General features: G+C 37.9%; 104 protein-coding genes and 3 tRNA genes (1 of these 107 cut by a window edge). 54 read left to right on the forward strand and 53 right to left on the reverse strand.

The features are described from left to right. Nucleotides 1-29: 29 nt before the first annotated feature. Complete coding sequence (gene galE / locus CW736_RS06595; protein WP_101013209.1) at nt 30-1,046, reverse strand: UDP-glucose 4-epimerase GalE; 1,017 nt, start codon at nt 1,044-1,046, stop codon at nt 30-32. An 89-nt stretch (nt 1,047-1,135) separates the two neighbouring features. After that, nucleotides 1,136-2,278 carry an acyl-CoA dehydrogenase gene (locus CW736_RS06600; RefSeq protein WP_101013210.1) on the reverse strand — a complete coding sequence of 381 codons (1,143 nt, stop codon included), beginning with the start codon at nt 2,276-2,278 and terminating at the stop codon, nt 1,136-1,138. Between the two features lie 78 nt (nt 2,279-2,356). Here CW736_RS06600 and CW736_RS06605 point away from each other — a divergent pair, with 78 nt between their 5' ends. The 11 genes from CW736_RS06605 to CW736_RS06655 all read left to right on the forward strand — a co-directional run bounded on the left by CW736_RS06605 (nt 2,357) and on the right by CW736_RS06655 (nt 11,954). Then, the gene (locus CW736_RS06605) at nt 2,357-3,412 is read left to right on the forward strand and encodes an anhydro-N-acetylmuramic acid kinase (protein ID WP_101013211.1); all 1,056 of its coding nucleotides are present in this window, start codon (nt 2,357-2,359) and stop codon (nt 3,410-3,412) included. Between the two features lie 65 nt (nt 3,413-3,477). Beyond that, nucleotides 3,478-4,704 carry a Glu/Leu/Phe/Val dehydrogenase dimerization domain-containing protein gene (locus CW736_RS06610; RefSeq protein WP_101013212.1) on the forward strand — a complete coding sequence of 409 codons (1,227 nt, stop codon included), beginning with the start codon at nt 3,478-3,480 and terminating at the stop codon, nt 4,702-4,704. Further along, nucleotides 4,704-6,233: a Na(+)/H(+) antiporter NhaB gene (locus tag CW736_RS06615; protein ID WP_232735436.1), complete on the forward strand. Its 1,530-nt coding sequence runs from the start codon at nt 4,704-4,706 to the stop codon at nt 6,231-6,233. The genes CW736_RS06610 and CW736_RS06615 overlap by 1 nt, the downstream gene beginning before the upstream one ends. 133 nt (nt 6,234-6,366) lie before the next feature. Next, nucleotides 6,367-7,062, forward strand: a complete 696-nt coding sequence (locus tag CW736_RS06620) for a MotA/TolQ/ExbB proton channel family protein (protein WP_101013214.1) — start codon at nt 6,367-6,369, stop codon at nt 7,060-7,062. A gap of 2 nt (nt 7,063-7,064) precedes the next feature. Beyond that, nucleotides 7,065-7,457 carry an ExbD/TolR family protein gene (locus CW736_RS06625; RefSeq protein ID WP_101013215.1) on the forward strand — a complete coding sequence of 131 codons (393 nt, stop codon included), beginning with the start codon at nt 7,065-7,067 and terminating at the stop codon, nt 7,455-7,457. A 2-nt stretch (nt 7,458-7,459) separates the two neighbouring features. Then, complete coding sequence (locus CW736_RS06630) at nt 7,460-8,275, forward strand: hypothetical protein (protein WP_101013216.1); 816 nt, start codon at nt 7,460-7,462, stop codon at nt 8,273-8,275. Nucleotides 8,276-8,325: 50 nt separating this feature from the next. Beyond that, nucleotides 8,326-9,495, forward strand: coding sequence for a bifunctional folylpolyglutamate synthase/dihydrofolate synthase (locus CW736_RS06635; RefSeq protein ID WP_101013217.1), 1,170 nt, complete (start codon nt 8,326-8,328; stop codon nt 9,493-9,495). 143 nt (nt 9,496-9,638) lie between these two features. Further along, nucleotides 9,639-9,713: transfer RNA gene (locus tag CW736_RS06640), tRNA-Val, on the forward strand. A gap of 219 nt (nt 9,714-9,932) precedes the next feature. Then, on the forward strand, nt 9,933-10,160 hold the full coding sequence (locus tag CW736_RS06645) for a GIY-YIG nuclease family protein (RefSeq protein ID WP_262493810.1): 228 nt from the start codon (nt 9,933-9,935) through the stop codon (nt 10,158-10,160). A 211-nt stretch (nt 10,161-10,371) separates the two neighbouring features. Continuing rightward, nucleotides 10,372-10,692, forward strand: coding sequence for a helix-turn-helix domain-containing protein (locus tag CW736_RS06650; protein ID WP_101013218.1), 321 nt, complete (start codon nt 10,372-10,374; stop codon nt 10,690-10,692). Next, a complete protein-coding gene (locus CW736_RS06655; RefSeq protein WP_101013219.1) occupies nt 10,692-11,954 on the forward strand; it encodes a type II toxin-antitoxin system HipA family toxin in 1,263 nt (420 codons plus the stop codon). Before CW736_RS06650 ends, CW736_RS06655 begins: the two co-directional genes overlap by 1 nt. A gap of 116 nt (nt 11,955-12,070) precedes the next feature. Here the strand turns inward: CW736_RS06655 and CW736_RS06660 are convergent, their stop codons facing one another. The 4 genes from CW736_RS06660 to CW736_RS06675 all read right to left on the reverse strand — a co-directional run bounded on the left by CW736_RS06660 (nt 12,071) and on the right by CW736_RS06675 (nt 15,629). Beyond that, on the reverse strand, nt 12,071-13,546 hold the full coding sequence (locus tag CW736_RS06660; protein WP_101013220.1) for a hypothetical protein: 1,476 nt from the start codon (nt 13,544-13,546) through the stop codon (nt 12,071-12,073). After that, nucleotides 13,536-14,909, reverse strand: coding sequence for a class I SAM-dependent methyltransferase (locus CW736_RS06665; RefSeq protein WP_101013221.1), 1,374 nt, complete (start codon nt 14,907-14,909; stop codon nt 13,536-13,538). The genes CW736_RS06660 and CW736_RS06665 overlap by 11 nt, the downstream gene beginning before the upstream one ends. Beyond that, nucleotides 14,909-15,100: a hypothetical protein gene (locus CW736_RS06670; RefSeq protein WP_101013222.1), complete on the reverse strand. Its 192-nt coding sequence runs from the start codon at nt 15,098-15,100 to the stop codon at nt 14,909-14,911. The genes CW736_RS06665 and CW736_RS06670 overlap by 1 nt, the downstream gene beginning before the upstream one ends. 73 nt (nt 15,101-15,173) lie before the next feature. Next, entirely contained in the window at nt 15,174-15,629 is a 456-nt protein-coding gene (locus CW736_RS06675; protein ID WP_101013223.1) for a GAF domain-containing protein, read from the reverse strand. Nucleotides 15,630-15,701: 72 nt separating this feature from the next. Here CW736_RS06675 and xrtF point away from each other — a divergent pair, with 72 nt between their 5' ends. Together xrtF and CW736_RS06685 are read left to right on the forward strand one after the other, a co-directional pair. Beyond that, on the forward strand, nt 15,702-16,244 hold the full coding sequence (gene xrtF / locus CW736_RS06680) for an exosortase family protein XrtF (RefSeq protein ID WP_101013224.1): 543 nt from the start codon (nt 15,702-15,704) through the stop codon (nt 16,242-16,244). Beyond that, complete coding sequence (locus CW736_RS06685) at nt 16,237-16,674, forward strand: exosortase F system-associated membrane protein (protein ID WP_101013225.1); 438 nt, start codon at nt 16,237-16,239, stop codon at nt 16,672-16,674. Before xrtF ends, CW736_RS06685 begins: the two co-directional genes overlap by 8 nt. A gap of 125 nt (nt 16,675-16,799) precedes the next feature. Here CW736_RS06685 and CW736_RS06690 read toward each other — a convergent pair whose 3' ends face one another. The 8 genes from CW736_RS06690 to miaB form a co-directional block, all read right to left on the reverse strand. Next, nucleotides 16,800-19,268 carry a zinc-dependent metalloprotease gene (locus tag CW736_RS06690; protein WP_198519350.1) on the reverse strand — a complete coding sequence of 823 codons (2,469 nt, stop codon included), beginning with the start codon at nt 19,266-19,268 and terminating at the stop codon, nt 16,800-16,802. Between the two features lie 628 nt (nt 19,269-19,896). Next, nucleotides 19,897-21,534 carry a chaperonin GroEL gene (groL, locus tag CW736_RS06695; protein WP_101013226.1) on the reverse strand — a complete coding sequence of 546 codons (1,638 nt, stop codon included), beginning with the start codon at nt 21,532-21,534 and terminating at the stop codon, nt 19,897-19,899. A gap of 99 nt (nt 21,535-21,633) precedes the next feature. Beyond that, nucleotides 21,634-21,909, reverse strand: a complete 276-nt coding sequence (groES, locus tag CW736_RS06700; RefSeq protein WP_101013227.1) for a co-chaperone GroES — start codon at nt 21,907-21,909, stop codon at nt 21,634-21,636. 145 nt (nt 21,910-22,054) lie between these two features. After that, nucleotides 22,055-22,399 (reverse strand): preprotein translocase subunit SecG, encoded by a 345-nt coding sequence (gene secG, locus CW736_RS06705; RefSeq protein WP_101013228.1) that lies wholly within the window; start codon nt 22,397-22,399, stop codon nt 22,055-22,057. Then, a complete protein-coding gene (locus CW736_RS06710) occupies nt 22,399-23,265 on the reverse strand; it encodes a hypothetical protein (RefSeq protein WP_101013229.1) in 867 nt (288 codons plus the stop codon). Before CW736_RS06710 ends, secG begins: the two co-directional genes overlap by 1 nt. After that, entirely contained in the window at nt 23,259-23,771 is a 513-nt protein-coding gene (lptE, locus tag CW736_RS06715) for an LPS assembly lipoprotein LptE (RefSeq protein ID WP_101013230.1), read from the reverse strand. The genes CW736_RS06710 and lptE overlap by 7 nt, the downstream gene beginning before the upstream one ends. Then, entirely contained in the window at nt 23,761-25,071 is a 1,311-nt protein-coding gene (locus CW736_RS06720) for a sigma 54-interacting transcriptional regulator (protein WP_101013231.1), read from the reverse strand. Before CW736_RS06720 ends, lptE begins: the two co-directional genes overlap by 11 nt. A 1-nt stretch (nt 25,072) precedes the next feature. Further along, entirely contained in the window at nt 25,073-26,545 is a 1,473-nt protein-coding gene (gene miaB, locus CW736_RS06725; RefSeq protein WP_101013232.1) for a tRNA (N6-isopentenyl adenosine(37)-C2)-methylthiotransferase MiaB, read from the reverse strand. Between the two features lie 535 nt (nt 26,546-27,080). Here miaB and topA point away from each other — a divergent pair. The 7 genes from topA (at nt 27,081) to CW736_RS06760 (ending at nt 36,646) form a co-directional block, all read left to right on the forward strand. Beyond that, nucleotides 27,081-29,606 carry a type I DNA topoisomerase gene (gene topA / locus CW736_RS06730; RefSeq protein ID WP_101013233.1) on the forward strand — a complete coding sequence of 842 codons (2,526 nt, stop codon included), beginning with the start codon at nt 27,081-27,083 and terminating at the stop codon, nt 29,604-29,606. A gap of 6 nt (nt 29,607-29,612) precedes the next feature. Next, nucleotides 29,613-30,770: a formimidoylglutamase gene (locus tag CW736_RS06735; protein WP_101013234.1), complete on the forward strand. Its 1,158-nt coding sequence runs from the start codon at nt 29,613-29,615 to the stop codon at nt 30,768-30,770. A gap of 108 nt (nt 30,771-30,878) precedes the next feature. Continuing rightward, entirely contained in the window at nt 30,879-32,240 is a 1,362-nt protein-coding gene (gldK, locus tag CW736_RS06740; protein ID WP_101013235.1) for a gliding motility lipoprotein GldK, read from the forward strand. Nucleotides 32,241-32,288: 48 nt separating this feature from the next. Continuing rightward, nucleotides 32,289-32,948, forward strand: coding sequence for a gliding motility protein GldL (gene gldL, locus CW736_RS06745; protein ID WP_101013236.1), 660 nt, complete (start codon nt 32,289-32,291; stop codon nt 32,946-32,948). 45 nt (nt 32,949-32,993) lie between these two features. Further along, nucleotides 32,994-34,529 (forward strand): gliding motility protein GldM, encoded by a 1,536-nt coding sequence (gene gldM / locus CW736_RS06750; protein ID WP_101013237.1) that lies wholly within the window; start codon nt 32,994-32,996, stop codon nt 34,527-34,529. Nucleotides 34,530-34,548: 19 nt separating this feature from the next. Continuing rightward, nucleotides 34,549-35,478, forward strand: a complete 930-nt coding sequence (gene gldN / locus CW736_RS06755) for a gliding motility protein GldN (protein WP_101013238.1) — start codon at nt 34,549-34,551, stop codon at nt 35,476-35,478. A gap of 115 nt (nt 35,479-35,593) precedes the next feature. Beyond that, nucleotides 35,594-36,646, forward strand: a complete 1,053-nt coding sequence (locus CW736_RS06760; protein ID WP_101013239.1) for an NAD(P)/FAD-dependent oxidoreductase — start codon at nt 35,594-35,596, stop codon at nt 36,644-36,646. 106 nt (nt 36,647-36,752) lie between these two features. Here the strand turns inward: CW736_RS06760 and CW736_RS06765 are convergent, their stop codons facing one another. Continuing rightward, nucleotides 36,753-37,130, reverse strand: coding sequence for a DUF983 domain-containing protein (locus CW736_RS06765; protein WP_101013240.1), 378 nt, complete (start codon nt 37,128-37,130; stop codon nt 36,753-36,755). Nucleotides 37,131-37,187: 57 nt separating this feature from the next. On the opposite strand from CW736_RS06765, the gene CW736_RS06770 reads away from it, so the two are divergent. The 4 genes from CW736_RS06770 to dnaG all read left to right on the forward strand — a co-directional run bounded on the left by CW736_RS06770 (nt 37,188) and on the right by dnaG (nt 42,126). Further along, nucleotides 37,188-39,116 carry an ABC-F family ATP-binding cassette domain-containing protein gene (locus CW736_RS06770; protein WP_101013241.1) on the forward strand — a complete coding sequence of 643 codons (1,929 nt, stop codon included), beginning with the start codon at nt 37,188-37,190 and terminating at the stop codon, nt 39,114-39,116. 537 nt (nt 39,117-39,653) lie between these two features. Then, on the forward strand, nt 39,654-39,833 hold the full coding sequence (locus CW736_RS06780; protein ID WP_101013243.1) for a CPXCG motif-containing cysteine-rich protein: 180 nt from the start codon (nt 39,654-39,656) through the stop codon (nt 39,831-39,833). Nucleotides 39,834-39,957: 124 nt separating this feature from the next. Next, nucleotides 39,958-40,030: transfer RNA gene (locus tag CW736_RS06785), tRNA-Met, on the forward strand. 104 nt (nt 40,031-40,134) lie between these two features. Continuing rightward, nucleotides 40,135-42,126: a DNA primase gene (gene dnaG / locus CW736_RS06790; RefSeq protein ID WP_101013244.1), complete on the forward strand. Its 1,992-nt coding sequence runs from the start codon at nt 40,135-40,137 to the stop codon at nt 42,124-42,126. Here the strand turns inward: dnaG and CW736_RS06795 are convergent. Together CW736_RS06795 and nadE are read right to left on the reverse strand one after the other, a co-directional pair. Further along, a complete protein-coding gene (locus CW736_RS06795) occupies nt 42,119-42,742 on the reverse strand; it encodes a response regulator (RefSeq protein WP_101013245.1) in 624 nt (207 codons plus the stop codon). The genes dnaG and CW736_RS06795 overlap by 8 nt on opposite strands. A 97-nt stretch (nt 42,743-42,839) precedes the next feature. Then, nucleotides 42,840-43,628, reverse strand: a complete 789-nt coding sequence (gene nadE / locus CW736_RS06800) for an NAD(+) synthase (protein ID WP_101013246.1) — start codon at nt 43,626-43,628, stop codon at nt 42,840-42,842. A gap of 60 nt (nt 43,629-43,688) precedes the next feature. On the opposite strand from nadE, the gene gldB reads away from it, so the two are divergent. From gldB to CW736_RS06815, 3 genes are all read left to right on the forward strand, one after another. Beyond that, nucleotides 43,689-44,660: a gliding motility lipoprotein GldB gene (gene gldB / locus CW736_RS06805; RefSeq protein ID WP_198519351.1), complete on the forward strand. Its 972-nt coding sequence runs from the start codon at nt 43,689-43,691 to the stop codon at nt 44,658-44,660. Next, the gene (gene gldC / locus CW736_RS06810) at nt 44,660-45,004 is read left to right on the forward strand and encodes a gliding motility protein GldC (protein ID WP_101013247.1); all 345 of its coding nucleotides are present in this window, start codon (nt 44,660-44,662) and stop codon (nt 45,002-45,004) included. The genes gldB and gldC overlap by 1 nt, the downstream gene beginning before the upstream one ends. A 145-nt stretch (nt 45,005-45,149) precedes the next feature. Continuing rightward, nucleotides 45,150-45,401 (forward strand): DUF3820 family protein, encoded by a 252-nt coding sequence (locus CW736_RS06815; protein ID WP_101013248.1) that lies wholly within the window; start codon nt 45,150-45,152, stop codon nt 45,399-45,401. A gap of 176 nt (nt 45,402-45,577) precedes the next feature. On the opposite strand, the gene yihA is transcribed toward CW736_RS06815, so the two are convergent. Together yihA and CW736_RS06825 are read right to left on the reverse strand one after the other, a co-directional pair. After that, nucleotides 45,578-46,180 (reverse strand): ribosome biogenesis GTP-binding protein YihA/YsxC, encoded by a 603-nt coding sequence (yihA, locus tag CW736_RS06820; protein ID WP_101013249.1) that lies wholly within the window; start codon nt 46,178-46,180, stop codon nt 45,578-45,580. 81 nt (nt 46,181-46,261) lie between these two features. Next, nucleotides 46,262-47,026: an alpha/beta fold hydrolase gene (locus CW736_RS06825; RefSeq protein WP_101013250.1), complete on the reverse strand. Its 765-nt coding sequence runs from the start codon at nt 47,024-47,026 to the stop codon at nt 46,262-46,264. 294 nt (nt 47,027-47,320) lie between these two features. On the opposite strand from CW736_RS06825, the gene mraZ reads away from it, so the two are divergent. The 19 genes from mraZ (at nt 47,321) to CW736_RS06920 (ending at nt 71,430) form a co-directional block, all read left to right on the forward strand. Further along, entirely contained in the window at nt 47,321-47,788 is a 468-nt protein-coding gene (mraZ, locus tag CW736_RS06830) for a division/cell wall cluster transcriptional repressor MraZ (protein WP_101015059.1), read from the forward strand. After that, nucleotides 47,763-48,680 (forward strand): 16S rRNA (cytosine(1402)-N(4))-methyltransferase RsmH, encoded by a 918-nt coding sequence (rsmH, locus tag CW736_RS06835; protein ID WP_198519352.1) that lies wholly within the window; start codon nt 47,763-47,765, stop codon nt 48,678-48,680. The genes mraZ and rsmH overlap by 26 nt, the downstream gene beginning before the upstream one ends. Next, nucleotides 48,681-49,010 carry an FtsL-like putative cell division protein gene (locus CW736_RS06840; protein ID WP_198519353.1) on the forward strand — a complete coding sequence of 110 codons (330 nt, stop codon included), beginning with the start codon at nt 48,681-48,683 and terminating at the stop codon, nt 49,008-49,010. Continuing rightward, nucleotides 48,997-50,988 carry a penicillin-binding protein gene (locus tag CW736_RS06845; RefSeq protein WP_101013251.1) on the forward strand — a complete coding sequence of 664 codons (1,992 nt, stop codon included), beginning with the start codon at nt 48,997-48,999 and terminating at the stop codon, nt 50,986-50,988. Before CW736_RS06840 ends, CW736_RS06845 begins: the two co-directional genes overlap by 14 nt. Then, on the forward strand, nt 50,985-52,451 hold the full coding sequence (locus tag CW736_RS06850; RefSeq protein WP_101013252.1) for a UDP-N-acetylmuramoyl-L-alanyl-D-glutamate--2,6-diaminopimelate ligase: 1,467 nt from the start codon (nt 50,985-50,987) through the stop codon (nt 52,449-52,451). Before CW736_RS06845 ends, CW736_RS06850 begins: the two co-directional genes overlap by 4 nt. Before the next feature lies 1 nt (nt 52,452). Further along, nucleotides 52,453-53,685, forward strand: a complete 1,233-nt coding sequence (gene mraY / locus CW736_RS06855) for a phospho-N-acetylmuramoyl-pentapeptide-transferase (protein WP_101013253.1) — start codon at nt 52,453-52,455, stop codon at nt 53,683-53,685. Next, entirely contained in the window at nt 53,685-55,046 is a 1,362-nt protein-coding gene (gene murD / locus CW736_RS06860) for a UDP-N-acetylmuramoyl-L-alanine--D-glutamate ligase (RefSeq protein WP_101013254.1), read from the forward strand. The genes mraY and murD overlap by 1 nt, the downstream gene beginning before the upstream one ends. A gap of 1 nt (nt 55,047) precedes the next feature. Next, on the forward strand, nt 55,048-56,250 hold the full coding sequence (locus CW736_RS06865) for an FtsW/RodA/SpoVE family cell cycle protein (protein WP_101015061.1): 1,203 nt from the start codon (nt 55,048-55,050) through the stop codon (nt 56,248-56,250). After that, nucleotides 56,237-57,322 carry an undecaprenyldiphospho-muramoylpentapeptide beta-N-acetylglucosaminyltransferase gene (gene murG, locus CW736_RS06870; RefSeq protein WP_198519354.1) on the forward strand — a complete coding sequence of 362 codons (1,086 nt, stop codon included), beginning with the start codon at nt 56,237-56,239 and terminating at the stop codon, nt 57,320-57,322. The genes CW736_RS06865 and murG overlap by 14 nt, the downstream gene beginning before the upstream one ends. Continuing rightward, nucleotides 57,319-58,680, forward strand: coding sequence for a UDP-N-acetylmuramate--L-alanine ligase (gene murC, locus CW736_RS06875; protein ID WP_101013256.1), 1,362 nt, complete (start codon nt 57,319-57,321; stop codon nt 58,678-58,680). The genes murG and murC overlap by 4 nt, the downstream gene beginning before the upstream one ends. Beyond that, the gene (locus CW736_RS06880; protein WP_232735437.1) at nt 58,673-59,389 is read left to right on the forward strand and encodes a cell division protein FtsQ/DivIB; all 717 of its coding nucleotides are present in this window, start codon (nt 58,673-58,675) and stop codon (nt 59,387-59,389) included. The genes murC and CW736_RS06880 overlap by 8 nt, the downstream gene beginning before the upstream one ends. 4 nt (nt 59,390-59,393) lie before the next feature. After that, nucleotides 59,394-60,728, forward strand: coding sequence for a cell division protein FtsA (ftsA, locus tag CW736_RS06885; protein ID WP_101013257.1), 1,335 nt, complete (start codon nt 59,394-59,396; stop codon nt 60,726-60,728). Between the two features lie 87 nt (nt 60,729-60,815). Beyond that, nucleotides 60,816-62,801 carry a cell division protein FtsZ gene (gene ftsZ, locus CW736_RS06890; protein ID WP_101013258.1) on the forward strand — a complete coding sequence of 662 codons (1,986 nt, stop codon included), beginning with the start codon at nt 60,816-60,818 and terminating at the stop codon, nt 62,799-62,801. A gap of 160 nt (nt 62,802-62,961) precedes the next feature. Beyond that, a complete protein-coding gene (locus CW736_RS06895; protein WP_101013259.1) occupies nt 62,962-63,408 on the forward strand; it encodes a GatB/YqeY domain-containing protein in 447 nt (148 codons plus the stop codon). 196 nt (nt 63,409-63,604) lie between these two features. Next, on the forward strand, nt 63,605-63,985 hold the full coding sequence (locus tag CW736_RS06900) for a hypothetical protein (protein WP_101013260.1): 381 nt from the start codon (nt 63,605-63,607) through the stop codon (nt 63,983-63,985). Between the two features lie 83 nt (nt 63,986-64,068). Then, nucleotides 64,069-65,475, forward strand: a complete 1,407-nt coding sequence (locus tag CW736_RS06905) for a glycogen synthase (protein ID WP_101013261.1) — start codon at nt 64,069-64,071, stop codon at nt 65,473-65,475. 2 nt (nt 65,476-65,477) lie between these two features. Then, the gene (locus CW736_RS06910) at nt 65,478-66,743 is read left to right on the forward strand and encodes a glucose-1-phosphate adenylyltransferase (protein WP_101013262.1); all 1,266 of its coding nucleotides are present in this window, start codon (nt 65,478-65,480) and stop codon (nt 66,741-66,743) included. Between the two features lie 3 nt (nt 66,744-66,746). Then, complete coding sequence (gene glgB / locus CW736_RS06915; RefSeq protein ID WP_101013263.1) at nt 66,747-68,651, forward strand: 1,4-alpha-glucan branching protein GlgB; 1,905 nt, start codon at nt 66,747-66,749, stop codon at nt 68,649-68,651. Between the two features lie 376 nt (nt 68,652-69,027). Then, a complete protein-coding gene (locus CW736_RS06920; RefSeq protein ID WP_101013264.1) occupies nt 69,028-71,430 on the forward strand; it encodes a glycoside hydrolase family 31 protein in 2,403 nt (800 codons plus the stop codon). Between the two features lie 139 nt (nt 71,431-71,569). On the opposite strand, the gene CW736_RS06925 is transcribed toward CW736_RS06920, so the two are convergent. Further along, nucleotides 71,570-72,493, reverse strand: coding sequence for a LysR family transcriptional regulator (locus tag CW736_RS06925; RefSeq protein ID WP_101013265.1), 924 nt, complete (start codon nt 72,491-72,493; stop codon nt 71,570-71,572). 375 nt (nt 72,494-72,868) lie between these two features. Here CW736_RS06925 and CW736_RS06935 point away from each other — a divergent pair, with 375 nt between their 5' ends. After that, nucleotides 72,869-73,162 (forward strand): hypothetical protein, encoded by a 294-nt coding sequence (locus CW736_RS06935; protein WP_101013267.1) that lies wholly within the window; start codon nt 72,869-72,871, stop codon nt 73,160-73,162. Between the two features lie 23 nt (nt 73,163-73,185). Beyond that, nucleotides 73,186-74,145: a sodium-dependent bicarbonate transport family permease gene (locus tag CW736_RS06940; protein WP_101013268.1), complete on the forward strand. Its 960-nt coding sequence runs from the start codon at nt 73,186-73,188 to the stop codon at nt 74,143-74,145. A gap of 100 nt (nt 74,146-74,245) precedes the next feature. Here the strand turns inward: CW736_RS06940 and CW736_RS06945 are convergent, their stop codons facing one another. From CW736_RS06945 to CW736_RS06965, 5 genes are all read right to left on the reverse strand, one after another. Continuing rightward, entirely contained in the window at nt 74,246-75,298 is a 1,053-nt protein-coding gene (locus CW736_RS06945) for a glycosyltransferase family 9 protein (RefSeq protein ID WP_101013269.1), read from the reverse strand. A 495-nt stretch (nt 75,299-75,793) separates the two neighbouring features. Further along, nucleotides 75,794-75,867 (reverse strand) — tRNA-Arg (locus CW736_RS06950). 66 nt (nt 75,868-75,933) lie between these two features. After that, nucleotides 75,934-76,395, reverse strand: a complete 462-nt coding sequence (locus tag CW736_RS06955) for a hypothetical protein (protein WP_101013270.1) — start codon at nt 76,393-76,395, stop codon at nt 75,934-75,936. A gap of 15 nt (nt 76,396-76,410) precedes the next feature. Next, nucleotides 76,411-78,981, reverse strand: a complete 2,571-nt coding sequence (locus tag CW736_RS06960; protein WP_101013271.1) for a PKD domain-containing protein — start codon at nt 78,979-78,981, stop codon at nt 76,411-76,413. A gap of 32 nt (nt 78,982-79,013) precedes the next feature. Further along, complete coding sequence (locus tag CW736_RS06965) at nt 79,014-82,145, reverse strand: VPS10 domain-containing protein (protein ID WP_101013272.1); 3,132 nt, start codon at nt 82,143-82,145, stop codon at nt 79,014-79,016. A 29-nt stretch (nt 82,146-82,174) separates the two neighbouring features. On the opposite strand from CW736_RS06965, the gene CW736_RS06970 reads away from it, so the two are divergent. Both CW736_RS06970 and CW736_RS06975 read left to right on the forward strand, forming a co-directional pair. Next, nucleotides 82,175-82,510: a hypothetical protein gene (locus CW736_RS06970; protein ID WP_101013273.1), complete on the forward strand. Its 336-nt coding sequence runs from the start codon at nt 82,175-82,177 to the stop codon at nt 82,508-82,510. 91 nt (nt 82,511-82,601) lie between these two features. After that, entirely contained in the window at nt 82,602-83,063 is a 462-nt protein-coding gene (locus tag CW736_RS06975; RefSeq protein ID WP_101015063.1) for a pyridoxamine 5'-phosphate oxidase family protein, read from the forward strand. 14 nt (nt 83,064-83,077) lie between these two features. On the opposite strand, the gene CW736_RS06980 is transcribed toward CW736_RS06975, so the two are convergent. Next, complete coding sequence (locus CW736_RS06980; protein WP_101013274.1) at nt 83,078-83,911, reverse strand: helix-turn-helix domain-containing protein; 834 nt, start codon at nt 83,909-83,911, stop codon at nt 83,078-83,080. A gap of 100 nt (nt 83,912-84,011) precedes the next feature. Continuing rightward, nucleotides 84,012-84,314 carry a rhodanese-like domain-containing protein gene (locus tag CW736_RS06985; RefSeq protein WP_101013275.1) on the reverse strand — a complete coding sequence of 101 codons (303 nt, stop codon included), beginning with the start codon at nt 84,312-84,314 and terminating at the stop codon, nt 84,012-84,014. A gap of 146 nt (nt 84,315-84,460) precedes the next feature. Here CW736_RS06985 and CW736_RS06990 point away from each other — a divergent pair, with 146 nt between their 5' ends. Next, complete coding sequence (locus tag CW736_RS06990) at nt 84,461-85,111, forward strand: sensor histidine kinase (protein WP_101013276.1); 651 nt, start codon at nt 84,461-84,463, stop codon at nt 85,109-85,111. A 96-nt stretch (nt 85,112-85,207) separates the two neighbouring features. Here the strand turns inward: CW736_RS06990 and CW736_RS06995 are convergent, their stop codons facing one another. Beyond that, nucleotides 85,208-86,860, reverse strand: a complete 1,653-nt coding sequence (locus CW736_RS06995; RefSeq protein ID WP_101013277.1) for an aromatic amino acid hydroxylase — start codon at nt 86,858-86,860, stop codon at nt 85,208-85,210. 180 nt (nt 86,861-87,040) lie between these two features. Between CW736_RS06995 and CW736_RS07000 the strand changes: the two genes are divergently transcribed. After that, entirely contained in the window at nt 87,041-87,604 is a 564-nt protein-coding gene (locus CW736_RS07000; protein ID WP_101013278.1) for a TetR/AcrR family transcriptional regulator, read from the forward strand. Here CW736_RS07000 and CW736_RS07005 read toward each other — a convergent pair. The 21 genes from CW736_RS07005 to asnB form a co-directional block, all read right to left on the reverse strand. Further along, nucleotides 87,594-88,709 carry an alkene reductase gene (locus CW736_RS07005; RefSeq protein ID WP_101013279.1) on the reverse strand — a complete coding sequence of 372 codons (1,116 nt, stop codon included), beginning with the start codon at nt 88,707-88,709 and terminating at the stop codon, nt 87,594-87,596. The two genes, CW736_RS07000 and CW736_RS07005, sit on opposite strands and share 11 nt — an antisense overlap. Nucleotides 88,710-88,806: 97 nt before the next feature. Beyond that, nucleotides 88,807-89,454, reverse strand: coding sequence for a hypothetical protein (locus tag CW736_RS07010; protein WP_101013280.1), 648 nt, complete (start codon nt 89,452-89,454; stop codon nt 88,807-88,809). After that, nucleotides 89,429-90,148, reverse strand: a complete 720-nt coding sequence (locus CW736_RS07015) for a carboxypeptidase regulatory-like domain-containing protein (RefSeq protein ID WP_101013281.1) — start codon at nt 90,146-90,148, stop codon at nt 89,429-89,431. Before CW736_RS07015 ends, CW736_RS07010 begins: the two co-directional genes overlap by 26 nt. Before the next feature lie 45 nt (nt 90,149-90,193). Then, nucleotides 90,194-90,823, reverse strand: a complete 630-nt coding sequence (hisIE, locus tag CW736_RS07020; RefSeq protein WP_262493811.1) for a bifunctional phosphoribosyl-AMP cyclohydrolase/phosphoribosyl-ATP diphosphatase HisIE — start codon at nt 90,821-90,823, stop codon at nt 90,194-90,196. 134 nt (nt 90,824-90,957) lie between these two features. Further along, complete coding sequence (gene hisF, locus CW736_RS07025) at nt 90,958-91,755, reverse strand: imidazole glycerol phosphate synthase subunit HisF (protein WP_101013283.1); 798 nt, start codon at nt 91,753-91,755, stop codon at nt 90,958-90,960. Nucleotides 91,756-91,876: 121 nt separating this feature from the next. Then, nucleotides 91,877-92,395, reverse strand: a complete 519-nt coding sequence (locus tag CW736_RS07030) for a GNAT family N-acetyltransferase (RefSeq protein ID WP_232735306.1) — start codon at nt 92,393-92,395, stop codon at nt 91,877-91,879. A 7-nt stretch (nt 92,396-92,402) separates the two neighbouring features. Beyond that, nucleotides 92,403-93,161 (reverse strand): 1-(5-phosphoribosyl)-5-[(5-phosphoribosylamino)methylideneamino]imidazole-4-carboxamide isomerase, encoded by a 759-nt coding sequence (gene hisA, locus CW736_RS07035; RefSeq protein ID WP_101013285.1) that lies wholly within the window; start codon nt 93,159-93,161, stop codon nt 92,403-92,405. A gap of 301 nt (nt 93,162-93,462) precedes the next feature. After that, nucleotides 93,463-94,146 (reverse strand): imidazole glycerol phosphate synthase subunit HisH, encoded by a 684-nt coding sequence (gene hisH, locus CW736_RS07040; protein ID WP_101013286.1) that lies wholly within the window; start codon nt 94,144-94,146, stop codon nt 93,463-93,465. After that, nucleotides 94,143-95,252 carry a bifunctional histidinol-phosphatase/imidazoleglycerol-phosphate dehydratase HisB gene (gene hisB / locus CW736_RS07045; RefSeq protein ID WP_101013287.1) on the reverse strand — a complete coding sequence of 370 codons (1,110 nt, stop codon included), beginning with the start codon at nt 95,250-95,252 and terminating at the stop codon, nt 94,143-94,145. The genes hisH and hisB overlap by 4 nt, the downstream gene beginning before the upstream one ends. Nucleotides 95,253-95,291: 39 nt before the next feature. After that, nucleotides 95,292-96,449, reverse strand: coding sequence for a pyridoxal phosphate-dependent aminotransferase (locus CW736_RS07050; protein ID WP_101013288.1), 1,158 nt, complete (start codon nt 96,447-96,449; stop codon nt 95,292-95,294). Between the two features lie 68 nt (nt 96,450-96,517). Next, nucleotides 96,518-97,855 (reverse strand): histidinol dehydrogenase, encoded by a 1,338-nt coding sequence (gene hisD, locus CW736_RS07055; RefSeq protein ID WP_101013289.1) that lies wholly within the window; start codon nt 97,853-97,855, stop codon nt 96,518-96,520. Next, complete coding sequence (hisG, locus tag CW736_RS07060; protein ID WP_232735307.1) at nt 97,855-98,706, reverse strand: ATP phosphoribosyltransferase; 852 nt, start codon at nt 98,704-98,706, stop codon at nt 97,855-97,857. Before hisG ends, hisD begins: the two co-directional genes overlap by 1 nt. Before the next feature lie 298 nt (nt 98,707-99,004). After that, a complete protein-coding gene (gene trpA, locus CW736_RS07065; protein WP_101013291.1) occupies nt 99,005-99,769 on the reverse strand; it encodes a tryptophan synthase subunit alpha in 765 nt (254 codons plus the stop codon). Between the two features lie 145 nt (nt 99,770-99,914). After that, entirely contained in the window at nt 99,915-101,084 is a 1,170-nt protein-coding gene (gene trpB, locus CW736_RS07070; protein ID WP_101013292.1) for a tryptophan synthase subunit beta, read from the reverse strand. Continuing rightward, nucleotides 101,081-101,698: a phosphoribosylanthranilate isomerase gene (locus CW736_RS07075; protein WP_232735308.1), complete on the reverse strand. Its 618-nt coding sequence runs from the start codon at nt 101,696-101,698 to the stop codon at nt 101,081-101,083. Before CW736_RS07075 ends, trpB begins: the two co-directional genes overlap by 4 nt. Nucleotides 101,699-101,715: 17 nt before the next feature. Continuing rightward, nucleotides 101,716-102,519 (reverse strand): indole-3-glycerol phosphate synthase TrpC, encoded by an 804-nt coding sequence (gene trpC, locus CW736_RS07080; RefSeq protein ID WP_101013294.1) that lies wholly within the window; start codon nt 102,517-102,519, stop codon nt 101,716-101,718. 64 nt (nt 102,520-102,583) lie between these two features. Next, nucleotides 102,584-103,576, reverse strand: coding sequence for an anthranilate phosphoribosyltransferase (gene trpD / locus CW736_RS07085; RefSeq protein WP_101013295.1), 993 nt, complete (start codon nt 103,574-103,576; stop codon nt 102,584-102,586). A gap of 1 nt (nt 103,577) precedes the next feature. Next, nucleotides 103,578-104,147, reverse strand: a complete 570-nt coding sequence (locus tag CW736_RS07090; RefSeq protein ID WP_101013296.1) for an anthranilate synthase component II — start codon at nt 104,145-104,147, stop codon at nt 103,578-103,580. Then, entirely contained in the window at nt 104,140-104,640 is a 501-nt protein-coding gene (locus CW736_RS07095) for a hypothetical protein (RefSeq protein WP_101013297.1), read from the reverse strand. The genes CW736_RS07090 and CW736_RS07095 overlap by 8 nt, the downstream gene beginning before the upstream one ends. 4 nt (nt 104,641-104,644) lie before the next feature. Beyond that, nucleotides 104,645-106,054, reverse strand: coding sequence for an anthranilate synthase component I family protein (locus CW736_RS07100; RefSeq protein WP_101013298.1), 1,410 nt, complete (start codon nt 106,052-106,054; stop codon nt 104,645-104,647). Nucleotides 106,055-106,248: 194 nt separating this feature from the next. Continuing rightward, nucleotides 106,249-107,910 (reverse strand): asparagine synthase B, encoded by a 1,662-nt coding sequence (gene asnB, locus CW736_RS07105; RefSeq protein ID WP_101013299.1) that lies wholly within the window; start codon nt 107,908-107,910, stop codon nt 106,249-106,251. Between the two features lie 290 nt (nt 107,911-108,200). Here asnB and CW736_RS07110 point away from each other — a divergent pair, with 290 nt between their 5' ends. Beyond that, on the forward strand, nt 108,201-109,463 hold the full coding sequence (locus CW736_RS07110) for an NRAMP family divalent metal transporter (RefSeq protein ID WP_101013300.1): 1,263 nt from the start codon (nt 108,201-108,203) through the stop codon (nt 109,461-109,463). Here the strand turns inward: CW736_RS07110 and msrA are convergent. The 3 genes from msrA to CW736_RS07125 form a co-directional block, all read right to left on the reverse strand. Beyond that, nucleotides 109,460-110,110 (reverse strand): peptide-methionine (S)-S-oxide reductase MsrA, encoded by a 651-nt coding sequence (gene msrA / locus CW736_RS07115; protein WP_101013301.1) that lies wholly within the window; start codon nt 110,108-110,110, stop codon nt 109,460-109,462. The genes CW736_RS07110 and msrA overlap by 4 nt on opposite strands. A 123-nt stretch (nt 110,111-110,233) precedes the next feature. Further along, the gene (locus CW736_RS07120) at nt 110,234-111,013 is read right to left on the reverse strand and encodes a zinc ribbon domain-containing protein (protein ID WP_101013302.1); all 780 of its coding nucleotides are present in this window, start codon (nt 111,011-111,013) and stop codon (nt 110,234-110,236) included. A gap of 3 nt (nt 111,014-111,016) precedes the next feature. Continuing rightward, a complete protein-coding gene (locus CW736_RS07125; RefSeq protein WP_101013303.1) occupies nt 111,017-112,108 on the reverse strand; it encodes a Nif3-like dinuclear metal center hexameric protein in 1,092 nt (363 codons plus the stop codon). Between the two features lie 47 nt (nt 112,109-112,155). On the opposite strand from CW736_RS07125, the gene lpxK reads away from it, so the two are divergent. Continuing rightward, the gene (gene lpxK, locus CW736_RS07130; RefSeq protein WP_101013304.1) at nt 112,156-113,124 is read left to right on the forward strand and encodes a tetraacyldisaccharide 4'-kinase; all 969 of its coding nucleotides are present in this window, start codon (nt 112,156-112,158) and stop codon (nt 113,122-113,124) included. Here lpxK and CW736_RS07135 read toward each other — a convergent pair. Further along, nucleotides 113,119-115,343 carry the 3' portion of an ATP-binding protein gene (locus CW736_RS07135; protein WP_232735309.1) on the reverse strand. It continues 79 nt past the right edge of the window, so the window shows 2,225 of its 2,304 coding nt (coding positions 80-2,304); its start codon lies beyond the right edge, outside the window; it ends in the stop codon at nt 113,119-113,121. The two genes, lpxK and CW736_RS07135, sit on opposite strands and share 6 nt — an antisense overlap.

Genomic DNA, 115,343 nt, shown 5'->3' on the forward strand with positions numbered 1-115,343 from the left:
TATCGGTTTGACAGCTTAAGGTTTACCGGTTACTTTCTTCTTACTGCTTTTTCCCATTCCCAAGAACTAGCAAGAGCCTCTTGCAAAGAATAGGTAGATTTCCATCCAAGCACTTGATTTACCTTATCAGTCTGTGCATAGGCTTCAACTACATCTCCAGCACGGCGTCCTACAATTTTATAATTCAGTTCTTTTCCAGTGGCTTTTTCAAAAGCTGTGATTACTTCTAATACGGTAGAACCTGTTCCAGTTCCTACATTAAATACTTCAAAGTTTTCTTTTCCTTTTTTCTCGAGCAGTCTAGAAAGAGCTGCGACATGAGCTTTGGCAAGATCCACCACATGAATGTAATCTCTTACTGCGGTTCCATCACGGGTAGGGTAGTCATTTCCGTAAACAGAAAGTTGTTCTCTCAGCCCTATGGCAGTTTGAGTAATATAAGGAACTAGGTTTTGTGGAATACCTAAAGGGAGTTCACCAATTTTAGCACTCTTATGAGCTCCTATTGGGTTAAAATATCTTAAAGCGATCGCATTTAAATGTGGTGTTACTTTACAGGTGTCTCTTATAATCTCTTCTCCGATTTGCTTTGTGTTGCCGTAAGGAGATTCAGCTGGTTTTATGGCAGCATTTTCTGTAACTGGTAATTTGTCAGCTTGTCCATAGACTGTACAAGAAGAACTAAAGATAAAGCTAGTTTCTTTATCTTGGATGTTTTGAAGCATATACACCAGAGCATTGATATTGTTTTCATAATATAACAATGGGTTTTCTACACTTTCACCTACGGCTTTTGAAGCAGCAAAATGAATGATTCCTTTTACATCATCATGTTTAGCAAAAAATGTGGATAGAGATTCTTTATCTCTGACGTCTACCTTTTCAAAACTGGGTTGGATAGTTGTTATGGCGGTGATCTTATCTAAAACGTCTAAAGAAGTATTAGATAAATTATCTATAATAAGGACTTCATAGCCTTGTTCTTGTAGTTCTACCACAACGTGAGAGCCTATATAACCCAATCCACCAGTAACTAATATTTTCATAGATAGTAAAAATAAACTTTATTATCAAAGTAGCTCAACAAAAAGAGCTGCAAAAATTGCAGCTCTTTACTATATATTTAGAATCTTAATTAATCTCTGAGTAAACCTCTAGAAATCACTATTTTTTGAATCTCACTCGTTCCTTCATAGATCTGAGTGATTTTTGCATCTCTCATAAAGCGCTCTACATGATATTCTTTTACATAGCCGTTACCACCAAAAACTTGTACCGCCTCAACAGAGGTGTCCATAGCCGTTTGAGAAGCAAAAAGCTTTGCCATTGCACCGCTCATGTCATAATCACGGCCTTGGTCTTTATCCCATGCACTTTGCATTACTAAGTGACGAGCTGCGGTAATATTAGTATGCATGTCGGCTAGTTTAAAAGCAATAGCTTGATGATTACAGATCTCTGTGCCAAAAGCTTTTCTCACCTTTGAATAATCTCTAGCGAGTTCATAAGCCCCAGCAGCAATCCCTAAGGCTTGTGCAGCAATTCCTATACGACCACCAGAAAGTGATTTCATCGCAAATTTAAATCCAAAACCGTCTTCTCCGATTCTGTTTTCTTTAGGAACTTTTACATCATTAAAGATCAAGGAGTGTGTATCACTACCACGTATTCCTAACTTATCTTCTTTTGCACCTACTTCAAATCCATCCCATCCTTTTTCTACAATAAAGGCGTTGATTCCTTTGTGCTTCTTCTCTTTGTCAGTTTGAGCGATAACGATGTAAAAGTCTGCGCTGTTACCGTTTGTGATCCAGTTTTTGGTACCATTCAATACATAATGGTCCCCTTTGTCTATAGCTGTAGTTTTTTGAGAAGTAGCATCACTACCGGCTTCTGGTTCAGAAAGACAAAAAGCACCTATAGATTCTCCAGTAGTTAATTTAGTAAGGTATTTTTCCTTTTGTGCCTCATTAGCATAGGTATCAAGACCCCAACAGACTAAGGAATTATTGACAGAAACTATTACAGAAGCACTAGCGTCTACCTTAGAAAGTTCTTCCATTACGAGTACATAAGAAATAGTATCCATTCCTCCGCCACCGTACTTAGGAGATGCCATCATACCAAGAAAACCTAGTTCGCCCATTTTTTTAACTTGCTCGGTCGGGAATCTTTGATGTGTATCTCTTTCTATAACGCCAGGTAAAAGTTCCGTTTTTGCAAAATCTCTCGCTGCATCTCTAATCATAAGATGCTCTTCTGTTAGGCCAAAATCCATTTATTCTTTTATTTTTTAGTTATTTTTCCGTTTTGCAAATCTAATGCTATTCTCACCCATTTTCAACACCTTTAACTAATGAATCATCAGTACTATAACGTTTTAGGAATCATGTCAGGCACCTCTCTCGACGGCATTGATATTGCGCACATCACATTATTACGTAAAGAGAGTTGGAGCTTTCATATTCACAGGGCAATAACGGTGCCGTATACTAGCGAAATGAAGCAACAGCTTGCTGAGGCAATAACCTATAATAAGAGAGAAGTTGAACAATTAAATCTAAAATACACCAGATACCTTGCCGAAAAAATCCTCAATTTTATTGATGCCCATAAAATCGATAACTTAGTAGCGGTTTGCTCTCACGGACATACTATTTTTCACCAACCTCAAGAAAATTACACCCTACAAATAGGAAATTTGCCAGAGCTAGCCCAACTTATCAATCAACGAGTAGTTTGTGATTATAGGGTTCAGGATGTCGCTCTGCAGGGTCAGGGAGCACCTTTAGTTCCCATAGGCGACCAATTGTTATTTGGGGCTTATGATTATTGTTTGAATCTGGGCGGTTTTGCAAACATGAGTTTTGAGCAAAACGCACAACGTATAGCTTATGACCTTTGTCCGGTAAATGTCGTTCTCAACCATTACGCTTTGAAATTGGGTAAGGAATACGATGCAGGTGGCGCTTTCGCGAAAGCGGGAACCATACAAACACCCGTACTAGAACAGCTAAACTCTTTAGAGTATTACCATCAAAACGCTCCTAAATCATTGGGAATGGAATGGGTAAACGCTCATATTTTCCAAATCTTAGATCCAATAAAAGATACCTGCGATATCATAGCCACGTATACAGAACATGTTGCAGTGCAAATTGCAAAACAATTAGAACCAGAAAAGACCTTGTTGATTACTGGAGGTGGCGCATTCAACACTTATTTAATAGAGTCCATAAGCAAGCATTCCAGCGCTAAAATTATAATTCCAGAGGCTGTCATCGTTGAGCATAAAGAGGCATTGATCTTTGCGCTTTTAGGGGTTTTGAAACTGCGTAACGAGAACAATTGCCTCTCTAGTGTTACAGGGGCAGATCGGGATCACAGCAGCGGTGTTATTTATGTGCCTTAAGAAAATCTAAAAATGTGGATTTCCACTTTTAGCTACGTTATATTTGTGCAAACTAATATAGTAATATGAAGGAACTTCTTAAACGTTATGAAAACGCCGATCCTGAAATCGTTTTTCACTGGAATGACCCAGAGACTGATGCTGAAGGGTGGACGGTTATCAATAGTTTACGCGGTGGTGCTGCCGGTGGTGGTACCCGAATGAGAAAAGGACTTGATAAAAATGAAGTGCTTTCACTTGCCAAAACCATGGAAATTAAGTTTACCGTTTCTGGCCCAGCAATAGGTGGTGCAAAATCAGGAATCAACTTTGATCCACAAGACCCTCGTAAAAAAGGTGTTTTAGAACGCTGGTATAAAGCCGTTTCTCCTTTGCTAAAAAGTTACTACGGTACTGGTGGGGACCTTAACGTAGACGAAATTCACGAAGTTATTCCTATGACAGAAGACTGTGGGGTATGGCACCCGCAAGAAGGTGTTTTTAACGGACATTTTTCTCCTACTGAGGCAGATAAGATCAACCGAATAGGGCAATTGCGTCAAGGAGTAATTAAAGTGATTGAAAACCCATCATTTTCTCCAGATATTTCTAAAAAATACACAGTGGCCGATATGATCACTGGTTATGGAGTTGCAGAAGCGGTAAAACACTTCTATGATATTTATGGAGGAGATGTAAAAGGAAAACGTGCCGTTGTGCAAGGATTTGGTAATGTAGGAAGTGCCGCTGCTTTTTATCTCTCACAAATGGGAGCAAAAGTAGTTGGAATTATAGACCAAGTGGGCGGACTGATCAATGAAGACGGTTTTAGCTTTGAAGAAATTACAGAGTTGTTTATCCATAAAGATGGGAACAACTTAAAAGCCAAAGAATTAATTCCCTTTGAAGAAGTGAACGATCGCATTTGGAAAATAAAGACAGAAATTTTTGCACCTTGTGCAGCCTCTAGATTGATTTCTCAAGATCAAATTGATCAAATGATCTCTTCTGGTTTAGAAGTTATTTCTTGCGGAGCAAATGTGCCTTTTGCAGATAAGGAAATCTTCTTTGGATCGATCATGGAACATACAGATGAGCAGGTAAGTTTGATACCTGATTTTATATCTAATTGTGGTATGGCTAGAGTATTTGCCTACTTTATGGAACGACGAGTGCAAATGACAGATGAGGCGATATTTAATGATACGAGTATGACCATACGCAACGCCATCCAAAACACATTTAATAACAATAGCTCTAAAAAACAAATCAGTTCTACTGCATTTGAAATCGCTCTTAAACAATTAGTTTGATGAAATACTTCTTAGGTAACAGCCCTAAATGGTTCAAGTTGACCATGATCTCTTTTTTAATCTTTAATGTCTTAGGTTACTTTACCTTGAGTGGTACGGTGATGGGATGGGTTTTTATAGGAGAATTTATTTTCTGTCTAGCAATGGCTTTAAAGTGTTATCCATTACAGTCTGGTGGGTTACTAGCCATACAAGTACTGGCGTTGGGGTTAACACATCCCATGTATAAAATCGACGAGAATACACATCAACCTATTCTTGATGAATTAGGAAATCATATCACGGGTGGCGTGTATGCAGAGGTGTCTCAAAATCTTGAAGTGATTCTCCTTCTTGTTTTTATGGTCGCGGGTATCTACTTTATGAAGCCACTATTGATGTATATTTTTGTAAAACTGTTTACAAAGATCAAGTCTAAACTTGTGTTATCCCTCGTGTTCCTTTTATTAAGTGCTGTATTATCAGCCTTTTTAGATGCTTTAACAGTTACTGCGGTGCTGATAAGTGTTGGAATAGGTTTTTACAATGTGTACCATAAAATTCATTCTAGTGATCTTGATCTTGATAAGGACAACACCTTAGACCGAGAGCAATTAAGCGGTGAGACTCTAGAAGAATTCCGTTCCTTTTTGCGTAGTTTGATAATGCACGGTGTGGTAGGGACTGCATTAGGTGGTGTTTGTACTATCGTAGGAGAGCCTCAAAACTTATTGATTGGTTCTAAAATGGGATGGGATTTTATTGAATTCTTTAAGGTAATGACTGTAGTTACCATGCCGGTTTTAGCGGCGGGTATCTTAACAACCATTATGTTAGAAACGACCAAAACTTTTGGTTTTGGTCAGAAAATGCCTCCTGTCGTAAGACATATTATAAAAGGATGGATGGAAAAAAGAGATGAAGAGCGTACAGCTAAAGAGAAATATGCACTTGTAGTTCAAGCGATATCTGCTGTTTTATTAATTACAGGTCTTGCTCTTCACATAGCACCAGTAGGATTTATAGGGTTAGGTTTGATCGTTATTCAAACGGCTTTTATAGGTATTATTGATGAGCACAGTCTAGGTAAAGCTTTTGAAGAAGCACTTCCTTTTACGGGGCTATTAGTAGTTTTCTTTGTTATTGTTGCCATGATTCACGATCAGCATTTATTTGTTCCTATTATAGACTGGGCATTGAGTCAGGATCCAGAAAGCCAGCCGGCTATTTTCTATTTAGCAAATGGATTCTTAAGTATGATTTCTGACAACGTATTTGTAGCTACGGTTTACATCAATGAAGTAAGCACTGCATACGAGGCAGGGGCTATTACAAGAGAACAGTACGAGCACCTTGCAGTAGCTATTAATACAGGGACTAATTTACCTAGTGTGGCTACACCTAATGGGCAAGCAGCATTTTTGTTCTTGTTGACTTCTGCTTTGGCACCTTTAATCAACTTATCTTATGGTAAGATGGTAAAGATGGCATTTCCGTATACCATTGTTTTGACATTGGTAGGTTTAGCATGTGTGGTGTTCTTTTTGTAAGAAAAGAGTATTATTGCAGGAGATTATTTTTTATCTCGCTTTCGCGAAAGCAGACTTTTAAAAATCAAATTTATAGTTCAAGACAATGAAATGTTAAGGAACTCGTTAACAAACATATTAATCACATACTTTAATGAACCTACTTTTTCAAGAAACCGCAGGAATTACAACAGAGGCAGCTCCACTTGTAAATGAAGAATCTCAATCTTTATTAGGCTTAATTACCGCTGGAGGCCCATCTGGAACGGTGATTATAGGCGTACTGATTCTTCTGTTATTTTTTGCTCTTTATATTTACTTTGAACGTCTTATGAAGATAAGGGCCAGTTCAAAAATTGATAGCAATTTCATGCTGCAGATAAAGGATCATATTTCTAATGGTCGTCTAGACAATGCAAAAATGCTTTGTGCAAAGGAAGATTCTCCTGTAGCACGACTTACAGAAAAAGGAATAAGCCGCATAGGTTCTCCTCTTGAGGACATCAATAGTGCTATTGAAAATGCAGGAAGACTTGAAGTGTATAAATTGGAGAAAAACGTAAGCATGTTGGCCACTATAGCCGGCGCTGCTCCTATGATCGGGTTTTTAGGTACCGTTATAGGTATGGTTATCGCTTTTAAAACTCTAGCAGACGCAGGAGGTAGCGCAGACATGGGTAGTCTAGCAGGTGGTATTTACACGGCGATGATTACTACTGTGGCAGGTCTTATAGTAGGTATTGTAGCTTATATAGGTTACAACCATTTAGTAGTTAAAACAGATAAAGTGGTGCATCAAATGGAAGAAAATGCATCTGACTTCTTAGATCTTTTAAATGAACCAGCTTAATTATGAACTTAAGAGGTAGAAATAAGGTAAGTCCAGAATTCTCGATGTCGTCCATGACTGATATCGTGTTTTTGCTTTTGGTATTCTTTTTGCTCACATCTCCATCGATCACTCCAGAGGCTTTAGATTTATTGCTTCCTAGTGCTGGCGGGAAAACGCAAACCCAAGGTAAAGTCACCGTAAGTATATCAAAAGAAGGTGTTTTTTACGTGGATGCTACACAGGCTACAGAAGAAGATTTAGAAACTAAAATTCTATCAGTGCTGCAGGGGAAAGAAAAACCTACCATCATGTTGCGGTCTGATAAAGACGCCGCGGTAAGACATTCTGTAAGAGTTATGGATATAGCCAACAGGAATAAAATTCAAATTGTACTTGCTGTAAAAAATAATTAGTCATGAGTTACCTGAAGACAAAAGAACAAAAAAAATCAGCAGCTATCAGTGTCTTACTGGTGGTCTTGCTCGTTCTATTATTTAGATTTGTCTCCATAATTAATGTCATTGAAGCACCTGAAGATTCTGGGATAGCTATCAATTTCGGTAATACTGCTGTAGGTTCTGGGCCGGTAGAGCCAGCAAAGACGACTAAAGTGGCACCACAGTCTAATCCAGAACAAGTTACACAGCCAGAAACACCTCAAGTAGAGAATATAGTCACCCAAGAAAACACAGAGGCCCCTTCAGTCGTCTCTGATCCAACAGTAAAACCTACAACAAAACCTACTAAGCCTGCGGCAAAACCTGTAAAACCAAAGCCGGATCCAAAGCCAGACTCGTCTGTACTCGATGCTTTGAATAGCGTCACTGGTGCCGAAACCGCAGATGGAGAAACCAATACAGGTGAAGGGCCAGGAGATGGACCAGGGAACAAAGGTGATATCAATGGCGATCCGTATGCTAACACTTATTACGGTGCTCCAGGAAGTGGGCAAGGTGGTAAAGGCTATGGTCTTAAGGGGCGTGGTAAAGTTGCCGGGAGAGGTATACTTCCCACTTGTGATGAAACCGGTAAAGTGATCGTTGAGATAGAAGTAGATCGATCAGGGAAAGTTAAAAAAGCTACCCCAGGAAAAAAGGGAACAACAAATCGTGCTGCATGTTTACTTATTGCTGCTGAGAAGAGTGCTATGACTTATAAATTTAGCGCCGCTCCTCAAGCAAAAGAAACACAAATAGGTTTTATTGAGGTGATATTTAAAGTAGGAGAATAGCTTTGTCTACGTATAAAAAAACCTTAGAGTGGCTTTTCTCTCAGCTACCGATGTACCAACGAGCAGGTAAGATAGCCTACAAAGCAGATCTGAAAAACAGTATCAGTCTTGATCAACACTTAGCTCATCCACATACATTTTATAAAAGCATACATATCGCTGGAACAAATGGTAAAGGTTCTACCAGCCATATGGTTGCTAGTGTCTTACAAGAAGCTGGTTACAAAGTAGGTCTTTATACATCGCCACATCTCAAAGATTTTAGAGAGCGTATTAGAATCAATGGAGAAATGTGTTCAGAGCAGTTTGTAGTGGACTTTGTGGATCAAAATAAATCTTTTTTTAAAGAGCATCAACTGTCTTTTTTTGAAATGACTGTAGGAATGGCTTTTCAATATTTTAAAGAGCAAAAAGTAGATGTCGCGGTTATTGAAACCGGATTAGGAGGACGACTGGATTCCACTAATATCATTACCCCTGTGGTGACCGCTATCACTAATATTGATAAAGATCACACCGCCATATTAGGAAATACCTATTTAAAAATTGCAGCTGAAAAAGCTGGAATTATTAAAAAAAGTATTCCAGTTGTGATTGGAGAAAGAAGAAATCACTTAAAAAAGCTTTTTAAAGAAAAAGCAACCTCTCTAAATAGTCCTGTTTATTTTATCGACCATAGAACTGCCCACCAACCCACAGACCTTAAAGGGAGCTATCAAGCATCTAATGTTAGAGTGGCTGAAAAAGTAATGGAGCTGTTAAGAAAAGAGGATTTCACTATTTCTTCAGCTGCTTTGAAAAGCGGCTTACTTAATGTTGTTAGAAATACGAATTTAAGAGGCAGGTATGAGGTTGTCAGTGAATCTCCTAAAACCATACTAGACACCGCGCATAACGTCGCTGGAATACGAATTCTTATGCACCAAATCAAAGCAGAGAAATGTAAAGAGCTTCATATAGTTCTAGGGATGGTAAGCGATAAAGACGCTACTAGTGTCATAAAGCTATTGCCTAAAACGGCATTTTATTATATCTCTAAGCCAGATATCCCAAGGGGAATGGAAATAGAAGTGTTAGGGAATCATTTGAATTCGTTTCAATTGAATTTTGAGAGTTTTGATTCTATAAATCAGGCGTTTAAAACTGCTCAGAAAAGGGCTTCAAAAGCAGATGTCATTCTGGCGACAGGAAGCACTTTTGTGGTAGCTGAAATTATTTAAAAAATCTGTTTTTATTTCTTTGCAGAAATAAAAACAGTTGTATATTTGCAACCGCTTTAGGGCACATAGCTCAGTTGATTCAGAGCATCCCGATTTAGATCGGGAGAGTCAGGTTTCCGAATCTTGACTATAAAAAAATAATCGGGCGCATAGCTCAGTTGGTTCAGAGCACTTGGTTTACACCCAAGGGGTCGGGGGTTCGAATCCCTCTGCGCCCACAAAAGGTCTTCAGCAATGAAGACCTTTTTTTATTTCCATGAAGTACTACACGTATACCAATTTGTTTTTTAAATGACGTATTAAAAATTTGAATTATCTTTTATTCAGTTTAGGAATAGAATCTAAGCATAGCAGTGGCTATGGTTCTATTTTATGACGACAAATGGATAAAAAAGAAACTAATTTTATACGGTATTTGAATGATAAATGGGTATTAAATATTATTCTCTGAAAAGCTTCATCGCTATTACATTGGTTCTACCCAAGATGTAAAGGAGCGCCTAAATAAACATCTTGCAAGTACAACAGGATTTACTTCTAAAGCAAAAGATTGGAACATCAAATACGTTGAGGAATTTGACACTCGAAGAGAAGCCATAAAGAGAGAAAACCAAATCAAAAAGTGGAAAAGTAGCTTGATGATCGAAAAACTAATCGGCGCTTAGCTCAGTTGGTTCAGAGCATCGGGGGTTTACCGAAGTGAATTCGGTATAAACTACTTCAACTGTGCCCACAAATCCTCATAATCTATTGATTATGAGGATTTTTTTTTATTAAATTAACACCACTCTCCTCATTAACCCCTATCTATAAAATCAACATAACGTTTCATATATGACACAAATAATACTATATTTGTATTTTATATGACACATTATGCCTAAAAAGAAAACTATATTACTACCAAAAGCAGAGAAAATTCTTTCTCAATTAGGAGAGAATATCCGCCTAGCGCGATTAAGAAGAAAGTTAAGTGCAGAGCAGGTTGCTGAAAGAGCAAACATTGGTAGGTCTACACTTTGGAAAATTGAAGAAGGTAAAGGATCTGTATCTATGGGCAACTATTTGCAAACATTACTGGTCTTAGGTTTAGAAAAAGATCTCTTAACAGTGGCGAATGATGATGTTTTAGGGCGTAAAATTCAAGATGCTGATTTAACAGTTAAAGAAAGAGCACCAAAGAAAAACAATAAATAATGAGTGCTGAAAGAAAAGAAATATTAGTGTATGCTCATTGGGTAGGTTTTAATGAGCCTACCTTAATGGGAGTATTATATGCTTCTCTCAATAAGGGAAAAGAGCTATTCTCATTTGAGTACAATGAAGAATGGCTAAAGCTTAAAGAAGCTACAGCTATCGATCCAGATTTACGACTGTTTTCTGGACCACAATATTTAAATGAAGACAAGTCTAATTTCGGTATTTTTCTAGACTCCTCTCCAGATCGCTGGGGAAGATTATTAATGAGAAGAAAAGAAGCCGCAATAGCTAGAAAAGAAGAACGCAAACCACGCAACCTTTTTGAGTCTGATTATGTTCTTGGCGTTTTTGATGCTAATAGAATGGGTGCACTGCGTTTTAAAACAGCTGTGGACGGTCCATTTCTAGATGATAATGCACAAATGTCTGCTCCAGCGTGGACAGCTTTAAGAGATTTAGAATATGCCAGTTTACAATTAGAAAGTGATGATGCACCAGATGACCCAGAGTACTTACAATGGTTAAATATGTTAATGGCTCCAGGTTCTTCTTTAGGTGGAGCAAGGCCAAAAGCAAATGTTCAAGATACAGATGGCTCCTTATGGATTGCAAAGTTCCCAAGTGGCAATGATGATAAAGATATTGGCGCCTGGGAACAGCTTACATATGAGTTGGCAATACAATGTGGTATTGATATGGCAGAGTCCAGAATACAAAAATTCTCACACCATCAGCATACGTTCATTACTAAACGTTTTGATAGGACTGCAGATAAGCAACGTATTCATTTTGCTTCGGCTATGACTTTATTGGGTTATACAGATGGTGTAGATCATCAAGATGGTGCAAGCTATTTAGACCTTGTAGAGTTCTTGATGCAAAATGGTGCGAACATCGACAAAGATTTAGTAAAGTTATGGACGCGTGTAGTGTTCAATATTTGTGTTTCTAACACAGATGACCATTTACGTAATCACGGTTTTATATTATCTGAAGGCGGCTGGACACTTTCTCCTGCCTATGATATAAACCCAATAGAAGGTGGTAATGGACTTAAATTGAATATAGACAGCGAGGATAACTCTCAAAATTTAGAACTAGCATTATCGGTTGCGCCTTACTTTAGATTAAAGCCAGAAGAAGCTCAATTAATTATTGACCAAATCCTTGAGGTAGTTTCCAACTGGCAAATCCTTGCAAAAAAAATGGGGATTTCCAGAGCAGAAATAGAACGAATGGGGGGTTGTTTCAAATTTTAAAAATTAATAGATTTAGAGAACATTAACCCAACATCTTCATTCAAAAGGTTCGAACTTTATCGCTTCGACTCCACAAAAGGTCTTCAGCAATGAAGGCCTTTTTTTATGCCTTGAAATCAAGGTTTCTCTACCTTCTCCATCACAGAGTTTCCATGGGTGTCGTAATATTGGTACAGTACCTTCTTAGCATCAGATTTGATGAGCAAATAACTGCTGTTATCAAAGGAGCTTGTAGAAGGGGCCAAATCCCCTGATAAGTAATCAAACAAGGCAGGGAAAACTCCTATAGAACTTCTAACCGTTTTTTGAAACGGATCAAAACCCTGAGGTGCTTTTACCGCGTATAAGCCATTAAAAACACTTTCCTTAAGCGCTAGGTCTTTCTCTGGCTGCATATAAGCAGCCCCAGTATGCGTATAACCTACAAAGCCTCCGTGATCTGCAACAATCAAAATAATTGCTTCAGGATCATTTAATTCGATGAATTGAACCATATCGATAAGTTGTGACGAAATGGACTTGATCTCTTCTCGGTATTTGTTTTTTTCAAAGGTTATCGCGTCTTCTCGATCCTTACTAAATGAAATATGACCCGGATGAAGAATCTCTACAAAGTAAAACTGAGGATCTTCAGTGGCACTTAAAACTTGGGTCTCAAAATCTTTTTTATAGTCCTTTCCTAAAAAGTAGTTAGGTAATAATGGCGACAGTTCACTGCGGTTTACATTATTGGTATCATAAGAAACCTCGGGATAATTGAGCAGGAGATAAGAATGTTCTAAGATTAAATTAGTCTTATATCCATTATTTACAAAGGTGGTTAGTACAGGATTGTCTCCAAGAATAATGTCTCTAGCATTCATCAGTTCATTATTCATTTCTCCATAATGCAAGTAGTGATGTTGCGCAGTAAACAAGGTACTGTTAGAAGCAAGGGTGGTGGGATAATTGCTTCTAAAATCAGCATTAAACTGAAAACCTTGTGCTTTCATAGTATCGTAAAAGCTATGGTTATCTAATTGATAGCTATCGTTATTTGCTGCTTGCTGACCTACATATCCATCCGGCTGCAGCAAATACACATTGGGCTTCTTTTGAAAAACACTAGATTCAAATGCCATAGGTTGCACCCAGTCTTCACTAGAGAGGACAGACGAGCTTATAAAAAAAAGTAATTGGCCTGCGGCAACCAGGCACATGATGCTGAGAAGCAAAACAATTTTCTTATAGTGTTTTGCCATAAAAAAGGAAGCAGCTATTGCTAATAGAGCAACTAATATCAAGGCTTTCCACCTCCATCCTAAATAAATAGAAAGAGAGAAGATAATAGAGAAATTGATCAGCAGAAAGGACCAGTACAATTGTGCCCTTTTTTCAGGCATTTTTCTTTTAAATAATAAATCAAGTAATAGAAAGAGAAAGCTCGGTATCAACACAAAACAAGCTATAAAACTACTGAGTTGTTGCCATGAATTGACTACTGTATAGTTTTTAAGGTATAAATAAATGATAGCGTAAGAGCCAGGAAGTAGGGTCACTGTCCACCAAAAGTGATCTTTACTAGACAGGTATTTTACTATTTTATCCTTCATGTCGTTCAAAAAGAAATAATGTGCGTTCGGTACCTTCGATTTTCTCTGATTTGATCAATTTGAATTGCTTTTGGTACGCTTTCGCGAAAGCGGAAACACTATAATCATCAAATAAATGACGAGCATCTCGTTTGCTGTCTAATATAAACTTCACCCAGCTGTCCTCTCGGTCTGGAAACTCTATGATCAAATACGGGGACAATTCAGCAAAATAAGCGGCACTCATCTCAAAGGGAACATTTCCCGTCAAGGTGATGTGATGAATCAAAGCAAGAGCCATAGTCACTTCTGGTTGAAAGTCAATTACTCGAGAGCTAAAAGAATCCCGTTCTTGATGATGGAATCCTATAGCCGGTGAAGGCTGCATCAAATCGCAAACCAAAGGGATGAGCTTATTTTCTTTAGACTTCAATTGATCCAAGTAGCATTGATCTATTGCGGGTTGGTCTATATCACTCACAATAATCTGATCTGCTTGGTCTAGTAATTCCTTTGCAAAGGTGCCGTCATTACCACCTAGGTCTATTATTTTACGAGCTTCTATAGCAGCACACCATTCTTTAATGAGTTTCTTTTTGGTATGAAAGGACGCTGCTTGATAATTGATCTGATCATAGTAACTGGACCACTCTGTGTTTTCTTTAGAAGTCATGTTGTTGATATGCTGTTCTAGAGCTTGCAACATTTTTATCTGAGAAGACTTGGAAAGATGTGCCTCTTTGCTTTCTGTTTTTTCAGAGTTTTCCTTAACGTCAGATTTTGAAAGCAAGTGAATATGACTAAAAATAATAGGGTGGAATCTAGAGGTAAAAGGCAACTGTCGTTTAACGTCACTTAAGGCCATCCCGTTAATAGAATGCTGAAGGGTTTTTAAATACTGCCCACCGTATTTTTGAGCGAGAAGTAAAGGTCCAAAAAAGTGTTCGTTAAATTGCTTTAAGGCTCTCCATGGCGTATTTTCTTTATACTGCTCGATACTCAAGGTATCTATAAATACGGCTTTACCTCTATGAAAGGCGATGTTAAAAGCACTGGCGTCTTTTAAGGAAAAGTCATTTTCTAAAAGGAAAATTTGAAGCCTAAGAGTGAGTTGCGCAGCGTGTTTGTATTGGCTAAAACTCCACTCATAAGGGTAAGTAATAAAGTCTAACTGTTCTGGAAGAATAATAATCTTTTCTTCATCACTACTGATTTCCTTATGGGGGATGAGCCATTTTTTATCAAAAAGCTTTTGATAAATCCCAGTATTTTTTGCCTTGCGGTACTCTTCAAAATACACTGGATGGATCTGTCGGTAAAAGACCCCTTTTTCTTTGTATACAAAACCAGAGGGATCTCTGTATGAAGATGGATGCCTAAGCATTAGTTGCTTTCAGAATCTTGTTCATAGTTGCTGTCAAAACTACTGTCTTTTTGTTGTTTTTTTAAACCTATCCAGCCTTTTACAACGGTGATGACTTTTTTGTAGAATAAAACAAATCCAGCTAATGCCGCTATTGCCGCTTGAGCGATCATCATTCCTAGTCCAGGATCAAAATAAAGCAAGTAATTCATAACGGCAATTTAATTAATTATTACGCTATAATAGAATAAAAGGCACATTTTGCAGTAGGAGGTTAGAAGTATCTTACAACTGTGCCGCCACAAGCTGATTGATCCACTCTAGAAAGCGCTCGTCTTCTTGGTTAAAAGCATTTGCTGTATTGCTATCTATATCGATCTGTCCAATGTTTTTAGCATTCTTGAACATCGGAATAACGATTTCACTTTTCACGTGAATGCTACAAGCGATGTAATTATCTTGTGCATGAACATCATCCACCACAAAATTTGCATTAGACACAGCCACTTGGCCACAAATCCCTTTACCAAATGGAATTACCGTATGGTCGGTAGGTTCTCCGGCTTGATTCCATAAATGTAGAGTCGGTTCTGTTTCATGGGCCATATAAAAACCTACCCAATCATAAGTAGCTATAGCTGATTGAAGTAAGTCGCAAATAGCTTGCATTTTATCTTTAATCACCACATCTGGCTGATTGATAATACTACTAACTTGAGGTTTTAAAGCGTCTGTTTTCATAGGGAAATAATAAGGTACAAAGCTAGGTCATGGTTTTGTTTTAATAACTAACTTTGCCTTAAATAATAAGCATTGAAAGCGTTAAAGCCGTATTATCCAGTTTTTAAGTTTGTAGGCATTTTTGCAATGTTATACATCCTTTTTTCTATTGGTTATTATTTTTTCATAAGTATGGAATGGAGTCAACAACTTTATCCAGATCCTATAACTGCCCAAGTGAGTTATCAAACTCAAGAATTATTAAGGCTAGTGGGCTATAAGGTTCAAACCTTAAATTCTCCAGAGCTTCCTTCGGTAATGATGTTTATTAATGAAGTCAAAGTATATCGCGTCATTGAAGGTTGTAATGCGGTAAGTGTGATGATCTTATTTACAGCTTTTGTAGTTGCTTTTGCTAGAGGCTGGAAGAAGACCCTCTCTTTTTTAATCATTGGAATTGTATTCATATATATAGTGAACTTAATCCGACTGGTGGTTTTAGGGATCGTTTATTACGACTATTCTGACTATGCCGAATTTTCTCATGAAATCATATTCCCAGGAGTGATTTATGGAGCGGTAGTTTTGCTATGGATTTTTTGGATTAGAAATGTAAAGCCTGAGGAAGTTGAATAAAATCATATCTGTAGTTCTTATCGTGATATCGCTATTAGGTTTGGCATCAGTTCGTTTGTTAGAAAACGACTTGTTTTACGATCCTTTTATTGCTTATTTTAAATCCAACTTTCAATTACAACAGCTACCGGATGTAGATAAGGGTCTTTATCTCATTTCAACCGTGTTCCGTTACTTCATCAACTTGTTGTTCACCGTATGTATTATCTGGTTCTTGTACAAAAGCAAAGAGTTTGTCAAAGCTACCTTATGGGTTCATTTGTTTAGTTTTATCATTCTATTAGCTACATTTTTTATTTTACTACCTCTAGAGGATGAATGGGTAAAAATGACCTTGTTCTATATCAGGAGGTTTTTAATTCACCCTATTCTACTGTTTATTTTAGTCCCTGGTTTCTATTTTATCTCTAAGAAGCAGACTGTCTCTTAAATACTTTTCAATTATTTTCTAGTAAGTGTTTTGAAGCTCTTTTTTTATTTGTCTCTAGTTTTTAGGCATAAAAAAAACTGGTTACTAAAGAGTAACCAGTTTCTAAGAATACAATTATGCTAAGCTTATTTAGGGTCTAGAATCATATCGATTCTTTCTTCTAAATCTCTTAGGTGAATTTTTGATAGTCTATCGCTAGTGCGATTAGTTGCACGAGAGGCATCTCTCTTAAGTGTTTCTAATTCCGCACGGACAATAGGTCTGATGTCACTTTGTGCTACATCGATACTTGTACCGCCAAAACGACCACTTGGGGCATCATTAGTCATTATAAAGGCTAATCTTTCTACATAAGCTCTTTGTAGATTACGACGGTAACGATCTATGGTTTGACCTCTTGGAAGTTCTTTGAAAAGTCCTTTTCTCAATTCGGTCATCATGTCTAGTAATCCGTAAGCACTGTTACCGTTTACTTCTTCATTTTCCATAAGACGAGCCATACGTCCAAAGTCAAGAACATTGTTCAATGTGCGTACTTGTATGCTGCGTATTCTTTCGATTCCGCCAGCAGGTTCAATCCTGTTGAATATGTTTTGATCGATCAACCATTCTGGTGTGTCAAATAATTGAGTGTTTAAGAAAGTCATCGCTCGTTCCTGCTTGTCTTTAGGAGCATGCTCATAAACAGCACCTTCTTGACCGTAGGCTTTGTATGTTTCTTTAATTCCACCTATGTTTCCAGAAACATGACCCATATAACGGTTAAACTGTCCTACCAGTTGACCGTACATATTTTCTAGTTCGTCAAAATTTTCTCCTTCTTCACCTGTCCATTTCCCTAAATTAGGAACGATACGCTTTAGGTTTTTAATACCATATTCACTTGCAAGCATAGAATCATCTCCTAAATCTTCTGTTTGAGAAGTATAATCGATTACACCAAATTGCTGACGACCAAATCTATAAACTGGATCTCCAGCTTTTTCAAGAATCCAAGCGTCTAAAGTTTCTTTTTCTTCTTTAGCTGATTTATCTAATATAGGCTTGTAACCCCATGCGATAGAATATTTGTCATAAGGACCTACTTCTGGCATTAAAGCAACATCACCATCTTCTGGTTGTGCTACGTAATTAAAACGTGCATAATCCATGATGGAAGGAGCAGTACCAAATTCTTTTGTAAAAGCAGGGTCTCTCAATTTTTCTACTGGATAAGCGATAGAGCTTCCCATATTATGAGGCAGTCCTAATGTGTGTCCTACTTCATGAGAACTAACAAAACGTATCAAACGTCCCATCACTTCATCATCAAAGTTATTCATACGAGCATCAGGATTGATAGCTGCCGTTTGAATAAAGAACCAGTTGTGTAATAAAGTCATTACATTATGATACCAGTTGATATCACTTTCAAGAATTTCTCCAGATCTTGGGTCACTTACGTGAGGTCCATTTGCATTAGGAATAGGAGATGCTAAATATCTTACGACAGAGTAACGCACATCTTCTGGGCTCCATTCTGGATTCTCTTCCTTAGTAGGCGCGTCTTTTGCTATAATAGCTTCTTTAAAACCAGCAGCTTCAAAGGCAACTTGCCAGTCTTCAATTCCTAGTTTGATGTATTTTCTCCACTGTACAGGAGTCGCAGGGTCGATGTAGTAAACAATTTGTTTTTTAGGTACTACCAGTTCGCCAGCGTTGAATTTTGCTAGGTCCTCGTCTTTTACTTCAAGTCTCCAACGGTCTAAGTAAGTAACCGTCTTCGTTTTTTGATCATTAAGGCCATAATCTTGTTGTCCTCTAGCAAACCATCCTACGCGTTGATCAAAGTAACGTCTCTTCATAGGCACTTTAGGTAAAAGAATCATAGAGTTGCTCATTTCTAAAGAGATAGATTGAACACTACCATTAGAAGGTGGGCTGCTTGAAAAATAAGTTTTCACATGTCTTGATTCAATATTTTGAGGATAAGAGCGCAGCGTATCTATGTAAGATCTAGAATCGTCTAGCCTACTTATCTTCAATCTAGTTCGAGCTCTTTGTGGGAACCCTATCGCTTTTACGTCCTTAGTAAAGAAGTCTGTAACATCGATAACGGTATTATTAGTAAGGCTGTCTTTTTTAATTGCTTTTACAGGAAAAGAATAGAGAATTGGCTCAAAATTGGAGTTTTCTACCGCAATACTTACCGGTAAAGAATCTGCTGCCACAACTTCGTGAGAAACTACTCTTAAAAGAACATCTTTGTTATTTTTTTGCCATCTTAAGGTTTGTGTGTTTTGCTTTCCACCACCGAAGCCTAGGCCTGCAGCGGTCTTTGCGATACGAGTTACCATTAACATCTCTCTGTTAAAAAGGCTGTCTGGAATCTCGTAGAACCATTTGTCTTCTACTTGGTGTACTGTGAATAGCCCTTCATCACTCTTAGCTTCTTTAGTGATGACCTTAGAATAAGGCTGGATATCCCCCTTTTTAGGCTTCTTATCTGAAGCTGTTTTGTCTGCTGGCGCTTTCTTTTTCCCTTGGAAAATGGAGCAGCTAGTTGTCACAGATACAGCAAGGAGCAGTACCATCAACATTTTAATTGTTCGCATTGATTTATAGTTTTTATTGATGTCCTAAATATATTATGATAAAGTTCAATATTTCTTAACAAGGCGTTAACGCGATGGAAGTTTTCTCAATTTGTTCCAAAAAGAGGAGTTAAGTTTATGGAAATTCCGCTTTCGCGAAAGCGAGATGGCAATACAATATATAGTTATACTGAAGCAAATAACTTTGTTATAGGGCAAGTGCTATTTGAAATCCCAAGGGAATGATTAGGTTGTTTTTTAATAAAATTTTTAAAGTTCTAACCTCTATATATTATAACCTACTGGATAGAATGCTCACGTCTATTTTAGTTAAACGATCTCTGGAATTCATCGTTTTTACCTTTTCACCACGCATATCATAAACGAAAAAAGAGGTGAGAGGTCTCGACTTTTTTTTCAGGAAGGATTTGATGTCTGTTAGGTATATACTGGGAGCACTAATTGAGACTTCTTCTTAGCAGCTTATAAAAAAAGTAAATAGCAAGAGTATGCCTAGGTTTTGATAGCTAAAGGGGTGAGTAGGTTTTTATATTGATCAAAAGTAGCGTTTTAAGTAATTGAGGGAGCAAACAAAAAAAGCCATCTCTTAAGAGATGGCTTGATTAAATTATAGAGTTTAAAAAATGATTTACATCATTCCACCCATTCCTCCGCCCATTCCGCCTTGCATGCCACCACCTGCGTTGTCTTCCTTGATTTCTATAAGGGCACACTCTGTGGTAAGGATCATTCCAGCGACAGATGCTGCATTTTCTAATGCGACACGAGTTACTTTTTTAGGATCGATAATACCTTCTTTAAGCATGTCTACATACTTATCGTTTTTAGCATCATAACCGTAATTCCCTGTTGATTCTAGTACTTTAGAAACAACCACACTTCCTTCACCACCTGCGTTCTCTACGATAGTTCTCAAAGGAGATTCTACAGCACGAGCCACGATAGCGATTCCAGTTTCCTCGTCGGCGTTATTAGCTTTTACTTTAGAAAGAACAGCCTTTGCACGTACAAGAGCAACACCACCACCGGCAACGATTCCTTCTTCTACAGCTGCGCGAGTGGCGTTAAGTGCGTCATCTACTCGGTCTTTCTTTTCTTTCATCTCTACTTCACTTGCAGCACCTACATAAAGTACAGCAACTCCACCAGCAAGTTTTGCAAGTCGTTCTTGAAGTTTTTCTTTATCATAGTCAGAAGTGGTATTCTCTATTTGAGACTTGATTTGTCCTACGCGAGACTTGATATCTTCAGCTGTACCGCTTCCGTTTACAATAGTCGTGTTGTCTTTATTGATGTCAACTTTCTCACAAGTTCCCAACATTTCCATTGTTGCGTTTTCAAGAGTAAATCCTCTTTCTTCACTTATTACGGTACCACCAGTTAAAATAGCGATGTCTTCCAGCATTGCTTTTCTACGGTCACCAAAACCTGGAGCCTTAACAGCGGCAATTTTTAATGAACCTCTTAATTTATTTACGACTAGAGTAGCAAGTGCTTCTCCATCTACGTCTTCAGCAATGATAAGAAGTGGTTTACCTGTCTGAGCAACTGGCTCTAGAATAGGCATCAATTCTTTCATGGTAGAGATTTTCTTATCAAATAATAAGATATAAGGATTCTCTAACTCAGTGGTCATCTTTTCAGAATTAGTAACGAAGTATGGAGATAAATACCCACGGTCGAACTGCATTCCTTCTACAACGTCCACATAAGTTTCTGTTCCTTTTGCTTCTTCAACAGTGATCACACCTTCTTTTCCTACTTCTCCAAAAGCCTTAGCAATAAGATCGCCTACAACTTCGTCATTGTTGGAAGAAATAGAAGCAACTTGTTTGATCATCTCGCTCGAGTCACCTACTTTTTTTGCTTGCTTTTCAAGATCTTTAACGATGGCTGCAACAGCTTTGTCGATACCTCTCTTTAAATCCATTGGGTTAGCACCAGCAGCTACGTTTTTCAAGCCTTCTTTTACGATGGCTTGAGCAAGTACTGTAGCGGTAGTAGTTCCATCACCTGCAAGATCGTTTGTTCTTGAAGCAACTTCTTTTACCATTTGAGCACCCATGTTTTCTAGTTCATCTGAAAGCTCAATTTCTTTAGCAACACTTACACCATCTTTAGTTACTACTGGAGCGCCAAACGATTTACCGATGATGACGTTACGACCTTTAGGTCCTAATGTTACTTTTACTGCATTTGCAAGTGCATCAACACCACGTTTGATTCCGTCTCTTGCTTCTATATCAAATTTTATATTTTTTGCCATTTTGTTTTTGTTAATGATTTCTGTGATTTACAAAAATCGTAGTTATTAGTAATCAGTTGATTGATGCTTCCGCTTTCGCGAAAGCGGATCCTCTAAAATTTATACGATCGCAAGAATATCTTCCTCACGCATGATTAAATAATCACTACCGTCTAATTTTAATTCCGTACCACTATATTTTCCATAAAGAACGGTGTCTCCCACTTTTACAGTCATCTCGTGATCTTTTTTTCCTTTTCCTACTGCAACAACTTTTCCTTGTTGTGGTTTTTCTTTTGCTGTATCAGGAATGTATAGACCTGAAGCTGTTTTTTGTTCAGCGGCAGTTGGTTCAATAACTACTCGGTCTGATAAAGGTTGAATATGTAATGCCATTTTGAAAAATGTTTATGTGATTAGTGTTCTTCACGCAGTCCCCATAAATGTGCCAATTGTTATTCACTGACAAAACTGCTGCAAATGAAAATATCCAGCCTTAAGAGCTGGATATTTTGTCAGTTACTGTTATGTTTTTAACATACTACTTGTCAGTAGACGTTTCTTCAGTTGTTGTGTTTGCTGGACTTGGTGTGCTTACAGGAGCCTCAACTGATGTTGGGTCTGTAACATCAATAGCACTTTGCTCTTTCCCTTGAATAAGTGTTGTACTTGCGAGAAGAATAAGCACTAAAAGAGCTGTAGAAAGAACCCAGGTACTTTTATCTAAAAAATCACCAGTTTTCTTTACACCACCTAATTGCTGCGTTCCGCCGCCGCCAAAACTTGATGATAATCCGCCACCCTTAGGGTTTTGCACCATGATCACCACGATTAATAAAAATGATACCAGTACGATAAGCGCTAAAAAGATATAGAATGTTGTCATTATGTAGGGTTACTTTGTAAATTCTTAATTTCTTGAATTTGGTCTGCAAAGAAAGCACTTTTTTCTGGATGTTGCAATACTAAAACCTCATAAGCTTTCAGAGCTTTGGAATAGTTTTTCTGAGCGAGATAAACCTTGGCTAAAGTTTCCGTCATAAATTGACTCGGATCTTGATAGTGGTTGGTTATGTTAACGGGATTACTGGAAGACTTGCGAGGCTTGATTTTAGGCTTTTCAGCAAGGAATTGATCGATGCGAGCCATTTTTCTTGCACGGTCATCTGCCTCTTGAATTTCTTCTTCTACCTTTTTAGCTTTTTTAAATTCTTCATCCACGATTACTGGATTTTTTTCTTGAGGGGCTTCCTTTCGATCTATAGGGGTCAAACTTGTTAATTGCAACCATTGTGAGAAACTATAGGTTTCATTTTTATCAAATTCTAATGGCGCCTCTTCAATGGAAGTCTCTTTTTTCTTTTCAAACAGGTCTGCATCTATAACTTGAGTAAAGTTTTTACTGGCGTTGAGATCTTCCTCAACAAGGGTGTTCCCCGAAATCGAATCAGAGGCTAATGTTGTTTCTTCCTGTTGAATTAATTTGATCTGTTCACTTACTTTATTTTGAATAAAGGACTCAGAGGTTATAAAATCAAATAAGACAGATCTATCTGTGGTATGAGCAGCGGTTCTTTGCAGCTCTTTGTTGTACAGAGGACTGCTTTCATTTTTCAATCCTTTGAGATACATGCTTCGCACCGCTTGGAAATAGGGGTGTTCTTTTATAGCATCTTCTAATGCAGTAAGATGATCAACATGAATGGTTTCAGGTTTTGCTAGTACTTTATTTATGGAAACAGCATCTACCATTTTGCCAGTGTATCGTTAAAAATATCTTGAGTAATCTGTTCATAGATCACTTCTAGTGCAGTTTCTAGCGCACTACCTTGTAGTTGTATGTTTGCGCTATAGTCATAGAAAAAGCTATACTTTTTCTCAAAACTTTCTTCATCAATTTTAGTATTGGTAAATCTTAGGTTGATTTCAATGGTCAGTCTGCTTTGTGATGCCGTACTGTTTGCCGTTGCAGTCATAGGAGCAATGTAAAACCTCGTAATTTCTCCCTGATATAGATAATCACCATTTCTAGTAACCAGGCTTAATCGAGATTGGTCTTGGATTAAATCTTGTAAATCAAGCGTAAAGGTCCTTTCAATACCCGGTTCCACAAGGGTAGCTTGATAGCCAAAATAATCAACCTGAAAAGTTTTTACATCTGCTGGAAGTGTGACACCGCTTAAGCTGTAAAAGCCGCAGGAGGTCAAGCTTAAAAAAGCAAGACCGACTAGTAAGAAGCGCAAGTTTCTAAAGATCATATTGTTTGATTTTACGGTAAAGCGTGCGTTCTGAGATTCCAAGATCATCTGCAGCGGCTTTTCTTTTTCCTTTATGTCTTTCTAAAGACTTTTTTATCAATTCTATTTCCTTGTCTGCCAAAGAAAGTGATTCCTCTTCCACTATTTCTTGTGCAAAATCGTAACGATCGCTAGCTGCTGCTGTTGCTGCAGGTTCTACATAGTGATTGGTTTCTGTGCTAGGGGTATTTGATGGGGTAACTGGTTCTTCCTGGTTGAAGTCGTAAGCATTATCGATCACATCTTCATAATCTTGCTCGCTGCTTTCCTGACTGCCATAAATACGTTTGATCAACCCTGGGTTATCTTCTCTTACATCTTTGGAACTACCGCTTTCCATAAGCTCATTGGTCAGCTTTTTAAGGTCGTTGAGATCATTTTTCATATCAAACAACACTTTGTATAAGATCTCCCGCTCGTTAGCAAACTCGCTTTCGCTTCTTTTCTTTTCACCTATTACTGCTGGTAAATTTTTTCCTGCATCAGGCAAATAGTTTTGTAACATAGCTGCGGTGATGTTACGCTCCTTTTCTAAAACACTAATTTGCTCTGCAATATTGCGCAGTTGTCTTATGTTACCGCTCCATCTGTAATTAGTAAGCATGGAAATGGCATTCTCATCGAGTCGTAGTGTGGGCATCTTATACTTCATAGCAAAGTCACTCGCAAATTTTCTAAAAAGCAAGTGAATATCCCCTTTGCGTTCTCTTAATGGGGGCAAATCTATTTCTACCGTACTCAATCGATAATAAAGATCTTCTCTAAATTTCCCTTTCTCGATGGCTTCAAACAGTTTTACATTAGTAGCCGCTACGATACGTACATCTGTTTTTTGTGTTCCCGAAGACCCTACCTTAAGAAATTCTCCGTTTTCCAATACACGCAATAAACGCACTTGGGTGGGCAGCGGCAATTCTCCTACTTCATCTAGGAAAATAGTTCCTCCATCAGCCACTTCAAAATAACCAGATCTAGTGGAGGTAGCTCCCGTAAAAGCTCCTTTTTCATGGCCAAATAATTCAGAATCTATGGTTCCCTCGGGAATTGCACCACAGTTGACTGCGATATACTTAGCGTGTTTTCTAAAGGATTGCGAGTGAATAATTTTAGGAATACTTTCCTTACCAACACCACTTTCTCCAGTAACAAGCACCGAGATATCTGTAGGAGCAACTTGCAAGGCTTTTTCAATAGACCTATTAAAACTAGGGTCGTTACCTATAAGTTCAAAACGCTGTTTAACCGATTGTACACTTTCCATATTACACGGTATCGTAAGTTAATGGTCCTTCCAGGTCGCTATAACCTATGGCTTTCCCTATTAAAGTTGCGCTTGTACAATCCGTAATTTCTACCATCACAGATTCACCTACTTTATAATTTTCCTTGTCAAAAATGGCAACGTAATTCTGGGTGTTTCTTCCAGCCCAGTGTTGATCAGATTTCTTAGATTCTTTTTCTATAAGACACTCTACCGTTTTACCTACAAAGTATTGGGCTCTTTCATGACCTGTTCTTCTTTGAACAGCGATGATTTCACTAAGTCTGCGGCTTTTAGTTTCTTCTGGCACATCATCTTCCAGTTTGCGAGCTGCCATAGTTCCTGGCCGCTCTGAATAAGCAAACATAAAACCGTAATCGTATTTTACATACTCCATAAGACTCAAAGTGTCTTGATGTTCTTCTTCTGTTTCTGTTGGGAAACCAGTAATCATGTCCTGAGAAACCGCACATTCTGGTATGATAGCATGAACGCGATCGATGAGTCTCATGTATTCTTCACGCGTGTGCAAGCGGTTCATTTCTTTTAAAATACGATCACTTCCAGATTGAACAGGTAAGTGAATGTAGTTGCAAATATTTCTGTGCGCTGCGATTGCATGGAGTACATCATCGCTAATATCTTGCGGATTGCTCGTAGAGAACCGCACTCTTAAATGTGGGTGTGCGTTAGCTACTTTATGTAATAATTGAGCAAAATCAACCGCCGTAGCTTTAGCCATTTTACTCGCTTTCTTAAAATCTTTTTTGAGTCCGCCGCCATACCAGAGGAAAGAATCTACATTCTGTCCCAATAAAGTAATCTCTCTAAAACCCTTGTTCCATAGGTCATTGACTTCTTCCATAATAGAGTGTGGATCACGGCTGCGTTCCCGACCACGAGTAAAGGGAACAACGCAAAACGTACACATATTATCACAGCCTCTTGTAATGGATACAAAAGCGGTTACTCCATTAGAGTTTAATCGCACTGGCGCAATGTCTCCGTAGGTTTCATCTTTAGAAAGAAGTACGTTAACGGCCTCCCGGCCTTCATCGATCTCAGCTACTAGATTAGGTAGGTCTTTATAGGCATCTGGTCCTACGACCATATCAACAATCTTTTCTTCTTCTAGAAATTTAGATTTCAAACGTTCCGCCATACAACCAAGAACACCTACTTTCATATTAGGGTTTTTCTTATTCTTTACACGGTTGTATTTCTCTAGTCTTTTACGCACAGTTTGTTCGGCCTTGTCACGTATGGAACAAGTGTTTACCAGTACAAGGTCTGCTTCTTCCATATTGTTAGTGGTGTTGAATCCTTCTTTTGCAAGAATAGAGGCAACGATCTCACTGTCAGAAAAGTTCATCTGACAGCCGAAACTTTCTATATAGAGTTTGCGGGTGTTTTTTGCATTATGCTCCAACAAGACAGCAGTTCCTTGTTTTTCTTCTTCAATAATCTTTTCCATCAAGCGTCATCTTAAATATAACCCTGCAAATATATGTATTTTGAATGTTTTATGACACAATGTCAGCATGATCTTAACAGCTATTTTTTGATTCGTTCTTGTGCTATGGATTTTAGATAGGTTTTAAGTTATATATAAAGGACAGTTTTTGTGGGTATCTCGCTTTCGCGAAAGCGAAATAACACCTATTCCCCACCTTAAAATAAAGATTTTTATATATGGAGTAGTATCAGAACCGGTTAGCTTAGGAATTTAATGCCAATTTGTTTTTTAAATGACGTATTAAAAATTTGAATTATTTTTTATCCAGTTTAGGAATAAAATCTAAGCATAGCATTAGTTACGGTTCTATTTTATGACGACTAATGGGTGAAAAAGAAACTAATTTTATGCGGCATTTGAAAGATACCTTGGTATAACAACCAAGACCTGAACGTTTTAAAATAAAACCTTTCTTTTTAACTACTTGTTTAACAGTAGTTTGCGGGGTTAAAAAAAATAACGCATACCTTTGCATTCCAAAATATAAAGCTTAATGGCAAAGAACCTTGTTATTGTAGAGTCGCCGGCAAAGGCAAAAACGATAGAAAAATTTCTAGGAAAGGATTTTAAAGTGGAGTCCAGTTTTGGACATATCGCTGATCTTCCGTCAAAGGAATTAGGTGTGGATGTGGATAAAAATTTTGCTCCTAAATACGTAGTGAGTAGCGATAAGAAGGATCTGGTAAAAAAGCTCAAAAAATTAGCTGCTGCTTCAGACATGGTTTGGCTGGCGAGTGATGAAGACCGAGAGGGTGAAGCTATTGCATGGCACTTGTCAGAGCAACTTGACCTTAAAAAAGAAAAGACCAAGAGAATTGTTTTTAACGCCATTACTAAAAGTGCTGTTCAAAAAGCCATTGATAATCCAAGGTCTATAGATTACGACTTGGTAAATGCGCAACAAGCACGTCGTATTCTAGACCGTATTGTAGGTTATGAAATATCGCCTATTTTATGGCGTAAGGTAAAAGGAGGGGCTAGTGCAGGCCGTGTGCAGTCAGTAGCTGTGCGATTAATCGTAGAGCGTGAAGAGGAAATATTAAACTTTAATTCTGAAAATTTCTTTAGAGTTGATGCAGATTTTAATACGGCAGATGGTTCCTTGCTAAAAGCAAAGTTGCCAAGTAATTTAAAATCACTTCAAGCAGCTCAAGATTTCCTTAATATCAATAAAGGAGCAAAATTTGATGTGGCTGACCTTGTTAAAAAGCCAGCAAAAAAGTCTCCAGCACCCCCGTTTACAACTTCTACCTTACAGCAAGAAGCTTCACGTAAATTGTTTTTTAATGTAAGTCGTACCATGCAATTGGCACAACGTCTTTACGAAGCAGGACTCATCACTTATATGAGAACAGACTCGGTGAACTTAAGTAATGAAGCAAAGGATGGAGCACAAGAAGAAATAAGCAAAACCTACGGAGAGCAATACCACAAGGAACGCAACTATAAAGGGAAGTCTAAAGGTGCTCAAGAAGCGCATGAAGCTATACGTCCAACTAATTTTGCTGTTTCCAGCTCTGGTGCCGATCGCGACCAGACACGTCTGTATGAATTGATCTGGAAAAGAGCGATTGCCAGTCAGATGAGTGATGCCAAATTAGAACGTACCAATGTCACCATTACAGCAGATACCCACGATAAGAAATTTACAGCTAGTGGAGAGATTGTAAAGTTTGAAGGATTCCTTAAGGTATATCTAGAAAGTACTGATGATGAAGACCTAGAGCAACAAGGTTTACTGCCAGATCTTAAAATAGGACAAAACTTGCTAAATAAAAGGATCACCGCGACAGAGCGTTTTTCAAGACCTCCGTATCGTTATACAGAGGCTTCTTTAGTAAAACAATTAGAAGAATTAGGAATAGGACGTCCATCAACTTACGCACCTACCATTACGACTATACAGAACAGGAAATATATTGAAAAAGGCCAGTCTGAAGGTCTAGAACGGGACTATGTGCAACTTACTTTAAGTGAAGATAAAGTGGCAGAGAAAAAGCTTACCGAGAAAACAGGTTCTGATAAAAATAAAATGATTCCTACTGACGTAGGTCGGGTGGTCAACAACTTTTTAGTAGAACACTTTGGTAGTATTTTAGATTATAATTTCACTGCAAACGTGGAAGAGTCTTTTGATAATATTGCTGAGGGTAAAGAAGTATGGACTGATATGATGAGTCTTTTCTATAAGACTTTCCATCCTACGGTACAAGATGTTGCAGAAAATGCAGAGCGAGAAGTAGGAGAACGTATTTTAGGGACTCATCCAGAAAGTGGTAAGCCTATCAGTGTGCGTTTGGGGAGATTTGGTGCTATGGCACAAATCGGTAGTGCAGAAGATGAGGAGAAGCCTGAATTTGCAAGTTTACTGCCTACTCAAAACTTGAATACCATTACGCTAGAGGAAGTCATGGAGTTGTTCAAGTTGCCGAGAACAGTAGGAGAGTATAACGGTCATCCTGTGGAGGTCAATCAAGGGCGTTTCGGTCCTTATGTAAAGTTCAACGAAAAGACTTTTGTAAGTCTAGAAAAGGACGACGATCCCATGACGCTTACTTTTGAGCGTGCTGCAGAGTTGATCCAGATGAAAGAAATTGCAGATGCTCCTGTTTATGTGTATGATGAGCAACCCGTTACCAAAGGCGCAGGTAGATTTGGTCCCTATATCAAATGGGCAGGAATGTTTATTTCAGTGAATAAGAAATACGACTTTGATAACCTTTCTAATGATGATATTGAAACCTTAATCAAGGACAAAATTCAGAAAGAGAAAGATAAATTAATTGTAGACTGGGAAGAAGAAGGTATACGTATTGAGAAAGCCCGTTGGGGAAGACACAATATTATTAAAGGGAAAATCAAGGTAGAGATTGCCAAAGAGATCGACCCTTTAAAGGTTACCTTAGAAAGAGCTCAAGAGCTTATAGCAAAAAAAACTCCCAAGAAAAAGGCCGCTGCTAAAAAGAAAGCGCCTGCTAAGAAAAAAGCGCCTGCTAAAAAGAAAACGACAAAAAAATAAATTGCAATGGCTTTAGAATTTCTAAAACCTCTGAATGATGCGGTGGTTGCTCATGCTAAGTTACAACCTAAGCAAACTATAGCAAAAACGATTCGTTTACATACTGCGACCGATGGCTTGCCTGACCTTAGTGGTGTAAAGCTGGTTGTTATAGGTGTTTTAGAAAACCGCAGAGATGCAAACGCCTTGTTCCAAGTAGATAGCTTAGATCAGGTGCGAGAGAAGCTCTACGAGCTGTATCCAGGGAACTGGACCAGTAACTTGGCAGATCTAGGAGATGTGCATGCGGGGGATACCGTAGAGGACACGTATTACGTCGTCAACCAGCTGACAGCTTATTTTTTAAGAGAATCTATTATTCCTATATTTTTAGGAGGTAGCCAAGATTTGATGTATCCTATTTACAGAGCCTTTGATGAGTTTCAACACATGATAAATGTGGTAAATGTGGACTGTAGATTTGATTTAGGAGATATTGATTTGCCTATAACCTCCCGCAGTTACATAGGTAAGATGATCACAGTAGAGCCGTATAATTTATTTAATTATAGTAATCTCGGTTTTCAGACTTATTTTAATTCGCAAGAAGAAATTGACCTGTTGGACAGAATGTATTTTGATGCCGTTCGATTGGGTCATCTAGATAATGATATTACACTGGCAGAGTCTGTTCTACGTGATGCAGATGTGGTAGGGGTAGATATGAGCGTCGTACGGGCGAGTGATGTAGCTTTCGCAAAAGCGAACCCCAATGGGCTTGATGGGAAGCAAATTTGCAGTTTGTCTAGGTATTCAGGTATTAGTGATCGATTAAAGGCGTATGGAATCTTTGAAATAAACAGCGAGAGAAATACGGGTTCACAGTTGGTAGCAGAAATGATCTGGTATTTTATGGAAGGTTACAATTATCGGAGTTTTGAGTATCCTGTCGATGTTTCTAAAAACTGTTTGACCTACAAAGTGCCTGTAGAAAATGAAATCCTTACTTTTTACAAGTCTACTGACACAGGGCGCTGGTGGATAGAATTGCCTTTTATTTCTTTAGTTAATAATAAACTAAAGCAACATACGTTATTACCTTGCGACCGTCGTGATTATGAAATGGCATGTGATCAAGTCTTGCCAGATAGGTGGTTGAAAGCCAGACGTAAAAACGAAATATAAAAGTTAAAGCTTGTTTTATTTCAATTTAATGAGAAAAAAAAGTTGCGGAATCGAAATCTTTTAAATAGGTTTACGCCCTTAATTCATAAAGAAAACATAAATACCCTTATGAAAAAGTTATTTATCCTTTTAGCAGTAGTTGCCTTTCTTGCAAGTTGTGGTAAAGGAGACCGAGGAATGGTAGTAGGAACCAAAGGAAAGAAGTGGCATCCTGAAAAGCCCTATGGTATGACCTTAGTGCCTGGTGGTGCATTTATTATGGGTAAAAGTGATGATGACATCGCTGCTACACGTAATGCTCCAACAAAAACCGTTACAGTTCCATCCTATTATATGGATGAAACTGAAATTACAAATGCAGAATATCGACAGTTCGTTTATTGGACAAGAGATTCTTTATTCAGAACGGAATTAGCTATTATGGCCGAAAACCAAAGTGCTCTTCCGGGAGACAATGGTATCGGTGAATTTGCTTTTCTTGATGCAGACGGTGCAAATGGAGATGTTTTAACCCCATGGCAGGAATATGTTCAAAACACTTACGGAGGATTAGATCGTAAGTTGAACAACGATGTAGATTTAATCTGGGATACAGAAGAAATTCCAGACGAGTTTTATGCTGAGGTATACGATCTGATGTACATTCCTTTTGATCAAGCTTATAACGGAGAGCGCACTATTGATACTGAAAAGATCATCTTTACTTATACAGATTTAGATGTGAATGCTGCCGCTAGAAATCGTGATGAAAACAAAACTAGAAAGGACTTCATTTCTCAAACACCTGTAAAGATATATCCAGATACTACAGTATGGATTCGTGATTTTAACTACAGTTATAACGAGCCTATGCATAATGATTATTTTTATCATGAAGCATATAGTGATTATCCAGTAGTAGGTGTAAACTGGAATCAAGCTAGGGCTTTTTGTCAATGGAGAACCTTGTATCACAATGCATATCGCAAGAAAAAAAATGTAGAACGAGTTAATGAGTACCGTCTTCCTACTGAGGCAGAATGGGAATATGCAGCTCGTGGTGGATTAGAAGGAGCGACTTACCCTTGGGGTGGTCCATATGCAAAGAACGACAGAGGTTGTTTCCTTGCCAACTTTAAACCACTAAGAGGAGATTATGCAGCAGATCAAGCTTTATATACTGTTGAGGCTCAATCTTACGAGCCTAATGAATACAATTTATACAACATGGCAGGGAATGTGTCTGAATGGGTGAACTCTTCTTATGAAGCGGGAGCATATGACCAGATGTCTTCTATGAGTCCTATTGTAAACGATAAAAACAATAAACGCAAAGGAGTACGCGGTGGATCATGGAAAGATGTTTCTTACTTCCTTCAAGTAGGTACACGTGATTACGAATACCAAGATAGTGCAAGAAGCTATATAGGTTTCCGTACGGTACAGTCCTATATGGGTACAGATCTAACGCTCAATGCAGGTACAAACTAATTTTCCCAATAATAAAAAGTAACTTAACAAAACTAAAAACTTAACAACATGGCACAGTCTAAAGCAACAAAGAAATTATTTAACATGGCTTACGGTATAGGAGCCTCTATCGTAATTATCGGAGCACTTTTTAAGATTCTTCACTGGGAACTTGATTTAGTATTCTATAAATTAACTGGTGGTGATCTATTAGCCATAGGTCTGATTACAGAAGCATTGATTTTCTTTGTATCGGCTTTTGAGCCTGTAGAAGATGATTTAGATTGGTCATTAGTTTATCCAGAATTAGCTGGTGGACAAATGGTGGGTGGAAAATCAAAAAAAGATGCACCCGAAGATGCTCAAGGATTGTTATCTAAGAAATTAGATGAGATGCTTAAAGAAGCAAAACTTGATGGTGAATTAATGACTAGTTTGGGAGACAGCATGCGTTCTTTTGAAGGCGCTGCTAAAGGAATTGCTCCTACTGCTGAAGCCATGTCTTCTACTAAAAAATATTCTGAAGAAATGGCTCTTGCCGCTGCTCAAATGGAATCTTTAAACAGCCTTTATAAGATTCAAGTTGAGAGTTCTTCACGTCAAAACCAAGCTAATGAAGCGATTACTGAAAACGCTACAAAACTTCAAGAACAAATGGCCGGTCTTACGAATAACTTGTCTTCTCTTAATGGTGTGTATGGTAACATGCTAGGAGCTATGAAAGGATAATTAGTTTCATACTTTATATAATTTAACAAAACTAATTAGAATATTATGGCAGGAGGAAAACAGTCCCCAAGACAGAAGATGATTAACCTAATGTATTTGGTTTTCATCGCTATGCTCGCATTAAATATGAGTAAGGAAGTGTTACAAGCTTTTGGTCTTATAGAAGAAAACTTAAGTACGAGTAATACAGCTTTAGCAGAGGTTAACTCTGCTGCACTAGCAGATTTAAATCAAAAGGCACTCACTAACGCTACTCAATACGAAGCTGCTGCGGCAACTGCACAGCAGGTCTCTAAATTGAGTAATGAGTATAACGATTACTTAGAGAGTGTCAAGATAAAGCTTACCTCAACTATAGAGGAAGGTTCTGAAAAAGATTATCAAGTACAAGATAAAACGGACATACTGGATAATGCTTTTTTTGTAGGTGATAAACTTAAGCCAGAGGGTAAAGAGTTTAAGTCTAAAATGGATCAGTTTAAAAACGATATGATTGCTTCACTTGGTGATGGATATACAGCAGTGAAATCTGATTTAACAACAAAGTTTGATACATCTGACGAAACAGACCTTGAAGGTTTGAAGCGTGAGTATTTAGAATACAACTACAAAGGCTATCCCTTAATTGCATCAAAAACAAAACTTACTTTTCTTCAAAATGAAGTTCGTAATGTGGAGTCTGATGTAATGAGCCAATTGTTACAAGGTAAGTTGATCCAGATCGCTTCCATGAACAATTATAAATCGATCGTTAACCTAGACAAAACTGCATTTTTTAATGGTGAAGCTGTTACAGGTACGGTTGTTTTAGGTCGTTATGATGACACTACAGTACCTAGTAAGGTAGTGATCAACGGTCAAGAGGTAAAAAAGGAAGATATCAAAAACGGGCAGATCCCTTTGAATTTAGGTTCAGGTAGTGTTGGTGAGAAAAAAATCACTGGATACATGGAGTTTATTGAAAATGATGAGGTCATAAAAATTCCTATTGAATCTGAGTATGCTGTTATTCCAAAACCAAATTCTGCTACCATATCTGCAGATAAAATGAATGTTGTTTACAGAGGAGTTGAAAATCCTATGACGGTTGCATTTGCAGGTGTTCCAGATAATAAAGTTAGTGTTTCTGGTGCAGGTCTTTCTAAGGCAGGTACAGGTTATATGATGAAGCCAGGTGCTGGTAAAACAGTTACGATTACGGCTACGGGTACGTTACCTAATGGTGATAGAGTTTCTGATTCAAAGGAGTTCCGTATCAAAAATTTACCACGTCCTACTGGAATGGTAAGTAAGGCATACGAAAACATTGCTAAAACAAGAGCTAATTTAGAAATCTCTACAGTTTCTGCAGAGTTTTTAGATTTTGATTTTGATTTAACTCCAAGGGTTACAGGTTTCTTATTCAAGGTACCTGGGCAACCATCTGTACCGGTATCTGGAACTAAGCTAAGTTCAAGTGCAACTAATGTACTTAGAAAAGCTCGTAAAGGAGATCTAGTTCAGTTTGCACAAATTAAAGCTGTGTTACCTGGAGTAAATGTGCAAAGTGTCTCTGACGTAACAGTTGAGATTACAGATTAATTTAAAAAAGATTTACAAGATGAATAAGATCATAGTTTTATTAGCAGCAGTGATTCTTTCGGGAAGCGCTTATGCACAAAACAATATTCTTAATGCAAAGAGTCCAGAGGAGTTTGGTACCAAAACTGCATCTCAACTCGCAAATGATAATGACAAGCCACTACCTTATGGTTTTGTCGGTGATCGCGATATCTTATGGCAACGTACGGTGTGGGAAACTATTGATCTGGACGAACGAGTAAACTTCCCTCTTTATTATCCTGTGGATACTAATTATGTGGGTAAAGAACGTCGTTCACTTTATCATGTATTGACTAAAGCAGCGATGTCTGGTGATATCAAACTTTATGGAGATTCATATTTTAATGAACCTCGCGAATTTAGCGATATTCAAAGTTCCTTAAAAAGTCAGAAAATTACTAATGCAGGTATTAATATCTTAAATGACAATGGCGTTATTCCAGATGAAGGAGTTAGTCCTTTAGATATAGACACCACTTATAATATCCCTGGTTTTGATGAGTATATTGAAACTAAAACCATTGGTGCTGATGATGTCAAGGAATATAGAATTAGAGGCTTGTGGTATTTTGATACCCGTCAAAGTGATTTAAGATACCGATTATTGGGTATTTGTCCAGTAACTCCTGATGTTAACTTTCCTGATGACCCAAAAGGTGTCGAACTATTTTGGATCTATTATCCAGATGCTAGATTATTGTTACACAATGCAAAAGCATTTAATACATTAAATTCAGCTCGTCCTATTTCTTTTGATCATATTTTAAATTCTAGAAGATATAACGCACTTATCTACAGAATGGATAATGTACAAGGTGACAGAGATATTAAAAGATACGTTACTGATAATTCTATGATGCAATTGTTAGAGTCTGACAGACTTAAAGAAATCGTTCGTAATTTTGAATTAGACATGTGGAACTATTAAACAGTTCACATTTATATAATCAAAGCCTCGCATTATGTGAGGCTTTTTTTTATGGTATTTATTTATAAGTTGATTCTGTCTTTGTAGTTTTCCCACATCCCACATCCCACATCCCATGAATACAAAAGTTGATATCATTATCGTAGGATCAGGAATCGCTGGTTGTACCCTAGCTTGGCAGTGGTTGTTACAGGGTAAATCTGTCATGATGATTGCTGATGGTAAAAAGGGTTCCTCAGCAGTTGCTGCTGGCGTCTATAATCCGACTATTTTAAAGCGTTTTACGAGCGTTTGGAAAGCCGTTGACCAATTGGAGGTGTTAAATGATTTTTACCCTAGAATCGAAGCTTTATTAGATGCTGCTTTTCTGCATCCGACGGATATATTGAGAAGATTCCATGATGAACGCGAAATCAAAACATGGAAGAAGAAGGCGGTAAAAGAAGATTTAAATGGCTTTATGTCTGAGGATACCTTTGCTTATGAAAATCCAGCTATTCATGCTCCCTTTGATTATGGTAAAGTTTCAGGAACCGGATGGGTAGATACTTCAAGTTATATGGAGTTAACAATAGACTATTTGCAAAGTATTTCTTCTTACCGCTCTGAGGATTTTGATTTTATGGAGTTAAGACATTATGTAGATCATGTGGTTTATAAAGAGAGTATTGCTGACAGAATTATTTTTGCAGAGGGTTTTCAGATGCTGTCCAATCCGTTTTTCAACAACCTGCCATTAGAAGGCAACAAAGGTGAAGTGTTTACCATCAAGGTTCCAGATCTTCAATTGGATTATATTATCAAATCTTCTGTATTCTTAATGCCTTTTACAGATGATTTGTTCTGGGTAGGAGCGACCTACAATAGAGATGACGTTACAGATGCACCTACCTTAGAGGCAAAGGAGTTTTTAACCTCTAGACTGGAACGTTTTCTAAAGTTGCCTTATGAAATTGTGGAGCATAAATACGGTATCCGTCCAACTACAAAAGACAGAAGGCCCTTTGTAGGAGCACATAAGGAGTTTAAAAACTATATGGTTTTTAATGGAATGGGAAGTAGAGCGGTCCTAATGGCGCCATGGGCGGCACAACAATTGTTTGATTCTATATACAAGGATCATCCACTGGATTCAGAAATTGATATTCAGAGATTCAATGAGCTCTGATGAGCGTTGATCAATTCACGATATTTTTTTAAAGAAAATGCTGTTGTATTCAGGTGTAAGGCATTTTTTTATTTTTGCCTATTGCCTATTGCCTATTGCCTATTGCCTATTGCGCTTTCTCCTTATTGTAATCCATAAAAATATTGATCCAGATATTGCGTGATAATCGTATCACAACAGGAAGACTAAAAATGGACATGAACGCTATTATAAGGAAGATGTTCCATCGTGATAATTCAAAAACAAAATAGCCCAGTAGAAAAGCAGCCATAGCAATCCCAACACCTACGCCATAACTCACGTACATGGAGCCATAAAAAAAACTAGGTTCAATCTTGTATTTGGTATCGCAATGACTACATCGCTCTCTCATTTCTTGCGTTTTGCTAGGGTTATAGAGATTGCGACTGGTGTACATGGATTCATTTTGGCACACAGGGCAGGCCCCTGTAAAAATGCTGTATAATTTTGTTCCTTTTAGCATCAGAAAGCTTTAGTGTTAACGTGCAGTTGCGCATCTTTGCAAAGATACAAAACGACTATGCTCAACGTTCACGATTTACATGTAAGTTTCGGTGGAGAACCGTTATTTGAAGAAATTACTTTTAGGCTTAATGGGGGAAACCGCGTGGGTCTGATCGGTAAAAATGGTGCTGGAAAATCCACTCTTTTAAAGGTGATCTCTGGAGACATTCCTTATGATCAAGGCAATATTGCTATTGAGAAAGAAGTCAGTATTGGTTTTTTAAGACAAGATATTGATTTTGAAAAAGGTCGTACGGTTTTAGAGGAGGCGTATACCGCTTTCGCGAAAGCGAGACAAATAGAAGCTCAGATTGAAATCATCAATGAACAACTCACGACAAGAACTGATTACGAATCAGATTCTTATTCCAAGCTCATTGAAGATATAGGGGACCTCAATCATGAATATGAAATTATAGGTGGGTACCAGTATAAAGGTGAAACGGAGAAAATTTTAAAAGGTCTGGCCTTTAAGCCGGACCAATTTGATAAACTCACAGACGAGCTTTCGGGTGGGTGGCGCATGCGTATAGAACTCGCTAAGCTGCTCTTAGAAAAGCACGATATTCTTTTGCTCGATGAGCCTACTAACCACTTGGATATAGATTCTATACTGTGGTTGGAATCCTTTTTACAAACCTATGCGGGAGCGGTAGTTATTGTAAGTCACGATAAAATGTTTTTGGATAACGTCACTAATCGCACGATTGAGATCAGTCTAGGTCGCATTTACGATTACCCTAAGCCGTACACCAAATTTCTAGCCTTGCGCGCAGAATTACGCGAGCAACAAGAAGCTACTTTTAAGAATCAGAAGAAGGAGATCGAACGTACCGAGAAGCTCATACAGAAATTTAAGGCCAAAGCCAGTAAGGCCACCATGGCACAATCGCTAGTAAAGAAGCTGGACCGTATGGATGTGGTGGAGATCGAGCAAACCGATAATGCTGCAATGAATATCAATTTTGCACAATCCATCCAGCCAGGAAAGATTGTATTAGAAATCGATCAAGTGAGCAAGTCGTTTGGAAGTAAAAGCGTGCTTGATAAAGTAGACCTTTCTCTAGAGCGCGGTAAACGTGTTGCTTTTGTAGGTCAAAATGGTATGGGAAAATCTACCCTTGCCAAAATTATTGTAGGTGACGTAAAAGCTCAAGGAAACGTCAACTTGGGACATAACGTACAATTGGGATATTTTGCGCAAAATCAAGCAGAGTATATGGACGGGGAGAAAACTGTTCTAGATACGATGATGGATGCTGCGACAGACAGCAATAGAGTAAGAGTACGCGACATGCTGGGTTCTTTCCTTTTTAGAGGAGACGAAGCAGAGAAAAAAGTCAAGGTGCTAAGTGGGGGAGAGCGCAACCGACTCGCACTTTGTAAGTTATTGCTACAGCCATTCAACGTCTTGATTATGGATGAGCCTACCAATCACTTGGATATTCAATCGAAGAATGTGCTCAAGGCAGCATTGATAAAATTTAAAGGTACATTGATCGTCGTTTCTCACGATAGAGAGTTCTTACAAGGTCTAACGGAGCTGGTTTATGAGTTCCGCGATCATAAATTAAATCTCTATCTGGGTGATATTGATTACTATCTAGGCCAGAGAAAGGCAGAAGATATGAGAGCGATAGAAAAAGTCGAAGTGGTTAAGGAAGTGAAGCTTTCGCGAAAGCAAGACACTGATAAAAACCAACTCTCTTACGAAGATCAGAAAAAGCAAAAGTCTCTCAACAACAGACTCTCTAAAGCAGAATCACAGATCAACGACCTAGAGAAAAACATCGCAAAAATCGATGCAGAGCTCGCAGGAAATTACGATGAACTATCTCAAAAAAAGGGGTTCTTTGATGGTTATCAGGCTAAGAAGCGAGAACTGGATAAGTGGATGCAACAGTGGGAAAATGTTTCTGAAGAACTTGAGAAATTCAGTAATTAGCTTTAAGGATTATTTATGATGATTAAAAAGGATAATAATTAGCTTTAGATTGTTAAATCATTACACTAATTCAATGCCAACAGCATTAATATCTTGAACGCAATGCAGTCACTGCGCAATACAAAACGCGACCTGAACCTATTGCTCAATAGGGAGCTTCAGGCCAATTTTGTTGTAATACCACGGTGGTATTACAAAACATGTTAGTAATTGATACTTGTCTAAAAAAAGTGCTTGATAATAACCTGCCTTTATTAGAGTTAGCATCCAATTTGCAAATAATTAATAACGAAATTAAAACATCCAAGGGGCTTTTATTGCTTAGAATAGGTTTAACGGGTTTTTATGTGTGGAATCAATCGACTTATCTGCTAACAGTGTTTTTTCCATCGACCATAAGAATAGTTTCTAAATATACCGGCAGGCGCAAATGAATCTTCTCGATGCAGCAACCATAAATAACCTAGCAAAATCCGATGTTAAACTAGCTGAATGCCAACTGTTGCAGCTAACGGGGCAAATATTTAATACTCCTTTATGATAGAACATTTTTTTATGTGCCCTCATTGCTGGCAAGAAATCTCTATGTTATTAGACCCTGCATATTCACAGACTTATGTAGAGGATTGCGAGGTGTGTTGCAATCCTATAGAGCTAAAAGTAACCTTTGATGAGGGGGAGTTAGCTGGTTTTGAGGCCATAGAACTGGGGCAGTAAATTATTTATCGAATTATCTTGTGTAAGGATGAAATTGTATGTATTTTTGCACTCCAATAAAACAAGAAGTCGTCAGAGTAATGATCTGAAGTTTTTTAAAACAAGTGACGGACAGTTTTTATATCGCGAGGTAGAGCAGTAGGTAGCTCGTCGGGCTCATAACCCGAAGGTCGCTGGTTCGAGTCCAGTCCTCGCTACTAAGGTAAAAAGCTCTTGAGAAATCAAGAGCTTTTTTTATGCGATGTATTTAGGGTACTAGGTTTAGTATAAAGCCGTATTTTTATATCTAGAATAAGCAAAAATGATTTCAAGAACAACTGTAGATGCCGTATTTGATGCCGCTCGTGTAGAAGAGGTGATCGGGGACTTTGTACAGTTAAAGAAATCAGGTTCTAACTACAAAGGATTAAGTCCTTTTACCGAAGAGCGTTCCGCTAGTTTTATGGTATCGCCAGTAAAACAAATCTGGAAGGATTTTAGTTCTGGAAAAGGAGGTAATGCAGTGACCTTTATCATGGAACACGAACATTTTACGTTTCCTGAAGCCATCAAGTGGCTGGCCAAAAAATACAATATAGAAGTAGAAGAGACCGAACAGTCAGATGAGCAAAAACAAGCTCTAGACGAAAAGGAATCCATGTATCTTGTTTCTAAATTTGCAGCGGAATGGTTTCAAAGCCAACTCAAAACAGAAGAAGGAAAAGCAATAGGATACAGCTATTTTAAAGAGAGGGGTTTTACTGATGAAACTATAGAGTACTTTCAGTTAGGTTATAATCCAGATCAATGGAGTGCTTTTACAGATGCCGCTATCAAAGCGGGTTATCAATTAGATTTTCTAGATAAAGTAGGTGTTTCTATTGTAAAGGAAGAAAAACAATTTGACCGATTTAAAGGCCGTGTAATGTTTCCTATACGCAGTCTTTCTGGAAGAGTTCTTGGTTTTGGAGGCCGAATTCTCAACAACGAAAAGAAAGCAGCTAAGTATTTGAACTCGCCGCAAAGTGAGATCTACGATAAATCTGCAGTACTTTATGGTATCTATGAGGCAAAGCAATCCATTGCCAAAGAAGATCTCTGTTACCTCGTAGAAGGTTATACAGATGTGATTCAATTGCACCAGGCTGGAGTGAAGAATGTAGTGTCTAGTTCTGGAACAGCGTTAACCAGTCAGCAAATACGTTTGATCCAACGTTTGACTAAAAACATTACGGTACTTTACGATGGAGATGCGGCAGGAATGCGAGCAGCTATAAGAGGAACAGATCTCATTCTGGAAGCAGGAATGAATGTGCGCGTTTGCACCTTTCCAGACGGAGAAGATCCAGATTCATTTGCAAAAGCCCATACAGAGTCTGAGATCATAGATTTTTTAACAAATAATGCTCAGGACTTTATTTCTTTTAAATCCAACCTCCTTAAAAAAGAAGCCGCAGGCGATCCTATCAAAAAAGCAGGAATGATAAGGGATATTGTAAATAGTATCGCAAAAATACCCGATGATATCTCCAGAGAAATCTACATAAGAGAAAGTGCTGCCATTCTTGATATAGGGGAGGATGTGTTGTTCTCGACCCTTGCGCAAGTTCGTAATGCCAGCTTTAATGAACAAAAGAAAAAAGACAGTAGGGCACAAGCACAGCAACCCTTAACTAAAGTAGAAGCTTCTGAAGCAACAGTCGAAGTAGATAGAAGAGCCCTTTTAGAACGCTCCATAATTGCCATTTTACTAATGTATGGAGGTAAAGATGAGTTGTTTGAAGATGAATACATTCAAGATGATAGTGGTGTCGAGGTGGAATATGAAACGGTAAAAACCAAACACCGTGTGTATGAAAAAATCTATATGGATTTACAGGCTGATGAAATCAAATTTGCCAATCCAGATTTTCAAGTGATATACACAAGGATCATTGATGTTTTACTACTGGAACAAGAAATTGATACGCAACTCATCTTGTCAGCTTTTGAAGGGGAGTACGCACATACTATTGCTGATATTGCTATGTCTGATGATAAATACCATTTACACGATTGGGAACGACATAAAATTTTCCCCATTCAAAAAGATCAAACCATCTCTGAATATACTAGTCAAGTTTTATATCACTTAAGGCAACTTTTGCTTTTTGATATCGTAGATAAAATTAATAAAGTTATTGCCAAAAACACGCCTGATGTGGATAATATCGCGGCTTTAGAACAAATCAATAATTACAACATTTTACGCAGGAAAATTGATGTGAAAAATAGAACGGTAATTCCTTCAAGTGGCTGGAGTAGGTTTAACTAGCAATTTGAAGCAAACGGGATTGATGTATCAAATCTGCGATATTATCAACTTTTAATTTTTTAAGCAACCTCGTTTTATAAGTGCTAACTGTTTTTTCATTGATAGAAAGTGCTTTAGCAATTTCTTTGTTGCGACGGCCTTTAGAAAGCAAGTTCAAGACTTCAATCTCGCGAGTAGATAATTTTTTGAATTTAAGAACGTCCTTATTGTTTTTATTATCTAATTGAGATTTGATGTTTTCAGAAAGATAGGTTTCACCTCTAGCGATGGCTAAAAGTGATTTTCTAGTTTCTTTTATAGATCGCGTTTTTGATATATAGCCGTTAGCCCCAGCTTTTACAGCGCTTACAGCGTATATTTCTTCTGGATGAGAACTTACTACAAGAATCTTTAAATCTGGGAAGTGGGATCTTATTCCCCTTAGAGTCCCTATGCCTTGAGTATTAGGTAAGTCCATCTCTAGAATTAAAACATCTGGATGGTGGTATGTGATGCTTCTGATGAGGTCATTACCGTCATCTACCTTTGCTTTAAAACTAAACTCCTTATGATCTTTCATTATACTCCTAAGTCCTCTTCTGAAAACGGGATGATGATCTGCTAATAAGATATTCATGACATATAATTAGAAAACAAAGATAGCTTTTTTGAGCTTATTTCTATAGACCTATACGTGCGTATAGTCTTACAATACAGATAATTATACTTCCTATTTACAGCAAATCCTTAGGAATTACGCACACTGGGATGGGGTTCATCTTGTGTTGATTTCTTTTATTATATGACGAATATATGAGGAAGACTTCTTGCTCTCTATCGCTTAAAGTCTCCACATTAATGTTTTTATTTGCTTGATTCATAGCTTGTTCTAATTCATCATAACTAGCACCTATTTGGTCTTCATCTGTTCGTTCAGCTCCATAAAGCCCATCACTTGGTGCCGCTTTGAGAATGCTTTCAGGCACCTTTAAGTGTTTTCCTACAGCATAAACTTCGCTTTTTAATAAATCTGCGATAGGGCTGATATCCACGCCACCATCGCCGTATTTGGTATAAAAACCAACACCAAAATCTTCTACTTTATTACCCGTTCCAGCAACAAGCAATCCATGAACGCCGCCGTGATAATAAAGGGTAGTCATTCTTAATCTTGCTCTGGTATTGCCTAAAGTGAGCTCTACTTGAGGATTGCTTGTAACACTAGGCATTTGATCTTTAAAAATTTGGAACACTGGTGTGAGATCACTTCTTACATCGTCTACATTGTCAAATCGATGTTTCAACTGTATGATATGTTCTTGAGCTCTAGTAACATGATCGTGATGCTGGTGAATAGGCATTTCTACGCACAATACCTCTAGGCCAGTCATAGCGCAAAGAGTAGAGGTGACGGCACTGTCAATGCCTCCACTCACACCTACCACATAACCTTTTACTCCAGCTTTGACGGCATAATCTTTCAGCCATTTTACTATGTGATCTGTTACTCTTTCAACTTTCATAATCGTATTTTTGCAAGCATAAAAATAAATAAAAATATAGCGAGTTATAAGAGTATGAAGATGAATTTAATTAAGTTTTTTATTATTCTCGCTTTCGCGAAAGCGATTACCTCATGTACTCCTACTCATAAAGTCGAAGAGGAGATCGCTAACATACAAGTGGATGTTGATTTGATCACTTTTCATAAAGAATTTGCCAGTGCAAATGCAGCAGATCTTCCTAATTTAAAAGAAAAATTCCCTCTCTTTTTTCCGCCTAGAGTTCCAGACAGCATGTGGATTTCTAAATTAATGGGGAAAGATACCATTCATAACGCATTAGAAAATGCAGTAAGGGATGCCGATTTTAATTATCAGGAAATGGAGCGCCAAATGAAGGATGTCATGCGTCATGTCATTTATTATTTTCCAGAATTTGAAGCGACGCCTATGGTAACGGTTCTCTCTGATGTAAATTACCGTCAGAAAGTGATTCCTACAGCTAGTCAATTGATCATTTCTATAGACACCTATTTAGGTAAGGATCACGAATTGTACGGAGGAATCAATAAATACCAGCGAGAGAATTTAAATCGAGAACAACTTCCAGCAGATGTGGCTCTGGCTTATGCGAGACTTTTTGTAAACCCCTCTATGGAGCGTGCCTTATTAGATAATATGATCTACCATGGAAAGCTTCATTATGTTCAAGAGCTTTTTGCCCCTAAAGCTACAGGCGATCAGTTGTTGAACTATTCGCCAGAGAAATACGTGTTTACCGTAGAAAATGAGTCTCAAATGTGGCGCTATTTTATAGATAATGAGATGCTGTATGATACCGACTCTAAGTTGCTTTCCAGATTCATACTCCCAGCGCCTTTTTCAAAGTTTTACCTAGAAGTAGATCAACAAACTCCTGGTGGAGTAGGTCGTTATATAGGATACCGAATGGTCAAGTCATTCATGGAAAATAATCAAGTGGATCTAGAAACCATGATCGACTTAAACGCAGAAGAAATTTTTAAACGTTCTAAATACAAACCTTTACAGTAATGTCAGATAAAAAAAATAGATCTACCATAAAAATTGGAATTGAACTGGATGAAAATCGAGTTCCAGAAAACATCAGATGGAGTGCTCCAGATGGTGGCGTAGACGCTGCAGAAGCAAAAGCCATGATGGTCTCTATGTGGGATAGTAAGGATAAGGAATCTTTCCGTATTGACTTATGGACCAAGGATATGCCAGTTGATGAAATGCGCGTTTTCTTTCACCAGACACTAGTTTCTATGGCAGATACCTATCATCGTGCCACTAATGATGATAAGATGAGAGATACCATGATTGATTTTTGTGATTATTTTGCAGAGAAATTAAATCTTAAGGAAGAGGAATAGGTTGTTAGTAAGCGATAGGCAGGTTGATTTGTTGGTAGCCTAATGTGATAGTTCTTTTTATAGGTGGAGACTTCTTATGGAGATTATTAATCTGCTTGGATTTATGCCTTATTGAATATTGAATTAGAGTAAATAAACATGTCTTATGGAAGAACCCCTTTTTGATCACAACTTACTCATAGAGATGGCTTGGTATAAAATGCCTTTTGGCGCTCATAAAGGTAAGTTCTTAAGTGAAGTGCCAGAGTCCTATTACATTTGGTTCAGAAGGCAAGGTTTTCCTACCGGTAAATTAGGAAACTATATGCAGACCGTTTTTGATATGAAAGTAAACGGTATAGAAGGGATGTTAAGAGAAATACGCAGGAATACGGTGAATGATAGGCCGGTTTTTTAAATTCACTATTCACTATTCACTATTCACTATTCACTATTCACTATTCACTATTCGTCTTCAATCTCAACAGGAGTTTCTTTCCCCGGCCCTAAAAGGAGGAAACCATAGAATGGAGTTTTTATTTAAGCCTCTTTAGAGAAACCTAGCCTTTAGGCTTAGGGAGAAGGTTTTGATTCTTATTTGAGCGTCTCATTAATCCCGTGGATATAATTCAGCAATTCTTCTTTACCTTGATTGTTTGAAGCACTGGTGATAAAATAAGGAGGCATTTCTTCCCATATGCCTTCCAGTAAAAACTTTTTATAAGCCTCCACATTGCGCTCTAATGCTTTGGGTTTTAATTTATCTGCTTTAGTAAAAACAATGCTAAAAGGTATTTCACTTTCTCCTAGCCATTCCATAAATTCTACATCTATAGGTTGTGGATCATGTCTTATGTCTACTAGCACAAATCCGCATACCAACTGCTCGCGTTTTTCAAAATACTTCGTGATAAATTTTTGAAATTTGGCTTTGCTAGATTTGGAAACTCGGGCATAACCATAACCAGGTAAATCGACCAGATGCCATGTTTTGTTGATCAAGAAGTGATTGATCAGTTGCGTTTTTCCGGGTCTTCCAGATGTTTTGGCAAGACTTTTTTGATTCACTAACATATTGATCAATGAAGACTTCCCTACGTTAGACCTTCCTATAAATGCATATTCTGGAATACCAGAATTAGGACACTTGGATACGTCTTGATTGGATATAATAAATTCTGCGCTCGTAATATTCATATAACAAAGATACTATTTAGAGGATAACAAGTAGGTCTATTTCTTTAAGAGGAAATAAGTAAAATAAGGGCAATATTTAAATTAAAGTCCTCTTTTTTCCAACCAGCTGTTTAAAATCTCGTTGAATTCATCTGGGTGTTCCATCATGGCGGCGTGTCCACATTTGTCCACCCAATAAAGATCACTATTAGGTAGTTTTTCATGAAATTCTACAGCGACATTAGGTGGTGTAACTCCGTCTTGTTTTCCCCAGATAATGCAAATGGGCGTTGTCATATTAGGAAGATCCTTTGACATATTGTGGCGTATAGCACTCTTTGCAATGGCGAGTGTTTTGAGCAATTTATTACGGTCATTAACCGTTGCAAAAACCTCATCCACAATTTCTTTTGTAGCGACAGCGGGATCATAAAAAACATCCTGACTTTTTGCTTTGATGTATTCATAATCTCCCTTTTTGGGGTAGCTATCACCCATAGCACTTTCATAAAGTCCAGAACTGCCAGTGATGACCAGCGCTTTTATTTTTTCAGGAAACATCTTTGTAGTCACAAGACCTATATGTCCACCTAGAGAATTGCCTAATAAGATCACTTCATCCCATCCCATATGATTGATAAAAGCATTGATGTGTTTTGCAAAGGTCCCGACGCTAGTTTTAATCAAGGGAGTGGAGTACATGGGTAAAGTAGGCACGACGACTTGATATCCTTTAGGAGGGAAATAATCGATTACACCTTGGAAATTACTTAGGCCACCCATCAAACCATGCAATATGATGATAGGGGTACCCTTTCCAGTAGTATAATATTCAAATTTACCGTCTTTGATAAGATCGTGCGTCATATGGTGATTCTATGTGGCAAATATAATGGTTTTGGGTATAGGAAAAACAATGTTTTCTACTAGCTATTTGGAAAGTAAAAGTTTCTTTGAAAACAATTCTACTAATTTTTATTTCGCTTTCGCGAAAGCGGAACTACTACAATTCTATAAGATTTTATACGACATCTTAAATTGTTAATAACTAGGGTAGTTATTCAGAAACAGCTGCATTTATCAACAAAGTGGTAAATTGTGGTAAAAAGTGGTATTAATTTCCCTATTTTTGATTTAAATAGTGCAAAACAGCTATTTCCAATGATCAACTTTATAGGAACATACGAGTGTAAAACCGACGCCAAAGGGCGGTTCATGATGCCAGCCGCTTTAAAGAAGCAGTTGACACCTGTCATGCAAGAAGGTTTTGTAATCAAAAGGGCCGTTTTTCAGCCTTGCCTAGAGTTGTACCCATTAGTGGAGTGGAATAAGATGATGGAAAAATTGAACGGCTTAAACCGATTCAATAGAAAGCACAATGATTTCATACGTCGTTTTACCGCTGGAGTTAAAACTGTTGAGGTGGATGCAAATGGGCGATTGCTCATTCCCAGAGACCTCATAACCATTGCAGGAATCACAAAAGAAGTTACCGTTTCAAGTGCGGTAAATATATTAGAAATCTGGGATAAGGAAAGGTATGAAGCGGCTATTGATGACTCGCTAGATGACTTTGCTGATCTCGCTGAAGAAGTAATGGGAAATGACACAACCGATCTCTTATCATAATCCAGTTCTTTTAAAAGAATCTGTAGATGGATTGAATATCGATCCATCTGGCGTATACGTGGATGTAACTTTTGGCGGTGGAGGACACTCTCGAGAGATACTTGCTCGATTAGGCCCCGAAGGAAAGCTTTTTGCTTTTGATCAAGATATAGACGCCCTAAAGAATGCGATTGAAGATGATCGCTTTCTGTTGATTCCTCAGAATTTCGGTTATATGAAGCGCTTTTTAAGACTTTATGGTATTAAAGAAGTAGACGGGATTTTGGCAGATTTAGGTGTGAGTTCCCATCAGTTTGATGAAGCAGCACGAGGGTTTTCTACCCGCTTTGATGCGCGATTAGATATGCGTATGAATCAAGATCAAGATCTAGATGCTGTCATTGTATTGAATCAATACAGTGAAGAAGATCTTGTTAGAATTTTTAAGTCTTATGGGGAACTGCGTATAGCGCTTAAGCTAGCACAACGCATTGTAGCAGCAAGACAAGAGTCTGAAGTCACCACCGTTGCCGACCTTAAGGCGATTTGTGCTCCTTTAGTTCCAGAACGTATAGAACACAAGCTGCTGGCTCAAGTCTTTCAAGCCATACGCATTGAAGTGAATAAAGAGATGGAAGTGCTCTACGATTTTTTAAGACAGTCCGAAAATATTTTAAAAATAGGTGGAAGGCTGAGTGTGATTTCTTACCATTCTTTAGAAGACCGTCCAGTAAAAAGGTTTATGAGAAATGGTCTTTTTGAAGGAGAGCCAGAGAAAGATGTTTTCGGTAGGTCCAGTGTGCCTTTTAAGAAAATAGGTAAAATGATCATTCCTTCCAGAGAAGAGATTAAGGAAAATAACCGCGCGAGAAGTGCTAAGCTTCGTATTGCAGAGAAAATAGAAAGAGAATAAATGGCTGCCAAAATCTATGACATATTAAAAGGTAGTTTTTTAACTAATGATGATGCTTTTAAAAACTGGCGGTTTATTCTGTTTGCTGCTTTTCTAGCCATTGTCATGATTTACACAGGTCATAGTTACGAGAGAAAGGTGCACAAACTAGCTGCTCTTAATGAACAAGTTACTGAGCTGCATAGCGAGTATACCGATTTAGAAAGAAGGTTGATGTTCATGCAAATGGAATCTACCGTGGCTGTAAAAATTAAAAAGAAAGGAATTGCTCCGGCTCAAAATCCGCCGCAGAAGATTATAATCTTAAAGACCAAAGATGGCAACAACTAGTAAAAACATATTAAATAAAATGTACCTAGTAGGTGCCGTGTTTGTTATTGTTGCGCTATTGGTTGTTGTTCAAATTATCAATATTCAATTTGTTGATGGGGATGCTTACAGAGCAAAAGCTGAGCAGCGCATTTTCAGAAACGACACCATACCTTCTACAAGAGGGAATTTATACGATGCTAATGGTCAGTTGCTGGCGACTTCTATCAGTAAATACGATATTCGTTTTGATGCTTTGGCACCATCCACCCAAGATTTTAATGATAACATAGCAGCTCTGGCAGAGGCATTATCAATGAAATTTAATACGTCTAAAGATTATTACCTCCAAAAATTGAGAAAAGCACACAGCAACCGCAACCGCTATATGCTTATCGCAAAAAACCTCAATTATGGAGACTATAAAGAAATTAGAGAGTTCCCTTTATTTGAAAAGGGTCCTTACCGGGGCGGTCTTATTATAGAAAAAAGGATCGTTCGGGAACATCCGTTGGGGAAAATGGCTGAGCGTATTGTAGGCTATGATCGCAACGGCAGTGCACCTGTAGGTTTAGAAGGTGCTTTTGCTCCTTATTTAAGAGGTAGTGATGGCGTGCGTTTAGAACAAAAAATAGGTAAGAATCAATGGAAGCCTATCTCAAGCGAGAATGAAATTGATCCTAATGATGGTTATGATGTGTATACCACTATCGATGTCAACATGCAAGATGTTGCTCATCATGCTTTATTAGAACAGCTGGAGTATTTTGAAGCAGACCACGGTACTGCGGTGGTTATGGAAGTGGCTACCGGAGAGATCAAAGCGCTTTCTAATTTAGGTAGAGGAGAAAGTGGTAAATATTTTGAAAAGAGAAACTATGCGGTTTGGGAATCTCATGAACCAGGTTCTACCTTTAAATTGATGAGTGTAATTGCTGCATTAGAAGATAAAGTAGTCGATACCAGTACTGTTTTTGATACTCAAGGCGGGAAAATTTCCTATTACGGTCGTAATGTGCGAGATTCTAAATACGGTGGTTACGGAAAAATAAGTGTTGCAAAAGCCTTTGAGGTTTCTTCAAACACAGCATTGGTGCAAATGATTCAAAACAATTATAAATCACATCCAGATGATTATGTGAATCGATTGTACAGTATGAATCTAAATGAAAAATTAGACCTTCCTATTAAAGGGGAAGGCGTTCCTATGATTCCGCATCCAGACGATGCTAACTGGAGCGGTCTTTCTTTGCCGTGGATGGGATTCGGTTATGGGGTGCAATTAACGCCACTTCAAACATTGACCTTTTACAATGCTGTAGCTAATAATGGTGTAATGGTGAAGCCTCGACTTATTAGAGAAGTGAAGTCTAAGGAACGATTGATAGAACAATTTGACAGAGAGATTATCAATCCTGCCATCTGTTCTCAGAATACCATCGATAAGGTAAAAGTGATGATGGAGAATGTGGTAAAAAGAGGAACGGCAGATAATCTTTACAGTAAAAATTTCTCTATGGCAGGTAAAACAGGGACCTGTCAGGCAGAGTACTGGAAAAGTCCAGGAAATTATATAGCTTCTTTTGCTGGGTACTTTCCAGCAGATAAGCCCAAGTACAGTTGTATAGTAGTCATACACAAGCCAAATACTAAAAAAGGATACTACGGTAACATTGTAGCTGGACCAGTTTTTAAAACCATTGCTCAAAAAATCTACGCTAACAACCCATTATTAGATGAGGTAGAACTACAAAAATCCATACCTGCACGGATTGCAAAGTCACATGACAATTACCTAAAGACCATACATCAACAAGCGGAAACAAGTATTAGTAAAATGCCCGATTTAATAGGTATGGAGGCTATGGATGCCATTGCAATAGTCGAAAACCTAGGGGCTAAAGTAGTTCTTAGAGGTTCTGGGAGAGTAAGCTCTCAAAGTTTAAAAGCAGGGACAAAATTGTCTTCTACAGTTAAAGTAACACTCACATTATTATGATGATTCTTAAAGACATATTGTATAAGGTAAGTCTGGACGTAGTTATAGGCACTACAAACGTACAGATCAATGACATCCAATTTGATTCTAGAGCGATTCAAAAAGGAGGTGTTTTTGTTGCGCTGAAAGGTACAGTCGTTGATGGTCATGAGTACATTGAAAAAGCCGTTTCATTAGGAGCAAAAGCGATTATTCTGGAAGAGCTTCCTGATTACCAAGAGGAGCAAGTGACCTATATAAAAGTAAAAAATACTCATAATGCACTAGCACTAATAGCGGCCAACTTTCATCAAAATCCTTCAAGAGATTTAAAGTTAGTTGGCGTTACCGGCACGAATGGTAAAACCACTACTACGTCTTTATTATACCAACTATTTAAAAAATCAGGTTTTAAAACGGGGTTAATTTCTACCGTAGAGATTTTAATCGATGAGAAAGTTGTCTCTACGAAGCATACAACACCAGATCCACTAACCATCAATAGACATCTTGCAGACATGGTTGCTGTAGGAGTAGATTATTGTTTTATGGAGGTGAGTAGTCATGGAATAGCACAAGAACGTGTTGCTGGGCTAGAATTTGCTGGTGGAATTTTTACCAACCTTTCCCATGACCATCTCGATTACCACAACAGCTTTGCAGAATATAGAGATGTTAAGAAAAGATTCTTTGATGAGTTGCCTAAAAAGGCTTTTGCATTAACTAATCTGGACGATAAAAATGGAGCAGTGATGCTTCAAAATACCAAAGCTAGAAAATTAGGGTATGCCTTAAAAAGCTATACCGATTACAGGGCGCAGATTGTTGAAAATCAATTCGGTGGTTTGTTGTTGAAAATCAATGAGCATGAAGTATGGTCTAAGATGGTTGGACAGTTCAATGCCTACAATGTTTTAGCTATTTATGCTTGTGCGATAGAATTAGGATTGAAAGATATAGAAGTGCTTGAGGTGATTTCTCAGTTAGAGGGAGTCGCTGGAAGGTTTCAATATTTCACTACGGTAGAAAGTAGAATTACCGCTATAGTGGATTATGCGCATACTCCAGACGCACTTAAAAATGTGCTGGAAACGATCAATTCCATTCGTACTAAAAATGAAAAGGTGATTACAGTTATAGGTTGTGGCGGAGATCGCGATGTGACCAAAAGGCCTAAAATGGCTCATATAGCAGCAGCGCTGAGCGATCAAGTCATCTTCACTAGTGATAATCCGCGTACAGAAGATCCTCAGAAGATTCTTGATGATATGGAAGCCGGTGTACAACCACAAGACTTTAAAAAAACAATTACCATTTTAAATCGCAAGCAAGCTATAAAAGCCGCTGCAAAAATGGCAAACAAAAATGATATTATCCTTATTGCTGGTAAGGGTCATGAAACCTATCAAGAGATTCACGGTGTGCGGTCAGATTTTGATGATCGAGAATTAATCGCCGAGTTTCTTAACCAACTCAACAAATAAGATGCTATACTATTTATTCAAATATCTAGAAGAAGAATTTAATATGCCGGGCGCATCGCTTTTTGGGTTTATCACCTTTAGAGCGGCTATTGCATTTGTTCTTTCGCTAGCTTTTTCTACTATTTATGGTAAGCGCATCATTAACTTTTTACAAAAACAGCAGGTAGGGGAAACCGTACGCGACTTAGGTCTGGAAGGACAAGCGCAAAAAGCTGGCACGCCTACAATGGGCGGGATCATCATCATTTTGGCAACCTTGATTCCAGCATTTCTTTTATGTCAGATAGATAATATTTACGTAGTCATGTTGATCATCACCACGATCTGGATGGGATTGATAGGTTTTACGGACGATTATATCAAGATTTTCAAAAAAGATAAAGGTGGTTTAAAAGGTGTTTTCAAGGTGATAGGCCAGGTGGGGTTAGGCGCTATTATTGGTTCTATCATGTTTTTCCACGATGGGATAACGATTAAAGAAAAAATTGTACATACTACAAATAAACAAGAACTCGTATCTCAAAATATTCCAGTGGAATTTGGTGCTGCAGAAAAGTCTACTAAAACAACCATCCCTTTTGTAAAGGATAATGAGTTTGATTATGCAAGTTTGATTGATTGGATCGACCCTAGTCTTGCCAATTGGGCATGGTTGGTATTTATACCTATCGTAATTATCATCGTAACAGCTGTTTCAAACGGTGCAAACCTCACTGATGGAATTGATGGGCTCGCCGCAGGAACTAGTGTTATAGTAGTCATTACTCTAGCATTATTTGCATGGATTTCTGGGAATATTATTTTCTCCAATTATCTCAACGTGATGTACATACCTAACTCTGGGGAGATGGTGGTTTTTGTCACCGCATTTGCCGGGGCACTAGTTGGTTTTCTATGGTATAACACCTTTCCAGCCCAAGTTTTTATGGGGGATACAGGAAGTCTTACTATCGGAGGTATCATCGCCGTGCTGGCCATTGCGACTAGAAAGGAATTATTGATCCCTATTCTTTGCGGTATTTTCTTAATGGAAAACCTTTCTGTAGTGATGCAGGTAAGTTGGTTCAAATACACTAAAAATAAACATGGAGAAGGAAGAAGAATTTTTCTCATGTCTCCATTACACCATCATTATCAAAAACGAGGTATTCATGAAAGCAAGATCGTTGTACGGTTTTGGATCGTGGGAATATTGCTCGCCATTATCAGTATTGTAACCCTAAAAGTACGTTAATGAGTCTGTCGCATCCATATAATAGCAATCAACGTCTTGTCGTCCTCGGAGGAGGGATTAGTGGCATGGGCGCAGCTGTGTTAGGGGTTCAAGAAGGCTATGATGTTTTTTTAAGTGATGCAGGTGTTTTAGTTCCCGCTTTCGCGAAAGCCTTACAAGAACAAGCTATTTCCTATGAATCAGGAGGTCATACGATGGAGAAAATTCTCAATGCTTCCTTAGTAGTAAAAAGCCCAGGGATTCCAGATAACGCGCCATTGATTGTAGCGATTAAAGCCAAAGGGATTGAGGTGGTATCAGAAATTGAATTTGCCGCTCGTTTCACCGATGAATGCATTATCGCGATAACAGGCTCTAACGGAAAAACAACGGTAACTAGTTTAATGGATCACATCCTTAACGTGGCCCAACTCGATCACACCACCGGCGGAAACATTGGGGAGAGTTTTGCACAACAAGTGTCGGAAGGTAAATCGGCAAACAGATTGTTAGAAGTAAGCAGTTTTCAATTGGACGGCATCAATACGTTTAAACCGCATATAGCCATTATTTTAAATATCACTCCAGATCATTTGGATCGATACGATTACAAATTTGAGAATTACGTAGCCAGTAAAATGCGTATCGCGATGAATCAAGATGAGAACGATTACCTCATTTATAATGCAGACGATAAAGCCATTACCGACTCCATAAAACAATTAGATATAAAAGCACAGCTCATTCCTTTTTCTATGGAAAGGAAACTAGAAACAGGAGCTTATTTACATAACCATCAGATTCATATTAACACCCATAACTCATTATTTACTATGCCTATAGAGCAATTGTCAATTAAAGGAAAGCACAACACTGCAAACGCAATGGCTGCTTCTACCGCTTCAAAACTTCTACAAATAAGAAAGGAGACCATCAGACAAAGTCTTACTTCTTTTGAAGGAGTGGAACACCGTCTAGAAAATGTATTAAAAATTAATAAAGTTCAATACATCAACGATTCAAAAGCAACTAATGTAAACGCAACTTATTATGCGCTGGACAGCATGGAGCAACCTACCGTATGGATTGTCGGAGGTGTGGATAAAGGAAACGATTACTCTGATTTATACAGTCTGGTAAATCGAAAGGTTAAAGCTATAGTATGTCTCGGAGAGGATAATTCTAAGATCGTAGAGGCTTTTGGAAATTGTGTAGAGCAAATGGTAGAAACTAGTAACATGGAAGATGCCGTAAGAGTAGCGTATAAGCTCGCTCAAGCAGGTGATACGGTCTTGTTAAGTCCGGCATGTGCCAGTTTTGATCTTTTTAAGAACTATGAAGACCGTGGTCGCCAATTTAAAAACGCAGTAAGAGGATTGTAAATTGAAAATTAGAAGCTACATATCTGGAGATTCCTTTTTATGGGCGCTGGTAATTATTTTACTGGTGTTTTCCTTCCTTCCTGTGTACAGCGCAAGTGCAAATCTCGCCTATATAGGAACTGGAACTGGTAATACCACAAAGTATCTGGTAAAGCACTTTGGACATGTAGTTATAGGACTGGGAATTTTATATTCGGTACATAAGATCCCTTACCGATATTTTAGAGGCTTGAGCGTTTTACTGCTTCCGGTAGTAATTCTGTTGCTCATTTACACTGCAATGCAAGGTACAATTATGGGTGGTGCCAGTGCGAGCAGGTGGATGACTGTTCCTGTAATAGGAATGAAGTTTCAAACCAGCACTTTTGCCTTTGTGGTATTGATGGCATACGTGGCAAAATATCTAGCATCTATTAAAGATAAAGTGGTCACTTTTAAGCAGTCTGTTTTACCATTATGGGTGCCAGTAGGAATCATATTGGTGCTCATTGCACCTTTTAATTTATCCACAGCATTGCTCATTTTCACCATGATATTGATGACTTGTTTTGTGGGTGGTTACCCTATAAAATATTTACTAGGTATTATAGGAATTGGTTTTGTGGCGTTGAGTTTATTTATTCTTACAGCAAAGGCTTTTCCTGGAGTCTTCCCCAACCGCGTGGATACTTGGGTATCTCGTATTGCCACATTTGGAGGAGAAGGAGACGCAGATTCCAACTATCAAGTAGAACGAGCTAAAACAGCCATAGCAAATGGTTACATCGCTGGAGTAGGTCCAGGAAAAAGCGCGACAAAACACGTATTACCGCAATCAGCAAGTGATTTTATTTATGCGATTATACTAGAGGAATTTGGAATTATAGGAGGTCTTTTTATACTTGCCTTGTACCTGTTTTTTCTATTTAGGTTGATCATCATTTCTACAAAGGCCAGCTCGATTTTTGGGCAGTTACTGGTCATAGGTGTTGGTTTTCCTATTGTTTTTCAGGCATTGACAAATATGGCTGTAGCGGTTAATTTAATTCCCGTTACTGGGCAGACCTTACCATTGATAAGTAGTGGTGGTACTTCTATATTAATGACTTGTATGGCCATAGGAATCGTGTTGAGTGTCAGTGCAAAACGAGAAGAGACTATTGCTCAAGAAAAAGTAAAAGAAGAAGAAATGAACCCCTTAGATGTACTCAGTGAAGCCATATAAAATAATCATATCAGGTGGAGGAACAGGTGGACATATCTACCCGGCGATTTCTATTGCAAATGAATGCAAGAGAAGATGGGCAGACTGTGAGATACTATTTGTGGGTGCAAAGGATCGTATGGAAATGGAAAAAGTGCCTGCCGCAGGTTATCAAATCAAAGGCCTATGGATCAGTGGTATTCAAAGAAGTCTTTCTCTTAAAAATCTGGCTTTTCCATTTAAAGTGATCAAGAGTCTTTATGACGCACGCAAAATCATTGAAAAATTCCAACCAGATATTGCCGTAGGGACTGGAGGGTTTGCTAGTGGACCACTTCTTTTTATGGCTCATAAAATGAGAATCCCAACGCTTATTCAAGAACAAAATTCCTATCCAGGAATCACTAATAAATTACTGAGTAAAAGAGTCCATAAAATTTGTGTAGCCAGTAATGGCCTCGAGCGGTTTTTCCCTAAAGATAAGCTCGTTTTAACCGGTAATCCGGTACGTCAGGATCTGCTCGATAGTTCTCATTTAAGAGAAGAAGCAATAGCTCACTTTCAATTAGATGCTCATAAAAAAACCTTATTGGTGCTGGGAGGAAGCCTTGGAGCAAGAAGAGTGAATCAATTGATTGAAAGTCAATTGCACGCATTGAAAGAAGAGGTGCAAATCATTTGGCAATGCGGTAAATTCTATTACGAAGAATACAAAAATAAAAACCAAGAAAGCGTTCACGTTCACGCCTTTTTAGACAGAATGGATCTCGCCTACGCAGCAGCAGATTTTATCATCTCGCGTGCTGGAGCTGGTTCTATTTCAGAGCTTTGTATAGTCGGAAAACCAGTGATTTTCATTCCGTCACCACATGTGGCAGAAGATCATCAGACTAAAAACGCACAAGCAATAATTGAGAAAGATGCTGCATTAATGATTAAAGAAGAAGATCTTGATCAGAATTTCACAACACTTTGGAAGGGGTTGTATGCTGATCTAGAATTACAGAAAAAACTTTCTGAAAACATAAAAAAACTTGCGCTTCCAGACGCTACAAAATCTATTGTTAACGAATTAGAGCAATTACTCCAATGAAAGAGTTAGAACACATATCACATTTTTATTTCATCGGGATAGGTGGAATTGGGATGAGTGCGCTGGCTCGTTACCTAAATGAACAAGGGAAAAAAGTAGCCGGTTACGATCGCGTTGCTACTTCTTTGACTGAAAAATTAGAGGCAGAGGGAATCGCTATTCATTATGTAGACCATTTTGAAATGATTCCTGAGGCATTCAAAAACTCAAAAACGGCACAAGTTGTTTACACTCCTGCTGTGCCAGTTGGTTTTGGAGAATTAGTCCGCTTTCGCGAAAGCGGAGTCAGCACCATCAAACGTGCACAACTCCTAGGTCAGATTTCTAGAACGATGACTTGTCTAGCCATTGCTGGAACTCATGGAAAAACAACTACAAGTGCTATATTGGCTCATTTACTTTACAAAAGCGATGTCAAGATAACAGCCTTCTTAGGGGGGATTTTAGAAGAATACCACACCAATTATATTTGTTCTGGAACAGATGTTATGGTCGTTGAAGCAGACGAATTCGACCGTTCCTTCATGCAATTGGATCCAGATATTGCGGGAATTACATCCATGGATGCAGATCATCTGGATATTTATGGAGATGCAGCGACCTTTGAAAAGACCTTTCATGATTTTGCAGCTCTACTGAAAGGTAAAACTTTGTTGATCAATGAACAACTAGATGTAAAAGGGCTCCAAGTTGGACTTGACTCTGGAGTGTACCTAGCGCTTAACGAAGTGATCATAGACGGTGCGTACCATTTTGATTTTAAAACTCCTCAAGGTGTTCTAGAAAAATGCTTTTTAAAGTTACCCGGCAGGCACAACCTGAGTAATGCACTAATGGCTATGGCGGTAGCTTTAGAATACGGAGCAGATGCTGGAAAAATCCAATTGGCTTTAGCCTCTTTTCCTGGAGTAGAGCGCAGGTTTACGTACCGCATTGATACGGACAAACGAGTATTGATAGACGACTATGCTCATCATCCTACAGAGATCAATGCAGTGTTTCAAGCCGTTTCAGAAATGTATCCAGAAGAGAAGAAGTTAGTCGTGTTTCAACCGCATTTATTCTCTAGGACGCGGGATTTTATGGACGAATTTGCGCAAGCTTTAAGTCAGTTCGACAAAGTGGGCTTGTTAGATATTTATCCAGCAAGAGAACTTCCTATTGAAGGAATTCATTCAGAACTGTTGTGTCAAAAAATCAATTCGTTAGAAAATGCACCAGAAGTAGTTAGGCTAGTAGAGAAGAAAGATCTCGAAGAATTTATCGAGGAAATGGACATACGAGTTGTCTTGATGTTAGGTGCTGGTGATATAAGTGTAGAAATAAATCAACTCACTAAAAAATGGGGCCATGCATAAACTAAAGAACATTATTAGGTTGGTGCTGGTTATCTTATTGGTAATAAGCCTTTATGCTTTTGCGTCAAGCAGATATAGTACCAGAAAATTAAAATCCATAAGCATCACATTTACAGACTATAGCGATCCTTTGATTTCAGAAAAGAACGTTAATAAATTGTTGATACAAAATAATGATTCTCTTAAGAACCTGAACATAGAAAATCTAGATTTGAATAAGACTGAATTACGACTTGTTCAAAATGCAATGATCAGAGATGCAGAGGTTTCTGTTTCTCTTGATGGATGGCTTAAAGTTGTTGTGCAACCTAGAAAGCCTATTGCAAGGATCATGGGAAAAACAAATGCTTATCTCGACCAGGATAATTTAATCATGCCACTATCAAAAGAGCATACAGCAAATGTTCCTTTGATATATGGGTACCGGGAGAACGTACAGGATAAGACCTTTGATTTGATCAATTTTATTAAAGAGGATGAGTTGTTAAAAGCATCTTTTACTCAAGTAGTATTTGATAAAATAGATGAGGTGACCTTATCGGTAAGAGCTTTTGATTTTAAAGTGAAGTTAGGAAAAGTAGAAAAGCTCGATCATAAGATGATGAATTACAAAGCCTTTCTTGCAAAGATGCAAAAGGATAACGGATTGAGCGAGATCAAATCAATAGACTTGCGATTTGACAACCAAGTAGTAGTAATAAAAAAGTAGGAAAATGGAACAACAAGAATATGCAGTAGGACTGGATATAGGTACAACTAAGATTGTAGCTATGATCGGTCGTAAGAATGAATACGGCAAACTTGAGATTCTAGGGGTAGGGAGATCAAAAAGTTTGGGTGTACATCGCGGGGTGGTAAATAACATTACTCAAACCATTAATTCCATACAACAAGCGGTAAGCCAAGCAGAAGCGGTAAGTGGGATTAAAATAAAAGATGTGACCGTAGGAATTGCAGGACAGCATATACGCAGTTTGCAACACAGTGATTACATCACTAGAGCAGACAGTGAAGTCGTTATTGATCAAGATGACATTGCAAACCTTTGCAATCAGGTGTTTAAACTAGTCATGCTTCCTGGAGAAGAAATTATTCATGTGCTTCCTCAAGAATATAAAATTGATGGACAGTCCGACGTGAAGGAACCTGTAGGAATGTACGGTGGTCGTTTAGAAGCAAATTTTCATGTTGTAGTCGGTCAGGTAGCCTCTATACGCAATATTTATAGATGTGTAAAAAGTGCCGATCTTGAATTAAAGAGAATAACCCTAGAACCACTTGCAAGTGCAGATGCAGTCTTGAGTCAAGAAGAAAAAGAAGCTGGAGTTGCTTTAATCGATATAGGTGGTGGAACTACAGATCTTGCCATTTTTAAAGATGGGATCATACGCCATACGGCTGTAATTCCTCAAGGTGGTAACATCATTACTCAGGACATTAAGGAAGGTTGCTCGATCATAGAAAAACAAGCAGAGCTGCTCAAAACAAAATTTGGTAGTGCGTGGCCTGGTGAGAATAAAGAAAATGAAATAGTCTCTATTCCTGGATTAAGAGGTCGTGAGCCTAAGGAGATCACACTTAAAAACTTGAGTAAAATCATTCACGCTCGTGTTATTGAGATATTAGAAACGGTTTTTGTAGAGATTAAAAACTACGGGCATGATGAGCCTAAAAAGCAATTGATCGCAGGAGTAGTGTTAACAGGTGGAGGAAGCCAATTAAAGCATATCAAACAATTAGCAGAGTATGTGACAGGAATGCCTAGCAGAATAGGATATCCCAATGAGCATCTCGCTGGTGATAGCGATACAGAAAGTACCAGCCCATTATTTGCAACAGCAGTAGGATTGGTAATGAAAGGTCTAGAAGGACAATTTGAAGAAGATGAAGAAGAAGCAGTAGAAGAAGAAACAGTTCTAGAGCAATCAACAGAAGAAGGAGAAGAAACAGACGAAGAATCTTCAACTATTTCGGATGAAGTAAAAAAGAAAGGAATTTTTGACGCTTGGGCAACTAGGTTTAAAGACTTTCTAGATAAAGCAGAGTAATGCAGTTAAGATTGCTCGCTTGCAACAGATAATTAGGAATATCGTGGTGAAACGACCACAAAGCTTAAACCATAAAGTAGCCATATTATGAGTGAAGAATTTAACAGCATCGCCTTTGATTTGCCTAAAAACAAATCAAACGTAATCAAAGTCATCGGAGTAGGTGGTGGTGGTAGCAATGCCATCAAACACATGTACCAGCAGGGCATTAAAGGAGTAGACTTTGTCATCTGCAATACAGATTCACAAGCCCTTGAAAACAGCCCTGTGCCTAATAAAATACAATTAGGAGTGACTTTAACCGAAGGCTTAGGAGCTGGGGCAAATCCTGAAGTGGGGGAACGAGCAGCACAAGAAAGTATAGAAGATGTTAGGGCACTCTTAGATTCTAATACTAAAATGGTATTCATTACCGCTGGAATGGGTGGAGGAACTGGAACAGGAGCTGCTCCAGTAATCGCACAAATAGCGCGCGATATGGACATTCTTACTGTCGGTATCGTCACAACTCCTTTCCAGTTTGAAGGAAAAGTGCGTAATCAGCAAGCGCAAAAAGGAATAGAAAAATTCCGCAAGAGTGTGGATTCATTGATTATTATCAATAATAATAAATTGAGAGACGTGTATGGAAACTTAGGTTTTAAAGCAGGATTCTCTAAAGCTGATGAGGTACTTGCTACTGCCTCAAGAGGTATTGCAGAGGTGATCACAAATCATTACACTCAAAACATTGATTTACATGACGCAAGAACAGTACTAGCAAATAGTGGTACTGCTATTATGGGAAGCGCACAATCCACTGGCGCTAACCGCGCTCAAGAAGGAATTCTTAAGGCTTTAGACTCTCCTTTGTTGAATGATAATAAAATTGAAGGCGCTACCAACGTGTTGCTATTGATCGTCTCTGGGACAGAAGAAATTACTATTGATGAAATAGGTGAAATAAATGAACACATACAGAATGAAGCTGGTGGTGTAGCAAATATCATTATGGGTGTAGGAGAAGACGAAGCTTTAGGTGACGCGATTTCCATCACTGTTATTGCTACAGGATTTGATGTTGAGCAACAAAATGAAATATCCAATACAGAAGCTAAGCGCATTATCCATACACTGGAAGAGGAGCAACGCGCTACAGCAATTTTAGAAGAGAAGACTAGCAATGTGATTGCTGGTGAATTAATCATGGATCTGGACGAGGAAATAGAAGAGGATCCCGCTTTCGCGAAAGCGGAACAAGCACCAAAAACAGCCCGACCTTCAGAACCTGCTGAGCCATTAATTATCGTTCATGAACTAGGAGATGAAGAGGTAGAGGAAACAATTGCACCTGTAGTAGAAGAAAACACATTGATTCCTACCACAGAATTTATAGAAAACCTCAATGTGGTGTACGAAGAAGTGCTGGATCAGGCTCAGGAATTTGTCATCAAAGAAGTGTCGTCTATTGAGGTCGCTTCAGAAATCACAGAGGAAGAAGAGAAAGATCAGTTTTTCTTAGATTTTGACATGCCTTTATCAGCACAGTTACAAGACAAAGATGAGCCAGCTATTACCTATCAACTAGAAGATATTGAAGTAAACGATCCTATTAATGTGGTTCCAGTAACAGAGTTTTCTAACGAAGGTGAAAAAAAGTATTCTTTGGAAGATTATATGGAGGTAGAAGATCAATTGAACGCCGCAAAACCTGCAGAGTCTAAAGAGTCTAAAGAGAATGTAGTAGCAGAGTCAGAAATAAAGATCCTGACCAAAGAAGTGGAACAAACTTCTAAACAAGTGGATCAAGAGGTTCGTAAAAATGTGGAACCTACTGATCTGCCTCTTAATGAAGCTTTAGTACTTAGAGCAGAAGAACGCAAGCGTAAGATGCACGCTTATAATTTTAAGTTCAAGAGCTCTCATAGACTAGATGAGATAGAGAAGAAACCAGCCTATTTAAGGCATGGTGTAGAGCTGGATAAATTACCAGAAGAAAGAGATAGATCAAGAACAACACTTTCTACAGATGAGAATAACGAGATCCAGTTGCGTACTAATAATAATTCTTTTTTACATGATAATGTAGACTAGCAATAGTTTCTATAAAACACAAACTGCCCAAATACTGTAATGGTTTTTGGGTTTTTTTATGTTTCACAAAATCGTACTTTTGGTTTGTGGATCAGACGATGTATATGCAGCCGTCAACAGGACCCAAATAGAATGCTTTACCAATAATAAAAATAGGATTATGAGTTTAGAGAATGAAATCATGACAGCCATTAAAGAGGCCATGAAAGCAAAAGATCAAACAGCTCTCGCAGCATTAAGAGCCGTAAAGAGTGAGATTTTATTAGCGAGAACATCAGGTACTAGTGACGGGCTGACCGAAGAAGAGGAAGTTAAGCTGGTTCAAAAATTAGTAAAGCAACGCAAGGACAGTGCTCGCATCTTTTCAGAGCAAAACAGAGAAGACCTCTCGGAGCCAGAACTCGCTCAAGCAGCAGTGTTAGAGCAATTTTTACCAGAACAATTGAGTGAAGAAGAAATAACAAAAGTAGTGACCGCTATCATTGCTAAAACAGGTGCCGCAGGAATGAAAGACATGGGTAAAGTTATGGGAATGGCAAATAAAGAACTCGCTGGCAAAGCAGATGGGAGAACCATAAGTGCTGTTGTAAAAGCACAACTGACTTAATTTTATAATTCGTTTTATTAAAAATGGCTGCAATTTATTGCAGCCATTTTTGTTTTTTGCACTTTTGAGATTATAGAATGTTTGATGATTGGCAAAATATTTTTTTTAAAAACATTATTGATACGCCGCTCTAGCGAAAGCAAAATATTTTTTTATTTTCTATAAATTAATGTATATTTAAGTGCTAACTTAAAGCATGAACGAATTACGATATTACGACTTGGGTTATTCTGAGGTATTTATTTTTGAAAATTATTTAATCAACCAGATTAAAGAAGGAGAAATAGTGACTGTTGATCATGCGCAAGTCTTGAAGGCGATGATTGATAAACACTTTTCAAATCGTAAAATGATTTACATAGGAAATAGAGTCAATTCTTACTCTGTTAATCCCTTGGTATATTTAAAAGTAGCAGAAATTGATAATTTGTTAGGTATAGGAATTGTCGTGAATTCTGATATTAAAGAAAACACAGCAAATTATGAAAAGCAATTCAGCGCAAAACCATTTGAGATATTTGAGAAAATGAACGATGCTATCTTATGGGCGACAGAGCAAATATCTTTACAGGCTTAAAAACTTCCTTTAATTTAAAAGAAAGGAAGTAATTGTTGTCGGAATTGATTTAATTTATATGCAGTAAACGAACCAGTTAACTTATGAATATTATCCATATCAGTGCCGAGTGCTATCCAGTGGCCAAAGTAGGTGGGCTTGCAGATGTTGTGGGGGCACTTCCTAAATATCAAAACGCACAAGGAGAACATGCCAGTGTTATCATGCCCTTTTATGATCTGGCTTTTACAAAGACAAACCGCTTTAAAAATATTGGAAGTGGAAGCGTCAAATTAGCTGAAGAACATTTTAAATTTAATGTTCTCCAGCTCGTAGATAGAGACTTAGGTTTTACACTCTATTTGATTGATATTCCAGCATTGCTCTTTAAAGAATACGTCTATTCTGCTGATGATTCCAAAAGGTTTACTGCCTTTCAAATTGCTGCACTGCAATGGTTAGGTACACAAAAGCAACTGCCAGATGTGATTCACTGCCACGATCATCATACAGGACTAGTTCCTTTTATGATGCAATATTGTTACGATTTTGAGCTGTTTAAAAATACAGCCTCTGTGCTGAGCATTCACAATGCGCAGTATCAAGGATGGTTTTCTCACGAACTTATAGGCTGGATCCCTGCTTTTAAAGCAGAGTACACCGGATTGTTAGATTGGGATGGAAATATAAATCCGCTGGCATGTGCTATTAAATGTGCTTGGCGAGTCAATACCGTTTCTCCTAGTTACATGGAAGAATTAAAACAGCACGCTAATGGGTTAGAAGGTTTATTAAGTCATGAGTCTGCAAAATGTGTAGGGATTCTCAATGGTATAGATACACAAGTTTGGGATACGGTCACTGACTCCTATCTGGTAAAGAACTATACCCTAGCAACAAATACAAGTGGTAAAAAGGCCAATAAGAAATGGCTATGCGATACGTATAACCTAGATATTGATCAACCTTTATTTGCCTTTATAGGCAGGTTAGTTTATGAAAAGGGCTCTGACCTTTTTCCAGAAGCCTTCGAACAAGTGCTCCATAATCAAAATGTTTCTATCTTGTTATTAGGGTCTGGAGATCCTAAAACAGAAGAGGAGTTAATGCCTTTAAAAGATAAATTTAAAGGCAAATACAATTCGTATATAGGTTATGATGAAAAGTTGTCGCATATCGTCTACGCGGGAGCAGATTTTTTACTGATGCCATCTCGGGTAGAGCCTTGTGGTCTCAACCAGATGTATTCCTTAAGGTATGGGACTATTCCAATCGTTAGAGGTATAGGCGGATTAAAAGATACGATTGTGGATATAGAGGATAGCGGCTTTGGGTTGATGCATGACGGTACAACGGTGGAGCAAATAGTATCTTCTGTGAAAAGAGCAGCCACTCTTTATAAAGACCAGGTGAAAATCAAGAAATTAAGAAAACAAATCATGAACATAGATCATTCTTGGGATCGATCTGCAAGAGTCTATATACAACTCTATAACTCATTAACTGACTAATTATGATGAACGACAAAGTTTTAAGTATCATTTTAGGTGGTGGACAAGGAACAAGACTTTATCCACTCACTGAAACTAGAAGCAAGCCTGCAGTAAATATCGCTGGAAAATACCGATTAGTTGATATACCTATTTCTAATTGCATCAACTCTGGTTTAAAGAGAATGTATGTATTGACACAATTTAATTCTGCTTCATTAAACAGGCATATTAAGAATACCTACCATTTTAGTTTCTTTAGTGCGGCATTTGTAGATGTGCTTGCTGCTGAGCAAACTCCAGACAATAATGCTTGGTTTCAAGGTACGGCCGATGCCGTTAGGCAAAGTATGCATCATTTCTTGAGGCATGATTTTGAATATGTATTAATTTTATCTGGTGATCAATTGTATCAAATGGATTTTAATGAAATGCTCCAAGCACATATAGATGCAGGGGTAAAGATATCCCTTGCTACGATTCCTGTAAATGAAAAAGACGCACCATCTTTTGGTATCCTTAAGACAGATAAAGACAATAGCATCACTTCGTTTATTGAAAAGCCGGTGACCAGTTTATTGCCAGATTGGACCAGTCCAGTAAGTGATGAAATGAAAAAACAAGGTAAGAACCACCTGGCCAGTATGGGGATCTATATTTTTAACAAGGACCTACTGATTGAGCTTATGAATGATGAAAGCACTATTGATTTTGGTAAAGAAATCATACCACAGGCTATCGGTAAACATAAAATACTGAGCTATCAGTTTGAGGGGTACTGGACAGACATAGGAAATATAGAGTCATTTTTTGAAGCTAACTTAGGTCTTACTGATGATATTCCAGAGTTTAATCTGTATGATGACAAGCGACGTATTTTTACCAACTCCAGAGTGTTGCCTACTTCAAAAATATCGGACACTCATCTAAATAAAGCCGTTATTGCCGAAGGTTGTATCATTCAAGCTGCCAAAATTGAACGTTCTGTTATAGGAATACGTTCTAGAATAGGTAAAGATTCTACAGTAATCAATACGTATATGATGGGTAATGATGATTATGAATCTCTTGAGAAAATTGAAAAATCAAATATTAAAATTCTAGCGGGAATAGGAGATCGATGCTATATAAAAAACACCATTATAGATAAAAATGTACGTATTGGAGATGACGTAAAAATCAATGGTGGACCCCATTTAAAAGACCAAGAAACCGATTATTTAGTGGTGAAAGATGGTATTGTAGTTATCAAAAAAGACGCAGTTATCCCTAAAGGTTTTTCACTTTAAATGATGGCTGAGGTAATTGCACACAGTCGTTTTACAGATTTTGACATCGACTTATTCAAAAGTGGTAAACACTATAGGTTGTATGAGAAATTTGGTTCTCATGTCATGACGCTTAATGGGGTAGAAGGGACCTATTTTGCTGTTTGGGCACCTAGTGCTAAAAGTGTTTCTGTAATTGGAGACTTTAATTTCTGGACAGAAAATGAACACCAACTCCAAGTAAGATGGGACCGTAGTGGTATATGGGAGGGCTTTATTCCAGGGGTAAAGCACGGTGCGACCTATAAATATAAAATTCAATCTTCACACAACAACATAGTAACAGAAAAGGCAGATCCCTACGCACGTCGATATGAACATCCACCTCGAACGGCTAGTGTGGTATATGATTATCAACCCAATTGGAACGATCAAAAATGGATGAAGTCGCGCAAGAAAAACAACGCCCTCGATGCTCCATATTCCGTGTATGAGGTTCATTTGGGCAGTTGGAAACATAAGCTAGAGGAAGATAGGAGTTTGAGTTACCATGAGCTGTCTTTGGACCTGGTAGCTTATGCAAAAGAGATGCAGTTCACCCATATCGAGTTCATGCCGGTCATGGAATATCCTTATGGTCCATCTTGGGGCTATCAAATCACTGGTTATTTTGCACCTACCGCAAGATTTGGTTATCCAGAAGAATTCCAAGAACTGGTCAACGCTTGCCATAATGCTGGACTGGGAGTTATATTAGACTGGGTCCCATCGCATTTTCCTGAAGATGCCCATGGGTTAGGTTATTTTGACGGGACACACCTTTATGAGCATCCTGATAGAAAAAGAGGATACCATCCCGACTGGAAATCTTTGATTTTTAATTATGGTCGTAATGAAGTAAAGAGTTTTCTGATTTCTAATGCGCTTTTTTGGTTGGATCAATATCATATAGATGGTCTGAGAGTGGATGCGGTGGCCAGTATGCTGTTTTTAGACTATTCCAGAGAGGAAGGAGAGTGGGATCCTAATATTTACGGCGGAAGAGAGAACCTTGAAGCTATTGCTTTTCTAAAAGAAATGAACGAGGCCGTTTATCATAATTATCCCGACACACAAACTATTGCAGAAGAAAGCACCAGCTTTCCTATGGTTAGCGCACCCACTTCAGTCGGAGGACTGGGTTTTGGTATGAAATGGATGATGGGATGGATGCATGATACATTGGAGTATTTCAAAAAGGAACCTATTTACAGACGTCATCATCAAGATGATTTAACCTTCTCGATGACTTATGCCTTTACAGAGAATTTTATGCTGCCCTTATCTCATGACGAAGTGGTTTATGGCAAAAGCACTATACTGGGAAGAATGCCAGGAGACGACTGGCAAAAATTTGCAAATCTAAGGTTGCTCTTTTCTTATATGTTTACACATCCAGGTGGTAAATTGATGATGATGGGATCTGAATTCGGGCAGCATGAAGAATGGAACTTTAACGGAAGTCTGGACTGGCACTTGACTCAATACGCCCCACATCAAGGAATTCAAGAAGTTGTAAAAGACTTGAACAAGCTTTATAAAAATGAAAAAGCATTGTACGAGAAGCAATTTAGTATAGAGGGATTTGAGTGGATTTCTTATGAAGATCACGAAAATTCTGTGATCAGTTATATCAGGAAAGGAAAAAATTCACATCTTGTGGTGGTATGTAATATGACACCAGTGGTGAGAAATCATTACCGTATAGGATTACCCACTAATAAGAAATATAAGTTGCTTTTTAATAGTGATGATGCTAAATATGATGGCTCCAACTTTAAAGTAAAAAAAACCTTTACTGCTCAAGAAACAGAATGGCATCACAGAAAGCAAAGTGTAGCGTTGAGATTGCCGCCTTTGGGGGTTTTGGTTTATGGTGGGGTTCAATAAGCTGTAAAATAATTTTAGAGATGAGTTATGTCAGGACTCCATTCTTTTTCACCTCCTTACATTTGACGAGGTTTTGCGAGAGGATAGCTTTTTTTTGGTGTCAATTAAAAGGAATTAATTTTTTAAAATCAGTTGCTTTTTAAAGATAAATCTGTCATCAAGAAACCAACATGTAAAATCGCAATAGTCGGTTCTAGTTGTTCTTTCTAATTGCGAATATGACAACTCACAACTCTCGTTTTTATCAAATTCACAAGGTTCAGCCTTGCGTAACTATCTCACGTTTAACATGCTACTGCATCAATATTTTTCATAATTTAGTCGAGAAGGAGTATTTCAGCAAGATGCTCCTTAAAATACTGAACACCATCATTCTATGATTACAAATACAGAATTACACAGTCAGGGAAATGTATTTCCAGGTGAATTAACTTCTTTTGACCATGTTGTTGATACACTCACCTTTCATGCAGATAATGGGGTGATACTGCGGTTACAGATCTTTCGCGACAGTTTGATACGTTTTAAATATGGAACGGGCGGAAAACTTGAAAAAGATTTTTCTTATGCGGTAGAAGCCACTAGCAACAGGGGTTATAACAAACTAAGTGTCTTAGAAAAGAAGAGTTACTACGAGATCACTACTTCAAAGGTCGTTTGTCACATCGCAAAAAAAGATTTAAAATCTCGCATTTTTGACCTGAAAGGAAAAATCATCTGTGAAGATGAATTAGGCTTTCATTATGAAGAGAGTTATGAGTATGGTGGTGAGGTGGTTAAAATGTCTAAAAAGGCACAGCCTGGAGAGAGTTATTACGGTCTTGGTGATAAACCGGCAGATAATAATTTGCGCGCCAAAAGGTTTGAAATGTGGGGAACAGATCAATATGCTTTTGGTAAACATACTGACCCGCTTTATAAAAACATACCATTTTACATAGGTCTTCAAAACAAAATTGCCTATGGTATTTTCTTTGATAATACCTTTAGATCCTTCTTTGATTTTGCACAAGAGCGTCATCATGTAACCAGCTTCTGGGCGCAAGGGGGAAACATGGATTATTATTTTATCTATGGTCCAGATTTAAATAACGTAGTAAGTGGTTATACAGAGCTTACTGGTAAACCAGAGTTACCTCCGTTGTGGGCACTGGGTTTTCACCAGTGTAAATGGAGTTATTATCCAGAAAGTAATGTAAGAGAAATCACTTCAAAATTCCGCGAGTTACAAATTCCTTGTGATGCCATTTATTTGGATATCGACTATATGGACGGTTTCCGTTGTTTCACTTGGGATAATGAGAAGTTTCCTAACCCTACTAAGATGATTAGTGAACTAAGAGAGGAAGGTTTTAAGACGATCGCAATTATAGATCCGGGAATCAAAGTAGATCCTGACTATTATGTCTATAAAGAAGCTATGGAAAACGACTACTTCTGTAAGCGTGCTGATGGTCCTTATATGAAAGGAAAGGTGTGGCCGGGAGAATGTTATTTCCCTGATTATACCAACCCTAAAGTAAGAGCCTGGTGGGCAGATTTATTCAAAGGGCTGATTGCAGATAACGGACTTGCTGGAATCTGGAATGATATGAATGAGCCAGCAGTGATGGAGGTTCCTAATAAAACATTTCCAAATGATGTGCGTCACGATTTTGACGGCCATCCCTGTTCCCATAGAAAAGCCCATAACATTTACGGCGCTCAGATGGCTCGTGCGACCTATGAAGGTGTCAAGAAATATATATATCCCAAACGACCGTTTGTGATCACAAGATCTGCTTATTCAGGAACACAGCGCTATACCTCCAGCTGGTTTGGGGATAATGTAGCAACTTGGGAGCATTTGAGTATTGCAAATATTCAGGCACAACGCATGGCCCTTTCAGGGATGTCTTTTGCGGGGTCTGATATAGGTGGTTTTGCAGAGCAGCCTACGGGGGAGCTTTTTGCGAGATGGATTGCACTTGGTATCTTCCACCCCTTTTGTCGTGTGCACTCTAGTGGTGATCATGGAGATCAAGAACCTTGGACATTTGATGAGGATGTGACCAATATCACTAGAAAATTTATCGAGCTGCGCTACAAACTACTCCCTTATCTCTATACTGCTTTCTGGCAATATGCTGAAGAAGGAACCCCTATATTGAAATCACTAGTAGTGTACGATCAAGAAGATGCACAGACACATTATAGGAATGACGAATTTATTTTTGGAGATCAAATCTTGGTTTGTCCCATATTAGAACCTAACGCCAAAGGTCGCAGAATGTATATTCCTAGAGGGGAATGGTACAACTTCTGGACTCGTGAAACGATTACTGGAGGAAAAGAAGCCTGGGTGGATGCCGATATAGACGAGATCCCGTTATTTGTTAAATCAGGCTCCATCATTCCGCGCTATCCGGTTATGCAGTACGTTGGAGAGAAGAAAATAGAATTCCTAACCCTTGACGTTTATTATACGATAGGTAAAGAAGAGTCTTTTGTTTACGAAGATGCAGCAGATGGTTATGACTACAAAAAAGGCCGTTTTAGTCTTAGAAATTTAAATTTTAAAGGCAAGGAGAATGAGATTATTATCTCTCAATATAAAGATGGAAAGTATGCGACAGAATATGAAACCTTACGTTTTAACTTTATTGGCTTACCATTTAAAATCAACTATGTAGAGGTAGATAATGTAAAAGTTTCATTGAAAGATTTGAAATACGATCAAAAAACGGAAACCCTATATGTAGACAAGAATTTTGTAGAGCTGCACATTGTCGGTAAATAAAAATTCAAGTTATTCAGTTATAAAAGAGAAGTCGAGAGGCTTCTCTTTTTTTATAAATGCTTTAGGAAAATGAACTCTTTGTTTTTTCGCTTTTGCGAAAGCAAAACAGCACTCAAAAATGATCTGATAAATCTTTTATTTAATCTTGTACAACCCAGTCAAAATATTTTGCGGTAATTTGATCTTTATTTTCTAGTATATATTCTTTAAAGGCGACCGCAGCAGGTGATAGCTTTTTCTTCTTCAGCCAGATGAGGTTCCATTGCGTCTGTATGGGAAGTCCTTTGTAAGGAATAACGTTGATTTCCCCTTTTTCAACCGCATTTCTAATTCCAATCATAGGCATAATGGAATAGCCTATACCGGCAATAACGGCTTGTTTAAGGGCTTCATTAGAAGTCAATTCTATCTTTTTATTTGCTAGCAGATTTTTTCCTTGAATAAAATTCTCCATGGCATTTCTAGTGGCAGAGCCTTGTTCCCTGTACAGCAAAGGTTCTTCTGAAAAGATCAACTCCTTTTTACCTTTTCTATTTTTTTCCCTATCCGAACTACCTACCAGGTATAATTCGTTCTTCATAAGAGGTAAGGTATCGAGATCAAGATGATCAGGTAATACAGATACTAAAGCAAAATCGACTTTATTCTGTTCGAGATCTTGAATGACGGTTTTTTTATTAGTCACATCCATAGAGAACTCTACACCGGTATGTTCGTTTAAAAATCCAGAGAGGAAGTAGGGCATTACGTATTTACCAGTCGAGACAATAGAAAGTTTTAGTTTACCTGCTAGTTTTCCTTGATATTGATTGGTCTTATAGTCGATAACCTGCACTTCTTCCAGAATACGTTGGGCAACATTAGCAATCTCGTCACCGAAATCGGTCACATAAAGTTGGCGCCCGATCACTTCAGTTAAAGGAATAGGAAACTGATCTTGAAACTTCTTGAGTTGAATCGAGACTGCAGGCTGCGTTAGAAACAAAGCCTCTGAAGCTTTTGTGATGCTTCGCTTTTCTACTATTTGAAGAAATATTTGGAGCTGATGTAATGTATAATGCATAATTATTTCTTATGAACTTCATTACAAATATAAATAAAAATTAATGAGTGTATGTTCGCATATTTGTGTTACCAATTAAAAATAAGTCAACTAATGTTACAGCAAATCAATACAAGAAGTTCTTCAGAGCGCTCGTTGAGATCAGAAAGTTCATTTAATGTGTTCGCACGTATAGATTTTGATCGCGTCTCTCAAATCATAAGGTACATAGGTATAGCCGTTTTAAGTGTTGCTTATTTTGTTGTCACAGCAGTCTGTTTAGTAGAAGATCACCCTATGTCATCTTATTTAATGACGCCTCTGGTTGTCGTTCTTTTGGTGCTTATCATAGCGGTTTTACCAAAAATAATAAATAGCAACAAAAATTAATTTAAGATGAATACAAGTAAAGAAGTTATGCATAAAGTACAGCTTGTAGATGGCATATTTACTGCCTCAGAAGCCTCAGATATCGTAAGTAATCTGATCGGAGAAAAAATTAATTTTCATAAATTACATAGACTTTCTATGTCTGAAGGTAACATCAACAGCGATACAGGCTATGATGACAGTCGTGTAGTAGAACTAACTGCCGAGAGAAAGGAATTTAAGGAACTATGCCGTGAAGCACGATTGATGGGCAAGAAGATTAAAATCAACGGTATTCTAGAAATAGAGATCATCGACTAATAGTCGTATCCTAAATACCTACCATGGATTTACACCTGTTGACAGATAATCTGTCAAATCCAGCCTTACTGTTTTTTATTTTAGGATTATTTGCTTCTCAGGTCAAAAGTGATCTAGAGATTCCTGAAAGTTCTTCAAAGTTTATATCTCTTTATTTACTATTTGCCATAGGCTTTAAGGGAGGGCAAGAGCTATCGCACAGTACATTTACCGCCGATATTTATTGGGCTGTTTTTATTGGAATTGGATTAGCCATAATTGTTCCTTTATATACGTTCTTCATTCTCAGGCTTAAATTCTCTATTGAGAATGCAGGTGCGATTGCTGCGGCCTACGGCTCTGTAAGCGCGGTGACATTTGTTACAGCTATAAGTTATCTAGAAATGGAAGGAATTCCATTTGGGGGTCATATGGTGGCAGTCATGGCATTGATGGAGGCACCTTCTATAATTGTTGGAGTTTTATTAATGAGTTTGTGTTCTAAAAAAGAAGAACGGTCAAGGAGTAAAATATTAGGTCTGGTTAGACATGCGTTAACAAATGGTAGTGTGCTTTTAATTTTAGGAAGTTTGCTTATTGGTTATGTTGCTAGCGAGGAACAAGCTGCTGGAATAAAGCCCTTTACAACTGATCTTTTTAAGGGATTTCTAGCCGTGTTTTTATTAGATATGGGAATAACTAGTGGCAAGAAAATAGGAGTACTTGTTAAGAAAGGTTGGTTTGCATTAGTCTTTGCTGTTGTTGTACCGCTTGTAAATGGCTGTGTAGTGGCGTTTTTATCGGGCTATGTGATAAGTGAAACTGGAGATCGATTGTTATTATCCATTTTGGCAGCAAGTGCTTCTTATATCGCGGTTCCTGCAGCGATGAGAATTGCGGCTCCTAAGGCTAACCCCAGTCTTTACTTACCCATGGCACTCGCCATAACATTTCCTTTAAACATTACGATAGGACTTCCGTTGTATTTGTACTTGATACAGTAGTATCAACCACGCCTTGTGTAGACCAGATTTTAAACTGTTTTATATTGTTCTAATTAATGATACGGGTTTCGGAAAATGAAGATCTTCTAATGCTCTTGGTCTATTTTTTTTGAGATGGATTCAGAATATCTTTAATTTCTTCTGTCCAGTGCGCTATACCTGTTAAAGATATATCTACTGCATTATTGTTTTTTCCGTAGGGACGGAATTGCTCCATTCGGCCACTAAATAATCCTAAAGTAGGTACTCCTGAGGCACAAGCAAGATGCATAATACCGCTGTCTGCTCCAATAAAGATCTTACAAGCGGCCATCACTGAAGCCATCTCTCTGATGTCTTTGCTGTAAAAAGAAGTAGCTTTAAAATCAATTTGAGAAACATTCTCATAAGGTAAAATTTCTACAATTTGATGATCAGGAAATGCAACTAATAAATGCTGATAAAATGTAGACCACCATTCTTTAGAATAACACTTATCACCTGTAGCAAAAGTGAAAATGGCGATGCTATTTTTAGTTCCTCCCATTAAAGAAGCTAAAATATCTTTGCCCTTCTGTAGCTCCTCGTCACTGCATTTAATATCTAACATAGGCACCTCTTTAGTTACCTTTTCAAGATCCGATCCATACAGAGCACTACGCAAGGCGATGACGGCTTCTTTCCCATGATGAATAGTTTGAGATCTTGTGTTTTCATCATCTTCATATTCATAAATCTTATAAGTAGCAGGGGTGATTTTAGTGAGTAACTTACCTGATGAAGAGCATTTAACGGTATTGATGACCAAGTCGTACTTCTTAAAAGGCATTTTTAACCATATGGACACGTAACTTAAAATGTTGTCAAATGGTCTTTTGTGTAGAAGTATAAAATTAGTTAGGTTCTTATAGTTTTTGAAAACAATAGGAGCTAGCGTTCCTTTGGCTAAAAAGTCAATTGTAGCATTTGGAAATGTGGTCGTGATTTCTTGAACAAGTGGAGTGGTTAGTAGGAGGTTTCCCAGTCTATGGTTGGGACGTATGATCAGGACCTTTTTGACTTTATCTGGTTCAATGTTACTGAGATCTTGTTTTTTTGCGTTGCTACCTATTTGCCGAGTAATGGATCGAAACAAGTCTCTTCTAAATTTATCTATTTTCTTTGGGACTTTCATGGATCACTACTGTTTTTAGGGTTCTGTAAAGTTAACCGTAATATTGGACAATATCAGAGGTAATTTCAAGATCTATATCACCGATAGGTGGAGACTTTAGTTTGCAAGCGTTTTGTTTTTCTATTAAACCTATAGTGCTAAGTGCTGGGCCGTAGGATAGGTTCATTCCATTGATGGAGGTGAAGTATCTGAGGCAACTAAGAATCGATGTGCGCAGCACACAGGGTACAGATCTTATTTGTTAGCCTCCTCTATGCAAGCCTTAAGGCTTTCAACTCTTCTAAAATAAATAAATTGAATGCTTTTGAATAAAAAACATTGATTCTCGAGTGATTGGTATAAGACAGGATGAATTTTATTGATCCTGAGTGAAGTCCCTTATGCAAATACAACTGCCAGCCTTTGCAAGTCTGGTGTCTTAAAACAACAAACCTTGATCAAGCGAGCTTGTCAAGGTTTTTATGTTTTAATCCACAACGCAGTTGTGAGTGATTGTGACTACGACAGGATTCAAACCTGTGACCGCTGGAGCCGAAATCCAGTGCTCTATTCAGCTGAGCTACGTAGCCGTTACTATCGCAAATATAACAGCGTCTTATTTCTTATCCCCATAAAAAGTGCTTTTAATATTAAAATTAAAGGCCTAATAGCGAATAATCAAAATCGCTCACTGGTTTCTTAGCCTTTCTTAACATCCACAAGCCTTCGGCAGGAGGTATTTCTAAATCCAGTTCGCCATCAATTTCATGTTCCATATACCACAAACCGCATATGGCTTTCTTGTGCAAATCTAAAGAACCATTGTAAGTGATCTCAAAGTCATGATTCAAATTCTCTGTAGTGAATCCATCTTCTAATATCACGTCATTATTTTTGTAATGAACGGTTAAGGAAACCATTTCTTGCTCCCAAAAGCCATCTAATTGGACCGTTTTTCCAGTAGAGAAAGGCCCTTTTTCTTCGGTATGCTGACCGGTTATTTGACCATCTTTAAACTCTAATTGAGCAAAGAGTTTTACTTTCTCACCAAAAAATGGCAAGGCATAACCCAATCCATAGATGTAATAACCTTCCCAATAACCGCTCAGTTCTTCCATTATCTCAACTGTGATTCACATTTTAATCAATTTAATTGTTGAACTGATGCTGTTTCCCACTTTTAAAAAGTAAACTCCAGATTTTAAGTTGGGTGTGTAAACCTTTATTGCACTGTTTGAATTAAGACCAGAATAATTAATTAAAATTTGTTTTCCAGAAATATCAAATAATGTCAAGTTTAAATTAGAAATATTTGTGTCAAGGACACGTAATTCAAATCCATCATTATAAAATGGATTAGGAAAGACTTGAAAGGCGTCAGTAACAAAATCATGGACTCCTAGAGTTACATTGCTTTCTAAAAAGTCTGGAACGCCACTGCTGTCAGTATCATCATCTGTTGGGTCTCCATTTCCATTATAATCTTCATCTATAGTTAACAATCCATCGCCATCATCGTCGTTATCTAAATAGTTTTCTATTCCATCTAGATCGGTATCTAAAAACAAAAAATTGGTTCCACGAGAACCTGTTCCACTGGTTTCGAGGGCTGTAGGCACCCCGTCACCATCGTCATCGTCATCAAGATAATTAGGAATTCCATCCATGTCAGTATCATCATCAGTAAGATCCCCATTTCCATTAAGGTCTTCTGTGTCATCTGGTAAGCCATCGTTATCAGCATCCATAATTGGTTGTTGGGTAAGAGTAAGTTCAAAATCAGCTATCACCGCATCACAAAGTTGGTATGTATTTATAATTCGGGCATATAGCCTTTGTGGGCTTGTGTTGTTTGTAAAATTAGCTGCACTCGCCACAGGATTTAAATTATTCTGAGCGTCTGCAAGAGTTAAGAAATATAGTACGTCAGTTTGCGAGGCGTCCAGATTACCTATTAATCTAGGAGTGTTGATGGTTAAATCAAATGTTTCAAATCCATCTCCATCACTATCATAAGCAAACAAGTCCACTGCATTAAAATCTGTCAGTGGATCAAATACTTCAAGACAGTACTGATTAGTAAATGTACAGCCAGCGGCATCTGTAGCAACATAATCATAACAGTTTAATCCAGTTTGTGAAGGCGTTATCGTTACATTGTTTCCAAAGATTACTGTAATATCTGGATTTGAGGACCAAGATTCACTAACTATTGCTGGACTGGTAAAACCATTACTAGTTTCTAATCCTGCACCAAACTTCATATACCAACTGAAGATATAGCCATTATCGGATGCAAGATTATCCGTTATCCTTAATTTCCATTCACCATTTAAAGGAACATTCAATAAACCTCTAAAAGGACTGCTTGTCATATAATCTCCTGAAGGAATAGATATGCCAGCAGATCCAGAAAGACTATTTGTGGCCCTAGTTGTGAAACAATAATCGTAACCTATTCCAGGACTAATATTAATATCATCATCTATTGGTTCTCCGAGAAAAGCACCAAAACCATTATTAGGATAGCCTGATAAAGCTAAAGTAGTACTATCTGGTGCTATAAGTTCAATTCTTAGATCGCCCAAATAAGAATGTTCTATATTCATACATACACCCAAGAAACTTGAAGTATTAGAAAGTACTGCTCCTTCAGGGAAACAATCTATAGTGATCGATGTTTCATAACTAACACCACTCCCATCGGGAAGAAAGGTAGTTCCTGCTACAAACTCAGCATCGTCACAAACTAGTGGTATGCTTGGGTTTATACTAGTAATGTCTACATCAATAGAATCTCCCAGGCATAAAGCTGTATCATTGATGAAGGTATATTCTATTTCTGGTTCATCAGTTACAACTACGGTGATAAATTCGGCTGGAGAAGTGAAACAACCATTTTGATCTATAGCAATAAGTTCAACGAAATAGCCTCCCGGCTGATTAAATTGTTGCGATACTATTCTACCTTGCTGCGTACCTAAAGATTGAAAATCCCATTCAAAAGTCAAGGAAGGATCTTGAACGGCTGTAAAACTTACCATATCACCAGCGCAAATACTTATGATTTCATTCACCGCAGCAGGAGATGTAATTTCAATACTTGCATTTACTACAGTAGGTTGTGTAATTCTTAGTGCCATTGTTGTTATCGAATAGCATCCTGTCGTAACGTCATTAACTCTTACTGCAACACTATCATTAAAAGGAATCAGGTTTTGATAAACAGTTGTAATTTCATTAGTATCATTTTCTGCATTTATAATGGTAGAATAGAACTGCACGTCTAGATTGGAATTTCCATTTGTGAAATCAGAAATACGATTAGTTAAATCAAATGACGTGTACCCATCACAATCCGTATCTTGAATTGTATAGACCACATCATTAGTTACTACAGGTAAATCGTTAACGATAAGATTTGTGGAAGCAATACAAATCGTTCCATCCGTAAATGTCGCTTCTACTCTATAATCTCCATCTCTTGCCGCTGTTAAAGTTGGGTTAGTACCATTAAAAACATTAAAGTTATTATAGAACCACTGGTAGGTGAAGCTTGAGTTATTTGCATTATCAACAGTTAATAGTGTTGAAGATCCATTACATATTTCAATTGTAGTAGGTAGATTAATGTCGTTGCATTGCGCATTTAACTGTATACTTATGAGAAATGTAACTGCTAAAAATTGAAAAATTTTATTCATTTGGTTGGTTTATAAGGTAACAAATATATGTTTTACTTATTCTTCTCCTTCTCAATAACCAAATAGTCCAACTCCAGTTTATTAAACTCCTCATTAAACTTTTTAATATCAGAATTCAACACTCCATCAAAAACAGCCAGTTGCTTTTCAATTTCGGCAGTGAGTTCGTTTTTAACCTCTATACTTTGAGAAGTAGGAGCAAAGTCACCTATTTGTACAAGGCTATTTAAATGAGCCAGTTTGTTTGTCAATCGTATCGGGAAATTTAAAGGGTCTTGACCGCTGCGGTTTTGAGTCTGATACAAGGCTTTTTCTACTTCGTCAAATTTCTTTTTCATCTCCTTAGACATAGCAATCATGTCCTTAATTCCTTGCTCTTCTCTACCGGCATACAATCCTTCAAATGCACTCAGCTTTGTATTAAAGGAACGTATGTTTTTAATAGACTTGTGCGCTTTATCTACGGTAGCATTGATCTCACTTACAAAGTCAAATTGTGCTTGCATATCGGCCTCGCTAGCTTCACTAGTAGGAGTAGAGATAATGCTTATAGGTTGGGATTGCTTTTGGCCATTGACGATCAGTTCCACTTTATAAGTTCCAGGTACGGCTTTAGCGCCAGAAAGATCGGCCCACCACAATATCATTCCTGGTAGTTTTTCAGCACCGTCATAAACCGTATCCCAATTAAAAGAATTAGCTCCTTTTTTAACTTCCAGCTTATCCGTTTTATCATAAGTAGCATAGGTTTTAATCAGCTTCTCTTTTGAATCGTAGAACGAAAGCGAGATACTGTCTTTATCGGTTACTTCAGGCAAGTAGTAATGTACTTGTACGCCAGCAGGATGATTTGCTCCTTCAGTAAGTGATCCAGCTCTTCCGTTTCCTTCCATGCGATAAGCTGTTTTAGGTTCAAAGAGTTGGTTGGTGTTTTGCTTTCGCGAAAGCGAGCTACTAAAAGCATCTCTAACCAATCCTAAATCATCATGAATCCATAAACTTCTTCCTTGTGTAGCGATAATAAGGTTGTTGTCTTTTACGGCTAAATCGGTCACAGGAACAATCGGTAAATTCATTTGAAAGGATTTCCACGATTTTCCATCATTAGTTGAAATGTATAAACCAGTTTCTGTTCCTGCATAAAGCATTCCTTGTACTTGGTCATCTTCACGAACGACTCTGGTAAAATGCTCTGCTGGAATGCCATCCGTTATTTTTTCCCATGACTTTCCGTAATCTGTTGTTTTGTATAAATACGGACTAAAATCACCTAGTTTGTACCTGGTTGCAGCTACATAACAAGTTGCTGCATCATAGCGGCTAGGTTCTATACTGTTGATCTGAGCCCATTCTGGCATTCCCTTAGGAGTGATGTTTACCCAGTTTTTTCCAGCATCTTTAGAAAGGTGTATCAGTCCATCATCACTTCCTACCCAAAGTTCGCCAGCGTTCAGCGGACTTTCTGCTGCAGCAAAAATGGTACAGTAATACTCTACTCCTGTGTTGTCTTGTGTAATTGGTCCTCCACTAGAAACGAGTTTAGTAGGGTCATTTCTTGTTAAGTCTGGTGAGATGGTTTCCCAACTTTGACCTTCATTGGTCGTAACGTGAACGTTGTTTGAAAAAGCATAAAGCTTATTAGGTTCATGTTGAGAGAATAAAATAGGGAAGTTCCATTGGAAACGGTATTTCATTCCTTCGGCACCATGTCCCATTGGGTTGTCTGGCCATACATTAACGGCGCGTTGGGATTTAGTTTTGTGATTGTATCGGGTCAAGAAACCGCCATAACTACCACCGTATACGATGTCGTTATTTTTAGGATCTATCGCGATGTGTGCGCTTTCTCCACCTGCTGTTTCTTCCCAGTCGCTATCGGAGATACTGCGACCAGTAGTGCGGTGCGGTATTCTAATGGTTCCATTATCTTGTTGTGCCACATAGATGCGGTAAGGGAATGAATCGTCTGTGGCGACTCTGTAATATTGTGCGGTAGGCTGATTGTGATAGGTGCTCCAAGTTTCTCCACCGTCATAAGTGATTTGTGCACCACCATCATCTCCCATAATCATGCGGTTAGGGTCTTCTGGAGCGATCCATAAATCGTGGTGATCACCATGTGGCGCTCGTGCACTGCTAAAGTTTTTTCCTCCGTCGGTACTTTTATGGTAGTTCACGTTTACTACGTATAACTTATCGATGTCTTCCGTATCTGCATAAATACGAGAATAATACCAAGCACGTTGTCTTAGGCTTCTATCATCATTTGTTTTTTTCCAAGTCAGTCCTGCATCATCACTTCGGTATAAACCTCCTTCTTCTTTATTTTCTACAATAGCATAGACTCGGTCTGAACTTACCGGAGAAACGGTAATTCCCATAATTCCTAAAGTTCCTTTTGCAAAGCCTTCATTATTTGAAATTTCCTTCCAAGTCTCCCCATAGTCTGTACTTTTCCAAAGCGCACTACCATCTCCACCACTAGATAGGCTATAAGGTGTGCGTTGTAACCTCCACGTACTTGCATACAGCACTCGTGCATTACTAGGGTCGATGATTAAATCTACGGCACCAGCCATGTCATTAACAAACAATGTTTTGTTCCAAGACTTACCTCCATCAGTACTTTTATAAACACCGCGTTCGTCAGTAGGTTTATAGATGTTTCCTAAAACTGCTGCATAAACGGTATTGGGGTCATTTGGATCAATGGCGATACGCGGTACGTGACGGCTTTGTGGTAACCCAGCAGCTGTCCATGTTTTTCCAGCATCTTCTGTCTTCCATAAACCATAACCGCTGGATACATTTCCACGCACTGTTTTTTCTCCACCACCTACATAAATCACATTATGATCACTAGGTGCCACACTTACCGCTCCTATTGAGCCGCCAAAAAAGCCATCAGAGATATTGCTCCAAGTGCGTCCACCATCCAGGGTCTTCCATACACCACCACCGGTACTACCAAAATAGAACAAGTTAGGTTTTCCAGGAACTCCAGTTACCGCAGCACTTCTTCCGCCACGGAAGGGTCCGAGTAATCTGAATTCTTGTGATTCATAGAGTTTTTGCTCTTCAGGAGGCTCTGGTAACTGTTGAGACTCCGCTTTCGCGAAAGCGAGAATAGTAAAAATAAACAGGAAGTAATAAAGCTTATTCATGGTCAGATAATTTTCTTTAAAGATAATGGATGAATTTGAATTTAGGAAAGAGAAATTTCAAGGACGAGTTCTTTCTCATTTATAAGGGGTTGGTGGGGGTAGGCGCGATATATGTTGGGATTGAAGTGCATACGACAGGTGTTGCTTACCAAGCAGGAATAGAGGTGTACCCTATCAAACCAATTAGCCTACAAGCCTCTTTCAAACAATTTTTTATCCATGAAAGCAATATTAATAAACTGAAATTCCAGTTAAGACACCACAGAAAGAGGACTGCTTATTTTACGGGTTATCAGGATTGCTCTATAGGTGGAGTAAACGCTTCTGGTGTAGTTTTGGGAGTGGATTTTGGCTTTAACAAATAGATATAGGCATTGGTATTTTTTAGGCAGAATGATAAATGTCATTCTTTATTGATTAATGGTTTATTATTTTTAAAATCAAATAATGTTGATGATGATGAGAACCTTAAACACCAGTGAAAAAGCCTCCATACTCCATAACAATTATATAGGGAACTTAGGTTATATATACAATAACAAACCCATTATTGTACCCATCACCTATTTCTATAACGAAGAGCAACATAACATTATCTGTTACTCAGGTAATGGGCATAAAACAAATGCTTTAAGAAAAACAAATGCAGTGTCATTATGTGTGTCTGTTATAGATTCAGTTAACAGCTGGGAATCGGTTTTAGTGCAAGGTATTTATGAAGAGCATACAGGAAGTAGTGCTAAAGCCATCCTTCATCAGTTTTCAATAGGAGTAAAAAAAATTATCTTGAACCAAGAGCAGAGACATTTAGATTTTATCAATCAATTTTCTAGCAGGATATATAATGACGATATACCTATCGTATTTACTATAAACATAGAAGGTATTACGGGTAAAAGGAGGGAATTTCAATCGTAAAGGTAAGTGCTTATTTATTCTTTTTTCCTAAAGGCCATAGGTGATACACCAACTTGGGTTTTAAAAAATTTAGAAAAATGACTGGGCTCGTTATAGCCTAGTTCATAAGAGATTTCTTCAGCACTTTTATCAGAGTACAGCAGTAATCTTTTTGCCTCAGCAGCGATACGCCCATTGATGATTTTCAAGGGCGAGTTCACGTCGTGCTTTTTAAAGAAATTGGAAAGTGTTTTAGGCGATTTAAAAAGCAAGTCGGCATAGTCAGCAACTTGATGTTTTTCTTTAAAATGCTGCTCTACTAGAATATTAAACTTCCTGATGAGTTCCACTTGTTTTACCGATAGAGCCGCCTGATTAGTTTCTAGTTTTATCAATCGAGTTGAGGTGATGAGCATGCGCTTTAAAAGGGTGCGTAACATCTCTCCCTGAATGTGGTCTTTAGTAGCAAACTCTTCTTGGAATAAAACCAACATCGCATTAAAACTGCGTTGATCTTTTTTGTTTAATTCAATTACAGGTGCGTTTGAAGAACCGTAAAACAAAAGCCCCATACAAGAAACTTCAGAATCGTTGTGTTGTATGCAGTAGAACTCCCGATTGAAAATAAAAGCCATCAAACCATCATTTTCTTTAGGGATAGTGACCCTATTTTCAGGCGTACAAAAAAGCACTTGATTCTTTTTAAGAACTATTTCATAGCCGTCTATGGTTAAACGCTCCTGACCTTCCGTACACCATATGATTTTATACAATCCCTTTTCTTGAAGGAGTTGCAGCGATGGGCCACATTGAAAGTTAGTAACAGTAAACCTACCGTCTTCTTTTATGTTATGATGATCTAATTTCATACGCTAAATGTAGGAAGAATATATAACTAAGTTCAAATAAGCCTCAAAATGTCTCATCAATATAAATTTCTTTTAGGAGACCATAGGGAGCCTTGAGGCATTAAGACTTGAGGTGTTTTCTCATGGAGCCTATTCCGCCAGCGTTTACTACTTTAAAGCCTTTTGCCTTCAGTTTTGTAGCGGCGATATTACTTCTTCCACCCATGGCACAATAAACAATAACAGGTTTGTTTTTATCAAGACTGTCTAACTTCTGGTCGATGCCTTGAACAGGGATGTTTTTAGAACCTTCAATATGATTTCCATTAAATTCTGAAGAGGTACGCACGTCCAGTAATAAAGCACCTTCCTTAAGGTACTTTTGAATCATTTCTTTTTTCTTGTTGTTAAATAGCCCGAACATATTTTTATTTTTAAGACGTTTGTTTTTCCATTACTTACCGGCAAAGTAATGAAATGTTATGTGATGCTTGCCAGATTTTATGTTGAAAGGAGACCTGAAACAAAAGACTTAGAAATCATCTCGTTTTTAATTCTTATTTTAGAATCATGGAAGGAATTATAGGGAATATTTTTATTGGTCTTCTGTTAGGGCTGGTGATTATTTACTTCCTAGCAGCAGCAGATAGACAGGAGCAAAATGACAAGCGACAGCAAAGAGGACAAGAGCAAAACAGACGGCAACTTCAACGGGACCAAATACTAAAGGAATTAGCTCATAGGCCATCGGAAAACAGCATACCCAAAACGAAGGCGGTAACATTGCTTTATCAATTTGCAGCCAGTAAAAACCACTTTACTTTAAAAGACATCGAACAGGGTACTAGAATTCTTCAAAGGCATTATGCAGAAAGCATCGAAAATAAGATGGCTTATAAAATGAACTTTCCCGAAAAAGAACTTCTCCGTTTTGAGCCTAAAGAAACCTTACAACTGCTTGCGATCATCAACGAAGCTTTATATAACTCCGTTACTCATTCTCAAGCCAGTTTTGTTTTTAGTATTGCATCTGTAGCACATGGAAAATTGAACGTCATCACACACGATAATGGTATAGGATACGACCGAAGAGTAAACCCAGATCACAACGGAATTAATAGTATTAAAAAAGCTGTGCAAGATTTAAAAGGAGATTTAAAACTGACAAGCAGCATAGGTAACGGTACCATAGTCAACGTAGAAATACCTATTCATTGGTAAAGAATTGTATAGTAGCAGCTACAAAATCAGGAGTAAAATAATAAAATGCTTCACCACTACAATAGTGTCTTTATGTCTGTTACTGCTTGATTTCTTCTAACTTATTAACTCTTCAATTTCTTCAATCAAAAGCCACTGATTTGGATACTCATTTTCAACTCTAACTTTTAATTTTTCTAATAATGGTTTGTTGATCTTATCCTCTTCTCTGAAATGACGTACCTTCTCGTAAAGCTTTTGAATAGCGATTTGTTCTTTAGTAAAAATTGATTTGATCGTTTTGACGTCACTTTCGTGATATACCTGGTCAAAACTGTAATAGTCTGCAGGACCGGCATAAGCACTTGTTATTTCTTTTCCTACGGCTAGGTTCAACATTCCATCTGCTGGTGAAAAGAGAATTTCATCCTTATAACTTACCGTACAATCGATAAACTGAATCAGCATTAATTTACCGTTCACATTACGCTGTCCAGTAACGTTTAACCCTTCTACTTTAATACCACTTTCATAAGTGAATTCAATGCGCTCGTTATCATAGAAGTTATAAGCCTGTAAATCTCGTGGTCCCATATCTTCTATGGCTAGATTAATACCTTTAAGCTTTCCTAGCGGTGATAAGAATCCTTGTTTATGAGTTGCTGTTCCATGACCTATGAGTTCTTTTTCTCGATAAGCCAGTGCACTAGGCCCAGAGGTTTCAAAATACACCACATGATTATCATCGTTAGTAATCATGCGCGTAAAAATACCGCTTACTTGGAGCCCAGTGCTTATTTCTATAGTTCCCAAAGACTTAGAATTAATCAGTTTTTGCAATCCACGATGTCCACCTTTACGTACCGCCATGGTGTTAGCAAACTCTTCTAAGACTTCACTTAAATGAGCAAAATTAGGAGTCACATAGAGATGAGGTTGCTTTCTAGTAATATCAAAATCTTGATAAGCCGCATCAATAGAATAAGGTCTTTTTTCAACGCCAGGTTCTAGACAGCTTTTACTTTCTCCTATACTGGATAATAATCCAGCTCCATATAATTTAGGACTTTCCAGTGTACCTACGAGTCCGTATTCTACCGTCCACCAGTGCAGGTTTCTGACGAGCGACATTTCGCTAGGGGTTACTTTTTTATTTTGCAGACGCTCTATTTCAGCCTCTGCTGCTGCGATTTCTTTATCTAATTTCGCATCTTTCTTTTCACTTCGTACTTCTTTAAGAATAGAAATTTTACGCACTGCTTCATACATCTCATGGTCGTGAGCGCTAGAAATAGCTTTGCTGCCTATCTCGCCAAAACGTCTTAGATATTCTGCATAATCGGGACTCGCGATAATAGGTGCGTGACCCGCTGCTTCATGAATGATATCTGGTGCTGGTGTGTATTCTATGTTGTCCAGCTTTCTAATATCAGCCGCGATGACGAGTATTTTATAAGCTTGAAATTCCATAAATGCCGCTGGTGGTATAAAACCATCTACTGCTACAGCTGCCCAACCTATTTCTTTAAGTATGCGATTCATTCCATACATAGACGGAATATAGTCTATAGAAATACCAGTCTTTTTCAATCCTGCGAGGTAAGAACCATGTGCCACTTGACTCAGGAATTCCACATTTTTGCGCATCACATGACGCCATACTGCTTGATCTTGATAGGTATAAAGCTCGTAGTTTTGTGGCTTTATAAATTGTTTTAAGTGTGGCGGTAATCTGTCAACGAGGGGATTGGTTTCTATATTCTCTAGCATTATATTAGGATAAAGCTCAAAGCTAGGCTAAAACTAATTATTATAATTATGGAACATTGACTTTCACTTAATTTTAATTAGCACCACCTGTATGTTGTAAATACTATGATTCGATATAAGTTGATGACTCTTGTTTTAAAGTAGAAAAGTAACCTGTTACATCTCTTATATTTGCATCTTATGTCTCGCAAAAAACAAATTCTCAAAACCGCTGCACAACTTTTTAAAGATCGAGGTTATAGCGCAGTGACCATGCGTGATCTAGCTGCTGCTATGGATATGAAAGCGGCCAGTTTGTACAACCATATCTCTGGAAAGCAGGAGATTCTCGCCACCTTGATCCTTGAGGTAGCGCAAGAGTTTACTGCGGGCATGGATGCTGTTGAGGAGAATGATAATTCCGCTTTCGCGAAAGCGGAGCAGCTCATCTTATTACACATAAAAATAGCTCTTGAATACACCAACGCATTGGCCGTTTTAAATACCGACTGGATGCATCTGGAAGGGAAACAATACCAGCAATACATACAGCTAAGAAAGAATTATGAGCTCGATTTTAAAAAGATTCTAGAAAGCGGTATCGCTACTGGAGAGTTCAAAAAATTGAGTGTGGAGACCCTGCTTTTTAACCTCTTAAGCACCTTGAGATCTATCTATTTATGGATACCAAAAAAGTCGACGACCGAAGTAGCCGACCTTAAAAAAGAGTTGCCTCAAATATTACTTACAGGAATTAGTTCTTAGCTTTTTCTTCCTCTAATGTTGGATAGTCTGTATAACCTTCACGACCTTGAGAGTAGAAGGTATCTTGATTCCAATCTGCTAGTTCAGCGTTCTGTTCAAATCGATGAGGTAAATCTGGGTTGGAAATAAATAACTTTCCAAAAGCTACTAAATCTGCAGTTCCTTCTTCTATAACTTTATTTCCAGAGTTATGATCAAATTCACTGTTGATCATAAGATTACCTTTATAAATGGGTCTGTAATGTCTTGCAATATGACTTTCTAGAAATTTGATATCACTCACATCTGTAAAAGGTTCTGATAAATGAAGGTAAGCAAGATCGTGATCGTTCAAGCGATTGATGAGGTAATCAAAAAACGGAATGGTATCTGGAGTGCCATGAATTCCAAAAACACCATTCAAAGACGGGTTTAAACGACAGCCTATCCTGTTTTCAGGAAAGGATTCTTTTACAGCTTCAATAATTTCAAAAAAGAATCGAGCTTTATTTTCAGGACTACCACCGTACGCATCAGTTCTTAAATTGGATTCATTGTTAAAGAATTGATGTATCAGATAACCATTTGAACTGTGAATTTCTACACCGTCAAATCCTGCTTTTTTTGCATTTGCAGCTGCTTGACCAAATTCTTTAACCGTTTGATGAATTTCTTCAATAGTCATGGCATGAGGTGCAACAGTTTGTTTCTTTTCACCTAAAGCGTTTCTAAGTTCTATTTCTGGATTCACGGCACTTGGTGCCCATGGCAGTTCTCCGTTGTGATAGTCTGGTAAAGAAGTGCGACCCACGTGCCACAGCTGCATAAATATCTTGCCATCTGTCTTATGCACACTGTCTACTACTTTTTTCCATCCTTCCACTTGTGCATCATTGAAAATTCCAGCCACAAAAGGATAACCTCTTGCTTTTTCTGAGACTTCACTACCTTCAGTAATGATGAGTCCAGCTCCCGCACGTTGTGTGTAGTAATCTATATGTTTTTGATCTGGTGCTTGATGTTCATTTGTTGCTCTACATCTCGTTAATGGAGCCATAACGACTCTATTTTTTAATTCTACAGCACCTATGGTTATTGGCTTTAATAATGCTTGTTTATCCGTCATAATTTTCTTTTACGTAAAGATATTGTAGGTACAAGTAAAAGGAGTCAAGACTGCGTTAATTGTATTTTCTTTATAGTAAAAGCACTCCTGATACCTATTAAAATAAGCTTTTCTTAGAAAAAAAGCTGTAGCGCAAACCTATAGACAGAGTAAGGAAATGATCTTTATCATAAAACTCTTGTATTTGCGGGCTGCTGTCAATATCATAATATAGTTGACGGAATTCTACATCTATAAAACTGGAAATATTGTTGTTCAACTGATAGTTGATGCTCGTTCCAATAATAATCATAGCAGCATTTTCTTCAAACTCCTTATTTAGATAGGCTGTTTTCTGATTTAACTTAATATCTGCATATTTTATATTTGGTGATACGGACCAGACTTCACTTAATGGAATTAAATAACCTATGCCTATAAAGGTTCCTGTCAAATTTGTTTGTTCCACTAAACCCGAAACACTACTGTCTAAGTTTTTATGATAGGTATTGAACATACCTAAACCCAATTGAAAAGATTTATAAAATTGCCAATCGGCCTGAATATTAAACCCCAACGCAGGTGAGTCTGCACTAGAAATATAACTTTTACCTAAACTATAGTCGGTTTGAAAACCTGCTTTAAAATGAAATTGTTGTTTTATCTCTGATTCATTCCACTTCGCATCAAGTGAATCCACAACTTCTTGAGCTATAGAATGGTGGCTGAGTAGGAAAAGACTAATAATTAATAGTAAATACCGCATCGTCTTGATTGATTAAAAATAATTGCTCTTGTTGCAGACCATCTATAGCATAGGAAACCCGTATTTGAGTATCTAGTAGCACATCATTATTTGTGGTTATGCTGTTGATTCCATCCTCTTTCATTTGACCAAATTCTTGATGACACTCATTGGATCGTGTTCTGTTTTCATAACCCCTATAATACTCTAAGCACTCAGAATTTGTGTAAAATAAGCTTACGTTTTCAAGAAGGTTGGTCGAGTTTTGATCTATAAAATTTACAGTAACAGGCACACCTTGCGTAATGGTAACTTCAGGAAAGATGTGATCTTGGTTGTATTGATAGTCAGCATATGCAAATACAAAAGAGTGTTGGTAACTCGCATCTTTAAGACGTACAATAAATCCATTGTCGCCACTTCTAGAATCTCCTGGAAATGCATCAAAACTTCTAAGTCCAGTTTCTAATACTATAGCATTAAATTCACCATTAGTATCTGTGATTGAAGTGCCAAGTAAAAGCTTGTTTTGAACGGCTAGAATTTCTATTTCTTCGTTTATAACCGGTTGGCCTGAGGTATTGATTATTTTACCTTGAACATAGGCTCGATTTTGAGCGCTGTATTCTGCAGCTGGAGAAGAACTTCCAGAGCTACAGGAGGTTATAGTGAATACAATCAGAACGAGTATGTAACAAAAAGCATCTTTTTTCACAAGTCATTTTTTTATAATAACGTAACTCTCCTTCTGATATTGTTCTTATAAATGTCTGTTAGCCAGTTCTTTCTCGATATCAGCTAGTGAGAATCCTTTTGCTTTGAGTAAAACGAGATAGTGATACATCAAATCGCCAGCCTCGTAGATAAAGTCTTCTTCTTTCCCATTAATGGCATCTATAACTGTTTCAACTGCTTCTTCGCCTACTTTTTGAGCGACTTTATTAATGCCTTTTTGAATCAAAGAATAGGTGTAAGAACCTTCTACTTTATCATCAATACGCTGGTGGATTATTTTTTCTAAATCATTGATAGTAAACCTGTTTTCTGTTTCGCTTTCGCGAAAGCGAGTTTCATTAACAGCATCAAAACAACTCAGCTCACCTGTATGGCAAGTAGGCCCATGAGCGTTTGCATGAATCAAAATCGCATCTTGATCACAGTCTATTTTAATAGCCACTACATCTAGATAATTCTGTGAAGATTCTCCTTTTGTCCAAAGTCGCTGCTTGCTACGCGAGTAAAAAGTCACTCTGTTTTCAGCTTGTGTTTTTGCAAAAGCTTCTTTATTCATATAGCCCAGCATCAAGACTTTTTTGCTCATTGCATCTTGTATAATCACCGGTAGTAATCCGTTTTCTGCTTTATTCCAATCTAATTTCATAGCTACAATTTTCTTGCAGGCAGAAGTTTTAAATTCCCACCTCAATGTTTTTAATTTCGTTTTTCAGGCTGACACAGGACGATATTGAATTTGTCATTCCACCACAGAGCGGAATCGCCTTGTTCTATCTTAATTCTAGTTAACTATTCGACAACTCGCACTGCAACTCCAACTTCAACCAACTGCTTTTTCAACTCAGGAACTGGCAATTCTCCAAAGTGAAATATACTCGCGGCTAGTCCAGCACTAGCTTCGGTGTCTTTAAATAACTCTTCAAAATGAGCTGCTGTGCCACCACCTCCTGAGGCAATTATAGGAATGTTTAATTTCCTAGAAATCAAATCAGTCAATTCTAATGCAAATCCGTTTTTGGTGCCGTCATGATCCATACTGGTTAACAAAATTTCCCCAGCACCTAGGCGTTCTATTTCTTCGCACCAAGCAATGGTTTCTAAAGCTGTTTCCACACGCCCTCCAGCTACAAAAACTTTGTTTGTGAAGCCGTTGAGTGATGCTTCTGTTGGATCATTTATTTCGATACGTTTGGTATCCACCGCAACTACAACGCATTGACTGCCTAATTCTGCCGCTAGTTCACTAATTAATTCAGGTCGTTTTACGGCTGCGCTATTGATCGCAACTTTATCGGCACCAGCTTTAATGATTTCCTTAGCTAGGGCCACGTCATTAATACCGCCTCCTACTGTAAATGGAATGTTTAAAACAGCAGCTATTTCTTTTACTAATGGTACGAGCGTATCTCGTTTTTCAATAGTTGCTGTAATGTCCAAGAAGCACAACTCATCAGCTCCTTGATCTGCATATTGTTGAGCAAGAGCTACAGGATCACCAGCATCTCTTAATCCAACAAAGTTAATTCCCTTTACAGTGCGTCCGTCCTTGATATCAAGGCATGGTATGATTCTTTTTTTTAGCCCCATTGTCTTGCAAACATTTCCCCAAAAGGGAAACTTTTTTTGTCCTTCCGCTCAAGAGCGGAATCGGTTAATATTATATTTTAAACCAGTTTGTCAACCAGCTATATTCCCGTTTTTACGGTAATTATTTATTCCAATCTTCCTCTAAAATTCCAAACTCATAATTATCACTCCAGCCACTTTTTAAAGGCAAATTTTTTCTTTGTATTCCTTCTACAACAAAGCCACATTTTTCTAGCACTCGTTTTGAAGCCTGATTTTCAACCGCACATCCGGCTTCAACTCTATGAAGTTGGTGTTCTTCAAAACAGGCTTTTAAAAGTGTCTGAATAGTCTCTGTAGCATAACCCTTATTCCAGAACTTAGGATAAAACTTCATCCACAATTCTGCTTTAGCATATTTTTTAGAGCTCTTTATGATACCGCAAAACCCAATAAAATCCTTACTGTCTTTCAATTTGATAGAGTAGGTGAGTTTGCTGACTTCTTTTTGCTTTTGTGCTTTAATGGCTTCATCTAGTAATTGCTGAGAGACTTCTATACTTTCAGGAATTCCCAAGGTATTGAATTGATCTACTTCAGGTATGCTATGTAAGGCATGAAATTCTTGTAGATCACTTACCTTTAAAAGTTGATATGTCAAGCGGTCGCTATACAAACGCTCTTAATTCTTTAAAGGATATTCTGCCTTCATAAAATGCTTTACCAACTATAGCTCCTTCACACCCCATTTCGCGTAAGCGATGTAAATCATCCACCACCGCAACACCACCAGAAGCGATTAATTTGATGTCATTCCGCACTTGATGCGGAATCTGCTGGTCATCACCTAGATTTTTATTTAACTCGAGAATCTTCTCATATAACTCATAGCTAGGTCCGGCCAGCATGCCGTCTTTTGCAATATCTGTACAAATGATGTATTCGATTCCTTTTTTGTTCCATTCGGTAATAAAGGAAACCACTTCTAACGCACTACTTTCTAACCATCCATGTGTTGCAATCATGCCGTCTTTTGCATCAGCACCCAAGATGATTTTATCACTTCCATAGTTGGAAATCCATCCTTCAAATCTAGCGGCATCTTTAACGGCAATACTGCCGCCAGTAACTTGTTTTGCTCCGCTTTCAAATACTACTTTGATATCTTCATCGGTTTTTACGCCACCGCCAAAATCAACCTGCAAACCAGTCTGACCAGCGATACGCTCTAATATTTTCCAATTTACCACATGGCTGCTTTTAGCACCATCCAGATCTACCAAGTGCAGGTGTTTAATTCCGTTGGCCTCAAATTCTTTAGCCACCTCAAGAGGGTCTTCGTTATAAACCGTTTTTTGGTTGTAATCACCTTGTGAAAGGCGCACGCATTTACCGTCTATGATATCTATTGCTGGTATTATTCTCATGTATTCTCATGCAGATGGGAATCTCAACGATTTACCACCTGCTTTTATTTAGTTACTATATGATTCAATCCTTTTGTACGCAGGCAAGAATCTTTTAAATTCCAGCAGCTGCATTTTTTTCTATCCATTGTCCAGAGGACCTTTTCCTAAAAAGGAAAATAAACGGGTTTTTATTTTATTAATCCTTCCGCTTCATAGCGCCATAGTTAGGTGTTTACTCTGTCTTCTGAGGTTTCTTTTCTCAACTCTTAAGGGTGGAAACCTTTATCTTTCTCAACACTAAAGCTGGTTGTCAAACCAGCTAGATTCCTACATTTACAGGAATGGATATAAAATTCTTCAAAATCTGCTCGCCAACTCCAGCACTTTTCTCTGGGTGAAATTGAGTGGCATAAAAATTATCTTTTTGCAACATACTGCTAAAAGGTAAGATATAGTCACAAACGCCAATCGTGTGTTCACAAATCTCGGCATAATAAGAATGCACATAGTACACATCTGCTTGCTTTGGTAATCCTTGCATAAGAAGCGATCCCTGATCTACGACCCCTGATTTTAGATTTTCGTTATGCGCTAATCGATCTTCAGTGTTTAAAAAATTCCATCCCATATGCGGTACTTTTTCGCCTTGAGAGTTGCCGCTTTGAGCTTGTCGAAGCGCTCTTGAAGGGCGGAATAATTTAACCGCGGTATCAAAAATACCTAAACAATCTGTATTCCCTTCTTCACTGTGATTACACATCAATTGCATTCCCAGACAAATTCCTAATACAGGTTGTTTTAACTCTTTCAACACCTTGTCCAATCCGCGTTCTCGCAAGTATTTCATTGCTGTTCCAGCTTCACCTACGCCTGGAAAAATCACCTTGTCTGCTGCCTGCAATTCTGCAGGATCATCAGTAACTTTGTTTTCAATTCCTAAGCGATGGAGCGCGTTTGTCACACTACCTATATTACCGGCATTATATTTTACAATCGCAATCATAAAGTTCCTTTTGTGCTGGGTAATTTCCCGTCGCCTGTTTGTTTTACGGCCATTTTTATAGCCTTAGCAAATGCTTTGAAAAGCGACTCAATTTTGTGGTGTTCGTTATCTCCTTCTACTTTCATATTCAGGTTGCATTTTGCGGCATCGCTGAATGATTTAAAGAAGTGAAAGAACAATTCTGTAGGCATATCGCCTACATATTCGCGTTTAAAATCGGCTTCCCAAACAATCCATGGACGTCCACCAAAGTCTATTCCCACTTGTGCTAGCGAATCGTCCATAGGCAGCAAAAAGCCATATCTGTTGATTCCTTTTTTGGAGGATAAAGCTTTCGCGAAAGCGTCACCTAAAGCAATCGCCGTATCTTCTATAGTGTGGTGCTCGTCTATTTCTAAATCACCCTTTACCTTAATGTCCAAATCTAGCGATCCATGACGTTGCAGTTGCTCCAGCATGTGATCGTAAAATTTTAAACCGGTATCAATCGTCCCGTTTCCAGAGCCATCTAGGTTTAAAACGATGTTGATATCGGTTTCATTGGTTTTGCGAGTCACCTGTACTTTACGAGGTTGACCACGTAGAAATTCAAAAACCTCTTTCCAAGAATCAGTTTTTAAAACGACCAACTCATCTTCAAATTTTGTAGTATCAGTAATCGATGGTAATTGAATTCCTTTACAACCTAGATTTTTTGCAAGCTGCATATCGCTGTTACGATCACCGATAACAAAACTATTCTCCAGGTCGTAATCACCTTTTATATAATGAGTCATTAAACCAGTTTCTGGCTTGCGAGTAGGTGCCTTTTGTTCTGGAAAAGAGCGGTCTATCAATACTTCACTAAAGTGGACGCCCTCATTTTCTAAGACATTCATCATTAAATTATGAACGGGCCAAAATGTATCTTCAGGAAAACTATCTGTTCCCAAACCATCTTGATTGCTTACCATGACGAGTTCATAATCCAGTTCTCTAGCGATGCGGTGCAATTGAGTAATGGCCATAGGCAAAAACTCTAGCTTTTCATAACTGTCCAGTTGATAATCTACTGGTGGTTCTTTTACAATCGTACCATCTCGGTCTATAAATAATACTTTTTTCATAGGTCAAGCCTTTGTTGAATGGCTTCGGTTTTAATTATTCTAATTCTTTTTAAATGTGCTCAGCGCCTTTATCACTTCTTCACATTCTTTTCTCGTTCCTACTGTAAACCTTAATGTATCGGCTATCTGACTGCTGCGATTGCGTATGATAACCTCGTTATCGCGCAGGTAATTATATACTTCAGTAGCGTTTTCTACTTGAGCTAGTAAGAAATTTGCTTCACTAGGATAGACCTCATTGATGAAGTCAAAACTCTTTAAATGTTCAGCAAGAAAAGCTCTGTTGGTGATGATTTCTTGGATGTCATTTTGAGTTTTATCAGATTGCAGTAGCCTTTCTAAAACAGCTCTCTGTGAGAGTTCATTTACATTATAGGGAGGCTTTGTTCTATTGAATAGCTCTATAATTTCTGTTGAGGCAAAGGCAAAACCCACTCGTGCTCCAGCGAGTCCATGCGCTTTAGACATGGTTTGTAATACCACTAAATTGGGATAATCTTCTAATCTATTGATAAAACTAATATTCTCTGTAAAATCTTGATAGGCTTCATCAACGACTATAATACCATTAAAGGCACCAAATAACCGATCCAATTTGCGTTGGTTTTCTAGCATTTCAGCTTCAAACTCTGGTGCAAATGGCATGTCCATCATTCCGCCACGGGTGTAGTTTTGTGCTTCCCAGTCGTGCTTTAAATCGGCTTTAAGAAGTGCATTTCCTGTCGGGTTATTAGGAGAACAAATCCAAATAATCTTTATTGAAGAGTCATTGCGCACTTGTTGCGCAATCGCTTCTAAATCCATCGAAAAGTCCTTGCACAACGGCACTTTTAAGACCTCTACATCGTTAATTGCAGCACTCACTTCATACATTCCATAAGTAGGAGGGCAGGTAATAACGCTGTCTTTTCCTGGTTCACAGAAAATACGGTACAATAAATCAATGGCCTCGTCGCTACCATTACCAACAAAAATTTGGCTTTTGGAGAGGTTTTTTTGTTTTGCGAGTTCTTCTTTAATCGAAGACTGCAATGGGTCTGGATACCTGTTCAAATCTCCTTTAGGATTCTCATTTGCATCCAGTAAAGTCAACTCCTTTTTCCCATTACCATACAGGTCAAATTCGCTACGCGCACTAGAATACGGCTGCAGGTTCCAGATGTTCTTACGGACTATGTTTTCTAAGTTAAATTCCATTTTTTATGTTGTTGCATTTAAGCCCCATTGTCCTGCGGACATTTCCCCAAGGGGAAAGTAATTTGGTCTCACTGCGCTCGTTGATTAAAAGTCCCTCCCTCTGGAAGGGATTTAGGGTTGGCCTCAATGCTCTTTAGTCGAATCGACACCGCGTTTTTATGTGCGTCAAGACCTTCTGCAGCAGCCATTTGTTCAACGGCTGGGCCTAAGTTTTTAATGCCTTGAGCGGTCGCTTTTTGATAGGTTACTTTATTTACAAAGCTATCGACTGACACACCACTGTAATTGCGGGCATATCCATAAGTAGGCAGGGTATGGTTGGTTCCGCTGGCATAATCTCCTAAACTTTCACAGGTATAAGAACCTATAAAAATTGAGCCAGCTACTTGAATTTGTTCTGCTACTTCGTCAGCATTTACAGTGTTTATAATCAAGTGCTCTGGGGCATAGGCATCCGACCAATGGATGCATTCTTCCATGTTTTTTAAGACTATAGTTTTGCTGTTCTCTATAGCTTTTTCTGCTGTTTGCTTTCGCGAAAGCGTGCTTAGTTGTATTTCTAATGCGGTATTCACAGCCTCGCTTAAGCTCAAAGAGTCTGTTAAAAGGATGACCTGAGAATCTGGTCCATGTTCTGCTTGGGCAAGAAGATCTGAAGCTACAAATTCTGGATTGGCATCTTTGTCAGCGATGATCAACACTTCTGACGGTCCAGCGGGCATATCGATAGCTACACCTTGTTGTTGAGCGAGTTCTTTGGCTCTAGTGACGAAGGCATTTCCAGGTCCGAAAATTTTATCTACTGCAGGAATACTCTCCGTACCATAAGTCATTGCTGCGATAGCCTGTGCTCCACCAGCTTTATAGATCTCCGTTACTCCACAAAGGTTAGCGGTGTACAATACAGCAGGATGGATAGCGCCATGAGCATCAGTAGGACTGCATAAAACGACTTTTTTATTGCTCGCTATTTTTGCAGGAATAGCGAGCATTAAAACCGTTGAAAAAAGAGGAGCAGAACCGCCAGGTATGTACAAGCCTACTTTTTGAATAGGCAAGGATTTTCTCCAGCAAGTCATTCCGGGCATGGTTTCTACGACCGGATACTCCTTGGTGTAGTTTGCTTCGTGAAATTTGTAAATATTTTGATAAGCCGTTTGAATGGCGGCTTTTAATTCTGGAGCAATTTGTTCGCTCGCTTTTTCAATTTCTTTTTCAGTGACTCTGAGAACACTAAGTGTTGCTTTGTCAAATTTCTCAGCAAAAGCAAATAAGGCCAGATCGCCGTTGTCTCTAACCAATTGAATGATGTCTTTTACAGCAGTTTCCACTTGAGTGCGTTTTTGTTGAGGACGTTCTAATAATTGCTGTTGTTGCGAATGGTCTGGATTAGAAATAATTTTCATTAGGCTATTAATTTTTCAATTGGAATGACTAATATTCCTTGTGCACCCGCGTCTTTTAACTGATCAATCACATTCCAAAAGTCATTTTCTTCAATAACAGAGTGCAAACTTGACCAGCCTTCTTCAGCTAGTGGTAAAACGGTTGGGCTTTTCATACCGGGTAAAAGTGCTGATATTTCATCAATCTTATCATTAGGTGCATTAAGTAAAATGTACTTGCTTTTTTGTGCATTTTGTACAGCTTCCATTCTGAAAAGCAGTTTGCCTAATAAGTCGTTTTTCTCGGAGTTCAGGTTGGGATTAGAAATTAAAACAGCCTCACTATACATGACCGTTTCTACTTCTTTAAGTCCATTCATGAGTAGGGTAGAGCCTGTTGAAACGATATCACAAATTCCTTCGGCCAGTCCTATCCCTGGAGCAATCTCAACAGACCCACCTATCTCTTCGGTTGTGGCATTGATGCCTTTATCGGCAAAGAACTTTTTAACGATGGTCGTATAGCTACTGGCTACTTTTTTACCATTGAACCATTCTAGGCCGGTATAATCTACGTCTTTTTGAACCGCTAGACTCAACCTACAACCTGCAAAACCCAATTGTTTGATGACATCTACTTTTTGATCCTTTTCTTCTACTTCGTTCAATCCAAGAATTCCTAAATCTGCAACTCCATTTGCTACATATTGCGGAATATCATCGTCACGTAAGAAAAGAATTTCCATAGGGAAGTTTTTTGCTTGAGTTGATAATTTGCGACCGCCATTGTCAAATTTGATTCCGCAATCTTTTAAAAGTTGCAAAGATTTATCTGATAGTCGCCCTGATTTTTGTACTGCTATTCTGATCATAATTTTTGTTGTCATTCTATCTTAGAATGTTGTTTAAGCTGTCTACAGATATTTTAAAGTTTTCAAATTTAAGAAAACAAAAAAACCGTCTGAAACAGACGGTTTTTAAATATGTTTGAAATACATCAATACATTTTATCTCGCCTGGCGGTAAGTTAAAAAATGATGGTGATGTACGTTTTGTGCTCTCATTATAATGCAAACATAAGTCTGAAAAATGAATATTGAAAGTTTATCCTACTTTATTGATAGGTTTTAACTCAATTTTAAATGATACCTCTTTAGATCTATTCTTAATTTATTTAATAGAGGCAACAAAAGTTGCAGCTGCATGAGAAATGTCTTCTACATCAGTTATTTGTCTGATAAACTCACTTCCTATAATTGCGCCGTTCACATACTTGCAGGCATCTTGAAAGTTTTGTTTGTTTGTGATGTTAAAACCTGTAAGAACAGGTGTGTTAAGATTCATTCCCTTGAGTTTACCTAAATAGTCTGCCGCCGCAGAAAAGTTTGTTTTAGAACCTGTCGTACTTGCAGAACTTACCGCATAGATAAAACCGTTAGAGTTTTTATCTATTTCTCTAATACGCTTATCTGAAGTTTGTGGAGTTACTAAAAATATATTGCTGATGTTGTACTTTTCAAACGCCTCTTTAAATTCTGTCTGGTAAATTGACATAGGTAAGTCGGGTACGATCAAGCCGTCTACTCCAACTTCTTGACAGCGTTTACAAAATGCTTCAAGCCCGTATTGCATTACCGGGTTCAAATATCCCATCAAAAGCAATGGTACTTTTGCCGTATGATTTTCTAATTGAGAAAATAACTTCTCTATAGACATGCCATTTTCTAGAGCAATTTTACTGCTTTCTTGAATAGTAGGGCCATCTGCTAATGGGTCACTAAATGGTATTCCTATTTCCACTAAGTCTACTTTAGAATTTTCTAACGCAGTTAGCAGGGGAATGGTATCTTCTAATTGAGGATATCCAGCGGTATAGAATATATTTAACAAACCTTCAGGCTTGTGTTGGAGTAATTCCGTGAGTTTGTTTTTCATAATTCATTCCTCTTATTTTGTCTGCTCATTGCATGGGTTCAGACCGAAGTGAGTGACCTTTTTAAAATGATCACTTGCGATTAATGGATGTATTTGTTCTTTCTTAACTTAAGAAATAAATTAGCTTCCTAGGGAAGATAAAAATTTAAAGTAAATTCAATTCCTCCATATACGTGTTCATATCCTTATCACCACGACCAGATAAGTTGATAACTACTCGGTCGGTAGGTTTTAAATCTAAGTCTTTCAATACTGAAAATGCATGAGCCGTTTCTAAAGCAGGAATAATTCCTTCCATACGACTTACTTCCACAGCTGCGATAAGTGCGTCTGCATCAGTTACTGCCATATATCGTGCCCGTTCAGATACTTTTAACCATGCATGCGCAGGACCTATTCCAGGATAATCTAATCCAGCAGAAATACTGTGTGGTTCGACCACCTGTCCATCTTTATCTTGCATCATGATAGACCGACTGGCGTGTAATACCCCCGGAGTTCCTAATGTCAAGGTAGCTGCTGTTTTATTAGTATGAATACCTAATCCAGCTGCTTCTACACCTATTAATTGCACTTCTTTATCATCTAGAAAATGATAAAAAGCTCCCATGGCATTTGATCCACCACCCACGCAGGCAATCACATAATCTGGTAAGCCGTCCATCTGGTTTTTGATCTCTTCAGAAATAACGGACTGATAACGAGCTACCATATCTGGATATGGATGCGGTCCAACTACAGAACCTATGATATAATGAGTGTTTTCTGGGTTGTTAATCCAGTCGCGCATCGCTTCATTAGTAGCGTCTTTTAAAGTCTTAGATCCACTTGTAGCAGGTCGTACTGTTGCTCCTAGCATTTTCATACGGGCAACATTAGGCGCTTGACGTTTGATGTCTTTTTCACCCATGTAGACGATACACTCCAGGCCTTTTAAAGCACAAACCGTAGCAGTGGCGACACCGTGTTGTCCGGCACCTGTCTCTGCAATGATTCTTTTTTTGCCTAGTTTTTCAGCAAGTATAATCTGTCCAATGGTATTATTGATCTTATGTGCACCAGTATGACATAAATCTTCTCGTTTTAACCAGATTTCTGCACCATACTTAGCTGATAACCTTTTTGCTAGGAAGAGGGGAGTAGGGCGACCTACGTAATCTTTAAGCAATTGATGAAACTCTTTTTGAAACTCTGGTGATTTTTCAATCTTTAAATAGTTTTCTTGAAGTTCTTCAATATTAGGATAGAGTAATTCTGGAATGAATGCACCACCGAATTCTCCATAAAATCCTTTTTCATCTACTTGATAGCTCATTTTCTTAGTTTTTCTATGAATGTTTTTAGTTCTGCTATGTTTTTAAGGCCAGGTTGTGACTCAAATTTTGAGTTGAGATCTACTCCTAAAAACATATTGTGTTTTATTTTTTTAATGGTTTCAGCATCGCTTTTTGAAATACCTCCACTTAATAAAAAGGGCACGTCTCCTTTATATGAGTCGAGAATTTGCCAATTAAATTTCGTACCACTACCACCATAATCTGGTGTCGCCGTATCTAACAAAAAGAATAATTTTCCTTGATAAGTTCTTGCGAGTTCTTGCCACTCTATTAAACCTTCAAAATCAAAACCTTCTGAGATTTGAAAAGCTTTAAATATTTTAAGATCTATTTCTAGTAAGGCTTTCGCGAAAGCAACATCTTCATCACCATGTAATTGAATAACATCTAATTCCAAGGGTATGATATCCTGAAGAATGTTTTCAAAAGTTTCATTTACATAAACACCGACGGTCCCTTTGTTCATGGTTTGTTGAGCTATTTTATCTCTTTGCTCATCAGAGACAAACCTCTTGGATTTTGGGTAGCGTATAAGCCCCATAAAGTCTATATCTAGTTCCTGCAATTGATTGATGTTTTCTATGTCGCGCATACCGCACACTTTGATCATCATGAGTTGATCGCTTTTATAAACTGCTCACAACTTGCTCCAGGCTGCTCTGTTTTCATAAAGTTTTCACCTATTAAAAAGCCTTGAAAACCTAAGGTTTTAAGTTCCTTCACCACTTCTGGATTTGAAATACCACTTTCTGATATGGCGATAACACCTGGAGGAAAGTGAGGTAATAGCTTTTTACTGTTTTGAATATCTGTTTGGAACCTTTTCAAATCTCGATTGTTGACACCGATGACATATTTTTCAATATTAAAGGAATCAGTAACTTCTTTGATTCTATTAAGTTCTTCTAAATCGTGAACTTCAAAAAGAATCTCCAGTCCTAAATTCATTGCCTCTAACGACATCGTCTTAAGCTCTTCATTATTCAAACAAGTTGCTATAAGAAGAATAGCGTCTGCACCAAATGCTTTTGCTTCATGAACTTGATATAAATCTATCATGAAGTCTTTACGCAATATTGGAATGTTCAATACAGTTCTAGCATCAATTAAATCTTGTAATGTGCCGCCAAAAAAAGGCTGATCAGTCAAACAGCTTATAGCGCTTGCGCCAGCACTTTCATATCCTTTTACTATTTCTTCCAGATTCATTGGACAATTAAAAGAACCTTTGCTAGGACTTTGTCTTTTATGTTCAGCAATAATACCGCTGCCGCTTTTAAGGCTTTGGTACAATGAAACTACTTCTCTGGAATAGGAAGGCATTTCTCTTAACTCAGAAAGAGAGGTCGTTTGCTTTCTAGCTTTTAGATCTTGAGCTGTTTGAGTAATTATTTTTTTAAGAATGTCTTCCATGGTTTATTGTTTGGGTAGAACACATTCCACCCTTGATTGTTTTACTAGATGCGTTCTTCGGTTACTATTTGAGTTCCATTAGTTTTTTAAAGCTTTTCAGAGCTTTTCCAGATTCTAAAGATGTTCTAGCTAGTTCTACTGCTTTTATGATCTCTATATCTTTTGCCACTGAAATAGCTGTTGCAGCATTTGCGATCACTACATTTTTTTGAGCAGCAGTAGCCTTATTATTAAGAACATTCATAAAAATATGCGCAGCGTCTTCAACGGTTTCTCCCCCGTAAATATCTGATTGTTTCAAAAAATCCATACCAAAATCAGCAGCAGATAAATCACTAACACCATTGTTTCTTGCAAGTCGTACTTTGCCGGTAAGACTTACTTCATCGTAGCCTTCATGCGCATGTAAAATGGCATATTTTTTATCAGTCTCCGACTGAAAAAGGTATTCATAGTTGCGCGCGAGCTGCAAATTGAAAACACCTACACTTTGTAATTTTGGTTTTGCTGGATTTACTAAAGGGCCAAGCATATTGAAAAAAGTTTTCACCCCCAGTTGTTTTCTAATGGGTGCTACAGCTTTCATCGCAGGATGAAATAGAGGTGCGTGTAAAAATGTAATGTTAGCTGCGCTAATTTGCTTTCTTAAAATAGCCTGGTCATTGGAAAATACAAATCCTAAGTGTTCCATTACGTTTGACGAGCCACTTACCGAGCTCACCCCATAATTGCCGTGTTTTGCTACTGGAATACCTGCACCAGCAGTAACAAAACTAGCGAGTGTACTTATATTAAAAGTGTTTTTTCCATCACCACCAGTTCCGCATAAATCTATAGGATTAAACTCTTTTAAATCAATGAGATTTGCTTGCTCAAGCATGGCGTCTCTAAATCCAGCGAGCTCTTCTACGGTAATACTGCGCATTCCATAAACGGTAAGGAAAGCTGCTATTTGTGAATCGTTCACCGAGCCGCTGGTAATGGCGGTAAGGATGTCATAAGCGGCTTTTCTTGAAAGTGTGCCGTGATTAAATAATTCATTTAATATATCCTTCATTCTATAAGGTTGCTATAAAGTTCTTAAGCATGGTTTTCCCTTGAGGTGTCATGATACTCTCCGGATGGAATTGTAAGCCGTAAATAGGTAATTCTTTATGCTTCAATGCCATGATTTGACCGTTCTCATCAGTTGCAGTAATTTCTAAAATATTAGGAAAGCTATCGTTTTCAGCAGCCCATGAATGGTAACGACCAGCTTCAAATTCTGAATCTATATCGTTAAAAATTTCATTTCCATTATGGGACATTTGAGTAGCAACCCCATGATATACTTTTTCAAGATTGATGATTTTTCCACCAAAGACCTCTGTAATAGCCTGGTGTCCTAAGCAAATCCCTAATAGCGGTTTTTTATCCTTCATATGGTTAATAATCGATATCAGATTACCCGCTTCACTTGGGATTCCCGGCCCCGGAGAAAGTACGATAGCGTCATAGGGTTCACATTCTTGAGGGGTGATTTTATCATTGCGCACTACAGTAAGTTGTGTACCCAATTCCTCTAAATAGTGGACTAAATTGTAAGTAAAAGAATCGTAGTTATCTATTAATAAAATATTTTTACTCATTTTCTATAACTTTTATCGATCCATCCTTTTCAATTTGTGCTATCGTTTTTTCTCCACTTGGACAATAGGTGACAACTCTAAGGTCAGAAGTGATTTTCCCTTCACAGCTGAGATCGCCGATAGTAGATGCTACAACCATTTCATCTTTAATTTTTCCGTCCTTACTGTACGTTCTTACCAAAAAGCCGTATTCATTTTTGTTTTCGGCTAATTGACTTCTAGTGAATACTCTTACTTTTATAACATCATTTTGATAGATAGGAGGTGCCACTTTTATTTCGCTTGTAAAAATCCGGTAGTAATCCTTTTCATCAAAAAGGAAAATTGCGCTATCTTTTATTTCATTAAACTCTAGATTTGGCAGGTAGGTCATACTCTCCAGGCCATCTTTCTCTATGATCTTGATGTCAATAAGGTCTTTCTTCTCCGTTTGACAAGAAAAAAGAAAAGAGGAAATAAATAAAATGCCGCCTACTATTTTAATTGTTTTCATAATTTTAATTTGCTTTGGTTATAGCACTTCTAAGTGCATTGGTTTTATGATATACTTCTTGGGTTTCGTTTTCTATATTACTTTCTACTACTACACCTGCTCCAGCTCTGAAGACCAGTTTATTTTCTCTTGATAAAATACTTCTGATGATAATGGCGTGGTTAAAATTACCATCAAATCCTAAGTAACCTATGGCACCACCATAAAACTCTCTGGAAGATTGTTCATATTGATCGATCAATTGCATGGCTCTGTATTTAGGAGCGCCACTTAATGTACCAGCCGGAAAGGTATCACCTATAAGTTGAATTTTATCCTTTTCATTTATGATACCACTCACTTTACTAACCATATGAATAACATGAGAATAAAAGTGAATATTTTGATAATCCTCTACCACCACATTTTTTGCATGGCGGCTCAAATCATTTCTGGCGAGATCTACCAGCATCATATGCTCAGCTGCTTCTTTGGGATCCTTTTTTAATTCTTCGGCAGCTTTTAAATCGGCGGTATCGTTTCCGGTTCTTTTATAAGTTCCGGCAATAGGTTGGATGCTGGCCTTTGTGCCAGAAATAAGTAATTGTGCTTCTGGAGAGGACCCAAATATTCTAAAATCACCGTAATCAAAATAAAATAAATACGGGCTTGGATTGATAGCTCGTAACTGTCGGTAAACGTTAAAATCATCTCCTTGAAAGGCTTGTTCAAACTTTCTAGAGAGTACGATTTGAAAAACATCGCCTCTATGGCAGTGCTCTTTTCCTTTCTTTACAAGTTCTCTAAAATCATCATCCTTCATTTCTGAAGTCTCTTCTTCAGTGCATTTAAAACTGTAGTTTGCTACATCTCTATGATTGATAACCGTTACTATTTCTTCTAGTTTACTTTGGTTATCAGCATAGGAATGATCAAAAACGTACAGCTGGTTGTGGTAGTGATCAAAAACCATCACATTTTGAAATACTTGATAATGGGCAAGAGGGATGTTATTGGTTTCGTCTTCGCGCAAGCGGAACTCCAATTCTTCAAATAATTGTACCGCATCATAACTGAGGTAACCAAAAAGACCGTTGGTCGGAAAAGGAAACTCATTTTCAACTTGAGCAAATGTGTTTTTAAATTCATTCAATCCAGAAGTGAGGTCAAAAGCGGAAGAATATTCTTGTGACTTAGAGGTGTGATCAGGGAAACTCGATTTAATTTCTTTCTTATTTACCTCAAAAGTGGCTACTGGATTACAGCATATAAAAGAATAACTATTGCTGCGTTGTCCGTATTCATTGCTTTCCAAAAGGATACTATTGGGATATCGATCGCGCAATCTCATGTAAATAGCAACAGGAGTAAGCGTGTCTGCAAGGATGACTTGTTGTGTACTACGAGGTGTATAGGTGTCTTGAATGTGATTCATTCTTAAAATGGTTTCAATACTAGTTAAAAGAAAAAAGGCCTACCGTTAAGTAGACCTTTTAAGTTTATTAAAAACATACGGGCAACTTTACGGCTGTTGAGCTGTATTATTCCACCACCATGTATGATTAGTTCTTTTCATTATGTGTCAAAAGTAATCACGGTAATTGAAAACCGCAACTATTTTAGATGATTTTAATAACCTTGGTCATGGACTCCACTTACCGCACGTCCAGAGGGGTCATTCATATGCTTGAAAGCTTCATCCCATTCCAAGGCAACGGGTGTAGAGCAAGCTACTGATTTTAAAGAAGGTACACAACTGGCAGCTGCATCGCTAGGAAAGTGCTCTGAGAAGATACTGCGGTAATAATATTCTTCTTTGCATTGTGGCGGATTGATCTTGAATTTAAAAGGAGCTGCTTCCATCATCTCATCAGTCACCACACTTTCAACAACTTCTTTTAAGGTGTCGATCCAGTTGTATCCCACGCCATCACTAAATTGTTCTTTTTGTCTCCAAGCGACGCTTTTAGGAAGATAATCTTCAAATGCTTCTCGTAAAATGTGTTTTTCCATTTTGCCATTGCCACACATTTTATCTTTAGGGTTTAAACGCATCGCTACATCCATAAACTCTTTGTCTAAAAAGGGTACTCGTCCTTCAATTCCCCATGCAGCCAAAGATTTATTTGCTCTTAGGTTGTCATAAAGGTGCAGGGTATCGAGTTTGCGTACGGTTTCTTTGTGCAACTCTTCTGCATTAGGAGCTTTGTGGAAATATAAATAGCCTCCAAATATTTCATCACTTCCCTCTCCAGAAAGCACCATTTTAATTCCCATTGATTTAATTACTCTAGCGAGTAAATACATTGGAGTGGAGGCTCTAATGGTTGTTACATCATAAGTTTCTAAGAAATAAACGACGTCTTTGATCGCATCGAGTCCTTCTTGAACAGTAAAATTCACACTGTGATGCACGGTGCCTATATGGTCTGCAACTACTTGTGAAGCAGCGAGGTCAGGGCTTCCTTCTAATCCTATGGCAAAAGAGTGCAATTGCGGCCACCAGGCTTCTGCATGGTCGCCAGACTCTACTCTTTTAGAAGCGTATTTTTTTGCTATAGCACTAACAATAGAGCTGTCCAGGCCGCCAGAGAGCAACACTCCGTATGGCACGTCGCTCATTAAGTGTCTGTGAACACTTTCTTCCATTGCTTTTTTTAAATCGGCTACAGAGCTTGTATTGTTTTTAACGGCATCATAATCTTTCCAGTCTCTATCGTACCATTTAGTAAACTCACCAGTTTCACTATAATAATAATGTCCTGGAGGGAATGGAGCGATCTGGTTACAAGTTCCTTCGAGTGCTTTAAGCTCGCTAGCAACGTAAAACTGACCTAATTCATCATAACCGTAATACAGAGGTATCATTCCTTGGTGATCTCTTGCGCACAAGAAAACATCTTTCTCTATATCATAAAGCGCAAAACCATACATACCGGTAAGCTCATCCATAAAATCAACTCCTTTATCTTGATATAAAGCTAGAATGACTTCACAGTCAGATTTTGTTTTAAAATCATAATTGATGTAATGGTCACGTATGTTTTGATGGTTGTAAATTTCACCGTTTACGGCCAAAACTACTTTTCCGTCAGGACTGTAAAGAGGTTGTCCACCAGATTGCGGGTCTACGATTGTTAATCTCTCGTGGGCTAGGATCGCATTGTCCCCACAATAGATTCCTGACCAATCTGGGCCTCTGTGCCTTAACTTCTTAGATAATTCTAAGATTCTTTCTCTCTGCTCTTGACTGTCTTTCTTCAGTTGAAACATTCCTACAATACCACACATATTTTAAATTTTTAAATGAAAAAAGGCCTACTTGAGAAGTAGACCTTTTGAATATTTTAAATACCAGAGACTACCTACGTTTGTGAAGGATTATTATTAGTTCTGAAATTATTGTTTATTGACATAACAAGACAAACATAATTAAAAATCTTTCATAATCGATTGATTCGTTAATTTAAAACTCTAATATAGTACTACAATGATTTCTCTCTGAAACGACTTTAGCTTTAACTCCGCTTTCGCGAAAGCGGAATTTCATAAGCTTATTATAATATTTTTATATTGCCTGTATGAATAGATTCTTCAAGGTTTTAGGTCCAGGCTTGTTATTTGCGAGTACTGCTATAGGAGTCAGTCATCTGGTGCAAAGCACTCGTGCTGGAATGATGTATGGATTTGGTTTTTTATTCACAATTGTAGTGATCAATATTTTAAAATATCCATTTTTTGAGTATGGAACCCGTTATGCAGCAGCAACAGGGGAGAGTCTCATCGACGGCTATAGAAGTTTAGGCAAATGGGCTATTATCGCTTATTTTTTTGTGATGATTGTAAGCTTGTTTTTTGTGAGTGCAGCAGTTTTTCAAGTGACTGCTGTTTTTATGAAAGAATTGTTTCAGCTTCACGAAATGGCCTATACGTTTTCACCTCTTCTTTTAATTATAGGATCTTCTTTCTTGATACTCGCATGGGGGAAGTATAAGTTTCTCGATGGATTTATTAAAGTAGTTGGTCTGGTAATGATTGTATGTGTAGCAATTTCTTTTATTCTCGTCATTTATAAAGGAGCAGCAGTGGCATCAGATCAATTTGATGCTCCAGAAATCTGGTCTCTGAGTACCATTCCTTTTGCTATAGCACTTATGGGATGGATGCCTACAGCGGTTGATTTAAGTACTTGGAATAGTCTCTGGACGCTGGAGAAGCAAAAAGCCTCTGGTTATAAATCTTCTGTAAAAGAGGCGACTCATGAGTTTGCGCTAGGTTACTGGATCAGTGCGGTTCTTGCAGTGATGTTTCTCACATTAGGTTCTTATTTAGTTTATGGAACGGATACGCCAATCATTTCTGGAAGTGCAGGGTTTGCCAATCAAGTTATTAATTTGTTTAGCAGTGCCATGGGGCAGTGGTCTTATTACGTCATTGCAACTGCTGCTTTTTGTATCATGTACGGTACAAGTTTAGGGGTTCTAGACGGTTATTCTAGAGCCTTAAAAAGAACCAGTGAGGTGTTGTTCATAGCAGGGTCTGTAACTGATGAAAAGTGGTACTTAGCTGCTTTAAGCGTTACGGCTTTGGGAGGTTTTAGTCTTTGCTATGGTTTAAGTGGTAACCCTAATGGTTTTCTTTTACTCGTAGATATAGCTACGGTATTGTCTTTTCTATTTGCACCTATTGTAGCTACCTTGAATTATAGACTGGTCACTAGAAAAAAATTCCCAGAAGAGCATCGACCTAAATTTATCATGAGGGCAATTTCTCTTTCGGGAATTTTTACTTTGAGCGTTTTATCACTCGTGTATATGGGGTACTATTTTGGAATGTTAGATTAGTGTTTGGCACTTTCTTTAATCAGTTGGGGCATTTTTGTAGCAAACTTTTTGAACCTAGGTATAGAAACACCTCTTATGTAACCTTGAGTAGGATGTAGTTTTGCGTAATCTTGATGATAACCTTCAGCTTTCCAAAATTTTTGAAACGGCTTCACTTCGGCAGCCACGTCATAACCTTCTTTAGTTAAGGCAGTAATTTTAGCTTCAACAATCTTTTTTTCATTATCATTTTGATAGAAGATGATACTCCTGTATTGAGAACCGTTATCTGGTCCTTGCCCGTTTGCTTGTTCGATATTTTGTGATGCAAAATAAACGTCTACTAGTGTCTTAAAAGAAACCACTTCAGGATCATAAATGATCTCGTTAGCCTCAGCATGACCAGTTCTACCAGTATTGCTGTCTTCATAAGTAGGGTTTTCTGTATGGCCGCCAGAATAGCCTGAGATAGACTCATTTACTCCCTTTACACCTTCGTAAATTTCTTCTACACACCAGAAACACCCACTAGCAAAGTAAGCACGTTGCATTCCATTTTGAGAAGGCACTTCAATGGGGTTTGTATTTACGGCCTGTTCCGTCTCTTTGCCTGAATCAGCGCATGTTGATGCAAGAAGAATCATCATGAAGAAAGATAACATTTTCATAGTGTCATTAATTTTAAATATAAAAATATACTTAGTGCAGCGAGTAGAGTATTAAAAAAGGGTTAAATAAAAAATCCCTTTATCGTTGCAGATAAAGGGATTTTCATTGTAATAAGGAAGGGACTAAATTTTAGTAAATACTTTATCCATTTTTTCAACTTGTTCATAAGCTAAGGCAGCGTCAACAAGAATTCTTCCTGAGTGTTCGTCAGTAATGATTTTCTTACGACTTGCAATCTCTACTTGTACCTGTGGTGGAATTGTAAAATAAGAACCACCAGAAGCACCTCTTTCGATTGGTACAACCGCTAGACCATTCTTTACACTTGATCTAATACGCGTGTAAGCTTTGATCAATCTTTCTTCGATTGATTTTGCGTAGTCATCACTCATTTTCATAAGTAATTCCTCTTCTTTTTGAGTTTCTTTAAGAATCTCTGCAAGTTCAGATTTTTTGTGTTTTAAGTGGTCAGCTCTTTCATCAAGGCGTTCCTTACTTTTATCGATCACTTCTTTTTGTTGTTCGATTTGCGCTTTGAATTCACGGATATGCTTCTCAGCAAGTTCCACTTCAAGCTCTTGAAATTCTACTTCTTTAGAAAGAGAGTTGAACTCACGGTTGTTACGCACATTTTTTTGTTGATCTGTATATTTGGTAACAAGAGCTTTAGACTCCTCGATCAAATTCTTTTTGGACCTAATTTTTTCAATAAGGTCATCAGAATGAGCGTCTAATTTAGACAATCGAGTTTTTAATCCTTCTACTTCATCTTCAAGATCTTGTACTTCTAGAGGTAATTCACCACGCACGTTGCGTATTTCATCAATTCTAGAGTCGATTAATTGTAGGTTGTAAAGTTCTCTTAACTTATCTTCTACAGTAGCCTCGGTCTTTTTTGCCATCTTTTAAAAATAATTAACTGGGTTTGTTCGCGCTTGTGCACAAAGGACTGCAAAATTACTAAATTTTTCTTTAAGATATTCATGTAAAAGGTTTTTTGTAAACTGCTCACTTTCATAATGTCCTACATCACATAATAAAAGGTCTTGGCCTTGAAAGAAATCATGATATTTAAGATCGGCTGTGATATAAGCATCTGCTCCAGATTGCAAAGCATGTTTTATGGCAAATGCTCCTGAGCCTCCTAGCAGAGCGACTTTTTTGATAGTTCGCTTTCGCGAAAGCGAACTTCTTACAACCCCTGTTTTAAATACAGACTTTGTTTTTTTTAAAAAATCTTCGGTTTCTAGTGCTTTTGGTAATTCTCCAATAACACCCATTCCTATGTTTTGATAGTTGTTTTCTAAGGTGGAAATCTCAAAAGAGACCTCTTCATAAGGGTGAGAATTTATCAAAGCAGCTTTTACGGCAGCTTCTAAATGAGGTAAAAAGGTTATAGAAAGTGCTTTTTCTTGAACCGTACTTCTTTTTAATGCTTCCCCTAGTTGCGGATTACTCCTTTTATTTCCTCTAAATGTACCTTGTCCATCTATAGAAAAACTACATTCTGAATAATTACCTAGTGCTCCAGCCCCAGCGGTAAACAGATCCTCTTTTACCTTCTCAAAGTGGTCATTAGGTATGTAGGTAACTAATTTTTTAATGAGTTGTGATTTAGGAATTAAAGTTTTGACATTGTTCAATCCCATTTCTTGGGCCATTCTATAACTAACTCCACCTTTTGCAAGGTCTAGAGCGGTATGAGTAGCATAAATCGCGATATCGTTCTTAATTGCCTTGACTACAGCTTTGCGTACGTAGTCATTAGGCTGTAAGTGTTTCAAACCAGAAAAAATTATCGGATGAAAGCTTACTATAAGGTTGCAATTATTTTCAATCGCCTCATCAACAACATTTTCCAGACAATCTAGTGTGACTAAGATCCCAGTTAAATCAGTGGTTTTTTCTCCAGTTAGTAACCCGGTATTATCAAAGTCTTCTACATAAAATCTTGGAGCGAGTACTTCTAGATGTGAAATAACATCTTTAATCTTCATAATAGTAATGTTTATGTCTGTTGTAAAATTAACCTACTTTTGAGCTCATGCAAGAGTTAAGACTTTTATTATATCCTTTTTCTGTTCTTTATGACGGTATAACCTCTTTGCGTAACTATGCTTTTGATAGAGGGGTTCTAGGGCAAAAGGAATATGATATTCCCATTATCGCAGTAGGTAACTTAAGTACTGGAGGAACAGGTAAGACCCCTATGATTGAGTTCCTTATAAGACATTTTGCAGGTAAAAAGATAGGTGTTTTGAGTCGGGGCTATGGTAGAACTACTTCTGGTTATATAGAACTTTCTGAAAATGATTCACCAGAGAAAATAGGAGATGAGCCGTTACAAATTAAAAGAAAGTTTAAAGACTTAATTGTAAGTGCTGTTTGTGAAAAAAGAGTTGATGGAATAGAAAGGCTTCTTAAAGAGCATCAGTTAGAGGTGATATTACTTGATGACGCGTTTCAACACAGGTATGTAAAAGCGAGTCATTATGTGTTATTGACAAGTTACAACATGTTGTATGTAGATGATCATGTATTGCCAGCTGGTAATTTGAGAGAATCCCGAAGAGGAGCTCGTCGTGCACAAACTATTATTGTTACTAAATGTCCAGCAGCTATTTCTAATATACAAATGAATGAGGTTAAGATGAAACTGAAGCTGCTGCCTGGTCAACAGGTTTATTTCTCATATATAGGTTATGAAAGAGCACTTCAAGGTATGGATCACAAAATCTTTCTTGATGATCTAAAAGGTAAAGAGGTAACGGTGGTCACAGGAATTGCAAAGCCAAAACCTTTTCTAAAGCATTTAAAAGAGTTCATTAAAATAGAACATCTCCAATATAGTGATCATCATAATTTCACCTTGCAAGAAGTGGAAACTATTAGGAATAAAAAAATTGTGATCACTACAGAAAAGGATTTCATGAGATTAAAAAAGTATAAGCTTAGAAATCTTTATTACTTGGCTATTCAAATAGAATTTGTGGGTAAAGAACCTGTGTTATAGGACTTCATAATTAGTGAATGCCTTCTGTATTTTTTCAAAGAATTCGTCCATTTTAAAGGGTTTTGGAATGATGTCATCAAATCCTATTTGGTAAAATTCCTTTTCAGATTCATTTATAGTAACCGCTGTAAGTGCTATAATAGGAATTTCCCTGTCAAAGGTTCTGATCTCTATAGTCGCTTGTTTTCCATCTTTAATGGGCATGTGAATATCCATTAAGATCAAATCGTACTTTTTAGATTTTGCTGCTTGTACAGCCTCCTCCCCATTATTGGCTACCTCACAAGAAAAGTTCTTTCCTTCAAGAATTTTCCTGGTAATCATTTGATTGATTTTATTATCCTCAACAATTAATATTTTTTTGTTGGATAACTCAGTAGGTGTAGCCTGCTTTTCATTTAGCACACCCTCTTTTGCTGTTTCAGGTTTTTGTAATTTATTTTCATCCATCTTAGTGGATGAGTTTGCAGTATTATTTGCGGGAGTTTTCAAAACATTGTTAATGTTTGTCTCTGTGGTGGTTGGATTGGTGCGCTTATTCTCAGAAATGTCAAGATGTTGATTTTCATCGTAAAATTTATTAGAGTCTGGAAGTTCAAACCATACTTCAAACGAAAATTTACTACCGCCGTTTACTTTGCTTTTGAGGTGGATGTCACCACCCATTAAGGTTACTAGGTTTTTTACAATAGCGAGTCCTAAACCTGTTCCGCCGTATTCTCTAGTGGTACTACTTCCTTCTTGCGTAAAGTTCTCAAAAATTGCTGTCTGTTTTTCTTCAGAGATTCCTTTTCCATTATCTTCTATTTCGAAGTTAATCAAGCATTTACCTGTTCTATTATTTGCTTTATGAACTCTTATCTGGATATCCCCATCCTTAGTGAATTTGATCGCGTTGCCTATAAGGTTGATGAGAATCTGAGAGATTTTCACTGGATCTCCCTGAAGCCTAGAAGGAATACTATCATCATAGTGAATATGAAGGTTGTTATTTCGATCGGTAGCTTGCCCTTTAAGAGAGGAACAAATATCATTTACCCTTTTATGTAGATCAAAAGGTATGGTTTCTAGCTCCACTTTATTTGCTTCTAATTTATTGAAATCAAGAATATTATCAATCAAGGACAGCAGGTATTCCCCAGAAGACTGTAAGGTTTCCAGGTGTTCTTTTTGATCGTTTCTGGGATCTTTTTCTAGTAATAAATGAGTAAGGCCGGTTACGGCATACATAGGGGTTCTCAATTCATGGGTAATGGTTGAAAGGAAATCTGTCTTGATTTTTGTAGCGTCTTTAGCTCTATCTCTTTCATCTATAAGCGCTGAATTTTTAACTTCTAATACCTGATTGCTTTTTGCTCTAAGTTTGTTGTTTTTAAATAATGATAAAGCCAGTAAAGAGAGTAGGGTTATAAAAATACAGAGTAAAATATAACTGGCGTCGTTTCCTTTCAGCTTTTGGGTCTTTTCATTATTAGATACCGTTAATGCTTTATTCTCTTTTATTAACTTATTAAATTCGTTGATAGAAGCGGTATTTTGGGCCGCAGTAGTTTCCTCATTGTAAATAACTGTATACCTCTCTAAATAAGTAATGCTTTTTTCAAACTCCTCTTCCTCTTTTAATAATTCAGAGTACAAGAGATAACTGTCTTTGAGCAAGGTGTTAAAATCATATTTTTCAGAAAGCCTGATGCTTTGAATAAGGTAATCTTTAGAGATAAGATATTCTCCGGTGATAGAGGTAACACGAAATAGATCTAATTGCGCCTTTGCTGCAGCATAAAATTGTTTACTATTTATTAAGGTAGGTAGTAACTGCTCTAAGGTTTCTTTTGCCTTGCTGTAATTTTTAACTTTAAGATCTAACTCTGCTCGTTGAAGTTGCAATATAGAACTCATGTCTGTATCTCTTGCTTGAGCTAGTATGATCTGGGTCTCTGAAATGGCAATTTCAGCCTCTTTAAGAAGGTTTGAGTTCATAAAGAACTCTGATTTTAGAAGAAGGAATTTAGCGTAGTCTGTAGAAGTTTGATCAAACGAATGTGCTAACTGGTCTATGGTCGTTTGTGCCTTTTGTAACTGCCCTGTTTGATTGTAGTAGGACAGTTTTACTAGTTGAGCTTCTGCATAAATAGTGGAGTCTTTGGCAATCTCAATGGCACCATCGATCAGATCGTTAGCTTCTGAATAGTTTGCCTTTTGTAAAGCTACTTGAGCTT

It is taken from the genome of Nonlabens sp. MB-3u-79, assembly GCF_002831625.1.
Taxonomy (GTDB): domain Bacteria; phylum Bacteroidota; class Bacteroidia; order Flavobacteriales; family Flavobacteriaceae; genus Nonlabens.

Excerpts from the sequence above, each read along its gene's own strand:
- galE (WP_101013209.1), bottom strand. The coding sequence starts at position 1,046 with ATGAAAATATTAGTTACTGGTGGATTGGGTTATATAGGCTCTCACGTT.
- CW736_RS06600 (WP_101013210.1), bottom strand. The coding sequence starts at position 2,278 with ATGGATTTTGGCCTAACAGAAGAGCATCTTATGATTAGAGATGCAGCG.
- CW736_RS06605 (WP_101013211.1), top strand. The coding sequence starts at position 2,357 with ATGAATCATCAGTACTATAACGTTTTAGGAATCATGTCAGGCACCTCT.
- CW736_RS06610 (WP_101013212.1), top strand. The coding sequence starts at position 3,478 with ATGAAGGAACTTCTTAAACGTTATGAAAACGCCGATCCTGAAATCGTT.
- CW736_RS06615 (WP_232735436.1), top strand. The coding sequence starts at position 4,704 with ATGAAATACTTCTTAGGTAACAGCCCTAAATGGTTCAAGTTGACCATG.
- CW736_RS06620 (WP_101013214.1), top strand. The coding sequence starts at position 6,367 with ATGAACCTACTTTTTCAAGAAACCGCAGGAATTACAACAGAGGCAGCT.
- CW736_RS06625 (WP_101013215.1), top strand. The coding sequence starts at position 7,065 with ATGAACTTAAGAGGTAGAAATAAGGTAAGTCCAGAATTCTCGATGTCG.
- CW736_RS06630 (WP_101013216.1), top strand. The coding sequence starts at position 7,460 with ATGAGTTACCTGAAGACAAAAGAACAAAAAAAATCAGCAGCTATCAGT.
- CW736_RS06635 (WP_101013217.1), top strand. The coding sequence starts at position 8,326 with ATGTACCAACGAGCAGGTAAGATAGCCTACAAAGCAGATCTGAAAAAC.
- CW736_RS06650 (WP_101013218.1), top strand. The coding sequence starts at position 10,372 with ATGCCTAAAAAGAAAACTATATTACTACCAAAAGCAGAGAAAATTCTT.
- CW736_RS06655 (WP_101013219.1), top strand. The coding sequence starts at position 10,692 with ATGAGTGCTGAAAGAAAAGAAATATTAGTGTATGCTCATTGGGTAGGT.
- CW736_RS06660 (WP_101013220.1), bottom strand. The coding sequence starts at position 13,546 with ATGAAGGATAAAATAGTAAAATACCTGTCTAGTAAAGATCACTTTTGG.
- CW736_RS06665 (WP_101013221.1), bottom strand. The coding sequence starts at position 14,909 with ATGCTTAGGCATCCATCTTCATACAGAGATCCCTCTGGTTTTGTATAC.
- CW736_RS06670 (WP_101013222.1), bottom strand. The coding sequence starts at position 15,100 with ATGAATTACTTGCTTTATTTTGATCCTGGACTAGGAATGATGATCGCT.
- CW736_RS06675 (WP_101013223.1), bottom strand. The coding sequence starts at position 15,629 with ATGAAAACAGACGCTTTAAAACCTCAAGTTAGTAGTATTATCAATCAG.
- CW736_RS06690 (WP_198519350.1), bottom strand. The coding sequence starts at position 19,268 with ATGCGAACAATTAAAATGTTGATGGTACTGCTCCTTGCTGTATCTGTG.
- groL (WP_101013226.1), bottom strand. The coding sequence starts at position 21,534 with ATGGCAAAAAATATAAAATTTGATATAGAAGCAAGAGACGGAATCAAA.
- groES (WP_101013227.1), bottom strand. The coding sequence starts at position 21,909 with ATGGCATTACATATTCAACCTTTATCAGACCGAGTAGTTATTGAACCA.
- secG (WP_101013228.1), bottom strand. The coding sequence starts at position 22,399 with ATGACAACATTCTATATCTTTTTAGCGCTTATCGTACTGGTATCATTT.
- CW736_RS06710 (WP_101013229.1), bottom strand. The coding sequence starts at position 23,265 with ATGGTAGATGCTGTTTCCATAAATAAAGTACTAGCAAAACCTGAAACC.
- lptE (WP_101013230.1), bottom strand. The coding sequence starts at position 23,771 with ATGATCTTTAGAAACTTGCGCTTCTTACTAGTCGGTCTTGCTTTTTTA.
- CW736_RS06720 (WP_101013231.1), bottom strand. The coding sequence starts at position 25,071 with ATGGAAAGTGTACAATCGGTTAAACAGCGTTTTGAACTTATAGGTAAC.
- miaB (WP_101013232.1), bottom strand. The coding sequence starts at position 26,545 with ATGGAAAAGATTATTGAAGAAGAAAAACAAGGAACTGCTGTCTTGTTG.
- topA (WP_101013233.1), top strand. The coding sequence starts at position 27,081 with ATGGCAAAGAACCTTGTTATTGTAGAGTCGCCGGCAAAGGCAAAAACG.
- CW736_RS06735 (WP_101013234.1), top strand. The coding sequence starts at position 29,613 with ATGGCTTTAGAATTTCTAAAACCTCTGAATGATGCGGTGGTTGCTCAT.
- gldK (WP_101013235.1), top strand. The coding sequence starts at position 30,879 with ATGAAAAAGTTATTTATCCTTTTAGCAGTAGTTGCCTTTCTTGCAAGT.
- gldL (WP_101013236.1), top strand. The coding sequence starts at position 32,289 with ATGGCACAGTCTAAAGCAACAAAGAAATTATTTAACATGGCTTACGGT.
- gldM (WP_101013237.1), top strand. The coding sequence starts at position 32,994 with ATGGCAGGAGGAAAACAGTCCCCAAGACAGAAGATGATTAACCTAATG.
- gldN (WP_101013238.1), top strand. The coding sequence starts at position 34,549 with ATGAATAAGATCATAGTTTTATTAGCAGCAGTGATTCTTTCGGGAAGC.
- CW736_RS06760 (WP_101013239.1), top strand. The coding sequence starts at position 35,594 with ATGAATACAAAAGTTGATATCATTATCGTAGGATCAGGAATCGCTGGT.
- CW736_RS06765 (WP_101013240.1), bottom strand. The coding sequence starts at position 37,130 with ATGCTAAAAGGAACAAAATTATACAGCATTTTTACAGGGGCCTGCCCT.
- CW736_RS06770 (WP_101013241.1), top strand. The coding sequence starts at position 37,188 with ATGCTCAACGTTCACGATTTACATGTAAGTTTCGGTGGAGAACCGTTA.
- CW736_RS06780 (WP_101013243.1), top strand. The coding sequence starts at position 39,654 with ATGATAGAACATTTTTTTATGTGCCCTCATTGCTGGCAAGAAATCTCT.
- dnaG (WP_101013244.1), top strand. The coding sequence starts at position 40,135 with ATGATTTCAAGAACAACTGTAGATGCCGTATTTGATGCCGCTCGTGTA.
- CW736_RS06795 (WP_101013245.1), bottom strand. The coding sequence starts at position 42,742 with ATGAATATCTTATTAGCAGATCATCATCCCGTTTTCAGAAGAGGACTT.
- nadE (WP_101013246.1), bottom strand. The coding sequence starts at position 43,628 with ATGAAAGTTGAAAGAGTAACAGATCACATAGTAAAATGGCTGAAAGAT.
- gldB (WP_198519351.1), top strand. The coding sequence starts at position 43,689 with ATGAATTTAATTAAGTTTTTTATTATTCTCGCTTTCGCGAAAGCGATT.
- gldC (WP_101013247.1), top strand. The coding sequence starts at position 44,660 with ATGTCAGATAAAAAAAATAGATCTACCATAAAAATTGGAATTGAACTG.
- CW736_RS06815 (WP_101013248.1), top strand. The coding sequence starts at position 45,150 with ATGGAAGAACCCCTTTTTGATCACAACTTACTCATAGAGATGGCTTGG.
- yihA (WP_101013249.1), bottom strand. The coding sequence starts at position 46,180 with ATGAATATTACGAGCGCAGAATTTATTATATCCAATCAAGACGTATCC.
- CW736_RS06825 (WP_101013250.1), bottom strand. The coding sequence starts at position 47,026 with ATGACGCACGATCTTATCAAAGACGGTAAATTTGAATATTATACTACT.
- mraZ (WP_101015059.1), top strand. The coding sequence starts at position 47,321 with ATGATCAACTTTATAGGAACATACGAGTGTAAAACCGACGCCAAAGGG.
- rsmH (WP_198519352.1), top strand. The coding sequence starts at position 47,763 with ATGACACAACCGATCTCTTATCATAATCCAGTTCTTTTAAAAGAATCT.
- CW736_RS06840 (WP_198519353.1), top strand. The coding sequence starts at position 48,681 with ATGGCTGCCAAAATCTATGACATATTAAAAGGTAGTTTTTTAACTAAT.
- CW736_RS06845 (WP_101013251.1), top strand. The coding sequence starts at position 48,997 with ATGGCAACAACTAGTAAAAACATATTAAATAAAATGTACCTAGTAGGT.
- CW736_RS06850 (WP_101013252.1), top strand. The coding sequence starts at position 50,985 with ATGATGATTCTTAAAGACATATTGTATAAGGTAAGTCTGGACGTAGTT.
- mraY (WP_101013253.1), top strand. The coding sequence starts at position 52,453 with ATGCTATACTATTTATTCAAATATCTAGAAGAAGAATTTAATATGCCG.
- murD (WP_101013254.1), top strand. The coding sequence starts at position 53,685 with ATGAGTCTGTCGCATCCATATAATAGCAATCAACGTCTTGTCGTCCTC.
- murC (WP_101013256.1), top strand. The coding sequence starts at position 57,319 with ATGAAAGAGTTAGAACACATATCACATTTTTATTTCATCGGGATAGGT.
- CW736_RS06880 (WP_232735437.1), top strand. The coding sequence starts at position 58,673 with ATGCATAAACTAAAGAACATTATTAGGTTGGTGCTGGTTATCTTATTG.
- ftsA (WP_101013257.1), top strand. The coding sequence starts at position 59,394 with ATGGAACAACAAGAATATGCAGTAGGACTGGATATAGGTACAACTAAG.
- ftsZ (WP_101013258.1), top strand. The coding sequence starts at position 60,816 with ATGAGTGAAGAATTTAACAGCATCGCCTTTGATTTGCCTAAAAACAAA.
- CW736_RS06895 (WP_101013259.1), top strand. The coding sequence starts at position 62,962 with ATGAGTTTAGAGAATGAAATCATGACAGCCATTAAAGAGGCCATGAAA.
- CW736_RS06900 (WP_101013260.1), top strand. The coding sequence starts at position 63,605 with ATGAACGAATTACGATATTACGACTTGGGTTATTCTGAGGTATTTATT.
- CW736_RS06905 (WP_101013261.1), top strand. The coding sequence starts at position 64,069 with ATGAATATTATCCATATCAGTGCCGAGTGCTATCCAGTGGCCAAAGTA.
- CW736_RS06910 (WP_101013262.1), top strand. The coding sequence starts at position 65,478 with ATGATGAACGACAAAGTTTTAAGTATCATTTTAGGTGGTGGACAAGGA.
- glgB (WP_101013263.1), top strand. The coding sequence starts at position 66,747 with ATGGCTGAGGTAATTGCACACAGTCGTTTTACAGATTTTGACATCGAC.
- CW736_RS06920 (WP_101013264.1), top strand. The coding sequence starts at position 69,028 with ATGATTACAAATACAGAATTACACAGTCAGGGAAATGTATTTCCAGGT.
- CW736_RS06925 (WP_101013265.1), bottom strand. The coding sequence starts at position 72,493 with ATGCATTATACATTACATCAGCTCCAAATATTTCTTCAAATAGTAGAA.
- CW736_RS06935 (WP_101013267.1), top strand. The coding sequence starts at position 72,869 with ATGAATACAAGTAAAGAAGTTATGCATAAAGTACAGCTTGTAGATGGC.
- CW736_RS06940 (WP_101013268.1), top strand. The coding sequence starts at position 73,186 with ATGGATTTACACCTGTTGACAGATAATCTGTCAAATCCAGCCTTACTG.
- CW736_RS06945 (WP_101013269.1), bottom strand. The coding sequence starts at position 75,298 with ATGAAAGTCCCAAAGAAAATAGATAAATTTAGAAGAGACTTGTTTCGA.
- CW736_RS06955 (WP_101013270.1), bottom strand. The coding sequence starts at position 76,395 with ATGGAAGAACTGAGCGGTTATTGGGAAGGTTATTACATCTATGGATTG.
- CW736_RS06960 (WP_101013271.1), bottom strand. The coding sequence starts at position 78,981 with ATGAATAAAATTTTTCAATTTTTAGCAGTTACATTTCTCATAAGTATA.
- CW736_RS06965 (WP_101013272.1), bottom strand. The coding sequence starts at position 82,145 with ATGAATAAGCTTTATTACTTCCTGTTTATTTTTACTATTCTCGCTTTC.
- CW736_RS06970 (WP_101013273.1), top strand. The coding sequence starts at position 82,175 with ATGAATTTGAATTTAGGAAAGAGAAATTTCAAGGACGAGTTCTTTCTC.
- CW736_RS06975 (WP_101015063.1), top strand. The coding sequence starts at position 82,602 with ATGATGAGAACCTTAAACACCAGTGAAAAAGCCTCCATACTCCATAAC.
- CW736_RS06980 (WP_101013274.1), bottom strand. The coding sequence starts at position 83,911 with ATGAAATTAGATCATCATAACATAAAAGAAGACGGTAGGTTTACTGTT.
- CW736_RS06985 (WP_101013275.1), bottom strand. The coding sequence starts at position 84,314 with ATGTTCGGGCTATTTAACAACAAGAAAAAAGAAATGATTCAAAAGTAC.
- CW736_RS06990 (WP_101013276.1), top strand. The coding sequence starts at position 84,461 with ATGGAAGGAATTATAGGGAATATTTTTATTGGTCTTCTGTTAGGGCTG.
- CW736_RS06995 (WP_101013277.1), bottom strand. The coding sequence starts at position 86,860 with ATGCTAGAGAATATAGAAACCAATCCCCTCGTTGACAGATTACCGCCA.
- CW736_RS07000 (WP_101013278.1), top strand. The coding sequence starts at position 87,041 with ATGTCTCGCAAAAAACAAATTCTCAAAACCGCTGCACAACTTTTTAAA.
- CW736_RS07005 (WP_101013279.1), bottom strand. The coding sequence starts at position 88,709 with ATGACGGATAAACAAGCATTATTAAAGCCAATAACCATAGGTGCTGTA.
- CW736_RS07010 (WP_101013280.1), bottom strand. The coding sequence starts at position 89,454 with ATGCGGTATTTACTATTAATTATTAGTCTTTTCCTACTCAGCCACCAT.
- hisF (WP_101013283.1), bottom strand. The coding sequence starts at position 91,755 with ATGGGGCTAAAAAAAAGAATCATACCATGCCTTGATATCAAGGACGGA.
- hisA (WP_101013285.1), bottom strand. The coding sequence starts at position 93,161 with ATGAGAATAATACCAGCAATAGATATCATAGACGGTAAATGCGTGCGC.
- hisH (WP_101013286.1), bottom strand. The coding sequence starts at position 94,146 with ATGATTGCGATTGTAAAATATAATGCCGGTAATATAGGTAGTGTGACA.
- hisB (WP_101013287.1), bottom strand. The coding sequence starts at position 95,252 with ATGAAAAAAGTATTATTTATAGACCGAGATGGTACGATTGTAAAAGAA.
- CW736_RS07050 (WP_101013288.1), bottom strand. The coding sequence starts at position 96,449 with ATGGAATTTAACTTAGAAAACATAGTCCGTAAGAACATCTGGAACCTG.
- hisD (WP_101013289.1), bottom strand. The coding sequence starts at position 97,855 with ATGAAAATTATTTCTAATCCAGACCATTCGCAACAACAGCAATTATTA.
- hisG (WP_232735307.1), bottom strand. The coding sequence starts at position 98,706 with ATGATCAGAATAGCAGTACAAAAATCAGGGCGACTATCAGATAAATCT.
- trpA (WP_101013291.1), bottom strand. The coding sequence starts at position 99,769 with ATGAAAAACAAACTCACGGAATTACTCCAACACAAGCCTGAAGGTTTG.
- trpB (WP_101013292.1), bottom strand. The coding sequence starts at position 101,084 with ATGAGCTATCAAGTAGATGAAAAAGGATTTTATGGAGAATTCGGTGGT.
- CW736_RS07075 (WP_232735308.1), bottom strand. The coding sequence starts at position 101,698 with ATGCGCGACATAGAAAACATCAATCAATTGCAGGAACTAGATATAGAC.
- trpC (WP_101013294.1), bottom strand. The coding sequence starts at position 102,519 with ATGGAAGACATTCTTAAAAAAATAATTACTCAAACAGCTCAAGATCTA.
- trpD (WP_101013295.1), bottom strand. The coding sequence starts at position 103,576 with ATGAAGGATATATTAAATGAATTATTTAATCACGGCACACTTTCAAGA.
- CW736_RS07090 (WP_101013296.1), bottom strand. The coding sequence starts at position 104,147 with ATGAGTAAAAATATTTTATTAATAGATAACTACGATTCTTTTACTTAC.
- CW736_RS07095 (WP_101013297.1), bottom strand. The coding sequence starts at position 104,640 with ATGAAAACAATTAAAATAGTAGGCGGCATTTTATTTATTTCCTCTTTT.
- CW736_RS07100 (WP_101013298.1), bottom strand. The coding sequence starts at position 106,054 with ATGAATCACATTCAAGACACCTATACACCTCGTAGTACACAACAAGTC.
- asnB (WP_101013299.1), bottom strand. The coding sequence starts at position 107,910 with ATGTGTGGTATTGTAGGAATGTTTCAACTGAAGAAAGACAGTCAAGAG.
- CW736_RS07110 (WP_101013300.1), top strand. The coding sequence starts at position 108,201 with ATGAATAGATTCTTCAAGGTTTTAGGTCCAGGCTTGTTATTTGCGAGT.
- msrA (WP_101013301.1), bottom strand. The coding sequence starts at position 110,110 with ATGAAAATGTTATCTTTCTTCATGATGATTCTTCTTGCATCAACATGC.
- CW736_RS07120 (WP_101013302.1), bottom strand. The coding sequence starts at position 111,013 with ATGGCAAAAAAGACCGAGGCTACTGTAGAAGATAAGTTAAGAGAACTT.
- CW736_RS07125 (WP_101013303.1), bottom strand. The coding sequence starts at position 112,108 with ATGAAGATTAAAGATGTTATTTCACATCTAGAAGTACTCGCTCCAAGA.
- lpxK (WP_101013304.1), top strand. The coding sequence starts at position 112,156 with ATGCAAGAGTTAAGACTTTTATTATATCCTTTTTCTGTTCTTTATGAC.